108 protein-coding genes, 1 other RNA gene and 1 pseudogene (2 of these 110 running past the window's edge) are annotated in these 113,479 nt (G+C 74.5%); 57 read left to right on the top strand and 53 right to left on the bottom strand.

The annotated features are described in order from the left end of the window. The 4 genes in view from LPU61_RS14255 to LPU61_RS14240 are tightly spaced (at most 49 nt apart) and all read left to right on the top strand, a layout consistent with a single transcriptional unit that may run on beyond the window. On the top strand, positions 1-890 hold the 3' portion of the coding sequence (locus LPU61_RS14255) for a DUF1501 domain-containing protein (RefSeq protein WP_229405142.1). Its footprint begins 490 nt before the window's first position; only the last 890 of its 1,380 coding nucleotides appear in the window; its start codon lies off the left edge, out of view; the stop codon is at positions 888-890. Next, the gene (locus tag LPU61_RS14250) at positions 887-2,305 is read left to right on the top strand and encodes a ferric reductase-like transmembrane domain-containing protein (RefSeq protein ID WP_229405141.1); all 1,419 of its coding nucleotides are present in this window, start codon (positions 887-889) and stop codon (positions 2,303-2,305) included. Before LPU61_RS14255 ends, LPU61_RS14250 begins: the two co-directional genes overlap by 4 nt. Positions 2,306-2,329: 24 nt before the next feature. Next, on the top strand, positions 2,330-2,890 hold the full coding sequence (locus tag LPU61_RS14245; RefSeq protein WP_229405140.1) for an FMN-binding protein: 561 nt from the start codon (positions 2,330-2,332) through the stop codon (positions 2,888-2,890). 49 nt (positions 2,891-2,939) lie between these two features. Next, positions 2,940-3,680: an FAD:protein FMN transferase gene (locus tag LPU61_RS14240; protein WP_229405291.1), complete on the top strand. Its 741-nt coding sequence runs from the start codon at positions 2,940-2,942 to the stop codon at positions 3,678-3,680. Between the two features lie 340 nt (positions 3,681-4,020). Here the strand turns inward: LPU61_RS14240 and LPU61_RS14235 are convergent, their stop codons facing one another. Then, positions 4,021-4,692 carry a bifunctional DNA primase/polymerase gene (locus LPU61_RS14235; RefSeq protein WP_043967016.1) on the bottom strand — a complete coding sequence of 224 codons (672 nt, stop codon included), beginning with the start codon at positions 4,690-4,692 and terminating at the stop codon, positions 4,021-4,023. A gap of 251 nt (positions 4,693-4,943) precedes the next feature. Between LPU61_RS14235 and LPU61_RS14230 the strand changes: the two genes are divergently transcribed. From LPU61_RS14230 to mctP, 7 genes are all read left to right on the top strand, one after another. Then, positions 4,944-6,173: a helix-turn-helix domain-containing protein gene (locus tag LPU61_RS14230; protein ID WP_043967018.1), complete on the top strand. Its 1,230-nt coding sequence runs from the start codon at positions 4,944-4,946 to the stop codon at positions 6,171-6,173. Beyond that, complete coding sequence (locus LPU61_RS14225) at positions 6,170-6,772, top strand: flavoprotein (protein WP_229405139.1); 603 nt, start codon at positions 6,170-6,172, stop codon at positions 6,770-6,772. The genes LPU61_RS14230 and LPU61_RS14225 overlap by 4 nt, the downstream gene beginning before the upstream one ends. Before the next feature lie 108 nt (positions 6,773-6,880). After that, the gene (locus tag LPU61_RS14220; protein ID WP_043967020.1) at positions 6,881-7,846 is read left to right on the top strand and encodes a Nif3-like dinuclear metal center hexameric protein; all 966 of its coding nucleotides are present in this window, start codon (positions 6,881-6,883) and stop codon (positions 7,844-7,846) included. Continuing rightward, complete coding sequence (locus tag LPU61_RS14215) at positions 7,836-8,573, top strand: zinc ribbon domain-containing protein (RefSeq protein ID WP_091275401.1); 738 nt, start codon at positions 7,836-7,838, stop codon at positions 8,571-8,573. Before LPU61_RS14220 ends, LPU61_RS14215 begins: the two co-directional genes overlap by 11 nt. A gap of 5 nt (positions 8,574-8,578) precedes the next feature. Next, the gene (locus LPU61_RS14210; RefSeq protein ID WP_043967022.1) at positions 8,579-9,808 is read left to right on the top strand and encodes a bifunctional RNase H/acid phosphatase; all 1,230 of its coding nucleotides are present in this window, start codon (positions 8,579-8,581) and stop codon (positions 9,806-9,808) included. Between the two features lie 202 nt (positions 9,809-10,010). Then, a complete protein-coding gene (locus LPU61_RS14205) occupies positions 10,011-10,253 on the top strand; it encodes a DUF3311 domain-containing protein (protein ID WP_043967023.1) in 243 nt (80 codons plus the stop codon). Positions 10,254-10,311: 58 nt separating this feature from the next. Next, entirely contained in the window at positions 10,312-11,970 is a 1,659-nt protein-coding gene (mctP, locus tag LPU61_RS14200) for a monocarboxylate uptake permease MctP (protein ID WP_229405290.1), read from the top strand. Between the two features lie 124 nt (positions 11,971-12,094). Here mctP and LPU61_RS14195 read toward each other — a convergent pair whose 3' ends face one another. Further along, entirely contained in the window at positions 12,095-12,577 is a 483-nt protein-coding gene (locus tag LPU61_RS14195) for a MarR family winged helix-turn-helix transcriptional regulator (RefSeq protein WP_043967028.1), read from the bottom strand. 53 nt (positions 12,578-12,630) lie between these two features. Between LPU61_RS14195 and LPU61_RS14190 the strand changes: the two genes are divergently transcribed. Continuing rightward, positions 12,631-13,863, top strand: a complete 1,233-nt coding sequence (locus LPU61_RS14190) for an MFS transporter (protein WP_229405138.1) — start codon at positions 12,631-12,633, stop codon at positions 13,861-13,863. 23 nt (positions 13,864-13,886) lie between these two features. Here LPU61_RS14190 and LPU61_RS14185 read toward each other — a convergent pair whose 3' ends face one another. Then, a complete protein-coding gene (locus LPU61_RS14185) occupies positions 13,887-14,648 on the bottom strand; it encodes a sulfite exporter TauE/SafE family protein (protein ID WP_043967032.1) in 762 nt (253 codons plus the stop codon). A gap of 204 nt (positions 14,649-14,852) precedes the next feature. Here LPU61_RS14185 and rnpB point away from each other — a divergent pair. Beyond that, positions 14,853-15,269: RNase P RNA component class A (rnpB, locus tag LPU61_RS14180), an RNA gene on the top strand. A 384-nt stretch (positions 15,270-15,653) separates the two neighbouring features. On the opposite strand, the gene LPU61_RS14175 is transcribed toward rnpB, so the two are convergent. Together LPU61_RS14175 and LPU61_RS14170 are read right to left on the bottom strand one after the other, a co-directional pair. Beyond that, positions 15,654-16,127, bottom strand: coding sequence for a hypothetical protein (locus LPU61_RS14175; RefSeq protein ID WP_229405137.1), 474 nt, complete (start codon positions 16,125-16,127; stop codon positions 15,654-15,656). A gap of 238 nt (positions 16,128-16,365) precedes the next feature. After that, positions 16,366-16,638 (bottom strand): hypothetical protein, encoded by a 273-nt coding sequence (locus LPU61_RS14170; protein ID WP_229405136.1) that lies wholly within the window; start codon positions 16,636-16,638, stop codon positions 16,366-16,368. 150 nt (positions 16,639-16,788) lie between these two features. Here LPU61_RS14170 and LPU61_RS14165 point away from each other — a divergent pair, with 150 nt between their 5' ends. After that, on the top strand, positions 16,789-17,232 hold the full coding sequence (locus tag LPU61_RS14165) for a TetR/AcrR family transcriptional regulator C-terminal domain-containing protein (protein ID WP_229405135.1): 444 nt from the start codon (positions 16,789-16,791) through the stop codon (positions 17,230-17,232). 53 nt (positions 17,233-17,285) lie between these two features. On the opposite strand, the gene LPU61_RS14160 is transcribed toward LPU61_RS14165, so the two are convergent. Next, a complete protein-coding gene (locus LPU61_RS14160; protein ID WP_229405134.1) occupies positions 17,286-17,966 on the bottom strand; it encodes an HAD family hydrolase in 681 nt (226 codons plus the stop codon). Next, entirely contained in the window at positions 17,963-18,955 is a 993-nt protein-coding gene (locus tag LPU61_RS14155) for a DMT family transporter (protein ID WP_229405133.1), read from the bottom strand. The genes LPU61_RS14160 and LPU61_RS14155 overlap by 4 nt, the downstream gene beginning before the upstream one ends. Positions 18,956-19,079: 124 nt before the next feature. On the opposite strand from LPU61_RS14155, the gene LPU61_RS14150 reads away from it, so the two are divergent. From LPU61_RS14150 to LPU61_RS14135, 4 genes are all read left to right on the top strand, one after another. Continuing rightward, complete coding sequence (locus tag LPU61_RS14150) at positions 19,080-19,613, top strand: YlcI/YnfO family protein (RefSeq protein ID WP_229405132.1); 534 nt, start codon at positions 19,080-19,082, stop codon at positions 19,611-19,613. Between the two features lie 212 nt (positions 19,614-19,825). Beyond that, complete coding sequence (locus LPU61_RS14145) at positions 19,826-20,665, top strand: DUF4097 family beta strand repeat-containing protein (RefSeq protein WP_229405131.1); 840 nt, start codon at positions 19,826-19,828, stop codon at positions 20,663-20,665. A 28-nt stretch (positions 20,666-20,693) separates the two neighbouring features. After that, positions 20,694-21,653, top strand: a complete 960-nt coding sequence (locus tag LPU61_RS14140; RefSeq protein ID WP_043967051.1) for a daunorubicin resistance protein DrrA family ABC transporter ATP-binding protein — start codon at positions 20,694-20,696, stop codon at positions 21,651-21,653. Next, positions 21,650-22,489 (top strand): ABC transporter permease, encoded by an 840-nt coding sequence (locus tag LPU61_RS14135; RefSeq protein ID WP_229405130.1) that lies wholly within the window; start codon positions 21,650-21,652, stop codon positions 22,487-22,489. The genes LPU61_RS14140 and LPU61_RS14135 overlap by 4 nt, the downstream gene beginning before the upstream one ends. 18 nt (positions 22,490-22,507) lie before the next feature. On the opposite strand, the gene LPU61_RS14130 is transcribed toward LPU61_RS14135, so the two are convergent. The 7 genes from LPU61_RS14130 to LPU61_RS14100 form a co-directional block, all read right to left on the bottom strand. Beyond that, complete coding sequence (locus LPU61_RS14130; protein WP_043967055.1) at positions 22,508-22,882, bottom strand: DUF4259 domain-containing protein; 375 nt, start codon at positions 22,880-22,882, stop codon at positions 22,508-22,510. Between the two features lie 270 nt (positions 22,883-23,152). Next, positions 23,153-24,856 (bottom strand): SulP family inorganic anion transporter, encoded by a 1,704-nt coding sequence (locus LPU61_RS14125; protein ID WP_229405129.1) that lies wholly within the window; start codon positions 24,854-24,856, stop codon positions 23,153-23,155. Positions 24,857-25,095: 239 nt separating this feature from the next. Beyond that, positions 25,096-25,713 carry a hypothetical protein gene (locus LPU61_RS14120; protein ID WP_229405310.1) on the bottom strand — a complete coding sequence of 206 codons (618 nt, stop codon included), beginning with the start codon at positions 25,711-25,713 and terminating at the stop codon, positions 25,096-25,098. 193 nt (positions 25,714-25,906) lie between these two features. Next, positions 25,907-27,130, bottom strand: a complete 1,224-nt coding sequence (locus LPU61_RS14115; RefSeq protein ID WP_229405128.1) for a S8 family peptidase — start codon at positions 27,128-27,130, stop codon at positions 25,907-25,909. A 106-nt stretch (positions 27,131-27,236) separates the two neighbouring features. Beyond that, positions 27,237-28,013 (bottom strand): nucleotidyltransferase domain-containing protein, encoded by a 777-nt coding sequence (locus LPU61_RS14110; protein ID WP_229405127.1) that lies wholly within the window; start codon positions 28,011-28,013, stop codon positions 27,237-27,239. 26 nt (positions 28,014-28,039) lie between these two features. Beyond that, on the bottom strand, positions 28,040-28,528 hold the full coding sequence (locus LPU61_RS14105) for a roadblock/LC7 domain-containing protein (RefSeq protein WP_229405126.1): 489 nt from the start codon (positions 28,526-28,528) through the stop codon (positions 28,040-28,042). Continuing rightward, a complete protein-coding gene (locus tag LPU61_RS14100; protein WP_043967064.1) occupies positions 28,525-28,896 on the bottom strand; it encodes a hypothetical protein in 372 nt (123 codons plus the stop codon). Before LPU61_RS14100 ends, LPU61_RS14105 begins: the two co-directional genes overlap by 4 nt. 462 nt (positions 28,897-29,358) lie before the next feature. On the opposite strand from LPU61_RS14100, the gene LPU61_RS14095 reads away from it, so the two are divergent. The 4 genes from LPU61_RS14095 to npdG all read left to right on the top strand — a co-directional run bounded on the left by LPU61_RS14095 (position 29,359) and on the right by npdG (position 32,741). Further along, the gene (locus LPU61_RS14095; protein WP_043969275.1) at positions 29,359-29,562 is read left to right on the top strand and encodes a hypothetical protein; all 204 of its coding nucleotides are present in this window, start codon (positions 29,359-29,361) and stop codon (positions 29,560-29,562) included. An 82-nt stretch (positions 29,563-29,644) separates the two neighbouring features. Continuing rightward, positions 29,645-30,403, top strand: a complete 759-nt coding sequence (locus LPU61_RS14090) for a histone (RefSeq protein WP_229405125.1) — start codon at positions 29,645-29,647, stop codon at positions 30,401-30,403. Positions 30,404-30,534: 131 nt separating this feature from the next. Continuing rightward, entirely contained in the window at positions 30,535-31,953 is a 1,419-nt protein-coding gene (locus LPU61_RS14085; protein WP_043967069.1) for an RNB domain-containing ribonuclease, read from the top strand. A gap of 89 nt (positions 31,954-32,042) precedes the next feature. Then, entirely contained in the window at positions 32,043-32,741 is a 699-nt protein-coding gene (npdG, locus tag LPU61_RS14080; RefSeq protein ID WP_043967071.1) for an NADPH-dependent F420 reductase, read from the top strand. A gap of 208 nt (positions 32,742-32,949) precedes the next feature. Here npdG and LPU61_RS14075 read toward each other — a convergent pair whose 3' ends face one another. The 3 genes from LPU61_RS14075 to LPU61_RS14065 form a co-directional block, all read right to left on the bottom strand. Then, positions 32,950-33,570: a hypothetical protein gene (locus tag LPU61_RS14075; protein ID WP_144420369.1), complete on the bottom strand. Its 621-nt coding sequence runs from the start codon at positions 33,568-33,570 to the stop codon at positions 32,950-32,952. A 26-nt stretch (positions 33,571-33,596) separates the two neighbouring features. Further along, a complete protein-coding gene (gene panB / locus LPU61_RS14070; protein ID WP_229405124.1) occupies positions 33,597-34,442 on the bottom strand; it encodes a 3-methyl-2-oxobutanoate hydroxymethyltransferase in 846 nt (281 codons plus the stop codon). Between the two features lie 121 nt (positions 34,443-34,563). Continuing rightward, positions 34,564-36,354, bottom strand: coding sequence for an NAD+ synthase (locus tag LPU61_RS14065; RefSeq protein WP_229405123.1), 1,791 nt, complete (start codon positions 36,352-36,354; stop codon positions 34,564-34,566). A 224-nt stretch (positions 36,355-36,578) separates the two neighbouring features. Between LPU61_RS14065 and glnA (LPU61_RS14060) the strand changes: the two genes are divergently transcribed. The 4 genes from glnA (LPU61_RS14060) to LPU61_RS14045 all read left to right on the top strand — a co-directional run bounded on the left by glnA (LPU61_RS14060) (position 36,579) and on the right by LPU61_RS14045 (position 39,688). Continuing rightward, on the top strand, positions 36,579-37,928 hold the full coding sequence (gene glnA / locus LPU61_RS14060) for a type I glutamate--ammonia ligase (RefSeq protein WP_043967078.1): 1,350 nt from the start codon (positions 36,579-36,581) through the stop codon (positions 37,926-37,928). A 104-nt stretch (positions 37,929-38,032) separates the two neighbouring features. Continuing rightward, a complete protein-coding gene (locus tag LPU61_RS14055; protein ID WP_043967080.1) occupies positions 38,033-38,458 on the top strand; it encodes a DUF350 domain-containing protein in 426 nt (141 codons plus the stop codon). A 34-nt stretch (positions 38,459-38,492) separates the two neighbouring features. Further along, positions 38,493-39,185 carry a YafY family protein gene (locus LPU61_RS14050; RefSeq protein WP_043967082.1) on the top strand — a complete coding sequence of 231 codons (693 nt, stop codon included), beginning with the start codon at positions 38,493-38,495 and terminating at the stop codon, positions 39,183-39,185. 125 nt (positions 39,186-39,310) lie between these two features. After that, positions 39,311-39,688 (top strand): VOC family protein, encoded by a 378-nt coding sequence (locus LPU61_RS14045; protein WP_043967083.1) that lies wholly within the window; start codon positions 39,311-39,313, stop codon positions 39,686-39,688. A 158-nt stretch (positions 39,689-39,846) separates the two neighbouring features. Here LPU61_RS14045 and LPU61_RS14040 read toward each other — a convergent pair whose 3' ends face one another. Next, positions 39,847-40,338, bottom strand: a complete 492-nt coding sequence (locus LPU61_RS14040; RefSeq protein ID WP_229405122.1) for a hypothetical protein — start codon at positions 40,336-40,338, stop codon at positions 39,847-39,849. A 161-nt stretch (positions 40,339-40,499) separates the two neighbouring features. Between LPU61_RS14040 and LPU61_RS14035 the strand changes: the two genes are divergently transcribed. Beyond that, on the top strand, positions 40,500-41,411 hold the full coding sequence (locus LPU61_RS14035) for a virginiamycin B lyase (protein ID WP_229405121.1): 912 nt from the start codon (positions 40,500-40,502) through the stop codon (positions 41,409-41,411). On the opposite strand, the gene LPU61_RS14030 is transcribed toward LPU61_RS14035, so the two are convergent. Beyond that, complete coding sequence (locus LPU61_RS14030) at positions 41,408-42,358, bottom strand: LD-carboxypeptidase (protein WP_229405120.1); 951 nt, start codon at positions 42,356-42,358, stop codon at positions 41,408-41,410. The two genes, LPU61_RS14035 and LPU61_RS14030, sit on opposite strands and share 4 nt — an antisense overlap. Before the next feature lie 49 nt (positions 42,359-42,407). Here LPU61_RS14030 and LPU61_RS14025 point away from each other — a divergent pair, with 49 nt between their 5' ends. The 5 genes from LPU61_RS14025 (at position 42,408) to mptB (LPU61_RS14005) (ending at position 51,010) form a co-directional block, all read left to right on the top strand. Next, positions 42,408-43,250 (top strand): type 1 glutamine amidotransferase, encoded by an 843-nt coding sequence (locus LPU61_RS14025; RefSeq protein WP_229405119.1) that lies wholly within the window; start codon positions 42,408-42,410, stop codon positions 43,248-43,250. Between the two features lie 8 nt (positions 43,251-43,258). Next, complete coding sequence (locus LPU61_RS14020; RefSeq protein WP_229405118.1) at positions 43,259-46,324, top strand: bifunctional [glutamine synthetase] adenylyltransferase/[glutamine synthetase]-adenylyl-L-tyrosine phosphorylase; 3,066 nt, start codon at positions 43,259-43,261, stop codon at positions 46,322-46,324. Between the two features lie 67 nt (positions 46,325-46,391). After that, entirely contained in the window at positions 46,392-47,978 is a 1,587-nt protein-coding gene (locus LPU61_RS14015; protein WP_229405117.1) for a hypothetical protein, read from the top strand. Next, positions 47,972-49,411, top strand: coding sequence for a polyprenol phosphomannose-dependent alpha 1,6 mannosyltransferase MptB (gene mptB, locus LPU61_RS14010; protein WP_374199664.1), 1,440 nt, complete (start codon positions 47,972-47,974; stop codon positions 49,409-49,411). Before LPU61_RS14015 ends, mptB (LPU61_RS14010) begins: the two co-directional genes overlap by 7 nt. 9 nt (positions 49,412-49,420) lie before the next feature. Beyond that, positions 49,421-51,010, top strand: coding sequence for a polyprenol phosphomannose-dependent alpha 1,6 mannosyltransferase MptB (gene mptB / locus LPU61_RS14005; RefSeq protein ID WP_229405115.1), 1,590 nt, complete (start codon positions 49,421-49,423; stop codon positions 51,008-51,010). 347 nt (positions 51,011-51,357) lie between these two features. Here mptB (LPU61_RS14005) and glnA (LPU61_RS14000) read toward each other — a convergent pair whose 3' ends face one another. Next, on the bottom strand, positions 51,358-52,782 hold the full coding sequence (gene glnA, locus LPU61_RS14000) for a type I glutamate--ammonia ligase (protein WP_043967093.1): 1,425 nt from the start codon (positions 52,780-52,782) through the stop codon (positions 51,358-51,360). A gap of 258 nt (positions 52,783-53,040) precedes the next feature. Here glnA (LPU61_RS14000) and LPU61_RS13995 point away from each other — a divergent pair, with 258 nt between their 5' ends. Next, a complete protein-coding gene (locus LPU61_RS13995; RefSeq protein ID WP_043969279.1) occupies positions 53,041-53,433 on the top strand; it encodes an RDD family protein in 393 nt (130 codons plus the stop codon). A gap of 4 nt (positions 53,434-53,437) precedes the next feature. Here the strand turns inward: LPU61_RS13995 and LPU61_RS13990 are convergent, their stop codons facing one another. The 3 genes from LPU61_RS13990 to lipA all read right to left on the bottom strand — a co-directional run bounded on the left by LPU61_RS13990 (position 53,438) and on the right by lipA (position 56,834). Next, the gene (locus LPU61_RS13990; protein ID WP_043967094.1) at positions 53,438-54,127 is read right to left on the bottom strand and encodes a DUF4191 domain-containing protein; all 690 of its coding nucleotides are present in this window, start codon (positions 54,125-54,127) and stop codon (positions 53,438-53,440) included. A 51-nt stretch (positions 54,128-54,178) separates the two neighbouring features. Then, positions 54,179-55,669, bottom strand: coding sequence for an NAD(P)/FAD-dependent oxidoreductase (locus LPU61_RS13985; protein WP_043967096.1), 1,491 nt, complete (start codon positions 55,667-55,669; stop codon positions 54,179-54,181). A 97-nt stretch (positions 55,670-55,766) separates the two neighbouring features. Further along, on the bottom strand, positions 55,767-56,834 hold the full coding sequence (gene lipA, locus LPU61_RS13980) for a lipoyl synthase (protein WP_199486131.1): 1,068 nt from the start codon (positions 56,832-56,834) through the stop codon (positions 55,767-55,769). Positions 56,835-57,197: 363 nt separating this feature from the next. Here lipA and aspS point away from each other — a divergent pair, with 363 nt between their 5' ends. After that, entirely contained in the window at positions 57,198-58,484 is a 1,287-nt protein-coding gene (gene aspS, locus LPU61_RS13975; protein WP_229405114.1) for an aspartate--tRNA(Asn) ligase, read from the top strand. A gap of 348 nt (positions 58,485-58,832) precedes the next feature. Here the strand turns inward: aspS and LPU61_RS13970 are convergent, their stop codons facing one another. Genes LPU61_RS13970 through LPU61_RS13960 form a run of 3 tightly spaced genes read right to left on the bottom strand, consistent with a single transcriptional unit; the run spans position 58,833 to position 61,760 of the window. Next, positions 58,833-59,222, bottom strand: coding sequence for a VOC family protein (locus LPU61_RS13970; RefSeq protein ID WP_229405113.1), 390 nt, complete (start codon positions 59,220-59,222; stop codon positions 58,833-58,835). A gap of 46 nt (positions 59,223-59,268) precedes the next feature. Then, positions 59,269-59,910, bottom strand: coding sequence for a lipoyl(octanoyl) transferase LipB (gene lipB, locus LPU61_RS13965; protein WP_229405112.1), 642 nt, complete (start codon positions 59,908-59,910; stop codon positions 59,269-59,271). A gap of 29 nt (positions 59,911-59,939) precedes the next feature. After that, on the bottom strand, positions 59,940-61,760 hold the full coding sequence (locus LPU61_RS13960; protein ID WP_229405111.1) for a DUF2079 domain-containing protein: 1,821 nt from the start codon (positions 61,758-61,760) through the stop codon (positions 59,940-59,942). A 164-nt stretch (positions 61,761-61,924) separates the two neighbouring features. Between LPU61_RS13960 and LPU61_RS13955 the strand changes: the two genes are divergently transcribed. After that, positions 61,925-63,136, top strand: coding sequence for a PHB depolymerase family esterase (locus tag LPU61_RS13955; RefSeq protein WP_229405110.1), 1,212 nt, complete (start codon positions 61,925-61,927; stop codon positions 63,134-63,136). Here the strand turns inward: LPU61_RS13955 and LPU61_RS13950 are convergent, their stop codons facing one another. Continuing rightward, complete coding sequence (locus LPU61_RS13950; protein ID WP_043967108.1) at positions 63,137-64,036, bottom strand: TIGR01777 family oxidoreductase; 900 nt, start codon at positions 64,034-64,036, stop codon at positions 63,137-63,139. A 115-nt stretch (positions 64,037-64,151) separates the two neighbouring features. After that, positions 64,152-65,165 (bottom strand): aldo/keto reductase, encoded by a 1,014-nt coding sequence (locus LPU61_RS13945; protein WP_229405109.1) that lies wholly within the window; start codon positions 65,163-65,165, stop codon positions 64,152-64,154. Between the two features lie 53 nt (positions 65,166-65,218). Between LPU61_RS13945 and LPU61_RS13940 the strand changes: the two genes are divergently transcribed. Next, positions 65,219-65,578: a MerR family transcriptional regulator gene (locus LPU61_RS13940; RefSeq protein WP_043967112.1), complete on the top strand. Its 360-nt coding sequence runs from the start codon at positions 65,219-65,221 to the stop codon at positions 65,576-65,578. Positions 65,579-65,637: 59 nt separating this feature from the next. Then, positions 65,638-66,159, top strand: a complete 522-nt coding sequence (locus tag LPU61_RS13935; RefSeq protein ID WP_043967114.1) for a DinB family protein — start codon at positions 65,638-65,640, stop codon at positions 66,157-66,159. On the opposite strand, the pseudogene LPU61_RS13930 reads toward LPU61_RS13935, so the two are convergent. Together LPU61_RS13930 and LPU61_RS13925 are read right to left on the bottom strand one after the other, a co-directional pair. Further along, positions 66,092-66,274, bottom strand: a pseudogene (locus tag LPU61_RS13930) (hypothetical protein); the annotation flags it as partial. The gene LPU61_RS13935 and the pseudogene LPU61_RS13930 sit on opposite strands and share 68 nt — an antisense overlap. 385 nt (positions 66,275-66,659) lie before the next feature. After that, positions 66,660-66,977, bottom strand: a complete 318-nt coding sequence (locus tag LPU61_RS13925) for a hypothetical protein (RefSeq protein WP_229405108.1) — start codon at positions 66,975-66,977, stop codon at positions 66,660-66,662. 282 nt (positions 66,978-67,259) lie between these two features. Here LPU61_RS13925 and LPU61_RS13920 point away from each other — a divergent pair, with 282 nt between their 5' ends. The 3 genes from LPU61_RS13920 to LPU61_RS13910 all read left to right on the top strand — a co-directional run bounded on the left by LPU61_RS13920 (position 67,260) and on the right by LPU61_RS13910 (position 68,305). Beyond that, positions 67,260-67,487, top strand: coding sequence for a winged helix-turn-helix domain-containing protein (locus tag LPU61_RS13920; protein ID WP_043967116.1), 228 nt, complete (start codon positions 67,260-67,262; stop codon positions 67,485-67,487). Positions 67,488-67,661: 174 nt separating this feature from the next. Then, positions 67,662-68,132, top strand: a complete 471-nt coding sequence (locus LPU61_RS13915; protein ID WP_043967118.1) for a helix-turn-helix domain-containing protein — start codon at positions 67,662-67,664, stop codon at positions 68,130-68,132. 11 nt (positions 68,133-68,143) lie between these two features. Beyond that, a complete protein-coding gene (locus LPU61_RS13910) occupies positions 68,144-68,305 on the top strand; it encodes a hypothetical protein (RefSeq protein WP_229405107.1) in 162 nt (53 codons plus the stop codon). A 49-nt stretch (positions 68,306-68,354) separates the two neighbouring features. On the opposite strand, the gene LPU61_RS13905 is transcribed toward LPU61_RS13910, so the two are convergent. The 4 genes from LPU61_RS13905 to lpdA form a co-directional block, all read right to left on the bottom strand. After that, positions 68,355-69,272, bottom strand: coding sequence for an LLM class flavin-dependent oxidoreductase (locus LPU61_RS13905; RefSeq protein WP_229405106.1), 918 nt, complete (start codon positions 69,270-69,272; stop codon positions 68,355-68,357). Positions 69,273-69,417: 145 nt separating this feature from the next. After that, positions 69,418-70,743 (bottom strand): low temperature requirement protein A, encoded by a 1,326-nt coding sequence (locus tag LPU61_RS13900; protein WP_229405105.1) that lies wholly within the window; start codon positions 70,741-70,743, stop codon positions 69,418-69,420. A 138-nt stretch (positions 70,744-70,881) separates the two neighbouring features. Next, positions 70,882-72,720 carry a 2-oxoglutarate dehydrogenase, E2 component, dihydrolipoamide succinyltransferase gene (gene sucB, locus LPU61_RS13895; RefSeq protein ID WP_229405104.1) on the bottom strand — a complete coding sequence of 613 codons (1,839 nt, stop codon included), beginning with the start codon at positions 72,718-72,720 and terminating at the stop codon, positions 70,882-70,884. A 73-nt stretch (positions 72,721-72,793) separates the two neighbouring features. Next, on the bottom strand, positions 72,794-74,185 hold the full coding sequence (gene lpdA / locus LPU61_RS13890; protein ID WP_077938971.1) for a dihydrolipoyl dehydrogenase: 1,392 nt from the start codon (positions 74,183-74,185) through the stop codon (positions 72,794-72,796). A 177-nt stretch (positions 74,186-74,362) separates the two neighbouring features. On the opposite strand from lpdA, the gene LPU61_RS13885 reads away from it, so the two are divergent. After that, positions 74,363-74,692: a hypothetical protein gene (locus tag LPU61_RS13885; protein WP_043967126.1), complete on the top strand. Its 330-nt coding sequence runs from the start codon at positions 74,363-74,365 to the stop codon at positions 74,690-74,692. 73 nt (positions 74,693-74,765) lie between these two features. On the opposite strand, the gene LPU61_RS13880 is transcribed toward LPU61_RS13885, so the two are convergent. Further along, positions 74,766-76,337: a leucyl aminopeptidase gene (locus LPU61_RS13880; protein WP_043967128.1), complete on the bottom strand. Its 1,572-nt coding sequence runs from the start codon at positions 76,335-76,337 to the stop codon at positions 74,766-74,768. A 164-nt stretch (positions 76,338-76,501) separates the two neighbouring features. Here LPU61_RS13880 and gcvT point away from each other — a divergent pair, with 164 nt between their 5' ends. Then, on the top strand, positions 76,502-77,632 hold the full coding sequence (gene gcvT / locus LPU61_RS13875) for a glycine cleavage system aminomethyltransferase GcvT (RefSeq protein WP_229405103.1): 1,131 nt from the start codon (positions 76,502-76,504) through the stop codon (positions 77,630-77,632). A gap of 35 nt (positions 77,633-77,667) precedes the next feature. On the opposite strand, the gene LPU61_RS13870 is transcribed toward gcvT, so the two are convergent. The 3 genes from LPU61_RS13870 to LPU61_RS13860 all read right to left on the bottom strand — a co-directional run bounded on the left by LPU61_RS13870 (position 77,668) and on the right by LPU61_RS13860 (position 81,786). Further along, positions 77,668-78,954: a DUF2314 domain-containing protein gene (locus LPU61_RS13870; protein WP_229405102.1), complete on the bottom strand. Its 1,287-nt coding sequence runs from the start codon at positions 78,952-78,954 to the stop codon at positions 77,668-77,670. Positions 78,955-79,019: 65 nt separating this feature from the next. Further along, positions 79,020-79,811 (bottom strand): adenosylcobinamide-GDP ribazoletransferase, encoded by a 792-nt coding sequence (locus tag LPU61_RS13865; RefSeq protein WP_043967135.1) that lies wholly within the window; start codon positions 79,809-79,811, stop codon positions 79,020-79,022. After that, entirely contained in the window at positions 79,801-81,786 is a 1,986-nt protein-coding gene (locus LPU61_RS13860; RefSeq protein ID WP_229405101.1) for a bifunctional adenosylcobinamide kinase/adenosylcobinamide-phosphate guanylyltransferase, read from the bottom strand. The genes LPU61_RS13865 and LPU61_RS13860 overlap by 11 nt, the downstream gene beginning before the upstream one ends. Before the next feature lie 232 nt (positions 81,787-82,018). Here LPU61_RS13860 and LPU61_RS13855 point away from each other — a divergent pair, with 232 nt between their 5' ends. Together LPU61_RS13855 and LPU61_RS13850 are read left to right on the top strand one after the other, a co-directional pair. Then, complete coding sequence (locus LPU61_RS13855) at positions 82,019-82,219, top strand: hypothetical protein (RefSeq protein WP_043969283.1); 201 nt, start codon at positions 82,019-82,021, stop codon at positions 82,217-82,219. Next, positions 82,219-83,019 (top strand): site-2 protease family protein, encoded by an 801-nt coding sequence (locus tag LPU61_RS13850; protein ID WP_043967138.1) that lies wholly within the window; start codon positions 82,219-82,221, stop codon positions 83,017-83,019. The genes LPU61_RS13855 and LPU61_RS13850 overlap by 1 nt, the downstream gene beginning before the upstream one ends. Positions 83,020-83,109: 90 nt before the next feature. Here LPU61_RS13850 and LPU61_RS13845 read toward each other — a convergent pair whose 3' ends face one another. Then, positions 83,110-84,108 (bottom strand): aldo/keto reductase family protein, encoded by a 999-nt coding sequence (locus LPU61_RS13845; RefSeq protein ID WP_043967140.1) that lies wholly within the window; start codon positions 84,106-84,108, stop codon positions 83,110-83,112. A 61-nt stretch (positions 84,109-84,169) separates the two neighbouring features. Continuing rightward, positions 84,170-89,155 (bottom strand): WG repeat-containing protein, encoded by a 4,986-nt coding sequence (locus LPU61_RS13840; RefSeq protein ID WP_229405100.1) that lies wholly within the window; start codon positions 89,153-89,155, stop codon positions 84,170-84,172. 160 nt (positions 89,156-89,315) lie between these two features. Between LPU61_RS13840 and LPU61_RS13835 the strand changes: the two genes are divergently transcribed. From LPU61_RS13835 to LPU61_RS13825, 3 genes are read left to right on the top strand one after another with little or no spacing between them, the layout of a single operon-like run. Next, positions 89,316-90,167 (top strand): ABC-2 family transporter protein, encoded by an 852-nt coding sequence (locus tag LPU61_RS13835; RefSeq protein ID WP_043967142.1) that lies wholly within the window; start codon positions 89,316-89,318, stop codon positions 90,165-90,167. Beyond that, positions 90,160-90,966: an ABC transporter permease gene (locus LPU61_RS13830; protein WP_229405099.1), complete on the top strand. Its 807-nt coding sequence runs from the start codon at positions 90,160-90,162 to the stop codon at positions 90,964-90,966. The genes LPU61_RS13835 and LPU61_RS13830 overlap by 8 nt, the downstream gene beginning before the upstream one ends. Further along, positions 90,963-92,000 carry an ATP-binding cassette domain-containing protein gene (locus LPU61_RS13825; RefSeq protein ID WP_043967146.1) on the top strand — a complete coding sequence of 346 codons (1,038 nt, stop codon included), beginning with the start codon at positions 90,963-90,965 and terminating at the stop codon, positions 91,998-92,000. Before LPU61_RS13830 ends, LPU61_RS13825 begins: the two co-directional genes overlap by 4 nt. Here the strand turns inward: LPU61_RS13825 and LPU61_RS13820 are convergent. The 3 genes from LPU61_RS13820 to nadA form a co-directional block, all read right to left on the bottom strand. Further along, positions 91,978-92,574 carry a DUF3043 domain-containing protein gene (locus LPU61_RS13820; RefSeq protein ID WP_229405098.1) on the bottom strand — a complete coding sequence of 199 codons (597 nt, stop codon included), beginning with the start codon at positions 92,572-92,574 and terminating at the stop codon, positions 91,978-91,980. The genes LPU61_RS13825 and LPU61_RS13820 overlap by 23 nt on opposite strands. An 88-nt stretch (positions 92,575-92,662) precedes the next feature. Beyond that, the gene (murA, locus tag LPU61_RS13815) at positions 92,663-94,018 is read right to left on the bottom strand and encodes a UDP-N-acetylglucosamine 1-carboxyvinyltransferase (protein WP_074474807.1); all 1,356 of its coding nucleotides are present in this window, start codon (positions 94,016-94,018) and stop codon (positions 92,663-92,665) included. Between the two features lie 212 nt (positions 94,019-94,230). Continuing rightward, positions 94,231-95,430 (bottom strand): quinolinate synthase NadA, encoded by a 1,200-nt coding sequence (nadA, locus tag LPU61_RS13810; protein WP_229405097.1) that lies wholly within the window; start codon positions 95,428-95,430, stop codon positions 94,231-94,233. A gap of 72 nt (positions 95,431-95,502) precedes the next feature. Between nadA and LPU61_RS13805 the strand changes: the two genes are divergently transcribed. The 3 genes from LPU61_RS13805 (at position 95,503) to LPU61_RS13795 (ending at position 98,583) form a co-directional block, all read left to right on the top strand. Continuing rightward, positions 95,503-96,663, top strand: a complete 1,161-nt coding sequence (locus LPU61_RS13805) for a glycerate kinase (protein WP_199486132.1) — start codon at positions 95,503-95,505, stop codon at positions 96,661-96,663. Between the two features lie 193 nt (positions 96,664-96,856). Further along, positions 96,857-97,225 (top strand): iron-sulfur cluster insertion protein ErpA, encoded by a 369-nt coding sequence (gene erpA, locus LPU61_RS13800; protein WP_013735179.1) that lies wholly within the window; start codon positions 96,857-96,859, stop codon positions 97,223-97,225. A 380-nt stretch (positions 97,226-97,605) separates the two neighbouring features. Then, a complete protein-coding gene (locus LPU61_RS13795) occupies positions 97,606-98,583 on the top strand; it encodes a carbohydrate kinase family protein (protein ID WP_043967159.1) in 978 nt (325 codons plus the stop codon). Between the two features lie 283 nt (positions 98,584-98,866). On the opposite strand, the gene LPU61_RS13790 is transcribed toward LPU61_RS13795, so the two are convergent. Further along, entirely contained in the window at positions 98,867-99,136 is a 270-nt protein-coding gene (locus LPU61_RS13790) for a sulfurtransferase TusA family protein (protein ID WP_043967160.1), read from the bottom strand. Continuing rightward, complete coding sequence (locus LPU61_RS13785; protein WP_229405096.1) at positions 99,133-100,284, bottom strand: cysteine desulfurase family protein; 1,152 nt, start codon at positions 100,282-100,284, stop codon at positions 99,133-99,135. The genes LPU61_RS13790 and LPU61_RS13785 overlap by 4 nt, the downstream gene beginning before the upstream one ends. A 169-nt stretch (positions 100,285-100,453) precedes the next feature. Here LPU61_RS13785 and coxB point away from each other — a divergent pair, with 169 nt between their 5' ends. Beyond that, complete coding sequence (gene coxB, locus LPU61_RS13780) at positions 100,454-101,425, top strand: cytochrome c oxidase subunit II (protein ID WP_043967162.1); 972 nt, start codon at positions 100,454-100,456, stop codon at positions 101,423-101,425. 10 nt (positions 101,426-101,435) lie between these two features. After that, positions 101,436-101,864: a cytochrome c oxidase subunit 4 gene (locus LPU61_RS13775; RefSeq protein WP_043967163.1), complete on the top strand. Its 429-nt coding sequence runs from the start codon at positions 101,436-101,438 to the stop codon at positions 101,862-101,864. Between the two features lie 312 nt (positions 101,865-102,176). Here LPU61_RS13775 and LPU61_RS13770 read toward each other — a convergent pair whose 3' ends face one another. The 4 genes from LPU61_RS13770 to LPU61_RS13755 all read right to left on the bottom strand — a co-directional run bounded on the left by LPU61_RS13770 (position 102,177) and on the right by LPU61_RS13755 (position 105,406). Further along, positions 102,177-102,392 carry a hypothetical protein gene (locus LPU61_RS13770; RefSeq protein ID WP_043967164.1) on the bottom strand — a complete coding sequence of 72 codons (216 nt, stop codon included), beginning with the start codon at positions 102,390-102,392 and terminating at the stop codon, positions 102,177-102,179. A 389-nt stretch (positions 102,393-102,781) separates the two neighbouring features. Continuing rightward, entirely contained in the window at positions 102,782-103,828 is a 1,047-nt protein-coding gene (trpD, locus tag LPU61_RS13765; RefSeq protein ID WP_229405095.1) for an anthranilate phosphoribosyltransferase, read from the bottom strand. 108 nt (positions 103,829-103,936) lie between these two features. Then, positions 103,937-104,332: a hypothetical protein gene (locus tag LPU61_RS13760; RefSeq protein ID WP_043967169.1), complete on the bottom strand. Its 396-nt coding sequence runs from the start codon at positions 104,330-104,332 to the stop codon at positions 103,937-103,939. A gap of 105 nt (positions 104,333-104,437) precedes the next feature. Continuing rightward, on the bottom strand, positions 104,438-105,406 hold the full coding sequence (locus LPU61_RS13755; RefSeq protein ID WP_043967171.1) for a cytochrome c oxidase assembly protein: 969 nt from the start codon (positions 105,404-105,406) through the stop codon (positions 104,438-104,440). A 108-nt stretch (positions 105,407-105,514) separates the two neighbouring features. Between LPU61_RS13755 and LPU61_RS13750 the strand changes: the two genes are divergently transcribed. The 5 genes from LPU61_RS13750 (at position 105,515) to LPU61_RS13730 (ending at position 110,669) form a co-directional block, all read left to right on the top strand. After that, positions 105,515-106,114 carry a heme-copper oxidase subunit III gene (locus LPU61_RS13750; RefSeq protein ID WP_043967173.1) on the top strand — a complete coding sequence of 200 codons (600 nt, stop codon included), beginning with the start codon at positions 105,515-105,517 and terminating at the stop codon, positions 106,112-106,114. A 72-nt stretch (positions 106,115-106,186) separates the two neighbouring features. Then, complete coding sequence (locus LPU61_RS13745; protein WP_043967174.1) at positions 106,187-107,023, top strand: cytochrome c; 837 nt, start codon at positions 106,187-106,189, stop codon at positions 107,021-107,023. Positions 107,024-107,090: 67 nt separating this feature from the next. Next, entirely contained in the window at positions 107,091-108,179 is a 1,089-nt protein-coding gene (locus LPU61_RS13740; protein WP_043967176.1) for a ubiquinol-cytochrome c reductase iron-sulfur subunit, read from the top strand. Beyond that, positions 108,176-109,801, top strand: a complete 1,626-nt coding sequence (locus LPU61_RS13735; RefSeq protein ID WP_043967178.1) for a ubiquinol-cytochrome c reductase cytochrome b subunit — start codon at positions 108,176-108,178, stop codon at positions 109,799-109,801. Before LPU61_RS13740 ends, LPU61_RS13735 begins: the two co-directional genes overlap by 4 nt. Before the next feature lie 193 nt (positions 109,802-109,994). Beyond that, positions 109,995-110,669: a DUF4142 domain-containing protein gene (locus tag LPU61_RS13730; RefSeq protein ID WP_043967179.1), complete on the top strand. Its 675-nt coding sequence runs from the start codon at positions 109,995-109,997 to the stop codon at positions 110,667-110,669. A 159-nt stretch (positions 110,670-110,828) separates the two neighbouring features. Here LPU61_RS13730 and LPU61_RS13725 read toward each other — a convergent pair whose 3' ends face one another. From LPU61_RS13725 to LPU61_RS13710, 4 genes are all read right to left on the bottom strand, one after another. Then, positions 110,829-111,116 carry an Lrp/AsnC family transcriptional regulator gene (locus LPU61_RS13725; protein ID WP_229405094.1) on the bottom strand — a complete coding sequence of 96 codons (288 nt, stop codon included), beginning with the start codon at positions 111,114-111,116 and terminating at the stop codon, positions 110,829-110,831. A gap of 485 nt (positions 111,117-111,601) precedes the next feature. Next, a complete protein-coding gene (locus LPU61_RS13720) occupies positions 111,602-112,498 on the bottom strand; it encodes a sugar phosphate nucleotidyltransferase (protein WP_229405093.1) in 897 nt (298 codons plus the stop codon). Then, the gene (locus LPU61_RS13715; RefSeq protein ID WP_043967183.1) at positions 112,495-113,028 is read right to left on the bottom strand and encodes an NUDIX hydrolase; all 534 of its coding nucleotides are present in this window, start codon (positions 113,026-113,028) and stop codon (positions 112,495-112,497) included. Before LPU61_RS13715 ends, LPU61_RS13720 begins: the two co-directional genes overlap by 4 nt. Positions 113,029-113,081: 53 nt before the next feature. After that, positions 113,082-113,479, bottom strand: partial view of a bifunctional (p)ppGpp synthetase/guanosine-3',5'-bis(diphosphate) 3'-pyrophosphohydrolase gene (locus tag LPU61_RS13710; protein WP_043967185.1) — the end only. 1,390 nt of this gene lie beyond the right edge of the window; the window shows 398 of its 1,788 coding nt (coding positions 1,391-1,788); the start codon falls outside the window, past its right edge; the stop codon is at positions 113,082-113,084.

Below are 113,479 nucleotides of genomic sequence, written 5' to 3'. Positions count from 1 at the left end.
CGGCGGTCTCCGACGAGCGGCTGTCCCGCAGCCACTTCCAGGCCGCCGACGCCTGCAACCTCGGCGGGCTGCCCAGCGAGACGGGCGGCCGGGGCTGGCTGGACAGCCTCGTCGACAACCTCGGCAAGGGCACCGCGTTCCGCAGCGTCGGCATCGGCAGCACCCTGCCCCGGTCGCTGGTCGGCACCAACGGCGCGCTGGCCATCAACAGCGTCGGCTCGCTGCGGCTGGGCGGCGACGAGAAATACCGGGCGGCCACCGAGAAGGCGATCCGGGGCCTGTTCACCGGGATCAACCACCCCGTCCAGGAGGCGGTGCAGGACGGCCTCGGCGCGCTGGCCACCGCCCAGAAGCTCGCCGCGAAGCCGTACCAGCCGGCCGAGGGCGTGAAGTACGAGGGCGTCGGCTACGCGTTCCAGCAGCTCGCCCAGCTCATCAAGGGCGGAGCGAACGTCCGCGTCGCCACCGTCGGGATGGGCGGCTACGACACCCACGAGAACCAGGGCACCCGCCCCGGCGGGCAGCTGCACCGCCGCCTCGGCGAGCTGGCCGCCGCGCTGGCCGCGTTCTTCACCGACCTGGGCGACGCCGCCGCCGACGTCACCATCATGGTGTCCAGCGAGTTCGGCCGCCGGGTCGCCTCCAACGGCGGCGGCACCGACCACGGCCACGGCGGCGTGGTCACCGTCCTGTCCGGCCGCAAGCTCGCCGGCTCGCTGCTGGGCGCCTGGAACGGCCTGACCGACCTCGACTCCGGCGACGTGCCCGAGTACAACAACATGTTCGACGTGTACGGCTCCGTGGCGCAGGGCCGGTTCGGGCTCACCACCGCCGAGGTCGACAAGATCTTCCCCCGGCAGAAGTTCACCCCCATGAAGCTGTACGCGTGACCCACCCGCATACCCACACCGCCGGCCGCCGTACGGGCAACCCCGCCCCGCACGGCGGCCGGTCGGCTGCGCCCGTACCCCCGGCGGCGGTGCCCCGGCGCGGGCCCGGCGGCCGGCGGGCGCTGGTGGGCCTGTTCTGGGCGGGCCTGGTCGCCGCCGTGCTGCCGTGGTGGCTGGACACCCCCGCCGGTTCCCTGGACGGCCGCGCCGCCGCGCTGACCGCCGCCGGCCGCATCACCGGCCTCGTCGCCGGCTACCTGCTGCTGGTGCAGGTGCTGATGATGAGCCGCCTCGGCGCGTTCGAGCGGTCGGCCGGCGCGGAACGGGTCTCCCGCTGGCACCGGGACGTCGGCGCGACCCTGCTGGTCGCGGTGCTGGCCCACCTGTCGCTGATCGTGGTCGGCTACGCCGCCGAGGGCGGCCGGTCGGTGCTCGGTCAGGCCGGCGAGCTGCTGGCCGACTACGAGGACATGGTGGGCGCGTTCGCCGCGGCCGGCATCCTGGTGCTGCTCGGCCTCACCGGGGTCCGCGCGCTGCGCCGGGCGCTGCCCTACGAGCTGTGGTACCACCTGCACCTGGCCAGCTACCTCGCCGTCGCGCTCGGGTTCGGCCACCAGTTCAGCAACGGCGCGCAGCTCTTTCCCCCGGGGCCGGTGCGCACCGGCTGGATCGCCGCGTACGCGCTGGTGGTCGCCGCCCTGCTCTGGGGCCGGGTGGTCGCCCCGCTGCGGTTCAACCTGCGCCACCGGCTGCGGGTGGCCGACGTCGTGGCGGAGAGCCGCGACACCGTGTCGATCTACCTGACGGGCCGGCGGCTGCACCGGCTCGACCTGCTCGGCGGGCAGTTCCTGCGCTGGCGGTTCCTCGCGCCGGGCTGCTGGTGGCAGTCGCACCCGTTCTCCGTCTCCGCCGCCGCGAACGGCCGCTGGCTGCGGCTGACCGTCAAGGTGGTCGGCGGGCACACCGCCGACCTGCGCGAGGTCGAGCAGGGCACCCGGGTCTGGGCGCAGGGCCCGGCGGGCACGTTCACCGCCGCCCACCGCCGCCGGGAGCGGGCCCTGCTGATCGCCGGTGGCAGCGGCATCGCCCCGCTGCGGGCCATGCTGGAGGAGCTGCCGCCGGGCGCGGCGCTGATCTACCGGGCCCGCACCCCCGACGACGTGCTGCTGCACCGGGAGCTGGACTGGCTCGCCCAGGAACGCGGCACCGACGTCTGGTACGTCGTCGGCTCCCGCGACGACCCCGGCCCCCGGCAGGTGCTCAGCGCGCCGGGGCTGCGCAAGCTGGTGCCCGACGTGGCCCGCCGCGACGTCTACCTGTGCGGGCCGCCCGGCATGGTCGAGCAGTCGGTCCGCGCGCTGCGGGCGGCCGGCGTGCCCCGCCGCCAGATCCGCCTCGCCACCTTCGAGCTGTAGTCCTTCGCCGAGAGGTCCCTGCCCATGCGTCGCGCGCTCCTCGCGATCACCGGCCTCGCCGCCGGCACCACCGCCCTGGTGGTGCTCAAGGGCTCCCCGGGGGCCGGCCAGGCCGCCCACGAGCCGCCGGCCGCCGCCTCCCCGTCGGGCGGGGGCACCCCGTCGGCCGACCGCGCCACGCTCGGCGCGAAGCCCCGCGCCAGCGCCACCACCCCGGCCGCCACCCGCACCCCGACGGCCCGCGCCACCACGGCCCGGCCCACCTCGGCCCCGCGTGCCACCACGGCCGCGCCGCGCGCGACGACCCGCCGGGTCACCGGGCCGGTCGTCGAGAACGAGTACGGCAACGTGCAGGTGCAGATCGTCCTCTCGGGCACCCGGATCGTCGACGCCGTGGCCGTGGAGCTGCCGCAGGAGACGGCGCAGTCCGACCGGCGCAGCGACCAGGTCGACGGCCGCTACAGCGGCACCTCGGGGCAGGTCGTGCAGCGGCAGAGCGCCGAGCTGGACACCGTCTCCGGGGCGACCGCCACCAGCGAGTCCTACCGGCGGTCGCTCCAGGCCGCCATCGACCGGGCCCGCTGAGGTGGCGGCGGCACCGACCCGGCCGGGCCTGCGCCGGGTCGAGCAGATCATGGGTACGGCGATCAGCCTCGACCTCGCCGACGACCTGCCCGCCGGGCGGCTGCACGAGCTGGCCGAGGAGACGTTCGCCTGGCTGCGGGAAGTGGACGCCCGGTTCAGCACGTACCGGGCCGACAGCGAGGTGCGCCGCTTCGACCGGGGCGAGGTGCTGCTGTCGGAGGCGTCGCCGGACCTGCGGGCCGTGCTGGCCCGCTGCGCCGACCTGTGGGGCGACACCGACGGCTTCTTCGACGCGTACGCGACGGGGGCGCTGGACCCGTCCGGCTACGTGAAGGGCTGGGCGGCGCAGGTCGCCTCCGACCGGCTGCTCGTGGCCGGCGCGCCGAACCACTGCGTGAACGCGGGCGGGGACGTGCGGGTGCGGGGACTGTCGGCGGGCGGCCGGCCGTGGCGGATCGGCGTGCGGCACCCGTGGGACGAGACCTCGACGTGCCTGGTGCTCACCGGCACCGACCTGGCGATCGCCACCTCCGGGGTGTACGAGCGCGGCCACCACGTGCTCGACCCGCGCCGGGGTGCCCCGGCCACCGGGCTGCGCTCGGTTACCGTGGTCGGGGCGGACCTCGGCGTCGCCGACGCGTACGCCACGGCGGCGGTGGCCATGGGCGTGGCCGGCATCGGCTGGCTGGACCGCCTGGCGGGCCACGAGCACGCGATCGTCACCGACGACGCCCGCCTCCTGCACTCGACCCGGCTCCCAACCCACCCCACCCTCCCCACGGCCCCCTGACCGAGGCGGTGGTGTGGTGGGGGTCAGGCGGTGGGGCGGCGGGTGCCGGCCGGGTGGGAGCCCAGCGGGCGCGGGCGGCCGGGGCGCGAGCCCGGCGGACGGGTGGGCGGCCAGCGCCGGGGCCGGCGGTGGTGCGGCGGCGGCTCCGCCCCGTCGGGCCGGCGCGTCGCGTCATCCCTGGACATCAGACCCCCGATCGGGGCGCTGTCGCGCCCTCGTCCGGGTCAACGACGCCCGTGGCGGCCGGGACGCTGCCCGCCCGGCGTCCGCTCCCCGACAGTGGCCCTCGCCGGCCGCCTGCCGACGGGGCAGCTCACCGGCCGCCTGCCGACGGTGGCCCTCACCAGCCGCGCCGGGGCAGCGGCAGGTGACCGGGGAGCAGCTCGGCCGGGAGCGACACGCCGGTGGCCCGCAGGGCGTCGACCAGCACGTTCTGCATGAGGTAGGAGTCCGGAAGCTGCCAGCGCGCCTGCTCGGGGGCGACCGCCCAGCGGACCGGGCCCTCCGGCAGCCGGGTCGGCGGGGCGGCGATCCACGAGCCGGGGCCGTGCCGGACCACGTGGAAACAGTGCTCCAACTCGGGGCGGAGCGGGTCGCCCGGGCGGACCAGGAACATCCAGCGCCCGGTCGGGGTGACCACCACCGGCCCCCGGACCCCGGCGCCGGCCGGGTGCGTCCCGATGGAGTCGAGCACGTGCCGCCCGAGGTGGGCCGGCACCTCGAGGACGTCGAAGGCCCGCCCGGTGGGCAGCAGCACGCCGTGCGGGCGGCTGCGCCACCAGGTCGCGACCCGGGCCGGGTCGGCGGTGGCGGCCCGCTCCCACTCCTGGAGGGCGGGGTGGCAGCCGACGGTGGGGCAGCCGGCCCGGCCGCACACGAAGCGACTGCGGGCGAGGCAGGCGCCGGGCGTCACCTCCCAGCCGTGCGCGGCGTAGCGGACGGCGACCCTCCGCAGCCGGACCCGTTCCAGCGGCGACAGTTGTGCGACCCGTGGGCCGACGTTCCCCCACATCCGTTCGTACTCCCTCCGCCTGACGTCCCTAGGTGTCAGGTCACATGTTGAGCGCCGTCACTGCCGCAGGCCGCCGTCGTTGACCTGACGGAACGGTTGGTGCAACTTGCACGAAAGCTATGAGGGTCACCCGTACGGCCGACGTACAGGCTGTGCGACCAGCGAAAACCTGAGAACGAACGGACTGCCGCGCCACCCGCGCAGGCGGCCGCCGGTGGCCGGTCGGGCCCCGGCAGGGGAGGGATGGGGAGATGGACGAGTTACCCATTGGCCGGCGGGTGGCCTACTGGCGCGGGCGGCGCAAGCTGTCCCAACAGGTCTTCGCCGACCGGCTCGGCAAGTCCAAGAGCTGGGTGGACAAGGTCGAGCGCGGGGTGCGCCGGCTCGACAAGTTCTCCGTCCTCTATGAGATCGCCTACATCCTCGAAGTCGACGTGCAGCTGCTGCTGGGCAAGGACCCGGAACGCCGCGCCGACGCGCTCAACTGCATCGACCAGGTCGAGGTCCAGGAGATCCGGGCGGCCCTGGAGCGGTACGACTCGATGAGCGCCTACTTCGACGCGGCCCCGTTCCCGCCGCCCCTGATGGACATGCGCAAGGCGGTCAACCACGCCTGGCTCACCTACCAGTACGGCCGCTACGGGATGCTGACCCGGGCGCTGCCGAAGCTGCTGCGCGACGCCCAGGCCGCCGACGCCGGCCACGACGGCGACCACTCCCGGGAGGCGGCCCACCTGCTCGGCCAGGTCTACCAGATCGCCTCCTCGGTGCTGCGCAAGCTCGGCGAGTGCGACCTGGCCTGGCTGGCCGCCGACCGGTCGATGGCCGTCGCCCAGCGGGCCGACGACCCGTTGCTGGCCGGCATCGCCACCACCCGGGTGTGCAACGCGATGGTCGCGATGGGCCGGCCCCGCCCCGCGCTGGAGCTCAACCTCACCATCGCCAACCGGCTCGCCCCCGGCGGCGACAACGACAGCGACCCGGGGCGGCTCTCCGTCTACGGGCTGCTGCTGCTGCAGGGCGCGATGGCCGCCGCCCGGCTCGGCGACTCCGCGACCGTCGACGACCTGATCAACGGCGCCCACGAGGCGGCCCTGCAGCTCGGCAGCGACCAGAACCACTACTGGACGTCGTTCGGCCCGACCAACGTGGAGCTGCACCGGGCCGCCGCCGCCGTCGAGCTGGGCGACGGGGGGCGGGCGGTGGAGGTCCATCGCCAGCGCATCGCCGAGCCGATGTTCAACACCCTGCTGCCCGAGCGCCGCGCCCACCACCTGCTCGACCTGGCCCGGGGCTTCGCCCAGATCGGCGACGTGGCCAACGCCGGGGAGATGCTGCTGCGCGGCGACCGGCTCGCCCCCTCGGAGATCCGCTGCCGCCCCATCGCCCACGAGGTGATGTCGGACGTCCTGCGTCGCACAAGGGGTGCGCCGCCTTCGCTGATCGCGGAGTTGGCTGAGCACATGGGAGTGGGAGTATGAGCGCGGCGGGGGTCGGGATCACCGACCCGCACCGCAGCAGCGAGCGCCGCGAGGTGCTCTACGTCATCGCCTGCGGGTCGCCGCTGGCCAGCCACGTCGGCCGGCTCGTGGACCTGGCCCAGCAGGACGGCTGGGACGTGTGCGTGGTCACCACGCCGGACGGCGCGAAGTTCGTCGACCGGCCGGCGCTGGCCCGACAGACCGGTCATCCGGTCCGCAGCCGCTACAAGAACCCGGGCGACCCGGACGTGCTGCCCCCGGCCGACGCGATGGTCGTCTGCCCGGCGACGTCCAACACGGTCAACAAGTGGGCCGCCGGGATCACCGACACCCTCGCCCTCGGCCTGCTGGTCGAGGGGCAGGGCAAGGGGGTGCCGATCGTGGCGGTGCCGTTCACCAACGTCGCGATGGCCGGGCACCCGGCCTTCCGGGCCAGCCTGGCCCGACTGGGCGAGTGGGGGGTCGACGTGCTCTTCGGCGACCACGTCCTCCCGCTGCACCCGCCCGGCACCGGCGAGCACCACCTGCACACGTTCCCCTGGGCCGCCGTCCTGGCGGCCGTACGCGGCCTGCGCTGCCCGGTGAGCCCGGCAGCCTGAGCCCAGCCGGGAAGCAGGGGCCCCTTGTCAGCGGATTCCGTGAGCCGAGGGGCCCCTGTCCACCGCCGAGGCCGTGACGCGCGGCCGACGCCGGTAAGCTGGCCCGCCGTGAGCACAACCGCGACACCGCCGCAGCCGACGACCGTGGCCGACGTGGTGGCGGCGCTCGCGCGCCGCTACCCGACGACCTGGGCCGAGGACTGGGACCGGGTGGGGCTGGTGCTCGGCGAGCCCACCGCCCGGGTGCGGCGGGTGTCCTGCGTCGTCGACGTGGTCCCCGAGACGGTCGCCGAGGCCCTCGCCGCCGGTGCCGACATGATCGTCGCCCACCATCCGCTGCTGCTGCGCGGGGTCTCGTCCGTCGCCCCGACGACGTTCAAGGGGCGCATCGTCCACGACCTGATCAAGGCCGACGTGGCGCTGTACGTGGCACACACCAACGCCGACGTGGCCGACCCGGGCGTCTCCGACGCCCTCGCGGCCCGCTTCGGGCTGACCGGCCTGCGCCCGCTGCAGCCGCCGGCCCCCGGCTCCCCGGCCGCGGGCGCGGGGCGGGGCATCGGCCGCATCGGCGAGCTGCCCCGGCCCATGACCCTCGCCGAGCTGACCCGGCACGCCGCCGCCGTGCTGCCCGCCACCGCCTGGGGCGTTCGCGCCGCCGGCGATCCCGGGCGTATGGTTCGTACCCTCGCGGTCAGCGGCGGCTCGGGCGACGCGTTCCTCGGCGCGGCGACCGCGGCCGGCGTCGACGCCTACCTGACCTCCGACCTGCGCCACCACCCCGCCGGCGAGCACCTCGCCGCCGGCGGCCCCGCCCTGCTGGACGCCGCCCACTGGGCGACCGAGCGGCCCTGGCTCGACGACCTGGCCGCCGCCCTGCGGGCCGAGCTGGGCGTCGAGACCATCGTGTCCGACCTGGACACCGACCCGTGGACGGTGCACGCCGCCGCCCCCACGGCTGCCACCCCGGCAGCCACCCGCACCGTGCCCGGCGGCACCGCCCCGGGACCCGCCGCCGACCCCGCCGACCCCGCCCCCGCCGCGGACGACAAGGAGCCCCGACGTGAAGGCTGACCCGAAGGTCCAGCGCCGCCTGCTCGACCTCCAGGCGATCGACACCACCCTCGCCCAGCTCGCCCACCGCCGCCGCACCCTGCCCGAGCTGGCCGAGCTGGAGACCCTCGCCCGGGAGCTGTCCGCGCTGGAGGACGAGCGGGTCCGCGCCCAGGTCGCCGTCGACGACCTGGACCGCGACATCGCCCGCATCGAGAAGGACGTCGAGCAGGTCCGGGCCCGCAAGAGCAAGGACGAGGCGCGGCTGGCCGCCGGCAGCGGCCCGGCCCGGGAGCTGGAGGCGCTGCAGCACGAGCTGGTCTCGCTCAACCGCCGGCAGAGCGACCTGGAGGACGCCGAGCTGGAGCTGATGGAGCAGCGGGAGACCGCCCAGGGCGTACTCGACGGGATCGAGCGGCGGGCCGCCGACGCGCGCGAGCGGCGGGCGGCGGCCGAGCGGCGTCGCGACGACGCCCTCGCCGAGATCGCCAAGGAGGAGGAGTTCAAGCGGCAGTCCCGCCAGCCCCTCGCCGGTGACCTCCCGGCGGAGCTGGTCACCCTCTACGACAAGATCCGCGCCGACACCGGGCTCGGCGCGGCCCTGCTCACCGGCGGGCGCTGCGGCGGCTGCCGGCTGGAGCTCTACGGCGCGGACATGGCCCGCATCCGCAAGGCCGCGCCGGACGACGTGGTGCGCTGCGAGGAGTGTCGCCGCATCATGGTCCGCACCAACGAGTCGGGGCTGTAGCTCCGATGGCGGTGCGCGCGGTCGTCGTCGAGGCCGACGGCGGGTCCCGGGGCAACCCCGGCCCGGCCGGCTACGGCGCGGTGGTCCGGGACGCGGCCAGCGGCGAGGTGCTCGCCGAACGCTCCGAGGCCATCGGCACGGCCACCAACAACGTCGCCGAATACCGGGGGCTGATCGCCGGCCTGGAGGCCGCCGCCGAGCTGGGCGCGGCCGAGGTCGACGCCCGGATGGACTCCAAGCTGGTGGTCGAGCAGATGTGCGGCCGCTGGCAGATCAAGCACCCGGGGCTGCGCCCGCTCGCCGCGCAGGCCGCGGCGCTGGTCGGCCGGTTCGCGGCGGTGCGGTTCCAGTGGATCCCCCGGGAGCGCAACCGGCACGCCGACGCCCTGGCCAACGCCGCGATGGACGCGGCGGCCACCGGCGGGAAGGCCCGGAAGACCGACGCGGGCGGGGTGGCCCGGCCCGCCGCCGAGCCGCCCCGCGAGGTCGCCGCACCGGACTCGCCCGCCCGCGCCCTCGCCCGGGAGGCCGCCGCCCGCGCCGCCACCCGGCGGGCCGGCACCGACCCGGCGACCGCCCCCGCCTCCTGGGAGCCGCGCCCCAGCGACACCGCGACCCGGCTGATCCTGGTCCGCCACGGCGAGACCGAGTTCACCGAGCAGCGCCGTTACTCCGGCCGCGGCGACGTGCCGCTGTCCGCCCGGGGCCGGGCCCAGGTGCGGGCCACGGCCGCCCGGGTGGCCGCCCTCGCCCCGGCCGTCGCGGCCGTGGTCAGCTCGCCGTTGTCCCGGTGTACGGCTACCGCGCGGGCGATCGCCGGGGCGCTGCGCGGCACCGTGCCGTTACGCACCGACGACGACCTGATCGAGTGCGACTTCGGGGCGTGGGAGGGGCGCACCTTCGCCGAGGTGCGCGCCGGCTGGCAGGGCGAGCTGGACGCCTGGCTCGCCTCGACCCGGGTCGCCCCGCCCGACGGGGAGTCGTTCACCGAGGTCGCCGCCCGGGTGACCCGGGCCACGGACGCGCTGGTCGAGGCGTACCCCGGGGAGACCGTGGTGGTGGTCTCGCACGTCTCGCCGATCAAGCTGGTGCTGCGCGAGGCCCTCGCCGCCGACGACGCGTTCCTGCACCGGCTCTACCTCGATGCGGCCGGCATCTCGGTGCTGGACCGGTGGTCCGACGGCGGCGTCGCGGTGCGCTCGGTCAACGACACCGCCCACCTCGCCGCGCTCTGACCCACCGCGATCAGGCGGCCGTCCCGACGGGACGGCCGCCTGATCCGTCTGCCCGCGACCGGCGGGACATCGACGGGCATGCCGTTCGGCGCACCCGGCGGCCCGCTCGGCGCACCGCCCCGCGCCGGTTGAACGTGACGCCCGTCACCGGGTCGTAACGTCCGGCCGTCATGGGGAGACAAGACCACCGGAGGTGTGTCGTATGACCGCATCCGAACCGGAGGAACCCGGCTCGGCGTCGTCCAGGGCGAAGGACCGCAGCCCCTGGAACTGGTTGCTGTTCGTCCCGATCGCGGTGCCGCTGATCCCGGTGTTCTTCAACGCCGACTCGCCGCGCGTGTTCGGGTTCCCGCGCTTCTACTGGCTGCAACTGGCCTACATCCTGCTCGGCGTGGCCACCACCACGCTCGTCTACCAGCTGACCAAGAAGCGGGGTGACCGGTGAGCGCGAGGAGTGAGCCGGGCCTGCGAGCCCCGCAGTCGCGAACGAAGGAGGTCCGGTGATGTGGCGGGACCACCTGACCGAGATCGTCGTCTTCACGGTGCTGTTCCTGCTGGTCAGCGTCATGGGTTTCGTGGCGGCCCGGTGGCGGGCGCCGAGGGACATGGCCCACCTCGACGAGTGGGGGCTGGGCGGGCGCAGCTTCGGCGGCTGGATCACCTGGTTCCTCGTCGGCGGTGACCTCTACACGGCGTACACGTTCGTGGCGGTGCCGGCGCTGGTCTTCGGGGCGGGCGCGATGGGCTTCTTCGCGGTGCCGTACACGATCGTGATCTACCCGATGGTGTTCCTGGTGCTGTGCCGGCTCTGGTCGGTGTCGCACCGGCACGGCTTCGTCACCCCCGCCGACTTCGTCCGCAGCCGGTTCGACTCGCCGGTGCTGGCGCTGGTCGTCGCGATCACCGGCATCGTCGCCACCATGCCGTACATCGCGCTGCAGCTCGTCGGCATCGAGGCGGTGCTCAAGACCATGGGGGTGACCGGCGAGAGCGCCCTCGCGCGGCATCTGCCGATCATCATCGCGTTCGCGATCCTGGCCGCGTACACGTACCAGTCGGGGCTGCGCGCGCCCGCGCTGATCGCGTTCGTCAAGGACACGCTGATCTACGTGGTGATCCTGGTGGCGGTGCTCTGGCTGCCGCAGAAGCTGGGCGGGTGGGGCTCGATCTTCGACGCCGCCGAGGCGAAGTTCCAGGCCACGGCGCAGAACCCCAACGACGGGATCCTGCTCAACGCCAACAACCAGCTCCAGTACGTCACCCTGGCGTTCGGCTCGGCGCTGGCGCTGTTCCTCTACCCGCACAGCATCACCGGCGTGCTGGCCAGCCGGAACCGGGACGTGATCAAGCGGAACATGTCGGCGTTGCCCGCGTACAGCCTGGTCCTCGGGCTGATCGCGCTGCTCGGCTACATGGCCATCGCGGCCGGGGTGAAGCCGCTGCCCGGGGCGACGCCCGGCAGCGCGGACGCGAACACGGTCGTGCCGGTGCTGTTCGACCAGCAGTTCCCCGACTGGTTCGCCGGGGTCGCGTACGCGGCCATCGGCATCGGGGCGCTGGTGCCGGCGGCGATCATGTCGATCGCGGCGGCGAACCTGTTCACCCGCAACATCTACAAGGAGTACCTGAAGCGGGACGCCAGCCCGGCCCAGGAGGCGAACGTCTCGAAGATCACCTCGCTGGTGGTGAAGGTCGGCGCGGTGGCCTGCATCGTCTTCCTCGACCCGCAGTTCTCCATCGACCTGCAGCTCATCGGCGGCGTGATCATCCTCCAGACGCTGCCGGCGGTGGCGCTGGGCCTCTACACCCGCTGGTTCCACCGGGGCGCGCTGATCGCCGGCTGGGCGGCCGGCATGGGGCTGGGCATGTGGATGCTCTACCAGATCCCCAACCCGGCGACGAAGCGCGCCCACTTCGGCGGCTCGGCGTTCCCGCTGAGCGACTTCGGCTTCGACACGAAGAAGACGATCTACGTCGGGATCGTGGCGGTGCTGGTGAACCTGCTGGTCGCCGCCCTGGTGACCCTGGTCCTGCGGGCGGCGAAGGTGGACGCGGGCCGCGACGGCACCACGCCGGACGACTACTTCGCCGACGAGGGCGACCCGCGCGTCACCCCGGGCCCGGCCCGCGACGCCGACGCCGCCCCGGAACCGGTGGCGTAAGGAGGGGCCCCTGTTAACGCTTTCTGTTGTACAGGGGCCCCTCCTAACAAGGCCGCCGCCAGGCGCGCGCCCGCCGCAGTGGGGGAGCGGAGCGCGGGCGCTCGGCGGCGGCCCGGCGCGCCGGTCAGCGGCGGGTGCGGGTGCGGGTCTCCAGCGCCTCGTTGAGCCGGTGCAGCAGGTCGGCCAGGGTGTCGCGGTCGGCCGGGGCCCAGTCGGCGAGGATGTCGCCGTAGAGCCGGGTGCGGGCCGCCCGGACGGCGGCCATGCGCTGCAGCCCGGCCGGGGTGGGGGAGACGACGGTGCCCCGGCCGTCGCTCGGGTCGGGGGCGCGGGCGATCAGCCCGTCGCGCTGCATGGCGGAGACCTGCCGGGTGACGGTGGAGCCGTCCAGGTTGAGCCGGGCGGCGAGCGCCGAGACGTTCTGCGGGCCGGCGCTGTCGAGGTGCCGCAGGATCACGTACGCCGCGCGGTCCAGCACCCGGTGCTCGGCCGTGCCGGTGGCGCGCCGGGTCGCCTCGCCGAGTCGCATCAGCAGCGCTACCTCGGTCTCGATCCGCCCGAGTGTGACCTCTTCCGCAGTGCCTTCCGCAGTGCTGTCTTCGCTCATAGCTGTAGGATACAAGAAAATTAACTGTACGATACAGCTATCTGGGAGGCGGAGTGGACCGGCGCAACGAACCCCACCGCAGTGCCATCTACGCCACCACGCTGGTGGCCTTCCTCGCCATCGCCGGCATCGCCGTCGTCGACCCCATCCTGCCCGCCATCGGCGAGGCCATCGGCGTCACCGCCTGGCAGGTCGAGCTGCTGTTCACCGCGTACATCGCGGTCATGGCCCTGGGCATGATCCCCGCGACCCTGGCCAGCGGCCGGTTCGGCTTCAAGCCCGTGCTGATCACCGGCGTCTCCGTGGTCGGCCTGGCCGCCATCGGCGCCTCGTTCAGCAACGACATCGTGCAACTGTCGGTGCTGCGCGGCGTGTGGGGGCTGGGCAACGCCATGTTCTTCGCCACCGCCATGGTGGTGCTGGTCAACCTCGCCAACGACCGCGACTGGGTGGTCGGCCTCTTCGAGACCGCGCTCGGCCTCGGCTTCGCCGTCGGCCCGCTGCTCGGCGGCCTGCTCGGCGAGGTGAGCTGGCGACTGCCGTTCTTCGTCTGCGGGATCTTCATGGTCCTCGCGCTCGCCGTCGCGTCCCGCCGGCTCCGCGAGCCGGCAAACCCCCAACCTCGGGTACGCCTCGGCGCGATCTTCGCCACCTACCGCCGGCCCGCGTTCGTGGCCCTGTGCGCCGTCACCGCCGCCTACAACTTCGTCTTCTTCGTCGTGCTCGGCTACACGCCGCTCTTCCTCGGCCTCGACGTCATCCCGCTCGGCCTCGCGTTCACCGGCTGGGGCCTCGGCCTCGCCGCCGGCATCCTCGTGGTCGGCCACCGGCTCGCCCACCGCATCGGCGCGGTGCAGACCGTCGGCGTGGCCGTCGCCGGCCTGCTGGCCTGCATGGTCCTCTTCGCCACCTCGACCGGCACCGCCATGTCGCTGGTCGTGCTCGTCGTCGCCGGCCTGTTCATGGGCCTGGCCAACGCCAACCTCACCGACCTGGCCCTCGGCCTCGGCGCCGCCGACCGCCGGGTCGCCACCGGCGCGTTCAACCTGGTCCGCTGGGGCGCCGCCGCGCCCGCCCCGATCATCTCCGGCAAACTCGCCGAGCACGGGCCGGCCCTGCCCTTCTGGGTCGGCCTCGGCGTCCTCGCCGCCGGCGCGCTCGTCTACCTCGCCACCGCCCACCGGATGGCCGCCGGCCACGGCGAGCGGGTGCTCTGGGCCCGCTGGAACCGGGCCGCCGCGCGCAACGAGCACGCCCCGGAGGAACCGGTCGGCGAGGCGTACTGAGCCGGTTCGCGCGCGGTGCCGGCTCAGCGCACCGCGCGCCACAGCAGGTACAAACCGATGGCCGTGCCGAACGCCACGATCAGCGTCTTCAGCACCACCGGCGGCAGCCGGCGCACCAGCCGCGCGCCGACGTAGCCGCCGACCAGGGTCGCCGGGGCCACCACCGCGACGGCCGCCCAGTTCACCGGGCCGAAGAGCGCGAACACCACAAGCGTGGTCAGCCCCACCGTCGCCGAGAGCAGGTTCTTCACCGCCGACACCCGGGCCAGCGTCGCGTCCAGCACCAGCGCCAGACCGGCCACCAGCATCACCCCCAGGGCCGCGCCGAAATAGCCGCCGTACACCGCGCCGACCGCGACCATGGCCTGCACGGTGACGGTACGGCGGCGCGGCCCCAACTCGGCCGGATGCCCGACGAGGCGGCGCAGCGGATCCTGGAACGCGAGCACGGCGGTCGCCCCGAGCACCAGGAACGGCACCACCAGCTCGAACGCCCGCGCCGGGGTGCCCAGCAACAGCAGGCACCCGACGATCGTGCCCACCACCGTGGTCGGCAGCAGCGCCCACAGCGCCCGGCCGCGCGGCAGGTCCGTGCGGCTGCCCGCCACGCTCGCGACGTACCCGGGGAACACCGCCACGGAGTTGCTCACGTTCGCCGGCACCGGCGGCAGGCCCGCCGCGATCATGGCCGGGAAGGTGATCAGCGAGCCGCCGCCGGCCACCGCGTTGACCGTGCCCGCGGCGAGACCGGCGGTGACCAGCAGCGCGGCGTCGGAGAGTTCCACGTCGCCGAGGCTAGCCCGCCCGGCCGCCCCGCCCGCCGCCCGCCCTCTCGCCCGCCCGTCCTCTTGATCATCACCATGTCGGCGACATGGCGGTATCCCGACGCCCCGGACCCCGCCATGTCGCCGACATGGCGTCGGCGGCCCAGCCCGGAAGGCCGCGAAATGGGCGCGGGGGTGTGGTCGTTAGGATGGGGGAGCGACGGACGAGTCGACCGGGCGGTCGCGTCGGCGGGCCAGGTGCCCGTCGCCGAGGAACGTCCGGACTCCACAGGGCAGGGTGGTTGCTAACGGCAACCCGGGGCGACCCGCGGGACAGTGCCACAGAAAACAGACCGCCGGCCCCAACGGGGACGGTAAGGGTGAAACGGTGGGGTAAGAGCCCACCAGCATCCCGGGTGACCGGGATGGCTCGGTAAACCCCACCCGGAGCAAGGCCAAAATGGGCCGTCACCGCAAGATGACGACCTGCGCAGACGCCTGAGGGCTGCCCGCCCGATGTCTGCGGGTAGGCCGCTGGAGCCTGCCGGCGACGGCAGGCCTAGATGGATGGCCGCCGCTGGCGCGTGGCCCGCGAGGGGCATGCGCCGGGCACAGAATCCGGCGTACAGGTCGACTCGTCCGTCGCCCACCAGCTCAGAGCCGTGATCATGGCTCTGAGCTGGTTCTATGTTCGGGCGTCGATGGTCGTTCTTGGTCAACATTGGCCGGCGTTTGACGGCCCGGGACCGGCCCAGACGGCCCAGAGACGGCCCAGGATTCCTTGACTCCCGGCTCAGTTGGACCCCTCTGCGGTGGCCTGCTGAGGGCTCGGTGGCGGCCTGGTCCTCGTCGACGGCGGACGGCGTGCGGGATGCGGCCGGGTACGTCCTGGCGGCCGAGCTGCTGGCGTGCCCCGGATACCCGGTGGCAAGCCAGTCCCGGGGTTGGACTGGCGCGGCAGCCGGAAGCCCCGACCACGCGACCAGGCCGACCCGCCGGCTTCCGTACCGCCGTGCGGCGGCACAGTCAGCGCAGATAGGCCCGTTCATCGATGCTCTGGTGTGGTTCGGTCAGGAAGACGTCGACGGGCACGGGGCCATGGGCGATGTTCAGCGTGTCGAGGCGGTAGAGCCAATCTCCGGTGCAGTGGTGGGTGAAGCGGTAGTTGATCTGCCAGCGCAGCCATTGGCCTCGGGGGAGGCGTACGGCTGGCGGACGGCGGTGTCGGCGGGGCATGCCCCAAGCCGTCGGGATCAGCTCGACGCGGACCTGATCCTCGGTGTGGCGGAGTTGGACGCCGTCGCAGGAAGGTGTGCCGTGGTGCAGGGAGATGGCTGGTTGGAAGCCGTCGTGCTCGTGCATCGTGATTTCGTGGGTGAGGGGCGCATGGTGCTGCGGCAGCGTGAACGCCGTAGGCAGGGCGTTGCGGCGGGCGGCGTGGTGGCCTCCGCGTGACTGCTTGGTCCAGGAGACGCGGACCCACTGGGCGACGATGTCCACTCGGTGGATAGTTCAGGCTTCCTGGTCACCTGGCAATCCGATACCGAGCATCCTGGGGCGGTGTCCCGGCGGCTGTCGGCGGCTCACCGCCCCGGTGCCGTAGGCGTCCGGGGCGGCTTGCCGCCGGCCGGGCTTGCCGCCCCGCACCGCGCGGAGCGCGGTGCCTTGATCCGAAACAGAGTAAATCGGCAGTGGTGTCTCATGCCTCCTGCTGAGACGCACGTACTGGGACTACATTTCAACGTCCTACCGTGAACGTTGAATGATCGTCGCAGCAGGATTCCACCCAATCAATGAAATCGGTCCATCGTGATTCCCATAGGTTGACCAACTCAAGAATCTCGTCATGGGTGTAGTTGCGACCAACCTCGTCGGGGGTTAGGCGCCCGTGTGCTATTCCATTACGTAAATCAACGATGGTGTCGAGTTGCAGCAACACCTCCTTTAAAATAGGCCCGGGATCGCCCAGGTCGAATAACTCACAGAAGAGCCTGACTTGCGAGGCCTTCATGAAGCTTCCATCATTAGGGAAAAGGCCTGTATTGATGTCTGCGGCCCGGCTCTCGGTAAGAGCTTGCACAACCTTCGGGCCGTGTCGTCTCCAGAGCCTGTCCTTGCTTGATCCCGCTAGGACCTGGCCGTCGACGGGGTCTTCGGCGACGTGCCGATCCCCGAGGTGACCGACGACTGGCGACAGGACGCCCGCGTCCTCGTCCGTGCCTGGCGCGCCGCGATGCTGCGCCATCCCTGGGCGCCGGGGCTGATCGGGCGGCCGATGCTCGGACCCAACGTCCTGGCCCGCACCGAGTTCCTCCAGGCGGCGCTGGTGCGCGGCGGCTGCGGCGGGCTCCGGCTCGCGGTGGCCACGCGGATGCTGGCCAACTACGTCATCGGGGCGTCGCTCACGGAGGCCACCTGGCGGCAGCACGCGGACCCCGGGGCGCGGGCCGCCGCCCGCGAGCACGTCGCCGCGAGTGCCGACACCTATCCGACCCTCCACGCCTCCGGCCATCTGGACGACAGCCGGTGGGACGACGACCTGCTGTTCGAGGAGGGCCTCGACGGCGTTCTCCGGGCGGCGGCACGGGCGGGAGCGTCGGGCTGACCGGGGCTCGGCGGCGGCACGGGCGGGGGCCGCTGGGCTGACCGGCCGCGCAGTCAGTCGACGCCGAAGGCGGCCACCAGCTCGGCCATGCTGTCGATGGTGGCGTCCGCCGCGGCGAGCCGGGCGCGCTTGCCGGGCTTGTTGGCGTACCCGATGGCGGCGACCCCGGCGGCGTGGGCGGCCTCGACGTCCGTGGCCGAGTCGCCGACCAGGACGCAGTCCGCCGGCTCGGCGTCCAACTCCCGCAGGGCCGCGAGCACCGGGTACGGGTCCGGCTTCATCCGCTCTGGCGCGCCCTCGGGGCGGCCGACGACCGGGTGCACGTACGAAGTGAGTCCATGGGCGCTCAGGTAGGCGCGGACGCACGCGGCGGAGTTGTTCGACACCACGGCGACCCGGCGGCCGGTGTGGTGTGCGGCGACGATGACCTGCCGGCCGTACGGGGTCGGCGCGGCGGTGCGGGCCGCGGTGACCTCCGCGCGGGTCAGCGCCTCGTCGACGAGGCGGATGACGGCGGGGCGACCGAGCGTGGCGGCGAAGCGCAGCACGGCGAGCGGGTCGGGCTCGTGCCGGATCCCGGCCGGCAGGGGCACGCCCCGGCCGACGAGCAGCCGGCGCAGCTCGTGGGCGACGGCCGAGGCGGGGTGTCGGGCGAAGACGCCGCACACGGGCCCGTCGAAGTCGAGCAGGACCACGCGGGCGCGGCCGACGAGGGGAGCGAGAACGGCGGTCACGGCCCGGCGGCCCCGTCGGGCTGCGGCGGGCCGGGCCTTGCCGCTGCGGGGGCGGTTCGGTCCTGGCCCGCAGGTTGGAGGGCGACGACCGCCGCCAGGATCAGGGCGCCGCCGAGCAGCGCGGGTGCGGTGAGCCGCTCGCCCAGGAGCAGGGCCGCCAGGAGGGCGGCGGACAGCGGCTCGACGAGGGTCGCCACCGTGGCGGCCGACCCGGACGTCGTCCGCAGCCCGGCGTAGAGCAGGCCGTACGCCAGGGCCATCGTCGCGACCCCGAGGTATGCCAGCAGGGCGAGCGAGGCGGGGTCTGCCGTGAGTACCGGCTCGCCCGCGGCGAGGGCGATCCCGAGCCAGGGGAGCAGCGCCAGCGTCCCGGCGGCGGTGGCGCACGTGGTCAGTGCCACGGAGTCGACCCGCTGGGCCAGGGTGTGCCCGAGCAGCGTCGTCGCCGCGTACGTGGCCCCGGACGCGACGGCGAGGACGATCCCGAGCCCCGGCCGGCCGCCGGGGGCGGGTGAGCCGTGTCCGGCGGTCGCGCTGATCAGCACCAGCCCGGTGAGCGCCGCCGCCAGCACGGCCACCTCGCGCAGCGACGGGCGTGACCGGGCGGCGGCGTGCTCCCAGGCGGCGGTCAGGACCGGTGCCAGCCCGAGCGAGACGACGGTCGAGACGCTCACGCCGACCAGCAGGACGGAGCCGAAGTACAGGGCCTGGTAGAGGGCGGTGCCGACGCCGACCACGACGGCCAGCACCGGGTGGGTGCGTATCGTCGCGAGCACGACGCCCGACCGGCGGGTCACCACGGCGAAGCCGACCAGGGCGACGGCGGCCAGCGCCATCCGCCACGCGCTGACCGTCATCGCGCCGAGGCCGTCGCGGCTGTGCAGCACGGTAACCACGAGCCCGCCGGTGCCCCACAGGACGCCGGCCGCGCAGACCTGGAGCAGCCCGATGCGGGTACGTCGGTGCGTGGCCCCCGCTGTCGTCGTCACGGCACCAACCTATGCGGCGCGGGAAGCTCGTTCGATCCGATTATGCCGCCGTGGTGCCATCCCTGGTGGCGCTGCTGTGCCAACTTGGCTTGTTCATGTGCCATCCATGTGCCATAGTGGTGCCATGGACCTGACCTCCTACGTGAGCAACCTCGGACGCGAGTTCGCCACCCTCGCCGAGGCCGGCGGCGACGAGTCGCGGTTGCTGGTCGAGCGCCTGACCGGGCCGCTGGAATCGGCGATCCGGATGACCCTGCTGGAGGCGCTGTCGGCCGCCGCCGACGAGATCACCCGGGACCTGGCCCCGGGGTCGGTGGAGCTGCGCCTGCGCGGGCGCGACCCCGACTTCGTCGTCACCCCGCCGCCCGCCGAGCCGCTCCAGCCCGCCACGGCAGGCGTCGCGGCGACGGGCGGCGGCACACCGGACGCCGTCCCGCCGATCGCCGACGACGGCCCCGCCGCGCGGATCAACGTACGCCTGCCCGAGCAGCTCAAGGCCGCGATCGAGGAGGCGGCGGCGCGGGAGGGCCGCTCGGTCAACGCCTGGCTGGTCCGCGCCGCCGCCGCCGCCCTGCAACGACCCGACCACGACCAGCGCCCCGAGCCCCGCGACAGCGGCAGGCGCGCCCGGCAGAGCTTCACCGGCTGGGTGCGCTGACCGCACCCGCCCCACGCCGCCCCGGGCGGCACCGCTCCACGCCAGCCCGGGCGGCACCCGCCCCACGCCGCCCCGGGTAGCAGCACGCCACGCCGTACGGGCGGCAGCACCTCAGGCCGGGCCGCACCGCGCAGCACGCCGGGCCGCACCGCCCCGGCCTCACGTCCCCGACCTGCGGGGGCGACCCACCCACCCACGATGCGGAGACAACCATGCCTACTTTCGAGACCCCCGAACCGATCTCCGTTACGCTGGAAATCGGCGTGGCCCACGTGCGGGTCGCCGCGAGCGACCGGACCGACACCGTCGTCGAGGTCCGGCCCAGCGACGAGACCGACGAGTCCGACGTGCAGGCCGCCGCGCAGGTCCGGGTCGACTACGCCAACGGCGCGCTCCAGGTCACCGGCCCGAAGCGCACCTTCGACTTCTCCAAGAAGAGCAGGTCGGTGGAGGTCGCCATCGAACTGCCCAGCGGTTCCCCGCTCTCCGCCCACCTGGTGATGGGCGACGTCCGCTGCACCGGCCGGCTCGGCGAGTGCCGGATCAGGACCACCGGCGACGTCCGGATCGAACGGACCGGCCCGCTGCGCCTGCACACGGGGGTCGGTCACGTCACCGTCGACGCCGTCGCGGGCGACGCCGAGGTCTCCACCGGCTCCGGCAAGGTCGAACTCGGCGAGGTCGAGGGTGCCGCGTCGGTCAAGAACTCCAACGGCGACACCAGCATCGACGCGGTCACCGGCGACGGGCGGGTGCGCGCGGCCAACGGCGACATCCACGTCGAGCGGGCCGGTGCCGGCATCGACGCGAAGACGTCCAACGGCAGCATCCGGCTCGGCGAGGTGGTCCGCGGCGCGATCGTGCTCGGCACCGCCGCCGGGAACCTGGACGTCGGCATCGCCGAGGGCACCGCCGCCTGGCTGGAGGTCAACACCGGGTACGGGCACGTGCGCAACCTGCTGGAGAACACCGGCCGGCCCGGCGGGACCGAACAGACCGTCGAGGTCCGCGCCGCCACCTCCTACGGCGACATCACCATCCACCGCTCCTGACCCCCTTCGGCCCGAGGAGAGAACAAGCATGTCCAGTACGCGAACCCGGCCCGCGATCGCCGCGACCGGCCTGCGGAAGTCGTTCGGCGACCAGGTCGTACTCGATGGTGTCGACCTGTCCGTGCCGGCCGGCACGGTGTTCGCGCTGCTCGGCGCGAACGGCGCCGGGAAGACCACCACCGTCCGGATCCTGTCCACCCTGCTCGCCGCCGACGCCGGTGACGTCCGGGTCGCCGGGCACGACCTGGCCCGCGAACCGGACGCGGTGCGCGCCGCGATCGGGGTCACCGGCCAGTTCTCCGCCGTGGACAACCTGCTCACCGGCGAGGAGAACCTGCTGCTGATGGCGGACCTGCACCACCTGCCCCGGGCCGAGGGCCGGCGGCTCGCCGCCCGACTGCTCGAACAGTTCGACCTGACCGACGCGGCGCGCAAGCCGGCGTCGACGTACTCCGGGGGCATGCGGCGGCGGCTCGACCTGGCGATGACCCTGGTCGGCGACCCGCGAGTGATCTTCCTCGACGAGCCGACGACCGGGCTGGACCCGCGCAGCCGCCGCAACATGTGGCAGCTCGTCCGGGACCTGGTGGCCGGCGGCGTCACGATCTTCCTGACCACCCAGTACCTGGAGGAGGCCGACGAGCTGGCCGACCGGATCGCGGTCCTCGACCGGGGCCGGGTGATCGCCGAGGGCACGGCGGAGGAACTCAAGCGCCGCATCCCCGGCGGGCACGTCCGCCTGCGGTTCGCCGACGAGCAGGGCCTCGACGCGGCCCGGCGCGTGCTCGGCCAGGTTTCGCGCGACGGCGACGCCCTCGCCCTGCGGGTGCCCAGCGACGGCAGCCTGCGCTCGCTCAGGGCCCTGCTCGGCCGGCTCGACGACCAGGCCGTCCAGGTCGACGAGTTGTCCGTGCACACCCCCGACCTCGACGACGTCTTCCTCGCCCTCACCGGCGGCCCCACCGACGAGAAGGTGACCATCCGATGAGCACCCCCGCCCTCACCGGCCCCGCCCCTGCGGCCCTGCGCCTCCACCCGCTGCGTGACTCGGCGACGATGCTGCGCCGCAGCCTCCGGCGCATGCTGCGGTACCCGTCGATGACCGTGACGCTCGTCGCGATGCCCGTCGTCTTCCTGCTGCTGTTCGTCTACGTGTTCGGCGGCACGCTGGGCGCCGGGCTCGGCGGGGCGGTGCCCGGCGGCGCGGCCGGCGGGCGGGCCGCGTACGCCAACTACGTGGCCCCCGCGATCATCCTGATGACCGTGACGGCGGCGGTCCAGGGGACGGCGATCACCATCGCCATGGACCTGACCGAGGGGATCATCGCCCGGTTCCGCACGATGCACATCGCCCGCGTCTCGGTGCTGACCGGACACGTCCTGGGCAGCATGATCCAGGCGATGCTCAGCGTGGTGGTGGTGACCGCAGTGGCCGTGCTGGTCGGCTTCCGGCCCGCCGCCGGACCGGGCGGGTGGCTGGCCGCGGCCGGCTTCCTGGCGGCGGTGACCTTCGCGCTCGTCTGGCTGGCCGTCGCGCTCGGCCAGGTGAGCGGGAGCGTCGAGACCGCCAGCAACCTGCCCATGCCGCTCGTCCTGCTGCCCTTCCTCGGCAGCGGGTTCGTCCCCACCGACTCGATGCCGGCCGGGCTGCGCTGGTTCGCCGAGTACCAGCCGTTCACGCCGATCATCGAGACCCTGCGCGGCCTGCTGATGGACGAGCCGGTCGGCAACGACGCGTGGCTCGCGCTCGCCTGGTGCGCGGCCATCGCGCTGGGCGGCTACCTCTGGTCGAGGCGGCTGTTCGACCGGGAGCCCGCGCGCTGACGGTGGGCCGGCTCCGGCTCATGCCCCGCCCGCCGAAGCCAGCTCGGCGAGCTGGTCGAAGGTGCGGACGAGCACCTCGCGCCGCTGCGCCCGGTAGGCGGGGCTGGGCTCCAGGCCGTCGATCGTCTCGTCCCAGACGGCCAGGTACCGGCTCTTCCAGCCGGCGATGGTCTCCGGGTCGGGCAGCGTGACCCCGACGTGGCGCTGGCTGCCGATGAGGTGCAGCAGCTCCAGATTGCAGGGGACGACGACGCCCCAGTATTCGTCCGGCTCCAACCTGACCGGGTCGCCGGACATCGCCTCCGCGATCTCGTCGACCAGCCGCCCGGTCACCGTCGACAGGTGATCGGCGGCGGTGTCGTCGTCGAAGTTGCCACTGCCCCAGGTCCCCATGGTTTCGTCTGCCCTTTCGCGATCGTCGCTCGGTCGACGCCCGAGTCAACCAGACACCACCGACGATCCGCCGCCAGCCGCCAGCCGCCAGCCGCCAGCCGCCGGGTCCGCCGTCGCCATGTCGCCGACACGGCGGACCCACCCGGACCCACCCGGACCCCACCCCACCCCACCCCGGGCCGGGCGGACCCGGCCGGGCGGACCCGGCGAGCCCGGCCCGGCGGGCCCAGGACCGGGCGAGCCCGGCTCGGCGGGCCGGGCCGGCCGGGGTCAGTCCGTCGCGTCGACCGTGGTGGGGCGGTCGTCCTCCGCCGGGCGCGGCGCGACGACGTGCACCGACACCCCCGCGTTGCGGTTGTGCGTCTCGATCCAGGTGTCCAGCGCGGTGCGGCACGCGTGGTCGACGTGCCGCAGCCCGCGCAGGTCCAGCCGGACGGTCCGGTCGGCCGGCAGTTCGTTGAGCGTGGTGAGGATGGTGGGCAGCCGGAGGAAGGTGGCGTTCCCGGTGATCGCGACCTCGACCGGCCCCGGGCCGGCGTCGCCCACAGCGGCCTCACGCGCGGAAGCCTCACGCGCGGACGCACCGCCCACCGAGACAGCCCACGCAGAGACGTCACCCGCAGAGACGTCACCCGCTGAGACGTCCCGCGCTGGGACGTCGTCCACCGAGACGTCCCGCGCTGAGACGTTGCCCGTGGAGACGTCCCGCGCCGAGACAGCGTCCAGGGCGGCGTCGCGCACGGTGACCCGGACGTGCGAGGTCTCCCACGCGGTCTTCACCACGGCCAGGCCGAGGCCGACGAGCACGCCGGTGAACATGTCGGTGGTGAGGATGGCCAGGGCCGTCACCGCCAGCACCGCCGCCTCGCCCCGGTGTTCCCGCCACAGCTGCGGCAGCGCGCGCAGCGGCAGCAGCTTGACGCCGGCGTGGACGAGCACGGCGGCGAGCGCGGGCAGCGGCATCAGCCCGATCAGGCCGGGCGCGGCGGCGGCGAACAGCAGCAGCCACAGCCCGTGCAGCACCCGGGAGGACTTCGTCCGTGCGCCGGCCCGCACGTTGGCGGAGCTGCGGACGATGACGGCGGTCATCGGCAGGGCGCCGAGCAGGCCGCAGATCGTGTTCCCGGTGCCCTGCGCCACGAGTTCCCGGTCGAAGTCGGTGCGAGGGCCCTGGTGCAGCCGGTCGACGGCCGCCGCGCTGAACAGGCTCTCCGCTGACGCGACCAGGGTGAACGTGGCGATGGTGGCCAGCACCCCGACGTCCGCGAGGGTGCCCCAGTGCCCGAGCGACGGCTGCATCGCCGCGAGCAGCCCCTCGACCTCGATGGTGTCGACGGGCAGCCCGAGCGCGGCGGTCACCCCGGCCGCCGCCACGACGGCGACGAGCGCGCCGGGGACCGTCCGCAGCCGACCGGGCAGCCTGTCCCAGCCCACCATCACGGCGATGGTGGCCACGCCCACGGCGAGCGAGACCCGCGCCGGTGTGGACGTGGCGACCTCGCCGACCAGCCCCGGCAGGCCGGTGAACTTGCCCGGCCCGGTGTGCGGCGCGGCGACGCCGGCCAGGACGTACAGCTGCCCGGCGATGAGCAGCAGGCCGATGCCGGCGAGCATGCCCTGCACCACCGACACGGTGATGGCGCGGAACCAGCGGCCGAGCCGCAGCAGCCCCAGCCCGATCTGGAGCAGCCCGGCGACCAGGACGATCGTGCCGAGGCCGGCGAGGCCGTAGCGGTCCACGGCCTCGGCGACCAGCACGGTCAGGCCGGCGGCGGGGCCGCTGACCTGCATGCTGCTGCCGGGCATGAACCCCACGACGAGGCCACCGACGATGCCGGTGACCAGGCCGAGTTCGGCCGGCACGCCGGAGGCGACGGCGATGCCCACGCAGAGCGGGAGGGCGACGAGGAAGACGACGACGGAGGCGGACAGGTCGGCGCGCAGCGTGCGCCAGGGCAGGGCGGGAGGCGACATCGTTCACATCCGGGGAAGGCGGGGCGAGCGGGCAACGGGTCGGCCACCGACGCCGGCCGCCGGCTGGTCGCACCGCCGGCCGGGCCGGGGGTACGGGTGTCGGCGGCGCGACGGCCGGTGGGTGACGCGTGGTGGTCAGGCGTACGCGGAGGTGCCCGACGGGCCGGGGGACGTCCTCGCCGTCCGCCGGCCGTGCGCCGCCCGCGACGGCGGGCGGGCCGGGTGCCGGCTGGCGGCGCTCAGCAGCGCAGGACGCTCAGCCGGATCGGGTCGGGTCCGGCGTCGGCGGTGGCGGGGCGCCCGTCGGCGGTGCTGCCCCGGCGGACGGCGGCGTCGGGCAGGGCCGACCCGGCCTGCGGCCCGGGGTCGCGGCGGTCGGTGCCCTGGTTGCCCCGCCCGGAGCGGCTGACCGATCCGCACGCCTTCCCGTCGAAGCGGGGCACGACGGTGGGGTCCGGCGGCTGGCCGGTGTGCGCGGCGAGCGTGGTCACGAGGCGGTACGCCTCCAGGGCGACCTGCCCGGCCCGCCCGGTGCGCGGCGGCCCGCCGGCCCGGGAGGTTGCCCCGGACCGGGCATCGGCGCGGGCCCGGGGGCCCAGGTCGGCGGGCGGCGCGACGGTGGCCGGGGCGGCGACTGCGGTCGGGGCGCTGGCGTGCGGCGCGACGGCGGCCGGGGCGGCGACGGCGGCCGGGGCGCTGGCGTGCGGTGCGGTGTCGGCCTGCGGTGCGGTGTCGGCCTGGGGCGCGACGGCGACGGCGACGGCGTCGAGCGGGGAGCGGCAGGCGAGGCCGAGGTGCAGCAGGAGCGCGCCGGCGAGCAGCGGGGCCAGGAGAACGGCGACGGGTCTGCGCTGCACCGCTCACCCCCAGGCCGGTACGCGTGCACGCACACCGCGTGCCACCACACCGTAGAACTCCCGACCCGCGGTGCCGGTTACGCCCGTTTTAACGGATTGATGCGCGCTGTGGGGGCCTGTCGTGATCCGCGCCCGGACGCGGTGCGGCCCCGGAGCGATCGAGCGCTCCGGGGCCGCACCTGGGGGTGGGTGATCAGCTGGTGGGGGAGACGTACAGCAGGCGGTTCGGGGAACCGGTGCCGGGGCTGGTGACCACACCGGCGGTGGCCGTGCTGGTCAGGTACGAGGCGACCTGGGCCGGGGTCCAGGTCGGGTTGTTGGACAGGACGCGGGCGGCGGCGCCGGCCACGTGCGGCGAGGCCATCGAGGTGCCGCTGATGGTGTTGGTCGCCGTGTTGCTGTTGTACCAGGCGGACAGCACGTCCACGCCCGGGGCGAAGATGTCCAGGCAGGTGCCGTAGTTGGAGAAGCTGGCGCGCGCGTCGTTGCTCTGCGTCGCCCCGACGGTGATCGCCGTGGGCACGGCGGCCGGCGAGGAGGTGCAGGCGTTGGCGTTGGAGTTGCCGGCGGCCACCGCGTAGGTGACCCCGTCGGCGATGGAGTTCGCCACGGCCGTGTCCAGCGACGAGTTCGCGCCGCCGCCGAGGCTCATGTTCGCCACCGCCGGCTGGCCGGCCTGGTGGTTGGAGGTCACCCAGTTGACGCCGCCGATGACGCCGGCGTTGGTGCCCCGGCCCCGGCAGTTGAGCACCCGCACGGCGACGAGCTTGACGTCCTTGGCCACGCCGTACGTGGTGCCGCCGACGGTGCCGGAGACGTGCGTGCCGTGACCGTTGCAGTCGGCGGCCGGCAGCGCGTTGTCGACCGCGTCGTACCCGTCGACGGCCTGGCCGCCGAAGTCGTTGTGGTTGATGTTGATGCCGGTGTCGATGATGTACGCCGTGACGCCGGTGCCGGCGCTCGTGTAGTTGTACGAGCTGCTCAGCGGCAGGGCGGCCTGGTCGGTGCGGTCCAGCCCCCACGGCGGGTTCGCCTGGGTGGTCTGGAGGCTGACCTCGTGGTTCTGCTCGACCCAGGCGACGGACGGGTGCGCCGCGAGGCGCTTCGCGGCGGCCTCGGACAGCCGCACCTCGAAGCCGTTGAGCGCCGCGCCGTACACCTGGGCGACGCTGCCGCCGAACCGCTTGGCCAGGCTGCCGGCGGAGCTGGCGACGGCGGCGGCCCGGGTGCCGGCCTTCCCGCCCACGGCGCTGTCCTTCAGGACCACGATGTAGCTGGAGGGAACGGCGGTGGCGCCACCGGCGTGGCGGATCTCGCCGGTCGCGGGCGCTGCGGACACCGGGCTGCCGATCATGGTGGCGGCCAGCGCCGACGCGGTCAGCACGCCGAGGGTGGCGGCCTTGCGGGGGAGCGTCATCTATCGGTCTCCTCTGTCGTCGACCGCGCCCAAGCTGCGGGTACGCGGTCTGAGATCGTGATGACAGGCTATCGATAGATCCACAGTGAGCTATATATCGAATGGGTCATAGCATCGCGCGTATCTCGTCGCGTACGCCCCGCTGGAACGCGCGGGCCGCCACGCCGCCCGGTGGCGGGCCGCCGCCCCGGGCCGCGATCGCGCGCTCGATCAGGCCGGCCGCCGGGTGCCCCCGCCCGACCAGCCGCCGCCCCGCCGCCACCTTCGGCAGCCAGTCGCCGTCGCGGCAGCGCACCAGCGCGCGGCACGCGCCGAGCACCGCGTCCTCGGCGCCGGCGGCCGGCTCGTCGCCGGGCGGGGTCGGCAGCGCCAACCACCAGGTCAGCGCGTCCACCAGCAGCCGGCGCAGGTCGGTCGGCGTCAGGTCGGCGAACGCCTCCCCGGCCGGCGGCCCGAGCAGGGCCGACCCGCCGGCGTGCAGGATGCTGCGGTCCAGCCCGTACCAGAACCGGCCGTCGGCGGCCGGCCGCTCGTCGCCGGACCAGGTCACCCGGGGCGGCATCCGGGCGCCCGTGTTCAGCTCCACCTCGAAGCCCGGCTCCGGGGTGCCCGACCGGGCCACGTCCCGGCGGTAGACGACCAGCTCCAGCCCGCGCGCCGGGCAGGGCAGCGCCTCGTGCCGCAGCCGGGCGACCAGCTCCCGCTTGCGTCCGGCGGGCAGGGCCTTCGCGCACAGCAACGCCACGTCCACGTCGCTGCGCCCCGGCTGGTACGCGCCGAGCGCCACCGACCCGGCCGCGTACGCGCCGACGAGGTCCTCGCCGAGCACCTCGCCGGCCGCAGTGACCAGCTCCGTCAGGTAGCGCTCCACCTCCGTGTCCACCGTCGCATTGTGGCGGTCCGGCTCGCTCAGGGGCGGTCCCGCTCCAGCAGGGCGGCGAGCCGCTCGGCCGTCGACGGCGCGTGCAGGTGCAACCGGGCCACGTTGATGCTGTCCTGACCCACCACGGCGAGCAGTGCCTGCGGACTGACGGCGTAGACGCTCAGGTAGCCGCGGTCGTTGCGGACGGTGGACTGCTGGAACTCGCCCTGGCCCAGCCGCAGCCCCACCTGCCGGCCCAGGCCGTACGTGGTCGCGGCGAGCGCGGCCAGGTCGTTCGGGTCGACGTCGGTCTGCATGTTGTGGGTGATGAGCAGGCCGTCCACGCCGCCGAGGACGCAGCCGTGCACGCCGGGGATCTGCAACCGCAGGTCGGCCAGCTCCTGCCCGATCGCCGCGTACGGCAGCGCGGGGTTGCCCGCCAGCGACGGCGGGAACGACCGGGGCGCCGGCAGGTCCCCCGGCTGCCGTGCGGTGCGCCGGGGCAGGACGGTTCCGGTGCTGTCGACCACGCTCACAGCTCCAGGCTCTCCTCGATGACGCGCAGCTGGTGGCGGGCCATCGCCAGGTTGGCCCGGCTCTTGCTCACCATCAGGTACAGGAACAGGCCCTTGCCCGTCCGGCTGGTGACCGGCCGGATCAGGTGGTACTGCGAGCCGAGGGTGATGAGGATGTCCTCGATCTCGTCGTTCAGGTTCAGCATCTCGATGGTGCGCAGCTTGGCGCGGACCACGTCCGTGTTGCCGGCGGCGGCGACCGTCAGGTCGATCTCCCCGGTGCCGCCGGCCACGCCGAGCGTCATGCCGCTGTTGTAGTCGACCAGTGCGGCGCCGATCGCGCCATCGATGTTCATCGCGCTCTTGAGCGCGACGTCAAGGTTCGCCACGGTGTTGTCCCCCAGGTCGGGCGCGCGGGCGTCGCCTGTGCGTTGCCGAGGGTCACCTGTCGGTGACAGGGGCGCCGCGCCGCGCAGAAGGTTTCGCAGAGGCTCGCACACGGCGCGGCGGGGCGCACCCGCAAGCAGGCGTATCGACCTGAGCGGAGGGCCGTGCCGGCTCGCCGGTCCCGTAAGTGGGACCCGGTGACGGATGGCCCGTTCTCGTCCAGGCTGATATGAAGCCCCCCAGGGTGGGTGGTAGGGGACGGGACCGCTCTTACCGACCGCCGCGCGGTCTCCGCCGACACCGCGCCGGCCGCCCCGGCGGGGCACCGCGACGGCGCGGACTCCCGGTCGGCGGGTTCCGCCATTCCGGCCCGGCGGCCGGTCAGCGCGTCTACTGTGGAAGACGTCGGCGACTATTTGCCTGAACCGGTGGCGGCCGGGCGGTGCGCGGTGCACAGTGATCCCATGAGCGACAGCGGAAGTGGTGGGCACTACTACTGGTGCACGCGACACCACCGGGTCGAGACCGAGGCCGACGTCTGCGCGGCGCGGCACGTGCTCGGGCCGTACGCCTCGGCGGCCGACGCGGAGAACGCCCTGCAACAGGTGCAGGAGCGCAACGACGCGTGGGACGCCGAGGACGCCCGTTGGGCCGGGGAGGACAGATAAACGGCGCGGGACGGCCCGCGTCGAGGAACTCCGTGCCCCGAGAGGAGGCACGCGAGAGCATGTCCCCAAGGAGGGAACCACGATGGCCGAAGCACAAAAGGCCACCACCCGCCCGGCCGCCCAACGTACGACCGCGAAGAAGACCGCCGCGGCCGGACGGGCCACGGGCACGACCCGGGCCGCCACCACGGCGACCCGGCGGTCGACCGTGACCAAGGCGTCCCCGAACGCCTCCGGCGCCGGGGCCGGCCGGGTGCCGGCGAAGAAGGCGGTCGCGAAGAAGGCCGCCGCGACGAAGGTGGCGACCAGCAGGACCCCGGTCGGCAGCAGGACCGCGGCGAAGAAGGCGCCCGCGACGCGGGCGTCGGCGAAGAAGGCCCCGGCCGCCAAGACCACGACCGCCAGGAAGACCACCGCCGCGAAGACCACCGCCGCGAAGACCACCGCCACCAAGACCGCGAGGAGCGCCACCGGCGCGGCGGCGACCAAGCGGACGACGGCGGCGACCAAGAAGGCGTCCCCGGCGGCGAAGCGGACGACCACGACGGCGGCGAAGCGCACGACGGCGGCGGCGAAGCGCGCCGGCGCGACGGCGGCGAAGCGCACGACGGCGGCGGCGGCGAAGAAGGCGCCCACGGCGGCGAAGCGCACGGCCGCAGCCGCGAAGAAGGCCCCGGCGGCGAAGAAGACCACGGCCCGGAAGACCACGGTCGCGAAGAAGGCCCCGGCCGCTAAGAAGACCACGGCCCGGAAGACCACGTCGTCCCGGTCCACCGCCACCCGCACGGCCACCGCCAAGAAGGCTCCGGCGAGGAAGTCGACGTCCTCCCGTAACCCCTGATCCCGCCCACCCCGCCCTGTCGACCAGGAGGTTCGCGCCGAAGGCCCGCCGGCCGGCGACGTGAACCTCTTGGCCGACCCCGCGGTGCGGGGCGCCGCGGTGCGGTGGGTGGGGGGTGTCAGGATGGGGCCGTGGTGATCCGACGCGTCCTCGCGCCCCGCATCGACTTCGGTGCGCTGCGCCGCGAGCTGGAACTGCCCGAGCGGTTCCCGCCCGCGGCGCAGCGCGAGGCCGAGGAGGCCGCCGCCGCGCCGCCCCGGCCCGACGTCGACCGCACCGACGTCCCGTTCGTCACCGTCGACCCGGCCACCTCACGGGACCTCGACCAGGCGATGCACCTCGCCCGCCGCTCCAGTGGCGGCTTCCGGGTCCGGTACGCCATCGCCGACGTCGCCGCCCACGTGCGCCCCGGCGGCGCGCTGGAGGAGGAGACCTGGCGGCGCGGGCAGACCGTCTACCTGCCCGACGGCAACGTCCCCCTGCACCCGGAGACGCTCAGCGAGGGCGCGGCCAGCCTGCTGCCCGACCAGGACCGGGCGGCCGTGGTGTGGACGATCGACCTCGACGCCGACGGCGAAACGGTCGCCGTCGTGCTGGAACGCGCCCTGGTGCGCAGCCGCGCCAAGCTGGACTACGTCGGCGTCCAGGCCGCCGCCGACGCCGGTCGGCTGCCCGAGCCGATCGCCCTGCTCCCCGAGCTCGGCGCGCTGCTCACCGCACGCGGCCTGCGCCGGGGCGCGGTCAACCTGCCGCTGCCCGAGCAGGACGTCGAACCGGACGGCGACGGCTGGCGGCTGGTGCTGCGCGGCCCCGTCCCGATGGAGGAGCACAACGCACAGATCTCCCTGCTCACCGGGATGGCCGCCGCCGACATCATGCTCGCCGGCGGGATCGGCCTGCTGCGGACGATGCCGCCGCCGAGGCCGGAGGCGGTGGCCCGGCTGCGCACCGCCGCCGCCCCGCTGGGCGTGCACTGGCCCGACGGCGTCGGCGTCGGTGAGGTGCTGGCCGGGCTGGACGCCTCCGAGCCCCGGGCCGCCGCGTTCGTCGACCAGGCGGCCGAGCTGATGCGCGGTGCCGCGTACACGGCGTTCGACGGCGCGCGGCCCGAGCAGCCGGCACACGGCGGGGTCGCCGCCGCGTACGCCCATGTCACGGCCCCGCTGCGCCGGCTGGCCGACCGGTACGCCACCGAGGTCTGCCTGGCCCTGCACGCGGACCGGCCGGTGCCCGACTGGGCCCGCGCGGCGCTGCCCAGGCTGCCGCAGGTGATGGCCGCGACCGACCGGACGGCCGGCGCGGCCACCCGGGGCGCCGTCGAGCTGGCCGAGGCGGTGTTGCTGGCGCACCGGGTCGGCGAGACCTTCGACGCGGCGGCGCTGGAGGTGGACGAGCCGAGGCCGGGCCGGCAGCCCGGCGGCACGGTGGCGCTGGACGCCCCGCCGGTGCGGGCCCGCTGCACGGGGGCGCTGCCGCTGGGCGAGCGGGTCCGGGTCCGGCTGGTCACCGCCGACCCGGCCACCCGGAAGGTCCTGTTCGCGCTGACCTGACGGCCGCCCTGCGGGCCCGCGCCGCACGGCCGCAGCCCGCGCCGCGCCCGGCGCTGCTGCCGGACCGGCTGGTTTGCGAGGATGGGCCCATGGCATACGACGCGAGCACGCTGCCCGACGTGTCCGGGCTGACCGTCGGCATCATCGGCGGCACCGGCGACCAGGGCCGGGGCCTGGCCTACCGCTTCGCCCGCGCCGGGCAGTCCGTGCTGATCGGCTCCCGGTCGGCCGAGCGCGCCGCCGAGGCCGCCGCCGAGATCGCCGCCCTGCGGGGCGTGCCGGCCGACGCCGAGGTGGCGGGCGCGGACAACGAGGAGGTCGCCCGGCGCAGCGACGTGGTCGTGATCGCGGTGCCGTGGGACGGGCACGCGGCGACCGTCGCCGCCCTGGCCGGGCCGCTCGCCGGCAAGATCGTCGTCGACTGCGTCAACCCGCTCGGCTTCGACCGGCAGGGCCCGTACGCGCTGACCGTCGCCGAGGGCAGCGCCGTCCAGCAGGCCGCCGCCCTGCTGCCCGACTCGCGGGTCTGCGCGGCGTTCAACCACGTCAGCGCCCCGCTGCTGGCCGACCCGGAGGTGGACCGGATCGACCTCGACGTGCTGATCTGCACCGAGGACCGCGAGCTGGTGGACGTCGTCGGCGCGCTCGCCGCCCGGATCCCCGGCATGCGGGGCATCTACGCCGGCCGGCTGCGCAACGCCCACCAGATCGAGGCGTTCACGGCCAACCTGATCGCCATCAACAAGCGTTACAAGGCCCACGCCGGCCTCCGCGTCACCGACCTCTGAGGGACGCCGGCCCGCCCCGGCCCGGCGCGGCTCCGGCCGGTCGCTGCGGGTCGGGCCGCGCGATGTCGGCGACATGGCGGTATCCCAACCGCCCGGATACCGCCATGTCGCCGACGTGGAGTCGATCACCACCTGTGGGACGGGCTGCCGCGTCGAGGCGGCACTGCGGCGGTAGACGGCCGCCGGCACACCCAGTTCGGCGCTCGGGTCAGAGGTTCGGGTCGACGCCGACCTTCTTGCAGGCGGCGTTGGCCTTCGCGCCGGCCTTCTCCAGGGCGGCGCTGTCCTCGGCCGCGGCCTCGACGTCCGCGGCGTTCGCGATCCTGCGGGCCTCCGCGCCGACCGCGGCCAGCGCGATGGCGACCTCGCTGCCGGAGCCGCCCGTCGCGGGCGCGACCTCCGACATCTCGGTGAACGCCTTCTTCATCGCCGCCGCCGGGTCCCCGCCGTCCACGACGGCCTTCATCAGCGCCTTCTTCGAGTCGTCCGCGATCTTCTTCGCGGTTTCGCAGAGCTTCTTGTCGGCGGCCGGGTCGGCGGAGGCGGGGGTGGCGGCCGTCGGGGCGGGGGCGGTGGTCGGGGCGGCAGCAGTGGTAGCAGTGGCGGCGGCCGAGGTGGGCGCGGCTGTCGGGGCCGGCTCCTCCCCGCCGCACGCCGCGAGCGCCAGCACGGAGACGCAGGTCAGGACAACGGTTGAGATGCGAACATGATCCACGAGCGGGTACCTTAGCCGCTGCGTCCGCTGGCCGGACGCCCGCGTCACCACCCGCCGGCTGTCGCCGCCGTCGGCGCGGGCCGCCGGGCGCTGCCGGTGGACGACGCGGGGCACGCCGCCCACCGCAGCCCCCGGACGTGTCAGAAGGTGTGCTCGGCGGCCGGGAACTCGCCGCCCCGGACCTCGTCGGCGAACCGTCGGGTCGCCTCGGTCAACGCCCCGGCCAGGTCGGCGTAGCGCTTCACGAACCGGGGGGCCCTCCCGGTGCGCAGGCCGGCCATGTCCTGCCAGACCAGCACCTGCGCGTCGGTGTCCGGCCCGGCGCCGATGCCGACCGTCGGGATCGCCAGCTCCCCGGTGATGCGCTTGGCCACCTCGCCCGGCACCATCTCCAGCACCACCGCGAACGCGCCCGCCTCGGCCACGGCGAGGGCGTCGGCGAACACCTCGTCGGCCGTGTCGCCGCGCCCCTGCACCCGGTACCCGCCGAGGGTGTGCTCGCTCTGCGGGGTGAAGCCGACGTGCGCCATCACCGGGATGCCGGCCCCGACGATCGCGGCGACCTGGTCGGCGCAGCGCCGGCCGCCCTCCAGCTTCACCGCGTGGCAGCCGCCCTCCTTCATGAACCGCACGGCGGTGCGCAGCGCCTGCGTCGGCCCCTCCTCGTACGAGCCGAACGGCAGGTCGCCGACGACCAGCGCCTGCTTCGTCGCCCGCACCACCGCCCGCACCAGCGGCAGCAGCTCATCGGTGGTCACCGGCAGCGTCGTCTCGTAGCCGAAGACGTTGTTCGCCGCCGAGTCGCCGACCAGCAGCGCCGGGATCCCGGCGGCGTCGAAGATCGACGCCGTGTACTGGTCGTACGAGGTGAGCATCGACCACTTCTCGCCGCGCTCCTTGGCGGCGAGCAGGTCGCGGGTACGCACCCGCCGGGTGGCCGGGCCGCCGTAGAGGGCGGTCACCTCGGTCGGGGTGGACTCCACCATGACTGTCTCCTTCCTCGAGGCCGCGTGCGCGGTCCCCGGGTCCGTCGCAAGCGTCGCACCGCGCGACGGTCGACGGCAGGAGGCAGTGGAGGATTTCACTCCCCGGTGGGCCCGGCCGGGCTCAGCCGTCCTCGCGCCAGCGGTTGGTGATCGGCAGCCGCCGGTCCCGCCCGAACGCCTTCATCGAGATCTTCGTGCCGGGGGCCGACTGCCGCCGCTTGTATTCCGCGGTGTCCACCATCCGCAGCACCCGGTCGACGACCGCCGGGTCGTGCCCCGACTCGACGAGCCCCGTGCGGCCCAGGTCGCCGTCGACGTACCCGATCAGGATCGGGTCGAGCACGTCGTAGTCCGGCAGCGTGTCGCTGTCGAGCTGGCCGGGGCTCAGCTCGGCGCTCGGCGGCTTGCCGATCGAGTTCTCCGGGATCGGCGGGGTCTCGCCCCGGCGGGCGGCGTCGGCGTTGCGCCACTTCGCCAGCCGCCAGATCAGCGTCTTCCACACGTCCTTCACCGGGTTGAAGCCGCCGACCGAGTCGCCGTAGAGAGTGGAGTAGCCCACCGCCAGCTCGCTCTTGTTGCCGGTGGTGAGGACCAGGTGGCCCTCCTGGTTCGACAGCGCCATCAGGATCACCCCGCGCACCCGGGCCTGGAGGTTCTCCACCGTCACCCCGGACAGCGACATGTTCGCCAGGAACGTGTCCACCATCGGCTGGATCGGCTCGACCCGGTAGTCCAGGCCGGTGCGCTTGGCCAGGTCCTCCGCGTCGGCCCGGGAGTGCTCCGACGAGTGCCGGCTGGGCAGCGAGACGCCGACCACGCGGTCCGGGCCGAGCGCGTCGACCGCGAGGGCCGCCACGACCGCCGAGTCGATGCCGCCGGAGAGCCCCAGCACCACCGACGGGAACCGGTTCTTGTCGACGTAGTCGCGCAGGCCCAGCACCAGCGCCTGCCACACCTCCGCCTCGTCGGCGACCGGCTCGATGATCCCGCCCACCGCCGCCGCGCCGCCGGGTGCCGGCGGGACGTCGCCGACCGTGGCCCGCACGATCCGCATGCCCGCGGCCAGCTCGCCGCCGGCCGGCGCCGCCCCGCCGGCCATGGCCGCGTCGCCGCCGTGTCCCTCGGCCGCCGGCAGCTCGACGTCGTGCACGAGCAGGTGCTCGACGAACTGGGGGGCGCGGGCCAGCAGCGTCCCGTCCGCGCCGACGATCAGCGAGTCGCCCTCGAAGACCAGCTCGTCCTGGCCGCCGACCATGTTGACGTACGCCACGGCGGCACCGGCCTCGGCGGCCCGGCGGCGCACCAGCGGCAGCCGGATGTCGTCCTTGTTCAGCTCGTACGGCGAGCCGTTGATCGTGACGACCAGGCCGACGCCGGCCTGCCGGGCCGCCGCGAACGGGCCCCCGGCCTGCCACATGTCCTCGCAGATGGTCAGGGCGACGTCCACCCCGCCGACGCGGACCACCGTCAGCGCGTCGCCCGGGACGAAGTAGCGGTCCTCGTCGAACACCCCGTAGTTGGGCAGGTGGTGCTTGAAGTAGGTGGCCACCACCTCGCCGCCGTGCAGCACCGCCGCGGCGTTGCGGGCCCCCCGGCCCGGCTCGGCGTCGGAGCTGACCTGCGGCGGGCCGTCGGCGTCGAGGTACCCGACCACCACCGGCACCCCGCCCAGGCCGTCGGCGGCCAGGTCGGCGGCGAGGCGGCGCAGCGCGGCCTGCGACGCGGCGACGAAGGACCGGCGGAACACCAGGTCCTCGACCGGGTACCCGGTGAGCACCATCTCCGGGAACAGGACGAGCTGGGCGCCGGCGTCGGCGGCGGTGCGGGTCCACCGGCGGACCAGGCCGGCGTTGCCGGCGAGGTCGCCGACGCTCGGGTTGACCTGGGACAGGGCGAGACGCAGGGTGGGCATGTCCACATCTTGCCCCAGCCGGCCGGCGCCGACACGGCGGCGGCGCGGAGACGGCGGCCACTCGTGCGGCGACGCCCGGCAGCCCGGCGGGGGTCCGTCCGCCAGGGGGCGGGACACGACAGGACGCGGTCCGGGCCGGTCGCGTAACGTCTGCGTAAAGGAGCCGGTGGAGACTGGGCGGCCAGGCCCCACCGGTGGTGGAGACAGTGGCACGAGGGGTGGAAGTGGACCGTCAGCAGGAGTTCGTCCTCCGTACGCTGGAAGAGCGGGACATCCGGTTCGTCCGGCTGTGGTTCACCGACGTGCTGGGCACGCTCAAGAGCGTGTCGGTGGCCCCCGCCGAGCTGGAGGCCGCGTTCGAGGAGGGCATCGGGTTCGACGGCTCGGCGATCGAGGGCTTCGCCCGGGTCTTCGAGTCCGACATGGTGGCCATGCCCGACCCGACCACGTTCCAGGTGTTCCCCTTCGAGGGCGGGGTCAGCGGCGAGAGCGCCCGGATGTTCTGCGACATCCTGCTGCCCGACGGCGGCCCGTCCTGGGCCGACCCCCGGCACGTGCTGCGCCGGATGCTGTCCAAGGCCGCCGAGAAGGGCTTCACCTTCTACACCCACCCCGAGATCGAGTTCTTCCTGCTGGAGAACGGCCCGCAGGACGGCTCGGTGCCGACCCCCGTCGACACGGGCGGCTACTTCGAGCACACCACCCACGCCGTGGCGCGGGACTTCCGCCGCCAGGCCGTGCTGGCCCTGGAGCGCATCGGCATCTCGGTGGAGTTCAGCCACCACGAGGTCGCCCCCGGCCAGCAGGAGATCGACCTGCGGTACGCGGACGCGCTGACCACCGCCGACAACATCATGACCTTCCGGCACGTGGTCAAGGAGGTCGCGCTCTCCACCGGCGTGCAGGCCAGCTTCATGCCGAAGCCGTTCACCGACCAGCCGGGCAGCGGCATGCACACCCACCTGTCGCTGTTCGAGGGCGAGCGCAACGCGTTCCACGACGGCGGCGACCCGATGAAGCTGTCGAAGGTGGCGAAGTCGTTCATCGCCGGGCTGCTCACCCACGCCCGGGAATACACGGCGGTCACCAACCAGTGGGTCAACTCCTACAAGCGGCTGTTCCCGCAGGCGCTGCCCGACCGGATCACCGAGAGCCCCGCGTACGTCTGCTGGGGTCACCTCAACCGGTCGGCGCTGGTCCGCGTCCCGGCCTACGGCAAGCCGAACTCGGCCCGGGTGGAGGTCCGCTCGCTGGACTCGGCGACGAACCCCTACCTGGCGTTCGCGGTGCTGCTCGGCGCCGGCCTCAAGGGCATCGAGGAGGGCTACGAGCTGCCCCCGGGCGCCGAGGACGACGTCTGGTCGCTGAGCAGCGCCGAGCGCAAGGCGATGGGCTACGAGGCGCTGCCGGAGAACCTGGCCGAGGCGATCGACGTGATGGCCGGCTCGGAGCTGGTCGCGGAGGTGCTCGGCGAGCACGTCTTCGACTTCTTCCTGCGCAACAAGCGGGCCGAGTGGGAGCAGTACCGCCGCGAGGTCACCCCCTACGAGCGGCAGCGCTACCTGTCGCTCTAGACGCCGCAGGCCGGCGCGGTCTGTCGGGGACTTGCGGCGGGCCGCTATCGTCTCGATCACCGCGCCGGCACCCCCGCCGGGCGGCAGGTGGTGGGAGGCAGTCGGTGCTGGAGGACCTGCTCAGCGGAGCATGGCAGAGCGTCGTGTTCGGGGTCGTCGGGGTGGGGCTGATGGCGGCCGGCTTCGGCCTGGTCGACCTGCTCACCCCCGGGAGGCTGCGCGAGCTGATCTGGGTGCGGCGCAACGCCAACGCCGGGTTGCTGCTCGCGGCCAACCAGCTCGGCATCGCCGGCATCGTGTTCACCGCGATCCTGACCAGCTACAGCGACTTCGCGAAGGGCCTGGCGTCCACGGTCGTCTTCGGGCTGATCGGCCTGCTGATCATGGCGCTGGCGTTCTTCGTGCTCGACCTGCTGACCCCCGGCCGGCTGGGCGAGATCATCTGCTCCGACGAGCCGCACCCGGCGGCCCGGGTCAGCGCCGCCACCCACTTCGGGGCCGCGCTGATCGTCTGCGCCTGCATCGCCTGAGCGGCCTGTCACACCCGGCGGCTAGCTTCGCGGGGTGAACCGCACCGACCGCCTCTACGCCCTGGTGGAGGAGCTGCGGGCGGTGTCGCCCCGGCCGCGCAGCGCCCGCTGGCTCGCCGGCCGCTTCGAGGTCAGCTCCCGAACCATCGAGCGTGACATCGCCGCGTTGCAGCAGGCCGGGGTGCCGATCTGGGCCGAGCCGGGCCGCACCGGCGGCTACGTGGTCGACCGCGCGCACACCCTGCCGCCGGTGAACCTCACCGCCGTCGAGGCGGTGGCGATGGCCGTCGCGCTGCACCGCCTCGACGGCGGCCCGTTCGCCGAGGCGGGCGCGACGGCCCTGCGCAAGCTGCTCGCCGTCATGCCGCCGGCCGACGCCGCCGAGGCCCGCCGGCTCGCCGGGCGGGTGCACCTGGTCGGGGGCGGGCCGGCCGCGCCCGTCCCGGCCGCCGTCGCCGGGGCGGTCACCGCCGCCCGGGTCCTGCGCATCGGGTACGCCGACCGGGCCGGCGTCGCCACCGAGCGCACCGTGGAGCCGGTGGGCTTCCTCGGCAACCCCTGGCACTGGTATCTGCTGGCCTGGTGCCGGCTGCGCGACGGCCCGCGCGCGTTCCGCCTCGACCGGATCGCCTCGGTGACCGTGCTGGCCGAGCCGGTGACCCGGGAGTTGCGCCCCGACGCGCTGGACATCCCGCGCCAGGTCGTCCGTCAGCTCACCCTCGCCTGAACCGCGCCGCGCGCCCTCGCCCGATCCGCGTCGGAAACACCGACAGGACGCTGTCGCGGCGCGGGGCGAGGCTGGTCCCCGACGACGCCGGTCGACCGGCCGGCGCGACGAACGGGAGGCAGTCCATGACCACGACCAACGCGATCACCTGGTTCGAGATCGGCACCGACCGGCCGGACGAGGCCGAGCGCTTCTACGGCGAACTGTTCGGCTGGGAGTTCGCCGAGCAGGGCGCGCCGGGCCGGTCGTACCGGGTGACCGGCGGCGGGGCGGGCGGCGAGGGGATCGGCGGGGCGATCCGCGCCTCCGACGGCAGCACGCCGAACTACGCGATCTTCTACGCGCAGGTGGCGGACGTGGCCGACGCCGTCCGGCGGGCGGAGACGGCCGGCGGCCGGGTGCTGGTGCCCACGTTCACCGCGCCGAGCGGGCTCACCTTCGCCCACCTGCTCGACCCGTCGGGGAACCACTTCGGGGTCTTCACGCCGCCCCCGGGGCGGTGAACGCCGCCCTGTGCGGGCGGTGAACGCCGCCTTGCGCGGGCGGTGAACGCCGCCTTGCGCGGGCGGTGAACGCCGCGCGCCATGACGCCGACATGGCGGGGTCGGAGTGCTCCTAACCCCGCCATGTCGGCGACCTGGTGTTGCTCAGGCGCGCGGCGTCACTCGCCGGCCGGGCCGCCGTGGCCCCGGCCCCAGCCGCCGGGGAAGCCGCCCCCGCCGGGGAAGACGCCGGCCTCGACGGCCTTGGTGATGGCGTCGGCCTGCTCCTGGGTGAGCTTGCCGTCCTTGACGGCCTGGGCCAGCCGCTCCTTCAGCGCGGCCTGCCGCTCGGCGGCGTCGGGCCGCTCGCCGCGCTCGCCGACCTTGCCCCGCTCCGGCCGGTCGGCCTTGTGCTGCTCCCGGACCTTCTCCAGGGCGGCGGTGACCTTGTCGGTGGAGACGCCCAGCTCCTTGGCGAGCGCCTCGGCGAACTCCGACTGCCGCTCGGCCCGCTTCTCCTGCCGATCGGTGTGCTCGCTGCTGCTGGCGCTCGGCGACGGGGTGGCCCCCTCCTCGGCGAACGCGATGGTCGGCGCCGCGATCCCCACGCCGAGCACGCCGGCCGCCGCGAGGCCCGCCAGCACGTGCTTCTTCGACATCTTGCGGGACATCCTGTGTCCTCCAGACTCGTTGCTCGGATGCGATGACGTCACCGACAGTGACGGGTCTAGCTGGGCCGGAGCCGTGGCGACCCTGTCAGCGAGCTGAAAATCGGGCATTTAGGGGCGGACAAATCGGTTGCCGGGGGACACCGGGCACGGCAGGGTGGCCCGTGACCCCACAGAGAGGCGGGACGCCCGTGCCGCAGCCCACCATCCGCGAGACCGCCCTGCCCGACCCGGACTGCGGGCCGTACGGGATCGCCGCCGGGCCCGACGGCGCGCTCTGGGCGACGCTGGTCCGCTCCGGCGGGATCGCCCGGGTGAGCGCCGACGGCGCGGTGCGGGTCCACCCCGGCGACCCGGCGAGCCGGCCCCTGGTCGTCACCGCCGGCCCCGACGGCGCGCTCTGGTTCACCCGCTCCGGCGACGACCGGCTCGGCCGGATCACCACCGCCGGGGCGGCGACCTCCGTCGCGCTGCCGGCCGGCACCGGCCCCGGCGGCATCGCCGCCGGCCCCGACGGAGCCCTCTGGTACGCGGGGATGAGCAACGACACCGTCGGCCGGGTCGACGTCGACGGCGCCCACACGGCGTACCCGCTGCCGGTCGCCGGCGGGTTCCCGTCGATGATCACGGCGGGGCCCGACGAGGCCCTCTGGTTCACCCTCAACCAGGCCAACGCCGTCGGCCGGATCGCCTGCGACGGCGAGGCGGCCCTGCACCCGCTGCCCACCGCCGCCGCCGGCCCGGTCGGCATCACCCTCGGCGTCGACGGGGCGCTGTGGTTCGTCGAGATCGCCGCCGGTCAGCTCGGCCGGATCACCACCGACGGGCGGATCGAGGAGTTCCCGCTGCCCGACCGCGCCGCCCGCCCGCACGCGATCGTGGCCGACCCGGCCGGCGGCTGCTGGTTCACCGAGTGGGCGGCCAACCGCATCGGCCACGTCACGGCCGCCGGGCGCATCGACGCGTACGACCTGCCCACCCCCGGCTCGGAGTCGCACGGCCTGGCGGTCCTGCCCGACGGCACGGTCCACGCCGCCCTGGAGTCGGGCGCGATCGCCCACCTCACCCCGGCCTAGCGGACGGCGGGGGCGGCGGTCAGGGTGCCGGCGGTGGCGTCGAGGATGGCCTCCGTGCCGACGGGGACGGTGAGCTGGCCGTGGCCGTGGCCGATCGGCAGGCCGCCGAGGACCGGCACACCGAGGTCGCCGAGGCGGTCGGTCAGCACGTCGACGACCGTGGTGTCCCAGCCGTCCGCGCAGTCGGTGAACTGGCCTACGGCCACCCCGGCCAGGCCGTCCAGCGCCCCGGCCCGGCGCAGCTGGGTGAGCATCCGGTCGACCTTGTACGGGGGCTCCTGCACGTCCTCGACCAGCAGGACCGCCCCCGTCAGGTCCGGCATGTCGGCGGTGCCGAGGGTGGCGGCGAGCAGGCACAGGTTGCCGCCGAGCAGCGTGCCCGTGGCGCGACCGGGCACCCGTACCCCGAAGGTCTCCTCGCCGGGGACGGCGGCGACGGTGACCGGCGCGGTGGTCATCAACGCAGCGTGCAGCGACTCGGCGGAGCGCAGCGGGGTGCGCTCGTCCCGCCAGGCCGCCCCGGGGCCGTGCACGCCGGCCAGCCGCGCGCCCCGCCACAGGGCGAGCTGCAACGCGGTGATGTCGGAGAAGCCCGCCACCACCTTCGGGTCCCGGCGCACCGCCGCCATGTCGAGGGCGTCCACGACGCGCTGCGCGCCGTAGCCGCCCCGGGTGCAGATCACCCCGCGCACCTGCGGGTCGGCGAACGCGGCGTTAAGGTCGCTGGCGCGCAGCTCGTCCGCGCCGGCCAGGTAGCCCCGCCGGGCGTACGCGTGCGGGGCCGGCACCGGCCGCAGCCCCCAGCCGGTGAGCAGCTCCACGCCCCGGGCCACCCGCTCGGGCCGGGTCGGCCCGGACGGCGACACCAGCAGCACCGTGTCGCCGGGGCGCAGGGCCGGTGGACGCAGCACGGCGGCCGGGCGCGGCACGGCGTCGTCGGCGGTCACAGCCGCAGAGCCTAGCCGCCGGTCGGCTCCCCGCAGCGGGCACTCCTTCATGGGACCGGACGCGTCCGGCGCGCGGGCCGAGGCGTTCCGGGCGGCGGTCGACGCACCCGATAGCCTCGACGGCGTGGGAACCGCGCTGGTGATCGAGAACGACCCGACCGACGACCCCCGCCGCCTGGGGGAGTGGCTGGTGGAGGGGGGCCTGGAGCTGCGGGTGCTGCGCCCGCACGCCGGCGACGACCTCCCCGACGACCTCGACGGGTACGTCGCGCTGGTGGTGCTCGGCGGCGACCAGCACGCCTACCCGGGCCCCGACGGCACCCCCGGCGCCCCCTGGTTCGGCAAGCTGGAGGGGCTGCTGCGCAAGGCCGTCCGGCACCGGGTGCCGACCCTCGGCGTGTGCCTCGGCGCGCAGCTGCTCGCCACCGCCCACGCCGGCCTGGTCGAGCGCAGCCCGTCCGGGCCCGAGGTCGGCCCGGCCGTCGTCGGCCGGCGGGACGCCGCCGAGACCGACCCGCTGTTCCGGTACGTGCCGCTGATCCCCGACGTGCTCCAGTGGCACACCGACGAGATCACGGAGCTGCCGCACGGGGCGACGCTGCTGGCCGCGTCCACCCGCTACCCGCACCAGGCGTTCCGGCTCGGCGACCGGGCCTGGGGCCTGCAGTTCCACATCGAGTGCGACACCGCGATGATCGCCGACTGGGCGGCCGACTCCGCCCTGCTCGACGAGCTGGGCTACGACCCCGAGCTGGTCGTCGCCGCCTGCGACCGGGTGATGGCCGACGTCGAGGAGGTGTGGCAGCCGTTCGCGATCCGGTTCGCCGCCCTCGCCCTTGGCGAGCTGGGCGACGACAGCGTCCGGCGTCCCCTGCCGCTGCTCGGGCACTGAGGGCGACGATGAGCAGACCCGCCCGGGGCCGGCTGGCCCGCTACGGCTTCGGCACCGACGACAGCTCCCGCGCCGCCGACCTGCTCGGCCCGGCCGGGCTCGACCTGTGGCACCCCCAGGAGCAGGAGCCGATCGACGACCGGGCCGCCGAGCTGCTGGCCGCGCTGTCCCGGGCCGCCGACCCGGACCTGGCCCTGCGCCAGCTGCACCGCCTCGTCGAGGCCGAGCGCCGCACCACCGGGGGCACCGCCACACCCGCCACCAACGGCAGCGGGGAGGGCGGTCACGGCGACCGGGCCGCCGGCTCGGCCGTGCTGGACGCCCTGCACGCCGACCCGGGGCTGCGCCGACGGCTCGTCGCCGTGCTCGGCGCGTCCTCGGCCCTCGGCGACCACCTGGTGGCCAACCCCCACCAGTGGCCGGTGCTCGCCACCGACCCCGACGGGCTCGCCCCCGCCGCCGAGGGCCGGCTCGACCTGGCCGCCGCCGCCCGCCTCACCCCGTCCACCCAGCCGGTGGCGGTGCTGCGGCAGGCATACCGGCTGGCCCTGCTGCGCATCGCGGCGGCCGACCTGACCGGCGGCCGGGCCCTGGAGCAGACCATGGCCGCGCTGTCCGCGCTGGCCGACGCCACCCTCGCGGCGGCGTACGACATCGCGGTGGGCGAGCTGCCCGAGGGCACCGCCGTGCCGCGCCTCGCCGTGGTCGCGATGGGCAAGTGCGGCGGCGGCGAGCTCAACTACGTCTCCGACGTCGACGTGATCTTCGTCTGCGCCGACGACGACGAGCTGCCGGCGGCCACCACGATCGCCACCCGGCTGATCCACGTCTGCGGGCTGGTCGCCTGGCCCGTCGACGCGGCGCTGCGCCCCGAGGGCAGCCGGGGCCCCCTGGTGCGCACCCTCGCCAGCCACCTGGCCTACTACCGGCGCTGGGCGCGCACCTGGGAGTTCCAGGCGCTGCTCAAGGCCCGCCCGGCGGCCGGTGACCTGGCGCTGTGCCAGGAGTGGATCGACCAGCTCGCCCCGCTGGTGTGGACCGCCGCCGAGCGACCCGAGGCCGTCGACGACGTCCGGTCCATGCGCCGGAAGATCATCGACAACATCCCGCCGAAGGAGCTGGAGCGCGAGATCAAACGCGGCCCCGGCGGGCTGCGCGACATCGAGTTCGCCGTCCAGCTCCTGCAACTGGTGCACGGCCGCGGCGACGAGACGCTGCGCGTACCCGGGACGATCCCCGCCCTGCGCGCCCTCGTCGCCGGCGGCTACGTGGGCCGGGCCGACGGGGAGGCGCTGCTGCGCGGCTACCGCTTCCTGCGCGGCGTCGAGCACCGGCTCCAGCTCCAGGGCCTGCGCCGCACCCACACCGTGCCGACCGAACCGGCCGCGCTGCGCTGGCTCGCCGCCGCCCTCGGCTACGCGGCCACCCCGGGCCGCAGCGCCGTCGAGGAGTTCCGCGCCGAGTGGGTCACCCACGCCACCGAGGTACGCCGGCTGCACGCCAAGCTGCTCTACCGGCCCCTGCTGGAGTCGGTGGCCCGGGTCCCCGCCGACGGGCTGCGGCTCACCCCCGAGGCGGCCCGACACCGGCTGGAGATCCTCGGCTTCGCCGACCCGGCCGGGGCGCTGCGCCACCTCCAGGCCCTCACCGGCGGGGTGAGCCGCACCGCCGCCATCCAGCGCACCCTGCTGCCGGTGCTGCTCAGCGAGTTCGCCGACGCGCCCGAACCGGACCGGGGGCTGCTCAACTACCGGCAGGTCTCCGACTCCCTCGGCAGCACCCCCTGGTACCTGCGGCTGCTGCGCGACTCCGGCCCGGTGGCCCGCCGGCTGGCCCGCGTCCTCTCCTCCTCCCGGTACGCGGCCGACCTGCTGGCCCGCGAGCCGGAGGCGCTGCGGCTGCTGGCCGAGGAGAACGAGCTGACCCCCCGCCCGCGCGCCGTCCTCTGCGAGGGCTTCGCCGCCGCGGCGGCCCGGCACGCCGACGACCCCGTCGAGGCGACCCGGGCGGTACGCGCGCTGCGCCGCCGGGAACTGGTCCGCATCGCCTGCGCCGACATGCTGAGCCGCGCCGGGTCGCTGGCCCCCACCCCCACCTCCGCCCGGGACGCGCTGGGCCTCGCCGACGTCACCGCCGTCGGCACCGCCCTGTCCGACGTCACCGACGCCACCCTCGCCGCCGCGCTGCGCGCCGCCCGGGCCGCCCAGCCGGCCCTGCCCGGCCTGCGGTTCGCGGTGATCGGCATGGGCCGGCTCGGCGGGTACGAGTCCAACTACCTCTCCGACGCCGACGTGCTCTTCGTCTACGACCCGCCCGCCGGGGCCGACGAGGGCGCGGCCAGCGCCGCCGCCCACGCCGTCGCCGAGGAGCTGCGCCGGCTGCTGTCAGCCCCCGCCCCCGACCCGGCGCTCGGCATCGACGCCGACCTGCGCCCCGAGGGCCGGCAGGGCCCCCTCGTGCGCAGCCTCGCCGCCTACGCCCAGTACTACGCCCGCTGGTCGAAGGTGTGGGAGGCGCAGGCGCTGCTGCGCGCCCGGTTCGTCTGCGGCGACGCCGACCTGGGGGCCGAGTTCGAGGCGATGGTCGACCCCGTCCGCTACCCCGCCGACGGACTCACCCGGGAGCAGATCGTCGAGATCCGCCGGATCAAGGCGCGGGTGGAGACCGAGCGGCTGCCCCGGGGCGCCGACCCGGCCACCCACACCAAGCTGGGCCGGGGCGGGCTCGCCGACGTCGAGTGGGCGGTGCAGCTGGTCCAGCTCCGGCACGCCGGACGGCTGCCGGCGCTGCGCGGCACGCGTACCCTCGACGCGCTCGCGGCGGCGGCCGGCGCGGACCTGGTCGACCCGGCGGACGCCACCGCGATGGCCGCCGGCTGGACGCTCGCCGCGCAGGTCCGCAACGCGCTGATGCTGGTGCGGGGCCGCTCCGGCGACCAGCTGCCCCGGCACGGCGTGGAACTGGCCGGGGTGGTGCGGCTGCTCGGCCGCGACGACCCGGGCGAGTTCCTCGACGAGTACCTGCGCACGGGCCGCCGCTCCCGCGCGGCGATGGAACGCGTCCTCGATGCCTGAGGCGCAAGGAAGGGCCCCTTCTTATCACTTTCTGCATAGCAGGAGACCCCTGTTAACACCTGCCGTGGTGGCGGCCGGCGCGGCGGTGCTGCTCGCGGCGGCGTACCTGATCGCCCCGCCGATGGGCACCGACCTCGCCGCGCAGGTCGCCCGCGCCGGGTTCGCCGACCGGCACGGCTTCACCCCGGTCGACCTCGGCTGGTACGGCGGGGTCGACCAGTTCGGCTACAGCCTGTTCACCGCCCGGCTGGCCGCTTGGGTGGGCCCCCGCCTGCTCGGGGCCGCCGCCGCGGTGCTCGCCGCCGCCGCGCTGGGCCACCTCTTCGCCCGGCACCGGGCCCGCCGGCCGCTGCTCGCCGGGCTCCTCGGCGCGGTCGTGCTGGTCGGCAACCTGGCCAGCGGCCGGGTCACCTTCGCCGTCGGCCTGGCGCTGGGGCTGCTCGCGCTCTGCGCGGTCGGTGCCGACCCGGTGGGTCCACGCGGTTGGGCCCGCCCGGCGCGGCTGGCCCTGGCTGGGCTGCTCGCCGCGCTGGCCACCTGGGCCAGCCCCGTCGCCGGCCTGTTCACCGGCCTGGCCGGCGCGGCGCTGCTGCTGGCGAGCCTGCGCCGGGGCCCCGGGCCGGGGCGGGCGCTGCCCGCCGGGTGGCGGGCTGACCGGCCGCTCGCCGAGAGCCTGATGCTGTGCCTCGCCCCGGCGGTCGCGCTCGCCCCGATGGCGCTGCTGTTCGGCAACGGCGGCACGCAGCCGTTCACCGCCGAGTCGATGCGGATCAACGTGGCCCTCGCCGTGGTGGTGTTCTTCGCGGTGCCGCGCCGCCGTCGCACGCTGCGCGTCGGGGCCGCGCTGACCGTGCTGCTGCTGGTCGTCGCGCAGCTCGTGCCCAGCCCGATCGGCTCCAACGCGCTGCGGCTGCCGCTGCTGTTCGCGCTGCCCCTGCTCGCCGGGTACGCGCCGCTGCCCGGCCCGTGGCTGGCCGGGCTGCTCGCCGCCTGCGTCTGGTGGCAGAACCCGGTGATGACCGCCGATCTGGCCCGCGCCGGCTCGCCCGAGAGTGCGGCGGCGTACTACCGGCCGCTGGTCGACGAGCTGGCCCGCCGGCAGCCGGTGGGCCGGGTCGAGGTGGTGCCGCTGCGCGACCACTGGGAGTCGGCGTACCTGCCGGACACCGTGCCGCTGGCCCGGGGCTGGGAGCGACAGGTCGACACCGCCCGCAACCCGCTGTTCTACGGCGACGACCTCACCGCCGACGCGTACGCCGCCTGGCTGCGCCGCGAGGCCGTCGCATACGTCGCGCTCGCCCTCGACAGCGTGCCCGACCGGTACGCCCGCCAGGAGGCCGCCCTCGTCGCCGCCGGTCAGCCGTACCTGCGGGAGGTGTGGCGGGACGCCACCTGGCGGCTGTACGCCGTGACCGACCCCGTGCCCCTGGTCGGGGCGCCGGGACGGCTGGACGAATCGGGCCGGGCCGCCGTCCGGTTCACCGCCGACGCGCCCGGCGATGTGCCGGTCCGGATCCGCTGGTCGCGCTGGCTGACCCTGACCGGGCCGGGCGGTTGCCTCGCGCCCGCCCCGGACGGCTTCCTCACGGTGCGCGGGGCCACGCCCGGGTCGTACCGGGTCACCAGTTCCCTGCGGTCGTCCGGACAATGCTGACCGTGGACCGTCACCGTCTGATCCGTTACGCGGGGCTCGCCGGCTCCGTCCTGCTGTCGCTGTCGGGGTTCCTCGGTGGAGCGTTCCCCGGCGGCGACCTGCGCCCCACCCCGGTCAGCATCTGGCAGGGCCCGCACGGGCCGCTGATCATCGTGGCCTGGCTGGTCGGGACCACGCTGATGGCGTGGGCCTGGTGGTCACTGCGCGACGGCCCGCCGTCCGCGCGCTGGGCCCTCGTCACCGCCGGGCTCTGGCTGCTGCCGCTGCTGGTCGCGCCGCCCATGGCCAGCCGCGACGTGTACGCGTACGCGTGCCAGGGGGCCAGCTTCGCCAACGGCATCAGCCCGTACGAGCAAGGCGTGTCGGCGCTGCCCTGCCCGTGGCTGGACACCATCTCGTACATCTGGCGGGACACCCCGGCCCCGTACGGCCCCCTGTTCGTGGTGCTCGCCGGCGCGGTGGTGAAGGCGACCGGGTCGCTGACCGCGAGCATCGTGCTGTTCCGGTTGTTCGCCGTTGCCGGGGTGGCGCTGACCGCCGCCTGCCTGCCGGTGCTGGCCCGCCGCTGCGGGGTTCCCGTCGGGCGGGCGCTGTGGCTGGCGCTGGCCAGCCCGCTCATCGGCGTGCACCTGGTGGCCGGAGCGCACAACGACGCGATCATGGTCGGCCTGCTGGTCGCCGGCCTGGCCGTGGTGGCCGCCCGGCCGGGCCGCCCCGGGCCGATGCTGGCCGGGGGGGTGCTGCTCGGGCTGGCCGTGTCCATCAAGATCACCGGCGTGGTGGTGATCCCGTTCGCCGCGCTGGCCGCCATGTCCGGGCCGTACCGGATCCGCACGCTGGTGCGCGATGGCGGGTGGGTCGTCGCCGGTGCGGTCGCCACCGTGGTCGGGGTGACCTTCGCCGGCGGGCTGGACTTCGGCTGGGTCGGCGGGCTGTCCAAGGGCGGCGACGCGATCGCCTGGACCTCGCCGCCCACCGCCGTGGGGCAGACCGCCGGGTACGTCGCGTTGCTCTTCGGCGCGCACGTCGATGCGCTGCCCGTGGCTCGGGCGCTCGGCGTGGTGGTGCTCGCCGGGCTGCTGCTCTGGCTCTGGTTGCGGGCCCGCACGCGGGAGCCGCTGTGGCACGCCGGCCTCGCGCTGGCCGCCATGGTGGCGATGTCCCCGGTCGTGCACCCCTGGTACTGGATCTGGCCGCTGACCGTGCTCGCCGCGACGACCGTCCGCCCCGCCCGCTGGTACATCGTCGTGGCGCTCGTCTCGGCGTTCCTGATCCTGCCGGACGGCACCGGGCTGGCCCGGTACACGAAGCTGCCCGGTGCCCCGCTGATGACGCTTCTGCTGATCTGGGCAGCCGTGCGGTTGGTACGGTCGGCCAGGGCGGATCGCGCGGCGGACCGCGCGCCGGACCCCGCCATCCGGGGAGCCGACTGAGCGAAGGGTGTGCCGGTGGCCGTCGTCGCCCGCTGGGCGGGACTGCTCGGTGCCGCTCTGCTCGCCGTCGCCGGCTGGCTGGGCGGGGCGCTGCCCGACCTGACCGGCGGCACGCCCGCCCAGGTGTGGCGGGGTCCGCACGGTCCGGCGGTGCTGGGCTGCTGGCTGGCCGGCACCGCGCTCATGGTCGGGGCGTGGTGGGCGCTGCGCGACGGCGCCCCGTCGGGCCGGTGGGCGTACACGACCGCCGGGCTCTGGCTGCTGCCGCTGCTGGCGACGCCGCCGCTGGGCAGCCGCGACGTCTACTCGTACGCCTGCCAGGGCTGGTCGTACGCGCACGGCCGCGACCCGTACCGGTTGGGGGTGGCGGCGGCCGGCTGCCCGTGGCTGGACTCGGTCGCCCCGATCTGGCGGGACACCCCCGCGCCGTACGGGCCGCTGTTCGTGCTGCTCGCGGCGCTCGCGGTGACCGTCGGCGGCGGGCTCGCCGCTGCCATCGCGTTCCTGCGGCTGTACGCCGTCGCGGGCGTGCTGCTGGCCGCGTACTGCCTGCCGGGGCTGGCCCGCGCGGCGGGTGTGCCGGTCCGGCGGGCCGCCTGGCTGGCGCTGGCCACGCCCCTGGTCGGGGTGCACCTGGTGGCCGGCGCGCACAACGACGCGGTGGCCCTCGGCCTGCTGCTGGCCGGCCTGCGGGTGCTGGTCCGCCGGCCGGGGAAGCCGCCCGCGCCGCCGGGGCCGCTGCTGCTGGCCGGGGTGCTGCTCGGGTTGGCGGTGGCCGTGAAGGCGACCGCCGTGGTGGTGCTGCCGTTCGCGGCGCTGGCCGCCGTGCGGGGCCGGTGCACCTGGCGGGCGCTGCTGCGCGCCGGGGCCCTGCTGGCCGGCGGTGTCCTCGCCGCGCTACTGGCGACCTCCGTGGCGTCCGGGCTGGGCCTGGGCTGGGTCGAGGGGCTGGCCCGCAGCGGCGACTCCGCGCAGTGGACGTCACCGCCGACGGCAGTCGGCTTCGTCGTCGACTACGCGGGGGAGTGGGCCGGGCGGCGGCCCGACGCCGTGCCGGTGACCCGGGCCGCCGGCCTGCTGCTGCTCGCGGCGGCACTGGTGGCCCTGTGGTGCTGGGCGTGGTGGTCGCTGCGCCGGCTCGACGCCGTACCCCACGGGGCGGGTGCCCCGGCGGCGGCCCGGCCCCGGGTGGCGCTGCTCGGCGCGGGGCTGGCGCTGGCCGCCACCGTCGCCCTCTCGCCGGTCTTCCACCCCTGGTACGCCATCTGGCCGCTGACGCTGCTCGCCGTCTCGGTGATCCGACCGGCCCGGACCACGTGGTTCGTGCTGCCCAGCGCGGTGGCCGCCGTCCTCGTCCTGCCCGACGGCACCAACCTGGCCCGCTCCACGAAGGCCCCGGGCGCGATCGCGATGACGGCGCTGCTGGTGGCGCTGGCGACGGTGGCGACGCTGGCGGCGGTACGCGTCACCGGCGGTCGGCGCGGTGGAGGTCGGCGCGGCGGAGGTCGGCGCGGCGGAGGTGGCGGCGGAGACAGCGGCGCGGGCCACGATGGCGAAGCTGGCGGGGACGGGGATGGCAAGGCTCCGTGCGGCCCCTAGGGAGCTGAGTCATCGGCGACATCACGGTGTCGGGTGGGCTCGGACATCACGGTGTCGGGTGGGCCCGGAAGCCGGGTGATGTCGTAAACGACTCAGCTCCCTAGGCGGTCTCAGCCCCTGTGCCACCGGGAGCTTCCCCTGCGACCGGTTGCCGTGCCCCGCCGCGCCCGGCCCTGCCCGCCCCCGCCCTGCCCGCCCCGCCTGCCCACCCGTCCACCTCTGCCCGTCCTGCGGGCAGATGCGAAGCGGCCGGGCCGGCTCCGCGTGCGGCGGAACCGGCCCGGCCGGTGCTGAAGGAGGTGCCGGCCCGAGGGCTCAGCAGTCCGCAGTGCTCAGCAGTCGAAGGCTCAGCAGTCGAAGTACATGGCGAACTCGTGCGGGGTCGGGCGCAGGCGCACCGGGTCGACCTCGTTGGCCCGCTTCCACTCCACCCAGGTGGAGATCAGGTCCGGCGTGAAGACGCCGCCGTCGAGCAGGTAGTCGTGGTCGGCCTCGAGGGCGTCGAGCACCTCGGGCAGCGAGCCCGGAACCTGCTTGACCGAGCCCCACTCCTCCGGCGGCAGGTCGTACAGGTCCTTGTCGATCGGCGCCGGCGGCTCGATCTTGCTCTTGATGCCGTCGAGGCCGGCCATCATCATCGCCGAGAAGGCGAGGTACGGGTTGCTCGACGGGTCCGGCACGCGGAACTCGACGCGCTTGGCCTTCGCGTTGCTGCCGGTCACCGGGATACGGGTGCAGGCGGAGCGGTTGCGCTGCGAGTAGACCAGGTTCACCGGGGCCTCGTAGCCGGGCACCAGGCGACGGTACGAGTTGACCGTCGGGTTGGTGAACGCCAGCAGCGACGGCGCGTGGTGCAGCAGGCCACCGATGTACCAGCGGGCGGTGTCCGACAGGCCGGCGTAGCCGGTCTCGTCGTAGAACAGCGGCTCGCCGTTGAGCCACAGGCTCTGGTGGGTGTGCATACCCGAGCCGTTGTCGCCGAAGAGCGGCTTCGGCATGAACGTCGCGGTCTTGCCGTTGACCCAGGCCTCGTTCTTGATCAGGTACTTGAAGAGCTGGAGCTGGTCGGCCGAGTGCAGCAGGGTGGAGAACTTGTAGTTGATCTCCGACTGGCCGGCGGTGCCGACCTCGTGGTGCGAGCGCTCCACGGTGAAGCCGGCGTCGACCAGGCGGCGGACCATGCCGTCACGCAGGTCGGCGTAGTGGTCGACCGGCGGCACCGGGAAGTACCCGCCCTTGTACGCGGTCTTGTAGCCGCGGTTGCCGCCCGGCTCCTCGCGGCCCGTGTTCCAGGCGCCCTCGATCGAGTCGATGTAGTAGAACGACTGGTGGGCCGAGGTCTCGTGGCGGATCGAGTCGAAGATGTAGAACTCCGCCTCGGCGCCGAAGTACGCGGTGTCGGCGATGCCGCTCGCGGCGAGGTACGCCTCGGCCTTCTTCGCCACGTTCCGCGGGTCCCGGGAGTAGGCCTCACGGGTGAACGGGTCGTGGATGAAGAAGTTGAGCGCGAGGGTCTTCTGCGCGCGGAAGGGGTCGATGAAGGCGCTCGCGACGTCCGGGAGCAGGAGCATGTCCGACTCGTGGATCGCCTGGAAGCCGCGGATCGACGATCCGTCGAAGGCGAGACCGTCGTTGAAGACGCTGTCGTCGAAGGACTCCACCGGCAGGTTGAAGTGCTGCATCACGCCGGGCAGGTCACAGAAACGTACGTCGACGAACTTCACGTCCTCGTTCTTGAGGTATCGCAGCAGTTCCTCGGGATTGGCGAACACACGTCCTCCTGGCACGTCCACGGGTGGCTGGCTGTTGGCGACGCTATGGCCGTGCGGTTGCCCGGTCGTATCTGCTGTGTTTCTGTCGTGTTACGTCGCTCGCGCTGCGTCATAAGCGCCGGTCAGTCGCCGTCGGATGTCCGTTCGGACGATACCCGGCGCGGCGATGTGCCGCAGATCAACACCTTTTGTCCGGTTCGGCGGCGGGTGTGCTTCCGGCCACGTCCGGGCCCCTGACTACCCTTGGCGGTCGTGACCATGCCGCAGCCCCCCGCGCCGCCCGCCGCCGACCCCGCGTTCGCGCCGCCCACCCTGGGCCGCCGGTTCGGCGCCCTGGTGATCGACTGGGTGCTCTGCCTGCTGGTGTCCAACTTCTTCGCCGACCCGGTCCGCGACGGCTGGGCCCCCGTCGCGGTGCTGATCGTCGAGTACGGCTTCTTCCTGGGCCTGTTCGCGCAGACCCCCGGCATGTACGTCACCCGGATCCGCTGCCTGTCCTGGGCCGACGGCGGCCGGATCGGCCTGGCCCGGGCGCTGCTGCGCGGCCTCCTGCTCGCCCTGGTCGTCCCGGCCCTGATCATGGACGAGCACCGTCGCGGCCTGCACGACCGCCTCACCGGCTCGGTGATCGCCGCCGCGCCGCGCGGGTAGGGCGTCAGCGGCCCCGGGTCTGCCGGAACGCGCCACGCGGCGGGCGCATGTTCTTCGGGATCGCGCCCTTGGGCATCTGCGGGCGGGCGGTGAGCGCCTTGAGCCGCTTGTCGAGGGCGTTGACGTCCTTGCCGCTGAGGGCGCGCGGCAGCCGCATCAGCGTCATCCGCAGCTTGCGGATCGGCAGCTCACCCTCGCCCTGGCCGATCACGTAGTCGTGCAGCGGAGCGGAGCCGATCACCTTGGCCAGCCGCCGCTTCTCCTGCCCCAGCAGGCCGCGGACCCGCTGCGGGTGCCCCTCGGCCAGCAGGATCACGCCGGCACGGCCGATCACGAGGTGCACCATGTCCATCTGCGTGGTCGCGCTGACCGCCGGGGACACCCGCCAGTCACCGCGCATGCTCTCCATGATCTGCGCCGCCGCGCCGGGCTGCCCCTCGGCGGCGTTCATCATCGCCGCGTTGGACCGCAGGTTGAGCACGATCAACAGGGCGAGCAGGGCGAGCAGGATGCCCAGCGGCAGCCAGAGCCAACCCCAGAGGAGCACCGCGACCACGGTCAGCGCGAGCGGGATCAGCACCGCGCCGGCGGCAAGCGGAGCGAACCACCTGTCCTGCTTGGCGGTGAACTTGAACACCATCCCGATCTGCTTCAGCCGCTGGCCGAACGAGACCTTCTCCTGGGGCTTCGCCATGCCGCAGAGTCTAGGTGGTCGCCGCCGGCCCCGTTGATCCGCGGCCGGCAGTCACGGGCGGCGGGGCAGCACCGGGGCGGCCCGGCCCGTGCCGTGCCGCCCGTCGGCCGAGGCGGAGGACGACGATGCGTCCGCCTGCTCGTGGTATTCCTCCTCCACGTTCACCTCCCACACGTCGTGGTCGGCGTCGTCGAGGATGTTCTCCACGGTCAGCATCGCCGTGAGCATCGAGTGGTCCTGGTTGTTGTAGCGGTGCATGCCGTTGCGGCCCACCGGGTGCACGTTCGGCAGCGCCTCGGCGAGCCAGTGGCGCATGGTCTCCACGGCCTGCTCGTAGCCGGAGTCGTAGACCGGGTACGCCTTCGGCATCCGCACCACGTACCCGGCCGAGACCGCCCCGGGGCGCACCAGCCCGAGCGCCTCCAGCTCGGCCGTGCCCAGGGTCACCAGGTCGTCGTCGGCCGACTCCCACAGGTCGTCACCCTCGTCGACGAAGTACTCCAGCCCGAGGCAGGTGAACCCGTCCCGCACCAGGAACGGCGACCAGGAGCCGAAGTTCTGGATCCGGCCCACCCGTACCCCCGGGGTGTGCACGTAGATCCAGTTGTCCGGGAAGCCGGCGTCGGCCGGCACGACCAGCGCCACGGTGAGGAAGTCGCGGTGCCGCAGCGCGTCGGCGGCGGCCAGCACCGGCGGCGGCGCGGGCGGGTCCACGGCCCGCACCAGCTCCGGCAGCGGCATGCTGGAGATCACGTGGTCGGCCTCGATGCGGCGCTCGCCGTCCGGGCCCGCCACGGTCACCGCGACCGCCCGGCCGTCGGCCCGGTGCACCCGCGTCACCGACGTGCCCATCGTCACCGTGCCGCCGGCCTTCGCGACCAGCTCGGCGCACCGTTCCCACATCATCCCCGGGCCGAGCTTCGGGTACTGGAACTCCTCGATCAGGCTGGTGATGTCGGCGCGGGCCCGGCGGGGCAGCAACGCGTTGCGCACCGCGCCGGCCAGAGACAGGTTGCGGATGCGCTGGGCCGCCCAGTCGGCCTGCAGCTCGGTGGCCGGAAAACCCCAGACCTTCTCGGTGTACGTCTTGAAGAACATCCGGTACAGGCGGGTGCCGAAGCGGGCCGACACCCAGCCCTCGAAGTGGCTCTGGTCCGCCGGTGGCCGCAGCCGCGCCCACACGTACGACCCGACGCAGCGCACCGCCTCGACGATGCCCAGGTTGCCCAGCGCGTTGCCGGCCCGCAGCGGGTAGTCGAACAGCTTGCCCCGGTAGTGGATCCGGCTCATCCGGGGACGCAGCAGGAAGTCGCCGTCGGGCAGCACCTCGTGCCAGAACTCCTCGACCCGGCCGACCTTGGTGAAGAACCGGTGCCCGCCGATGTCGAACCGCCACCCGTCCCGTTCGACGGTGCGGCTGATCCCGCCCACGACGTCGTCGGCCTCCAGCACCTCCACGGGGGCGTTGCGTCGAGTCAGCTCGTACGCGGCGGTGAGGCCGGCGGGACCGGCGCCGATGATGACGGTGTGCGGCAGGGGCATGACTAAATTCACCACCATCGACGTATCGATGGCAATAGCCGCCCCGTTTGTTGGGACATCATCCGAACAGGTGGATCTAGCCCCCGGGGGGCGTGGCTCAGGCGCGCACGGCCTCGCGCGCGTCGAGGGCCTGCCGGTAGAGCCGGCCCGCCCGGTACGACGAGCGCACCAGCGGCCCGCTCATCACCCCGGCGAAGCCGATCTCCTCGGCCTCCTCACGCAGCTCCACGAACTCCTCCGGCTTCACCCACCGGGTCACCGGGTGGTGCCGGGGCGACGGGCGCAGGTACTGCGTGATGGTGATCAGCTCACAGCCGGCGTCGTGCAGGTCCCGCAGCGCCTGGGACACCTCGGCCCGCTCCTCGCCCATGCCGAGGATCAGGTTGCTCTTGGTGACCAGGCCGTCGGCGCGGGCCTGCCGGATCACGTCCAGCGAGCGCTCGTAGCGGAACGCCGGCCGGATCCGCTTGAAGATCCTCGGCACCGTCTCGACGTTGTGCGCCAGCACCTCCGGGCGCGCGCCGAACACCTCGGCGAGCTGCTCGGGGACGGCGTTGAAGTCGGGGATCAGCAGCTCGACCCCGCAGCCCGGCTGGAGGGCGTGGATCTGGCGGACCGTCTCCGCGTACAGCCAGGCCCCGCCGTCGGGCAGGTCGTCGCGGGCGACGCCGGTGATCGTGGCGTACCGCAGGCCCATCGACACCACCGACTCGGCGACCCGGCGCGGCTCGTCGGCGTCGAACTCGGCCGGCTTGCCCGTGTCGATCTGGCAGAAGTCACAGCGCCGGGTGCACTGGTCGCCGCCGATGAGGAACGTGGCCTCCCGGTCCTCCCAGCACTCGTAGATGTTGGGGCAGCCGGCCTCCTGGCAGACGGTGTGCAGCCCCTCGCGCGAGACGAGCCCGCGCAGCTGGGTGTACTCCGGCCCCATCTTGGCCTTCACCTTGATCCACGGCGGTTTGCGCTCGATCGGCGTCTCGGCGTTGCGCGCCTCGATGCGCAGCAGGCGCCGCCCCTCGGGGGCGACCGTCGCGGTACGCGAGGCGGGGCTGGTCGTCGGCTGCTCGGTCGTCGTCGGCGTCGTCGACGCGGCGTGCTCGATCGTCACAAAACCGAGCCTACGCCCGACGGCAGCCGTCGATGAACGGGACGCGACGCCCGTCACCTCCCGTTTCCTGTGACGCCGCCCACCGCGACCGCCGAAAACCCCGTTACACCGCCGCGTCCGGCTGCTAGCGTGCCCGCAAAGCTGCGACGGAGCCGAGTAGCGCGCCGCCCCGCCAGTCCAGAGAGCCGCCGAACGCTGCGAGGCGGTCTGGCGACGGCGCGCGAAGACCCTCCCGAGCTGCGGGAAGAACGGCGCTGTCCTCCGCGACGCGCGCCCAGTAAAACCCGCCCGGCTGGCCCCGGTCACCAGGCGACGAACGAGGCCCCCGCGCGCGGGGGCGAAGGTGTGGTGGCACCGCGAGGACCCGCTCGCCCACACCTCCCGGGGATCGCGTTGCGATCGATCGAGGAGGTAACCGCCTTGCAACGCATCCTGTCCACCCAGCTCCCCGCCCACGTCGGCGCGACCGTCCGGGTCGCCGGCTGGGTCCACCGCCGCCGGCTGCTCAAGTCGGTGGCGTTCCTGATCATCCGGGACGCCGCCGGCCTGGCCCAGGTCGTGGCCGCCGACCCGGCCGCCCGCGCTGCCGTCGAGCAGCTCACCGAGGAGACCGTCGTCGAGGTCACCGCGACGGTGGTCGCGACCCCGGCGGCTCCCGCCGGGGTCGAGCTGACCCATCCGACGGTACGACCGCTCGGCCCGCCCGCCGCCGCGCCCCCGTTCGACCTGTACCGGCCGGGGCTGGCGGCGACCCTGCCCACCCAGCTCGACCATGCACCCGTCGCCCTACGCCATCCGCGCAGGTCGGCGGCGCTGCGCGTTGCGGCGGCGGCGGTGGCCGGGTTCCGGGCGGCCCTCGACGCCCGCGACTTCGTGGAGATCCACACGCCGAAGGTGGTCGCCTCGTCCACCGAGAGCGGGGCGAACGTCTTCGCGCTGGACTGGTTCGGCCGGCCCGCGTACCTCGCCCAGTCGCCGCAGTTCTACAAGCAGCTCATGGTCGGCGTCTTCGAGCGCGTGTACGAGGTCGGGCCGGTGTTCCGGGCCGAGCCGCACGACACCGCCCGGCACCTGGCCCAGTACACCTCCCTCGACGCGGAGCTGGGCTTCGTCGGCGACCACACCGACGTGATGGCCGTGCTGCGGGACACCCTCGCCGGGATGCTGGCGACGGTGGCGGACCGGGCCGGCACCGCGCTGGGCACGCTGGGCGTGACGGTGCCGCAGGTGCCGGGGAGTATCCCCGCCGTCCACTTCACCGAGGCCCTGGCGATCGCCGGCGCGCCGGCCGACGAGCCGGACCTGGCCCCCGCCCACGAGCGGGCGCTGGGGGAGTGGGCCCGCCGCGAACACGGCAGCGAGTTCGTCTTCGTCACCGGGTACCCGATGGCGAAGCGGCCCTTCTACACCCATCCCGACCCGGCGCGTCCGGCGTACTCGAACGGGTTCGACCTGCTGTTCCGCGGCCTTGAGCTGGTCACGGGCGGGCAGCGCCTGCACCGGCACGACGACTACCTGGCGGCGCTCGCAGCGCGCGGCGAGCTGGTCGAGCCGTACGCCGGGTACGTGGACGCGTTCCGGCACGGCATGCCGCCGCACGGCGGCTTCGCGATCGGCCTGGAACGCTTCGTCGCCCGCCTGGTCGGCGCGGCCAACGTCCGCGAGGTCACGGCCTTCCCCCGCGACCTGCACCGCCTCACCCCCTGACGCGCCCCGCCCCGCCTGGCGGCTACCCAGTGTGACGACTCGCGGACCTCGCGGTCAATGTGACCCTGGGTGATGGAATTTTGCTCCTGGGGCGCGGTCATCCCGGTCGCGCCCCAGGTGGAGGTCGCCGACCTGGCCTACCTTGCCGACCCCACACGACCCGTTCCCGGCCCTTTGCTCTGCACCCGCATACGCAACAGCCACCCTCCGTTACCGCTGCGTGGGTGGGTGCAGAGCAAAGGGGAAGGAACGGGGCGTGGGTGGGAGGACGTCGGTCACGTTGAGTGCATAGCGTTGCGCCCCGGCGCCCGCCGCGCGAGTGCCCCGATGCGCGCGGCGCCGGCCGCATCAGGGGCCGAGCAGGTCCCAGGGGTTGCCGGCGATGTCGCGGAAGACGGCCACCCGGCCGTACGGCTCGGCGCGCGGCGGCCGGAGGAACTCCACGCCCGCGTCGACGAGACGGCGATAGGCGGCGTCGAAGTCGTCGACCCGCAGGAAGAAGCCGACCCGCCCGGCCGTCTGGGCGCCGACCGCCGCCTCCTGCCGTTCGCCGTCGGCGCGGGCCAGCAGCAGGCCGGTCTGCGCGCCGGGCGGGCGGACCACCACCCACCGCTTCGGGCGGCCGTCGGTGGTCTGCGCCGGGGAGTCCTCGACCAGCTCGAAGCCGAGGACCTCGGTGAAGAAGGCGATGGCCGGGTCGTACTCGGCGACGACGAGGGTGACGAGGTCGATCTGCACCCGCCGAGCCTAGAGCGTGACCAGGGCCCAGAGCGTGACCAGGGGCCTAGAGCGTGACCAGCGTGGGCAGGCGGCGCTCCACCACCGGCAGCACGTCGGCCACGGTGATCGGGCGGCCCAGCTCCGCGGTGAGCGAGGTGACCCCGGCGTCGCGGATGCCGCAGGGCACGATCCGGTCGAAGTACGCCAGGTCGCAGTCGCAGTTGATCGAGAAGCCGTGCTGGGTGACCCCACGGGCGACCCGGATGCCGATGGCGGCGACCTTGCGGGCCGGGCCCCGGTCGTCCTCGGGCACCCAGACACCGCTGCGCCCCTGGACGCGGTCGGCGGCGAGGCCGAACTCGGCGCAGACGTCGATCAGCAGCTGCTCGGTGCGGCGCACGTACGCGACGACGTCCACCGGGTCGGGCAGCTTCACGATCGGGTAGCCGACCAGCTGCCCCGGGCCGTGCCAGGTGATCTTGCCGCCGCGGTCCACGTCGACGACGGGGGTGCCGTCCAGCGGCCGGTCCCACGGCTCGGTGCGCTTGCCGGCCGTGTAGACGCTCGGGTGCTCCAGCAGCAGCACCGTGTCGCCGCGCTCGCCGGCCACCACCGCCTCGTGCAGCCGCCGCTGCTCGTCCCACGCGGCCTGGTAGTCGAGCACCCCTGCACGGACGGCGGTCAGCCCCGGAATCGTCGCGGTCACGCCCACCAGCCTAGTCCCGTACCCGCCGGTCAGGCCGGTGGCACCCGCCACAGCCACACGTCGTCGACCCGCTGCGGCGGGCCGAGCAGGGCGGTGGCGGTGCGGCGCAGCGCGTCCTCGTCGAGGTCGTACTTCGCGCCCTCCACCCGGTCGGCGAGGACCACCACCTCGACCCCCCAGTACCGCAGGTCGGCCAGGGACAACCGGATGCTGCCCTCGGTGATGATCGGGACGAGCCCCGTGCGGCCCGCCTGGTCCATCAGCGTGTCGAAGGTGCGCGGCGGCGGCCCGATCCGGCCCCGGCCGTCCGGGCCGCCGGGGCCGAGGAAGAACCCCGCCGGGAGGCGGAACTCACCCTGCCGGTGGGCGAGCGCGTACGCCTGCCAGCGCTGCCCGTCCGGGGTCACGTCGAGGGTCAGCGGCAGCGGGGTGAGGGTCCCGCCCGGGGAGACGTACTCCTTCCAGGTGCCGGCGGTGATGAACACCGGCACCGGCTCGCGGACCCGGGTCAGCAGCGGCGTGGGCAGCAGCGGCAGCAGCGCCGCCGCGAGGCCGAGCACCCAGGCGGCCCGCGCGGCCCGGCGGCGTGGCGGGTCGGCCCGCAGCCGGTCGACGGTGTACGCCAGCAGCACCCCGAACACCGGGGCCACGATCAGGGCCAGCCGGGCCGGCAGGGCGGCGTTGACCACCGGCAGGTCGTCCAGCAGCAGGAACGGCAGCGGGGTGTCGGTGTGCCGGCCGGCCCACTTGGCCCGGGGCCCCCAGGACAGCACGGTGAACACGACGGCGGTGCCGCCGAGGGCGGCGAGGGTGGCCCGCAGGGCCCGGTCCCGCCGCCACAGCCAGCCGAGGCAGACGACGGCCAGCAGCAGCAGCGGCACCCCGAAGAACGAGTTCTCCTCGGTCGGGTTGGGCGCGAGCGAGGTGCCCAGCCCCGCCTCGCCGGCGAGGGACCGGCGCGGGTACGCCGCGTACGCGGCGATGTCCTCGGCGTGGATGACCGGGTCGAAGCCGGTGCCGTGGAAGCGCTGCGGGCCGGCGAAGTGCAGCCACAGCGGGTACGCCAGCAGCACCCCGGCGGTCAGCGCGGTCACGCCCAGCCCGCGCGCGAAGGCGGGCAGCGCCGCGCGGGCCCGCGCCCGCCGCTCGGGGTGCAGCGCCCAGATCGGCAGGAACACGCCGAGCGCGAGGGCGGTGAAGAACAACCCCTCGGCGGCGATGGAGAAGGCGACCGCCACGGCGACGCCGAGCACGACCCCGTTGCGCAGCCAGCGCCCCGGCTCGCGCAGGGCGAACACCCGCCACAGCAGCAGCGGCACCAGCCACCCGGCGGTCCAGTTCAGGTGGGCGTTGGCGTGCGACACCATGCCGGGGGAGTACGCCACGAACAGCGCGCCGACGCCCGCCGCGAGCCGGCTGCGCACGAGCTGCCGGGACAGCAGCAGGTACCAGGCCAGCGCGGTGGCGGCGAGGTTGAGGGTCAGGATCACCAGGAACGTCGCGGGCGGCCCGATCAGGTACGTCAGCGGCGCGAACACCGCCGCGTACACGGTGATCGAGGTGTTGACCGCGAGGTTCACCCCGTCGGGGACGTTGAGCAGGGTGGTGAAGAGCGGGTTCTCGCCGTGGGTCAGCGCGTGCCCGCCGAAGGCGAGCAGCCACTCGAACAGCGCCTGGTCGCTGGAGTTGACGGTGATCACCCGCTGGTCGGGGCCCAGCCACAGCCCGCTGGTGACCCAGCCGGCGAGGGCCAGCGCGAGCAGCGCGAAGAGCGCGTCGGCGCGCCGGTTGCGGGAGCCGGCGGCGGTGCCGGTCGCCGGTCCGGCGGCGGGGGGCGGGGAGGGCGGCACGCAGCGGACGTTACCAACCGGACCTGGGCACGCCGGGGCGACACGGGCACACGTCGACGGCCGCGAATGTGTGACCGGCGACCATGTCGGCGGGAGGAAACACCGACGTAACGTCGCGGCAACTCGGAAGTGACTCAGTTCACAATCCGCGACAGGAGGTCGTCGTGCGCCGCTCCACCACCTCGCTCACCCGGCTCGCCGGGGCGGTCGCCGGGGCCGCGCTCGCCGCGGCGGCCCTGGTCGCCGTCGTCGCCGCGCCCGCCCGGGCCGCCACCCTCACCCAGGTCACCGGCTTCGGCGCCAACCCCGGAAACCTCACCATGTACGCCTACCGGCCCGACGGCCTCCCGGCGAACGCGCCCGCCGTCGTCCTGCTGCACGGCTGCACCCAGAACGCCGCCGGCTACGTCGCCAACTCCGGCTGGCAGAAGTACGCCGACCAGTGGAAGTTCGCCCTGATCGTGCCCCAGCAGTCCAGCGCCAACCAGGCGCTGACCTGCTTCAACTGGTTCACCGAGGGCGACATCGCCCGGGGCCAGGGCGAGGCGGCGTCGATCGCGCAGATGGTCGGGTACGCGAAGACCACGTACGGCCTCGACGGCAGCCGCATCGCCATCAGCGGGCTGTCGGCGGGCGGGGCGATGGTCTCGGTCATGCTCGCCGCGTACCCCGAGCTGTTCGCCGCCGGCTCGGTCATCGCCGGCGTGCCCTACCGCTGCTCCCCGCCCGCGTCCACCAGCGTCTGCCAGTACAGCGGGGTCGACAAGACCCCCACCGCGTGGGGCGACCTCGTCCGGGCCGCGTACCCCGGGTACGCCGGCCGCCGGCCCCGGGTGGCCATCTGGCACGGCACCGCCGACAGCACCGTCGTGCCGGCCAACGCCGTCGAGTCGCGCGACCAGTGGACCAACGTGCTCGGCGTCGCGCAGACCCCCACCGGCACGGCGTCGCTGCCCGCCGGCACCGCCCTGGAGGTGTACGGCGACGACGCCGTCCGCCTCTACCGGGTCGCCGGGATGGGCCACGGCACCCCCGTCGACCCCGGCTCCGGCGCCGACCAGTGCGGCACCGCGGCGGCGTACTTCCTCGACACGATCTGCTCGACGTACCGCGACGCGGTCTTCTTCGGCCTCGACGGCGGCGGCGCGTCGCCCACCCCCACCCCGACGGCCTCGCCGACCGCCTCGCCCACCCCGACCGCGTCGCCCACGTGCGTCACCGCCAGCAACTACGCCCACGTCGCCGCCGGGCGCGCCTACCAGTCCGGCGGCTACGCGTACGCGCTCGGCAGCAACCAACGGATGGGCCTCTACAACGTCTTCTACACGTCCACGCTGAAGCAGACCGCCCCCGGCTACTGGGTGCTCGGCTGCTGATCAGTCGTTGAGGGCGGCGTGCAGGGCGCTCGGCAGGTCCGGGTGGTGGTACGCGAAGCCGGCCCGGGTCAGCACGGCGGGCAGCACCCGGGCGCTGGTGAGCGCCTCCTGGGCGAAGCCGCCCAGGGCCACCTTCAGGGCCAGCGCCGGGATCGGCACGACCGCCGGGCGGTGCAACTGGCGGGCCAGCTCCCGGGTGAACTCGGCGTTCGTGACCGGGGCGGGACCGACGACGTTGACCGCCCCGGCCACGTCGTCGCGGTCCAGCAGGAACCGCGCCGCGCGCAGCCAGTCGGCCATCGAGATCCACGGCAGCCACTGCCGTCCGCTGCCCAGCCTTCCGGCGATGCCCAGCCTGAACGGCAGCAGCTGCGGCTTGAGCAGCCCGCCGTCGCGGTGCAGCGGCAGCCCGGTGCGCAGCCGGACGACCCGCACCCCGGCGTCCTCGGCGGGACGGGTGGCCGCCTCCCAGACCCGGCACACGTCGGCGAGGAAGCCCTCGCCCGCCGGGGCGTCCTCCTCGACCACCCGGTCGCCCGTGTTGCCGTACCAGCCGACGGCCGAGGAGTTCAGCAGCACCGTCGGCCGGTCGGCGGCCGGCAGGCCCGCGATCGTGATGGCCAGCGTGGTGGTCGAGTCGACCCGGCTGGACCTGATCAGCCCCTTGTACGCGTCGTTCCACCGCTTGTCGCCGACGCCCGCGCCGGCCAGGTTGACCACGGCGTCGGCGTCGGCGACCACCGCCGGGTCGAGCTGCGCGGCGGTCGGGTTCCACTGCCGCTCGTCGCCGGTGCGCGCCGGCCGCCGGACCAGGCGGGTCACCCGGTGGCCGTCCGCGGTGAGGTGGTCGGCCAGCCGGGTGCCCAGGAAGCCGGACGCGCCGGCCAGGAGGATCCGCATGCCCCCATCTTCGGTCACGGGAGGGCGGTTGGATGCGGTGAGCGGGATGAAGGAGCCCGCTCACCGCACGGGGTCACCCGGCCGGTCAGCCCCCGACGCCGACGCCGTCTGCCGGTCAGCCCCCGACGCCGGCCGGGCGCAGGTCGGCCAGGAGGCGCTCCACCTCCGCGAACGCGTCCGCCGGCAGCGGGCCGAGGGCGAGCGTGGCGAAGTTCTCCTCCGCCTGGGCCACCGTGCGGCAGCCGGGGATCGGCAGCGTCCGGTCGCTGCGGGCCAGCAGCCACCCCAGCGCACCCTGTGCGAGGGTACGGCCGTCGGCCGTCAGCGCCTGGCGCACCTCGGCGACCCGGGCCGCCCACTGCGGCGTCGGCCGGCCGTCGGTGAACCACGCCAGCCACTCCGGGGCCTTCCCGCGCACGTCGTCGCCGCCCAGCGCCGCTGGACTGCCCTGGTAGCGGCCGGTGAGCAGGCCCATCGCGAGCGGCCCCCGGTTGAGGCTGGCCTGGTCCAGCTCGGCGCAGACGGTGAGCATCGCCGCGTTGTCCTTCAGCACCGACTGGTCGTGCTGGATCGCCGAGCAGTGCGCGCCCGCCTCGGCGAACGCCCGCGCCGAGGCCGGGTTGTCGGTGCTCCACCCGTACGCCCGGATCTTGCCCTGGGCGACGAGGCCCTCCAGGGTGTCGACGAGGTCGAGCGCGGCGGGCACCGGCAGGTCGTTGAGGTGCAGCTGGTAGAGGTCGACGTGGTCGGTGCCGAGCCGGCGCAGCGACCCCTCCAGGCTCTCCACGGCGTAGGCGGGGGAGGCGTCCGTGCCGGTGGCCAGCCGGGTCGCCTCGTCGGAACGGTTGCCGAACTTGGTGGCGATCACCACCTGGTCCCGGCGGCCCGCGAGGGCCCGGCCGAGGACCCGCTCGCTGTGCCCGGCGCCGTAGTTGCTGGCCGTGTCGAACAGCGTCACCCCCAGGTCGAGGGCCCGGTGCACGGTGCGGATCGACTCGTCGTCGTCGACCTCGCCCCACCCGTACGGCTGCCCGTCGTCGCCCCAGAGCGGCCCGCCGATCGCCCAGCACCCCATGCCGATGGCGCTGACCTCGATCCCGCTGCGACCCAGTGTCCGTGTCGTCGTCATGCGCCCAGTTTTCTACCTGGAGCGCGCTCCAGGTCAAGCGCTACTGTGCGTCGGTGACCGGATACGCCCCCTCGGAAGCCGCCCGCCGCAGCGGGTTCAGCCTCGACACCCTGCGCTACTACGAGAAGATCGGCCTGCTCAGCGGCGTCGGCCGCACGTCGGCCGGGCGTCGGGTGTTCACCGACGAGGACCTGGGCTGGCTGACGCTGTTCCGCTGCCTGCGCGACACGGGCATGCCGATCGCCGAGATGTGCCGGTACGCCGAGCTGGCCCGCGCCGGCGACCACACGACCGGGGAGCGTCGGGCGCTGCTGGTGCGGCACGCGGAACGGGTGGAGGACCAGATGCGCCTGCTCCAGCGCCAGTACGACCACCTCCGCGAGAAGATCCGCTTCTACGACACCCTGGGCTGAGCGCGGAGCCGCGCCGTTATCCGGTCGACCGCACCGAGGCCCGGTGGCAGGATGCCCGGGTGTCGACGTCCCGTGGTGACCTGGTCCGGTGGCAGTTCGACCTGACCTGGGCCCTGTTCGAATACCACCTCGAACGGCTGGAGCCGGACGACTTCCTGTGGGAGCCGGCCGCGCACTGCTGGACTGTCCGGCCCGGCCCGGCCGGCACGTGGGTCCCGGACTGGGCGCAGACGGAGCCCGAACCGGTGCCGGTGCCCACGATCGCGTGGTTGACCTGGCACATCGGGTGGTGGTGGTCGTCGGCGGGGGAGCACCTCCAGGGGCGGCCCGTGCCCCAGCACACCGAGGTCGCCTGGCCGGGTGCCGGCGCGGTGACGATCGAGTGGCTGCGCGACCTGCGGCGGCGGTGGCTCGGGCACCTTGGCGGGCTAGGTGACGCCGACCTCGACCGGGTCGTCGCGTATCCGTGGCCGGCCGACGCCGGGCATACCGTCGCCCACCTGCTGGGTTGGGTCAACGCCGAGCTGATGAAGAACGTCGCCGAGATCGGCCAGCTCCGGCTGCTGCGCGCCGCGCGGTGACACAGCGGCACCAGAACTGGCGGGGCACGAACCCGTCGCGGCGCAGCCAGTGCTCGGTGTAGACGATCCGCTCCGCCTCGACGACCACGAGGGTGTCGTCGGGTGGCTCGGACAGCGGTTCGGGTAATAGCGCACTGGGGTCGCGGGCGGCCCGTCCGGCCCGGCACGCACAGCCAGCCATGATCGTCTGCTGATTCTGGAGACGGGCTACGGCGTGTCGTCTCCAGAAACGACAGACGATCATGGCCGAGCCGGCCGTGGCCCCGCGACTCGTCCAGCGCGGGCGTGATGGCGCAGGTCGTCGTGCGCTACGAAGGGCTACGAGACCGGGCCCAGCCGAGGAAGCGCGCGAAGAGCTGCGCCGGCTCCGGAGCGTCGTGCGGGTTGAGCGTGTAGAGCTGGGTCGTCGCCTCGTGCAGCAGCCCTGCCAGGTGGATCAGCAGCGCGACCCGGTCGTCGGCGTACTCCCGCAGCAGCGCAAGCCGGGCCGGCGCGCACGGTCAGGGTGCGGCGCAGGCCCGGCACAGCCAGAGCGGGCGCAGCGGCAGGTGCTGGGCGGTCGTCGCATGAGCGCCGTCGTTGCGCCGGGCCCGTGCGGTCGCGCCGGCCACCCGGCCCGGCCAGCGGCTGTTGCGCGCCGGACCGGGAGCCCTGACGGGCGGGGCGGGCGGCTCGGTGGGCGGTGGGGCGTGCCGGTCCGGGCACACCGCCCAGCGCAGGCCGCACGAGCACCAGCGCCGCCAGCCCCGCCAGGTCCGCCGGTGGCGCGGGCCGAGGGGGATGGGCGCCGCGTCGCGCCGCCGGCCCGACCACCTCACCACAATCCTTCGGGTACGCGGAACGTCTCCTTCGCGGTCGTCACGTGCACGCTCGCCGGCCCTTCGTGTCGAGGTTCTGTGGGGGTGGTGGCACCCGGTCGGCCGGGGGAATGGCCGACCGGGTGCGTCCTGCGCAGGACAACCGGCTCCGGGTTGCAGACCAGGGAGCCAGCCGAGGAGAACTTTGTCAGACAAGACTAGTAAAGTCAACGGTGGTCTAGACCTTGCTTGTCATGTATTGCCTGGTCGTGATCGAATGGCGGTGCAGACCAGGGAGTCAACATGCCCGCCAAAGCAAAGTGGGCGCACATCGCGGACCAGCTCCGTGATCAGATCGCGTCCGGACAACTCGCACCCGGTGACAAGCTGCCATCTACGGCTCAGCTCAGGGAGGAACACGGCGTTTCCGCCGGCGTCGTTCGCCATGCGATCCTCGTCCTGCAGATGCAGGGCTGGGTGGAAGGCGTGCATGGCGTCGGCGTGTTCGTCGCCGAGCGGCCCGGGGCCTGACGCGCGTCCCGCCGTGGGCGCGCGTGCTCCAGCCTCAGACCTTGGACAGTTGCTGTTCGCCGAACGCGTCAACTGTCCAAGATCTCGGCGTGCCTGCCGTGCCGTCCACCGGGATGATCTCGTCAGATTCCCTGATGTCTTTGCGGATTTTTCGATTAGCGATACGCTCGGACCATGAGCAGCGCACTCCGCGAACGCACGGTCCTACCCCCCGAAGACCCGGCCAACCTGGCTCGATTCGTGCAGGAGCTGCGGAGCGCAGGCAATCGCGCACGGGCCCGGCTGGTGGGCCCCGACGGCTCCGAAATCGAGATTCCGGACGAGTTGTACGGCGTGCTCCGTGACGTCGTGACAGCCCTGTCCGAAGGGCTGGCCATCTCCATCGCGCCGCACAACACCATGCTGACGACGCAGGAGGCGGCGGATCTGCTCAACATCTCCCGGCCGACCCTGGTCCGGTTGCTCTCCGACGGCGAGATCCCCCACACGATGCGAGGACGCCACCGTCGAGTCATGTTGCGGGACATCCTCGACTATCAGGAGCGCACCCGTCAGGAACGGCGGCAGACGCTCGACCGGATGACGGTTGAAGCCGAGGAAGACGGGTTGTACGACCTCACGTCCACTCCGCGAGCCACGAGATGAGGGTGGCCTGAGTGGCGTTCTCGGCATTCCTCGACACCTGTGTGCTCTACCCGGCACATCTGTGTGACACCCGCGCATACCGGAGAGAGCCGACCACCGTGCCGGGCTTGCTCGTGCTGCTCGGCCGCACGGGCGTGCCGCAGTTCGCGGCCGAGGTCCGCAGGCACCTCTGATATCGACCGGCATGCGTGATCACTGCCCCGCCGTGCATCTGCCGCCTCGTCAGGTGGCGAGGCGGTGCAGGACCGGGGTGAGCGGGTCGAGGGCGTCGGCGCGTACCACGAAGCGGGTGACGCCCCAGCGGCGCTCGTGCTCGGCGACCGCCGCGACGATCTCGTCCTCGGTGCCGATCAGCACGAACGGGGTGGCCAGCAGCTCCGGGCCGGTCAGGCCGGCGGCGACCGCGCGCTGCGCCGCGACGGCCTCCGCGTCGTCGGTCACCGTCACCGTCTGCACCAGCGCCTCCAGCGCGGGCGGTCGCGCCCGGCTTGCCGCGCCCTCGGCGACGCGGGCGAGCTGCGCCTCGATCTGGTCGGCCCGCCACCGGGCCTCGTGTCGGTGGCCGTCGTCGAGGGTACGGCCGAAGCCGGCCAGCCCCACGACGTCGGCGTGCGCGCCGGCCCAGCGCAGCAGCGTCGAGTTGGAGGTGCCGACGGTCAGCGGCACGCGTTCCTGGACCGGCCGGGGCGACTCCAGCCGGGCGGCGCGCACGGTCAGCTCGGGGGAGTCCACGGTCACCTCCTCCCCGTCGAGCAGGGCCCGCACCGCCTCGGCGGCGGCGACGCAGCGGCGGACCCGGCCGGCGACGTCGGGGCGTTCCCGGCCGACCGCGCGCCACTCGGCGGGGGTGTGACCGGCCCCGACGCCGAGGCGGGCCCGCCCGCCGGAGACGACGTCGAGGGTCGCCACGGCGGTGGCCAGCAGCATCGGCTCGCGGACGCCGAGGTTCGACACGTACGAGCCGAGGCCGATCGTCGTGGTGACCGACGCGGCGGCGGCCAGCGCGACGAACGGGTCGCCGCAGGAGCCGGGGTGGTCGGCGGCGAGCATCGCGTCGAAGCCGGCGGCCTCGGCCCGGCGGGCCAGGTCGAGCCAGCCCGCCGCGTCGGTCGGGGTGGACTGGAGCGAGAAGATGGCCATCGCCCCAGCGTCCGGCACCGGCGACCGGCGGGCAACGCGCCGGAGGCCGATTCTGCCGACCGGCGAATCCGCCGACCGCTGAACCCGGACCGGCCGGCCCGCAGCCCTCGGCCCGCCCGCAGCGCCCGTCACTCCGCAGCCCCCGTCACTCCTCGTCCGGGTCGCCGTCGTGCCAGCGTCGCCGCCACTGCGCCTCCCGCGCCTCGTGGGCGGTCCGTTCGGCGAAGACCGCCTCGCGCAGCGCGTGCCGGGAGTCGGCCATCGTCACCACCTCCACGGCCACCAGGCCGACGCAGACGCCGGTGAGCAGGACCAGCGCGGCCAGCGCCGGCATCCGGCCGGCGACCGGGATCAGCGCCACGAGCAGCAGCACCGTGCCGGCGCGGGCCCAGGTGAAGGTGTGCAGCGTACGCAGTTGGAAGAGCATGTCGCCGGCCAGATAGCAGGCCACCCCGCCGAAGAGCAGCGGGATCCCGGGGCCGTGCAGTGACTCCTCCAGCGGCAGGTGCGGCTGGCCGAGCAGGTTCAGCATCTCCTCCGCCCCGAGGGAGAACAGGATCAGCCCGGTGATCATCGGCAGGAAGAGGTAGGCGTAGGCGTCGCGGGCCAGCCCCACCCGGGTCCGGCCCCGGGCGGCGTGCAGGGCGATGCGGGCCGCCGGGCCGACCACGTCGAAGTGCAGCCACCACAGCGTCGCGGCCAGGACGATGGCGATGCCGGCGGCGGTGATCGCCTGCCAGCCCACGGACCGGCTGGCCAGGTTGGTGCCGATGCCGACGGAGATCACCGACTCGCCGAGCGCGATCATGAGGATCAGGTCGTACCGTTCGGTCCAGTGCTCGGCGGAGATCACCCCGCCGCCCCCGGTGCCGGCCAGCAGCCCGGTGGCGTACTGGGAGACGACCACGACGGCCCAGAGCCCGTCGCGGACCAGCGCGCCGGCGTCGGGGTCGGCGAACTGGGCGGGGACCAGGGCGGCGGCGAGCAGCAGCACGGTGCTGAGCACCAGCTCCGGCGCGAGCTTCATCAGGTGCCGGCTCTCCACCGGCTCGTCCCGCATCACGTGCCAGTAGATCCACAGGTGGACGACCCGGATGACCAGGTAGCTCACCGCGACGGTGAGCGGGCCGGCCAGCCCCTGCCCGCGGGCGGCGATCGTCTGCGGCACGGTCAGGGCGAAGGCGAACAGGGCGGCCATCCCGACGACCATGACCACCGGCACGAAGCCCTCGCCGAGGCGGACCCGGGTGGCGACCACGCTGTGGATGACCCAGACCCACCAGAGCACCGCCAGCACGAGGAAACTGCGCAGCAGGGTGTGGCCGGTGATGTCGGTGGCGGTGGCCCGCACGATGACGAAGAACGAGAAGACGAAGACCAGGTCGAAGAAGACCTCGAACCGGTCCACCCGGGCGCCGGGCGCGATCGCCACGGCGGGCCCGAGGCTTCCCCGCCGCCGCTCACCGCGCACCCGTCCACTCTCGCAGCGTCCGCCGGGCGGCCGGGCGGATTCGGCGCAGGCGCTCCCGGGCCGGCGGGATCCCACCCGGTACGCCGACGGGCGCCCCGGTCGAGGTGACCGGAGCGCCCGTCGGAAGGGGCAGCGGTGTTACAGGCCCAGCTCGGCCTCGAAGTTGCCGCCCTCCAGCCGCTCCTTGACCGCGACCAGGAAGCGGGCCGCGTCGGCGCCGTCGATGAGCCGGTGGTCGTACGACATGGCCAGGTAGACCATCGAGCGGACCGCGACGACCTCGCCCAGCTCCGGGTCGTTGACCACGACGGGGCGCTTCACCACGGCGCCCGTGCCGAGCATCGCCGACTGCGGCGACGGCACGATCGGGGTGTCGAACAGCGCGCCCCGGCTGCCCGTGTTGGTCAGCGTGAACGTCGCCCCGGCGATCTCGTCCGGGCTGATCTTGTTGGTGCGGGTGCGCTCGGCCAGGTCGGCGATCCGCTTGGCCAGGCCGCCCAGGTTGAGGTCGCCCGCCCCGTGGATCACCGGCACCATCAGGCCGCGCTCGGTGTCCACCGCGATGCCGAGGTGCTCGGCGTCCGGGTAGGTGATCGTCCCGGCGTCGAGGTCCATGCTGGCGTTGACGATCGGGTAGGTCTGGAGCGCCTCGACCGCCGCGAGGGCGAAGAACGGCAGGAACGACAGCTTCACGCCGTGCCGCGCAAGGAACGAGTCCTTGGCGCGGGCCCGCAGCTTGGCGACCTTGGTGACGTCGACCTCGACGACCGTGGTGAGCTGCGCCATCTCGTGCAGCGACTGCTGCATCCGCTTGGCGATCGTGGCCCGGATCCGGGGCAGCTTCTCGGTGGTGCCGCGCTTCGCGCTCGGCTGCGGCTTCGCGGCCGGCTTCGCCGGGGCCGCCGCCGCGGCGGGCTGCGCCGCCGGAGCCGGGGCCGCCTTCGCCGCCTTGGCCTTCTCGGCGGCCTCCAGCACGTCCTGCTTGCGGATGCGGCCACCTACGCCGGTGCCCTTGACCGAGGCGAGGTCGACGCCGTGCTCGCCGGCGAGCTTGCGGACCAGCGGCGTCACGTACCCGGCCGCCTCCTCGCCGCCCTGGGCGGGCGCGGTCGGGCGGGCCGGGGTGGCGGTCGGGGCCGACGGCTGCGCCTGCTGCTCGGCCTGGGCCGGCTTGGCGGCGGTCTCGGCCTCCGCCGCCGGCTCGTTGTACGACGCGCCCGGGGTCGGCTCCTCGGCCTTGGCGGCCGGGGCGGCCTCGGCCTTCGGCTCCGGCTTCGGCTCGGGCTTGGCCTCGGCCTTCGGCTCCGGCTCGGCCTTCGGCTGGGCCGGGGCGGCGCCGGCCGTACCGACGACCGCCAGGTCGGCCCCGACGGCGGCGGTCTCGTCCTCGGCGACCTTGATCTCCAGCAGCGTGCCGGCGACCGGGGACGGGATCTCCGTGTCGACCTTGTCGGTGGAGACCTCCAGCAGGGGCTCGTCGACCTCGACGGTGTCGCCGACCTGCTTGAGCCAGCGGGTGACGGTGCCCTCGGTGACGCTCTCGCCCAGGGCCGGCATCTTCACCGGGGTGCCCTCGCCCGCCGGGGCCGGGGCGGCCTGTGCGGCCGGCGGCTCCTCGACGGCCGGCTGCTCCGCCTCTGCCTGCGGCGCGGCGGCGGCCTCGGCGGCCTCCTCGGCCGGCTCCTCCTGCGGCGCGGCGGCCTCGCCGCCGCCGGTAGCCCCGCCGCCCGCGGACTCGCCCTCGCCGGCGATGACGGCCAGCTCGCTGCCCACCTCGGCGGTCTCGTCCTCGCCCACCACGATCCGGCTCAGCACGCCCGCCGCCGGGGACGGGATCTCGGTGTCGACCTTGTCCGTCGAGACCTCGAGCAGCGGCTCGTCGACCTCGACGGTGTCACCCTCCTGCTTGAGCCAGCGGGTGACGGTGCCCTCGGTGACGCTCTCGCCGAGCCGAGGCATGGTGACCGATACCGGCATCTTCTAAGACTCCTTCGTTCCCCTGGTGCGATCTCGCCCGTCTGCCGCCGGACGCCGCGGAATCAGTTCTCGATCAGGCGTGCGCGTGCAGCGGCTTGCCGGCGAGGGCGAGGTGCGCCTCGCCCAGGGCCTCGTTCTGGGTCGGGTGGGCGTGCACGAGCTGCGCCACCTCGGCCGGGTACGCCTCCCAGTTGTAGATGAGCTGCGCCTCGCCGACCAGCTCGCCGACCCGCGCGCCGACCATGTGCACGCCGACGACGGGGCCGTCCTCGACCCGGACCAGCTTGATGAAGCCGGCGGTCTTGAGGATCTGGCTCTTGCCGTTGCCGCCCAGGTTGTAGTTGTACGTCTTGATCTTGTCGGCGCCGTACTGCTCCTTGGCCTTCGCCTCGGTGAGGCCGACCGACGCCAGCTCGGGGTCGCAGTAGGTGACCCGGGGGATGCCGGCCTCGTCGATCACGGCCGGGTTCTGGCCGGCGATCTCCTCGGCCACGAAGATGCCCTGCTGGAAGCCCCGGTGGGCGAGCTGGAGGCCGGGCACGATGTCGCCGACCGCGTAGACGTTCGGCACGCCGGTGCGCAGCCGCTCGTCGGTCAGCACGTACCCGCGGTCCATCCGCACGCCCTGCTCCTCGTACCCGAGGTCGGCGGTGCGCGGGCCGCGGCCCACGGCGACCAGCAGCAGCTCGGCCTCGACGGTCTCGCCGCCGGCGATGGTGACCTTGACGCCGTTCTCGGTCTTCTCGACCTTCTCGAACGGCTTGCCCACCTTGAAGTTGATCTTCCGCTTGCGGAACGCCCGCTCCAGCGCCTTCGACGACTCCTCGTCCTCGGCGGCGACCAGCCGGGGCAGCGCCTCGATGATCGTCACGTCCACGCCGAAGGACTTCCACACGCTGGCGAACTCGACGCCGATCACGCCGCCGCCCAGCACGATCGCCGAGGACGGGACCCGGTCCAGGGTCAGCGCGTGGTCGCTGGTGATGATCCGCTCGCCGTCGACCTCCAGGCCGGGCAGGCTCTTCGCGTACGAGCCGGAGGCCAGCACGACGTTGCGGCCGGTGTAGCGCTTCCCGTCGACCTCGACGGCGTTCGGGGCGACCAGCCGGCCGTGGCCCTCGACGATGGTGATCGCCTTGTTGCCCTTGAGCATCCCCTGGAGGCCCTTGTAGAGGCGGGAGATCACGCCGTCCTTGTACGCGTTCACGCCGGCCATGTCGATGCCGACCAGCTCGGCCTTCACGCCGAACTGCTCCGACTCGCGGGTGGAGTCGGCGATCTCGGCGGCGTGCAGCAGGGCCTTCGTCGGGATGCACCCGTTGTGCAGGCAGGTCCCGCCGAGCTTGCCCTTCTCGACCAGCGCCACGGTCAGGCCCAGCTGGACGGCGCGCAGGGCGGTCGCGTAGCCGCCGCTGCCACCTCCGAGGATGACGATGTCGAAGGTCGCTTCGTTCGGCTCGCTCACGTCCAACTCCCAGTTCGCGTCACTGCATCGGGGGTCACGGCGGGGCGGCACGGACAGACCCCACCTCGGTCATCTTGTCACCACCGCGTACCGGGCGCGTAGTGAGGTGCCCAACGACACGTCCCGGACACGTACGCTTGGCACCGGTTTCGATCACGGATATGGGGGAGACGGTCGGTGGCGCTGTTCCGACGACGCAAGAAGGCGCGCCCGGCGGGGGCGGACCGCGCGCCCGACCGCGCCGATCTCGACCACCTGGAGAACTTCGTCCGCACCCGGCGGGGGGTCGAGGCGTTCATCGAGCCCCGCACCACCGTCACCGAGACCACCGTGATCCTCATCGCCGACGACGGGGAGTGGACCCGCCGGCGCATCGACGGCCCCGAGGGCGCCCGCCGGTTCGCCCACAAGCTGGCCATCCCCGTCTACGACGTGCGCCTCATGGGCTACCCGCAGCGGATGCGCGACTACAACGAGCGCCGCAAGCGCCGCCCCGAGCTGTACTGAGCCGCGCGGCCCGCGCCGGGCCGCCCGGCGAAGGGCCCCCCGACGGGTGGGGGGACCCTTCCGCGCGACCGCGTCAGCCGTTGGCGGCGACGTCCTCCACCAGGTGCACGAGGGTACGCACCGGCACCCCCGTGCCGCCCTTGGTCCAGTAGCCGGTCGCCTCACCCGAGTGGTAGCTGGGGCCGGCGATGTCGATGTGCGCCCAGGCCACGTCGTCGGCGACGAACTCCCGCAGGAACACCCCGCCCTGCAGCATGTGCCCCGCCCGGTCCATCCCGGCGTTGACCTGGGAGATGTCGGCGACGTCGGAGTCCATGCCCTTGCGCACCTCGTCGGGCAGCGGCATCGGCCAGGCCGGCTCACCCACCGCGTCGCCGGCCGCCCGGACCCGCTCGCACAGCTCCGGCGTGCCCATCACGCCGGAGATCCGCTTGCCCAGCGAGATCACCTGACCGCCGGTGAGGGTCGAGGTCTCGAAGAGGTAGTCGGCGCCGTCCTCGCAGGCCCGCGCGATCGCGTCGCCCAGGATCATCCGGCCCTCGGCGTCGGTGTTGAGCACCTCCACCTTCTTGCCGTTGTACATGGTGATCACGTCGCCCGGCCGGTAGCTGGTGCCCGACGGCATGTTCTCGGCCATCGGCAGGTAGCCCGTCACCGTTACCGACGGCTTCAGCGCGGCGATCGCCAGCATGGTCGCGCCGACCGCCGCCGCGCCGCCCATGTCGGACTTCATCTCCCACATGCCCTGCGCCGGCTTGATCGAGATGCCGCCGGTGTCGAAGGTGATGCCCTTGCCGACCAGCGCCACCCGCTTGCCGCTGCCCCCGCCCTCGGGCGTGTAGGTGATCTTGACCAGGCGCGGCGGGGCCTCCGAGCCCTGCCCGACGGCCAGGATGCCGCCGTAGCCGCCCGCCGCCAGGGCCGCCTCGTCGAGCACCTCGACGGCGAGCCCGGCCGCGCGGGCCGCCTCGGCCACCGCGTCGGCGAACGCCGGCGGGCGCTGCAGGTTCGGGGCGGTGTTCACCCAGTCGCGGGTCAGCCGGACCGCGCCGGCCACCGCGTGCGCCCGCTCGATCTCGGCACGGGCGGTCGCGTCGCCGGCCTCCGGCACCGCGATCAGCACCTCGGCGACCGGATCCCGCCGGGCCGGCTGCGGGCGGGTCTTGTACCCGGCGAACCGGTAGCCGCCGAGCAGCGCGCCCTCGGCCACCGCGCGCAGCGCGTCGGCGGCGTCGGCGTCGTCGGGCAGCGGCAGGCTCAGCGCCACCCGGCGCGCCCCCGCCAGGGCCCGGACCGCCGAGCCGGCGGCCCGGCGCAGCGTCTCCGGCGCGGGGGCGGCCCCCGTCGGCTCGGGGCCGAGGCCGACCGCCGCGACCACCGGGGCGGTGACGGTGCCCAGCGTGGCCAGCTTGATCACCTCGCCCGGTGCCCCGGTCGCGCCGAGCAGCGCCAGCGTCTCGGTGAGCTTGCCGTCGAAGGCGGCGGCGATGCTCTCGGCGCCGCTGGCGAGCAGCAGCGCCCCGGCGGGGCCGCCGGCGGCGTCCTGCTCCCCGGTCTGGCTGTGCAGGCCGATCACGATCGCGTCGACGGCGAGCTCGGCGGGGTCTGTGTCGACCAGGCTGAGGGTGGTGCTGGGCGATGTCACTGAAGCTACTCCGGGCGGGCCGGGCCGGTCGCGTCGTCGCGTACCGGCGGTGAAGGTCTCCGGCGGCAACCTACCCGCCGGACGGTGGGCTGTCCCGCCGAACTCCGCCGACGGGGGTCCCGCCGATGCTAACCAGACGTTCAGCCACCGGTAAGTTGCCACCCATGACCGACGCGACCTCCGACGCCGCCGCGACCCGGCTGCGCCGTTCCCCGCTGCACGAGCGGCACACCGCCCTCGGCGCCAAGTTCGCCCCGTTCGGTGGCTGGGAGATGCCCCTGGAATACTCCGGCGGCGGGGTGCTCCGGGAGCACACGGCGGTCCGCACCGGGGTCGGCGTGTTCGACGTGTCGCACCTGGGCAAGGCGCGGGTCACCGGCCCCGGCGCGGCCGACTTCGTCAACGCCTGCCTCAGCAACGACCTGGGCCGGATCGGCCCCGGCCAGGCGCAATACACCCTGTGCTGCGACGACGCCACCGGCGGCGTGGTGGACGACATCATCGCCTACCTGCACGCCGACGACCACGTCTTCCTCGTCCCGAACGCCGCGAACACCGCCGAGGTGGTGCGCCGGCTGCGCGCCGCCGCGCCCGAGCACGTGACCGTCGTCGACGAGCACGCCGGACACGCCGTCCTGGCGGTGCAGGGCCCGCGCTCGGCCGAGCTGCTCGCCGCGCTGGGCCTGCCCACCGACCACGACTACATGAGCTTCCGCACCGCCACCCTCGCCGACGCCGAGCTGACCGTCTGCCGCACCGGCTACACCGGCGAGCTGGGCTACGAGCTGGTGGTGCCGGCCGGGCACGCCGTCGCCGTCTGGGACGCGCTGACCGCCGCCGGCGCGGCGTACGAGCTGCGGGCCTGCGGGCTGGCCGCGCGGGACACCCTGCGCACCGAGATGGGCTACCCGCTGCACGGGCAGGACCTGTCGCCGGAGATCACCCCCGTGCAGGCCCGCTCCGGCTGGGCCGTCGGCTGGGACAAGCCGGCGTTCTGGGGCCGCGACGCGCTGCGCGCCGAGAAGGCCGCCGGCCCCGCGCGTACGCTGCGCGGCCTGGTCGCCGTCGACCGGGCGATCCCGCGCCCCGGCATGAAGCTCTACGTCGGCGACACCTGCGTCGGCACGGTCACCAGCGGCACCTTCAGCCCGACGCGCAAGCAGGGCATCGCCCTGGCGCTGCTCGACACGTCCGTCGGCCTCGCCGACGGCGACCGGGTGGACGTCGACATCCGGGGCCGCCGCGCCGCCCTGACCGTCACCCGCCCCCCGTTCGTGACCCCCTCGGTGCGCTGAGCGTCAGGCGAGGGCCGGCCGGCGTCGGGTGACCGTCAGGCCGGGCGTTCCCCGGCATCGAGGACGGCCTGGGTCCAGCCGCCCTCGATGACGCCCGTCGCGCCGAGGACGGCCCAGTCGACGACGTCCGCCGCCTCGACCACCACCGGCGCGCCGATGCGCACCGTCGGGTCGGTGCTGGCGTCGCTGGCGCTCGCGCCGACGATCCGTTCCGGGGCGTCCCACGACGTCACGCCCGCCCACACGTACTCGGGACCCTCGTCGCCCGGCAGGCCGTACTTGACCACGAGCTGCGAGTCCGCCGGCAGCCGACCGGCCAGGAACCGGGCCCGCACGTCGTCCAGGCCGGCCCGGGCGGTGGCGATCGCCCGGCTCATGGCGTCGCCCGGGCGGGCGTAGCGCACGTCCGGCGCGATGCCGTCGAACAGCGTGGCGCAGGCGGCCGCGTAGTACCGCCCGTCCGGGCCCGGGTGCCCCGGCGGCGGGCGCAGGCTCAGGAACGAGTCGGCCTCCGGGTCGGTGGCCGGGTCCAGCTCCAGCCGCAGCAGCACCGGCGCGGTCGCCCCGTGCTGCTCCGGGTTGCCGTACGCGACCGCGATGTCGTGCCCGGTGACCGTGGCCAGCACCGGGAGCTGCACGAACGCCGGCACCTCGTCGCCGGCCAGCCCGTCGGTCCAGGCCCGCAGCAGGCGGCGGGCGGCCCCGGTGAGCACCGCGCCCCAGGCCCGGGTGAGGTGGTCGGGCACCCCCTGGGTCTGCAACTCCAGCAGCCCGAAGCGGCGCAGCCCCTTCGTGGTGAACCACAGCCCCTCCGCGTCGGAGGAGTAGGGCACCAGCACCCAGTCGACCAGCCGGATCCGCCCCTGGTCGTCCGGCAGCGACCGCAGCGCCGTGGCCGGGTCGAGGAACTGTAGGCCGAAGACGTCCACCACGTCCCCGCCCGCGCTCTCGGCGACGGCGGCGGCGACCGCCCGCGCCGCCCACTCGTGCGCGGGCGGCCAGCCCGGCCGGTACTCCGCCTGCACCACCACCAGGTGGGTGGCCGCGGCCAGCCGGTCGAGCTGCTCCTGGCTCGCCCCGAACGCGGTCAGCAGGTCCGGCGGCAGCGCCGGGAACTCGGCGACCGGCCGGGTGTCCACGCTCATCAGCGGGCTGTCCAGCATCTGCGTGGCCAGCCCGTACACCGGCTCGGCGAGCCGACCGGCCAGCGCCCGCACGGCCGTCTTCGTGCCGACCTTCGGCAGGCCCACCATCGGCACCAGGTAGGTGGCGGTGAGCGACTCGGGGACCGGGACGGGCAGGAAGTCGTCGGTGATGAGCATGTGGTCCCCTGTCTGCCCCGTGCCGGCCTGTCGCCCGAAACGCTACCCGCCCCGGCGCGTCCGGATCAGCGGGTCGCCGCCAGCCCCAGGTAGACCAGCGTGGTCACCACCTCGACCGTCGCGCCGAGCACGTCGCCGGTGATGCCGCCGAGGCGGCGTACCAGGTGGCGCAGCAGCAGCACCGCGACGGCGAGCGCGGCGAGCACGGCGACCGGCCCCTGCCACGGGCGGCCCGGCACGGCGGCGACCGCGACGAGCGCGACGGCGGCCGTGCCGACCCCCGCCGCGACCGGGCCGACGGTGCCCGCGACCAGCGCGCCCAGCCCGTCCGGCCGGGCCGCCGGCACGCCGCGCCGGCAGGCCAGCGTGACCCCGAGCCGCCCGGCCGCCGTCGCCGCCACCACGCCCGCGAGCGCCGCCGGCCACGACCGGGCCGCCAGCTCCGCGAGGGCCGCGGCCTGCACCAGGAGTACGACCACCAGCGCGGCCACCCCGAACGGCCCCACGTCCGGCTTCTTCATGATCTCCAGCGCGGCGGCGCCCCGCCGGTACGACCCCAGCGCGTCGACGGTGTCGGCGAGCCCGTCGAGGTGCAGGCCCCGGGTGAGCAGCGCGCCCGCCCCGAGGGTCACCGCCGCGGCGACCAGCGGCGCGGCGACGGCCCCGACGAGCAGCAGCACCCCGGCCAGCGCCGCCCCGAGCAGGGCGCCGACCGCCGGGGCGAGCGCCATCGCGGTGCCCGCCGTGGCACGGTCGACCCGGCCGGCGCGCACCGGCCAGACGGTGAACGTGGTCAGCGCCAGCCGCAGACCGTCGCCGGCCCGCCGTCCGCCGCCCGGGTGGGCGTCAGTCGGCACGCCGCCCGGCCGGATCCGGCTCCGACCCGGTCGGCTCGGCGGCCCCGGCCGGCGGGGTGGGCTCGGCCGGCGGGGCGTGCTCGGTGGGCGCGGCCGGCTCGGTGGGCGCGGTGGTGGCCGGGCCCGGGCCGGTCGGCTCCGGCTCGACGAACGCCGCCGCGTCCGGGTCCCCGGCGGTGTCGTCCGCGCTTGTCGCGTCGTCCGTGCCGGCGGCGGCGTCCGCGCCGGCCGCGTGCTGCTGGTCGGGACGGGCGGGCAGCGCGGCGGCCAGCGACAGCACCGAGCGCAGCAGCGGCAGCGCGGTCAGCGCGTTCGCCCCCTCGCCGAGGTCGAGCCGCAGGTCCAGCAGGGGATCGAGGCCCAGCACGTCGGCGGCGAGCCGGACCGCCGGGTGACCGCCGTGGTCGGCCAGCAGGCACCAGTGCCGGGCCTGCCCGGCCAGGTCCCGGCTGACCATGCCGGCGGCCAGGCCGACCGGGCCGTCTAGCAGCACCGGCAACCGGCGGGCGGTCGCGCCGAGCAGCACGCCGGTGGCCACCGCGATGTCCCCGCCGCCCAGCTCGGCCAGCACGTCCTTGGCGTCGCGGGGCGAGCGCCGGGTGCGGTGCAGCGCGTCCCGGACCGCCGCGCAGCGCCGCATCCACGCCGCGTCGTCGATCTCGCCGCCCGCCGTCACCACCCGGCCGAGCACCGCGGGCGGCTCCGCCCCGGCCGTCGCCGCGAGCACCGCCGCCGCGGCGGCGTCCGTGCCGGCTCCGCACGCCGCCAGCACCAGCAGCCGTACGCCCGCCTCGGCGGCCTCCTCGGCCAGCCGCCAGCCGTACCGCAGGGCCTGCTCCACCTGCTCGTGGTCCAGGGCCGGCAGGTCCTCGATGGCCTCGGAGGCCGGCGTCTCGACGACCTGGAGGCTCGCGCCGCTCTCGGCGGCCAGCCGGGCCAGCACGCCCTGCCCGGCGCGGGCCTGTGCCGCCCGCCGGGCCGACTCCCCGGGCGGGGAACCGGCGGCGGCCCCGCCGGCGTGGTCGCCGTGCAGCAGCAGCACCCGCACGCTGTCCCAGGACGCCGGCGTCGGGGTGCCCTGGGTGGCCGCGGCGAAGCCGACCACCCGCTCCAGCACGCCCAGCCCGGCCCCGGGCACGTCCAGGGTGGCGAGCCGCTCCAGGGCCTGCGGCCCGGCGTACTCGTCGGGCATCGGCAGTTCCATGCCGGGCTGGATGACCAGGCCCGTGGCGACCACCGGCAGCGCCATCGTCGGCGCGGCCCACGGCACGCCGGCCGGCTCCGGTGCCGTGGTCGGGGTCAACACCTCCGGCAGCGCCGCCGCACGGTCGTCGCGTGCACCGCCGGGCGTCGCCGTGGCCGGGACCGCCGCCTGCGCCGCCAACGGCGCAAGGGTGACCGCCCCGGCCCCCGTGCCCGAGGAGGCGGCGGGGGTCTTGAGCCAGCACGCCTGGCCGGCGACCACCAGGACCACCGCGTCGCACGAGTCGGCGACCGCCCGGTTGGCCGCGCCGAGGGCGTCGGTGAACGCCCGACCCAGCGGGGTCGTCGGCACCAGCGACAGCCCCACCTCGGGACTCACCACCACCAGCCGCGCCGGGCAGGCCCGCACCGCGTCGGCCAGCTCGGCGACGGTCGCCGTGTCGTCCGCCGGCTGGTGGGCCGGGTCGAGCAGCACGGTCACCCAGCCGCCGAGGTCGTCGACGAGCAGCGTCTCGTTCGGCCGCGCCGACGCGACGACGTCGGCCAGCCGGCGCGGATCGTCGGCGGTCTCCTCGGTGGTCCAACCGCCCGGCCGCCGGTCGCGATGGGCCTTCAGGCGGGCCGCCCACTCGGCGTCGGTCGGGTCGCCGGCAGCCGACGTCGCCACGTAGCGGACCGTGGGCGCGTCGGCGACCAGGGACTCCGCGAACTCGGACTTGCCGGAGCGGATCCCGCCGAGCACCAGGACCGTGTTCCACCCGTCAACGGACATGCCCCGTACCTTAAGGCCGCCGTGGCCCGCGCCGCCGGTCGGCCCGCGCCGGTGACCACGGTTCGGGCGGACGGGGCCGGGGCGGTCCCGGGTGGGCCCGCCGCCGCGCGACCCGGCCGACCGCAGCGGCCGGCGGCGGTGCCCGGTGGAGCGGCGGGCCGTCCGGCACGGGGCCGACTACGCTTGCGGGGGTTCGTCCCAGGAGGACTTCAGCGGCGAGGGGAGACGCGGCATGGCGTGGAGCTGGCGGTACGAGGGCGCGGACGGCGCGGCGGCCGAGGGGCCGACGGAGACGTTCGGGAGCCAGGCGGACGCCGAGTCCTGGATCGGCCAGACCTGGCGGGAGCTCGCGGCATCCGGCGTCACGACGGTCACGCTCGTCGAGGACGACCGGGTGGAATACCGGATGAGCCTCCAGCCCCCGGCCGAGTGATGACGGCGGGCCGCCCGGGCGGCGGCGAGCCGCTGGTGCTCGGGGTGCCCCGGGCGGCCTTCCGGCCCAGCCCGGTGTTCCTGGCGCTGGTCGCGCTCTTCGCGGCCAGCGGCGTCATGGCCTGGAACCGGTTCGGCAACGTCCGGGTCGACGTGTTCCTCTTCGTCGTCTCGGGCTGGCTCGTCTCGCTCTGCCTGCACGAGTACGCCCACGCGGTGGTCGCCTACCGGGCCGGGGACCGCGACATCGCCCACCGGGGCTACCTGACGCTCAACCCGTTCAAGTACACCCACCCGCTGCTGTCGATCGTGCTGCCCGTGGTGGTGGTGCTGCTCGGCGGCATCGGCCTGCCCGGCGGCGCGGTGTGGGTGGACCGGCACGCCATCCCGGGGCGGCTGCGACACACCCTGGTCAGCCTCGCCGGCCCGGCCACCAACGTGCTGTTCACCCTCGTGCTGGTGGCGGTGCTGCGGGTCGGCTTCGGCGGCGGCGGGTCGGTGGAGTTCTGGGCGGGCCTGGCGCTGCTGGCGTTCCTCCAGCTCACCGCCAGCGTGCTCAACCTGCTGCCGGTGCCCGGCCTCGACGGCGGCAACATGATCCAGCCGTGGCTGAACCCGCAGTGGCGGCGGATGTACGACCTGTTCGCCCCGTTCGGGTTCATCCTGCTGTTCGCGCTGCTGTGGAACCCGCGCCTCGGCGGCTGGTTCTTCGACGGCGTCTTCGCCGTGGCGGACCTGCTCGGCCTGCCCCCGTGGCTCTACGCCGTCGGCCTCGACCTGATCCGCTTCTGGCAGGGCTGACCCGCCCGCTCACGAAGGCGGCGGGCCCGGTCCCACCTTCCCGGCGGGCCCGGTCCGGCCGGCGCGCCGCGCCGACCGGACCGGGACGCCTCACGGCCGCTGGGCGGGGGACTGCGTCTTGCCCGGGTCCCGCTCGACGATCGGGTCGACGATGGCGTCGATCGCCTTGAGCAGGTCGGCGTCGAGCTTCACCCCGGCCGCCTTGACGTTGTCGTGCACCTGCTCGGGGCGGGACGCGCCGACGATCGCCGAGGAGACGTTCGGGTTCTGCAGCACCCAGGCGATGGCGAGCTGCGGCATGCTCAGCCCGGCCTGCTCGGCCAGCGGCTTGAGCTCCTGCACCCGGGTCAGCACCTCGTCGGTGAGGAACCGGGCGATGAAGTTCGCCCCCGACTTCTCGTCGGTGGCCCGGGAACCGGCCGGCGGCGGCTGCCCCGGAAGGTACTTGCCCGACAGCACGCCCTGCGCGATCGGCGACCAGACGATCTGCCCGAGGCCCAGCTCCTCGCTGGTCGGCACCACCTCGGCCTCGATGACCCGCCACAGCATCGAATACTGCGGCTGGTTGGACACCAGCGGGATGCGCAGCTCCCGGGCGAGCCGGTGACCCGCCCGGATCTCGTCCGCCGTCCACTCCGAGACGCCGATGTAGTGGGCCTTGCCGGAGTGCACGACGTCGGCGAACGCCTCCATCGTCTCCTCCAGCGGCGTGCTGTGGTCGTACCGGTGGGCCTGGTAGAGGTCCACGTAGTCGGTCTGCAGCCGGCGCAGCGAGCCGTTGATCGACTCCATGATGTGCTTGCGGGACAGGCCCCGGTCGTTGCGGCCCGGACCGGTCGGCCAGAAGACCTTCGTGAAGATCTCCAGCCCCTCGCGGCGCTCGCCCTTCAGCGCCCGGCCGAGCACCTCCTCGGCCTTCGTGCCGGCGTACACGTCGGCGGTGTCGAACGTGGTGATGCCCGTCTCCAGCGCGGCCCGGACGCAGGCGGTCGCCGCGTCCTCCTCGACCTGCGAACCGTGGGTGATCCAGTTGCCGTACGAGATCTCGCTGACCAGCAGGCCCGAGTGGCCCAGGTGTCGGAATTCCATGGTCCGACCCTAGCCCGCCCCCGTCATGGTCACCCGTCGGCGGGTTGCGCGGCGGCCCGGGTCAGACCAGCGGGCTGGCGTCGGCGAGCAGGTGGTCGATCTGCTCGACCACCCGGTCCCGGCTCGGGTGCACCGGGTCGATCAGCGGCTCGCCGCGCCGGTCCAGCGCACCCCAGCGGCCGAGGCCGTCGCCGACCAGGTACGCCACCGGGTGCACCACCAGCGCCGGGTGCGCAGGGGCCACCAGCACCCGGCCCGTGCGGTCCACCACCCCGCGCCGGCCGTTCAGCTCCACCACGGCCAGCCCCTCCTCGGTGAAGCCGTCGACGTAGCGGCCGTCGGCCAGGGCCGTGGTGAAGCCGTGGTAACGGGTGGGCACCACCACCGTGCCGGTGCGGTCCACCGCCCCCCAGCCGCCGCCCGCGCGGACCGTCGCCACCCCGCCCCGGAACGGCCGGACGTCGTCGAAGCCGGGCGGGATCACCACCATGTTGGACGGGTCGACGGCCATCCAGTTGCCGGTGCCGTCCATCGACACCCAGGCGAGGCCGTCGGAGAACGAACCGACCGACCGGTAGCCGTTGTTGGCCTGGATCAGGGTGCGGCCCGAGTCGTCGATCAGCGCCCACCGGGTGCCCTCCGGCCGGCGCACCCAGGCCACGCCCTCGCGGAACGGCTGCACCTCGGCGTAGTCGGTGCCGATCACCAGGTTGCCGTCGGCGTCGGCGTAGCCCCACCGGTCCAGGTCCTCGTCGTACGTCGGCACCGGCGGCCGGGGCGTGCGCAGGATCTCCGACCGCCCGCGCGGGTAGGGGCCGAAGCCGTCCCGCCCGGCCCGCTCGGCTACCGCGTCGAGTGCGATCCGGGTGCGGGCGAGCAGCTCCGGGTCGGCGGACCGGCGCAGGTCGAGCGCCCGCTCGAAGTGCTGGCACGCCTCGATCAGCCGGCCCTGGTCGTAGCAGCAGCGGCCGGCGTGCTCGTGCAGGGCCGCGCGCAGCCGGTCGGGCAGCTCCGTCGAGTTGGCCTCCGCGAAGAGCCGGTCGGCCTCGGCGAACTCGCCCCGCCAGCGCAGCACGTGGGCCAGCCGCGCCCGCGCCAGCGCGGTCCGCCGCAACTCGCCGGTGGCCTCGGCGTACGTCAGCGCGAGCCGGGCGTCGTCGACCGCGTCCCCCAGGTCGCCGAGCAGGCGCGACGCCACCGCCCGCAGGCTCAGCAGCCGGGCCCGGGACCGGTTGTCCAGGGCGACGTCGAGCTTGGCGGTCAGCCCCTCCCGCACGCTGCGCAGCAGCTCCGGGTCGTCGGTCTCCTCGCGCAGGGTCTCCGGGTGCAGGCGCCACCGCAGGGCCGCGAGCGTCTGCTCCGGGTCGGCCGGAGCGGCCCGCCGCTCCTGGCCGGCCCGTGGCTCCGCCCCGGCGGCGGGCCCGGCCGGCGACACGGGCCGTGCGGGCATGCCGGACACGGGATAGGCGGGCATGCCGGAGACCGGCCGCGCGGGTGGGCCGGACACCGGTGGGGCGGGCACGCCGGACACGGGGCGGGCGGGCGGTGCCGAGACGGGACGCGGCTGCTCCGGTGCGGGGTGGGCGGCGAGCGGCGCGGCCCCGGCCGGAGGTGCGGACACCGGCGACGCGGGCGCGGCGCTCACCGGGCGTGGGTCGGCGGCCCGGCCGGCCGGGCCACCGGTGGGCTGCGGGGCGGGCGGCGTCGCCGCGCCCGCATCGGCCGGAGCCGGAACCTGGACCGGAGCCGGAGCCGGAGCCGGTACCGGGGCCGGAGCTGGAGCCGGAACCTGGACCGGTGCCGACGCCGGTGTCGGTGCCGAAGCCGGCGTCGGATCCTGGGCCGGCGTCGGATCCTGGGCCTGGGTCGGGGTCGGATCCTGGGTCGGCGTGGTGGGCGAGACCTGGGCTGGGGCGGGGGCCGGGCCCGCAGCGGCGGCGGGCGTGGCCGGCTCGGGGGCCGGTGCCGCCGGTCTGTTCGGCCGGAACCACGCGTCGGAATGCTCCGGCGGGGGCGTCGCCGCGCGTGCCGGCTCAGGGGACGGTCGCTCGTCCGCTGCCCGGGGCCGGTCGGATCCACCGGGGGTGCCGTCGTCCGCCGCCCCGGCGTCCCGCGCCTCCCCGGCCCGCACGTCGACGGCCGAGGCGACCACGGTCCCGGCCGGGTCGACGGCGTCACCCCGGTCGACGTTCTCCTCCCGACCGGCGGGTTCCTCCTCCGGCGTGCTTTCCTCCGGCGCGGTGGCCTCGGTCGCGTCGGCGGGCACGGTGGGTGGGCGGGGGACATCCGGTCCTGCGGCGACAGCCGGGTCGCCGGGCACCTCCGGACCGGTCACGACGCTCGACCCGGCGGGCCCGGTGACGACTTCGGGCTCGGCCGCGCCTTCGGGTTTGGCCGTGGCTACAGGCTCGGCGGCGGCCCGGGGCTCGGGGGTGATCTCGGGCTCGGCGGCGAACTCGGCCTCGGTGCCGGCCTCGGGCCCGGTGGTGACCTCGGCCCCGATGGCGGCGGTCTCGGGTCCCGTGGCGGCCTCGGCCTTGGCTTCGGCGGTGGCGGTCGGGTCGACCGGCTCGGCATCCGGCGACTCGACCGGTGCCCGGGCGGCCGGCGGCCGGGGTGCGGCGGCGGTAGACGGCGGCTCTGGCGTCGGGTTCGCCGACTCCGGGGCGGTGGACGGCACCGGCAGCACGGGCTGCTCCGGTCGCGGCCGGCTCGGCCGCTCGTCCAGCGGTGAAGAAGCGGCGACCGGAGCGGCCTCGGCCGACACGTCCGGGCGGGCCAGGTCGTCCCTGACTGCCGTGGGCTCGCCGGGCACGGGCCGGGGCTCGGCCGGCCCGGGGGCGGGCAGGAACTCCAGCCGCAGCCGGGCGGCGGGCGGCGCGGATACGGGCTCGGCGGGCGGCGGGGGGACGGGCTCGGCGGGCGGCATGGAGACGGGTGGTGGCGCGGCGACGGGCTCGGCGGGCGGCGCGGAGACCGGCGCCGACGGCGCGGGGGACGTGGGCGCGGTGCGCGGCGGCACGGGTGGCGCGGAGACCGGTGCCGCCGACGCGGCCGGCGTGAGCTCGGTCGGCGGCGCGGAGACCGGCCTGGTCGTCGGCGGTGTGGAGACCGGCCGGGCCGGCGGCCCGCTGACGGGCACGCCGCTGACGGGTGCGCCGCTCGCCGGTACGCCGGTGGAGGGCGATCCGCCGACGGGCGCGGCGGGGGTGGTGGGCCGCGCGAACCGTGGGGCGTCGGCGGCCGGCTCGACCGGGCGGCGCGGCTCGCTCGGCGGGCGGGTCGGCTCGACCGGTGCGTGGTGCGGGTGCGGCTGGGCCGGGAAACGCGCCGGCCCGGCCGCCGGACGCGGGGGCTCCACCGGCGGGCGCAGCGGTTCGGCCGGCGGGCGCAGCGACTCCGCCGGGGGCCGCAGCGGTTCGGCCGGCGGGCGCAGCGACTCCGCCGGGGGCCGCAGCGGCTCCACCGGTGGGCGGCGCGGTTCGCTCGGCGGGCGGGTCGGCTCGACGGGCCGGTGCGACGGGGGGACGAACCGGGGGCCGGGAGCGGTGCTGTCCTGCCGGGGTGGCGACCCGGCCCGATCGACCGGCGGGCGGGGTCCGTACCGATCGGTGACCGGCCGTTCGTCGCCGCGGCCCTCGGTCGGCCGCTCGGCACGGTGCGGGTCGGCGGGGGTCGGGTTCCGGCCCAGGTCCGGACGGAGCGGACCGGGCGGCGGCCAGGGCAGGCCGCCGTCGCGCGGCGGTGCCGGCCGGACGCCGGGCTCGCGGTACTCCTCCGCGCGCGCGGCGGCCACGTCCCGCCCGTCCCGGTACGGTCGGCCGTCCCGGTACGGTGCCGGTCCGCCCCGGTCGGCGGGGTGACGCGGCTCGTCGGCGGCGGGGCGTCCGGGAGCGTCGGCGGGCCGGCCGTGCTGACGGTCCAGCCGGTCCGCGCCCTGACCGGTGCCGGTCGCCGGCGACGCCTGCCACCCGTCCGGGCCAGGGCCGGGACGGCCGTCGCGGTCCAGCGTGGGCCGGCGGCGTTCCGGCCAGCCGGGGCCGGCCGGCCCCGGCCGGTCGCCGTAGGGCCGGTTCGGGTGTTCGTCCGGCTCGGGCACCCACCCTGCCTCGCGGCGGGGCGCCGGAGAGACCGGGCTCGCCTCGGCGGGCCCCGGCCGGCGGCCGTGGTCGGTCGGGCGAGGCTGGTCGTACCGGCCGACGGCCGCATCGCGGTCCGGCGTCCAGCCGGCGGCACGCCGGTCGTGCCGGCCGGGCTGGTCGTGGGCGGGGTGCCGGGGCGGGTACGCCTCGTCCGGTCCGCGCTCGTCCCAGCCGCGCCGGGCCGGTCCCCACTCCTCCGGTGCGGGCCGGCGGTACGGGGCGTGCTCGTCGGCGGCGTGCCGCCGGTGCGGGGTGGCCTCGCCGGGGGCGGGGCCGGCGGCGGGTCGACGGTGCGGTGCGTGTTCGTCGGGCGCGGCTCGCCGGTGCGGGGCGGCCTCGCCGGGAGCCGGACGCCGGTACAGGGCGTGGTCGTCGGCGGCGGGGCGCGGGCGGTAGGGGTCGTGCTCGTCGGGGGCGGGTCGGCGGTAGCGGTCGCGCTCGTCCGGGGCGGCACGGCGCCCGTCGCCGACCGGCCGGTGGAAGCCGTCCTGCTCGGCGGGCCGACGGTACGGGTCGTGCTCGGTGACCGGCGGGCGGTGGCCGTCCTGCCCCGTGACCGGCCGACGGTACGGGTCGTGGTCGGCGACGGGCCGGCGGTGGCCGTCCTGCCCCGTGACCGGCCGGCGGTACGGGTCCTGGTCGGCGGGCGGCCGGCGGTACCGGTCGTGGTCGTCCGACCCGGGGCGGCGGTACGGGTCGTGGTCGTCGGGGGCGGGGCTGACCGGCTGCACCTCGGCCCGGCCGACGACGGCGGCGCGACCCCGGGGCGGGGGAGGCTGGTGCCGCAGGCCGATGTCGCCCGGGTAACGCTGCCCCGGGAACTGCGGCTGCCACTCGGTGGTCGGTTCGAACACCCAGGACGGTTCGGCCGGATCGCGCCAGCGGTCGATGAAGTCGCCGCTCATCCGCAGGTCCCGTCGCCGCCCGCGTGGCGAGCCCCGGTGCCCGGCTCGCGTCGCTCGCTCACGGCGATGTCACCTCGTTGGAAATTGTCGCGCTGGGCACCCCACCTGCCGGTAAAGTCGCCCGGTCCGGCGCGGGTGGCTGCGGAAGGAGGGTAACGGCGTGGGCTCTGTCACCGCCACTGTGGCACCGCCCACCGAGTCAAACGTTATCCTATGGTTTCGGACATTCGGTGCGATAGCGCGATCCGGATTCCGACGGTACGCCACATACCGCCAGGCCGCGCTGGCCGGTGCCGTCACCAACATCGTCTTCGGTTTCCTGCGCTGCTACATCCTGTTCGGTGCGGCGGGCGCGGCGGGCACCGCGGCCGGCTACGACCGGGCGCAGTTCGCCACCTTCGTCTGGGCGGGGCAGGGCATGCTCGCGGTGATCCTGCTGTGGGGCCGGCCCGAGCTCGCCGAGCGGATCCGCACCGGCGACGTGGCCAGCGACCTGCTGCGCCCGGTCCATCCGGTGACCAGCTACCTTGCCACCGACCTGGGCCGGGCGGGGTGGGCGTGCGTGTCGCGGCTGCTGCCGCCGGTCCTGGTCGGCCCGCTCTTCTTCGACGTGTACCTGCCGGCCCGCTGGTCGACCGTGCCGCTGTTCGTGGTCTCCGCGACGGTCGCGGTGGTGCTCTGCTTCGGCTGCCGGTTCCTGGTCAACGCCACCGCGTACTGGCTCCAGGACGTCCGGGGCCCGCAGATCCTGTGGACCCTCGGCTCGGGGGTGCTCGCCGGGCTCTACTTCCCGCTGCCGTTCCTGCCCGACGCGCTGTTCCTGGCGTTGCAGCTGGCCACCCCGTTCCCGAGTCTCCTGCAGACCCCGCTCGACGTGCTGGTCGAGCGGGACCCGACGGGCGTGCAGGCCGGGCTGGTCGGGCTGCAGGTCGGCTGGGCGGTGGCGATCCTCGCCCTGTGCCGGCTGGTGCAGCGCCGCGCCGAGCGCCGCCTGGTGGTGCAGGGTGGCTGAACACCGGCTGCGGGCGTACGGGGCGCTGCTCGGCGCGCAGGCCCGGTCGCAGGCGGCGTACCGGGCGTCGTTCGCGGTGGACCTGGTCGGCAACGTCGGTGCCACCGTCTTCGACGTGGTGACCGTGCTGGTGATCTTCGGGGTGACCCGGGAGCTGGGCGGGTTCACGCTGCGCGAGACGCTGGTCATGGTGGGCCTGTCGGCCTGCGCGTTCGCCACCGCCGACCTGCTCGTCGGCAACGTCGAGCGGCTGCCCGCGTACGTGCGCACCGGCCTGTTCGACGCGGTGCTGCTGCGCCCGCTGGGCGCGCTGCCCCAGCTGCTGCTGATGGACCTGCCGCTGCGCAAGGCGTCCCGGGCGGTGTTCGGCCTGGCCGTGCTGCTGGTGGCCCTCGCCCGCGCCGGCATCGAGTGGACCCCGGGCCGGGTGGCGCTGGCGGTGGCCGCCCCGCTGGCCGGGGTCGTCTTCTTCGGGTCGGTCTTCGTGGCCACCGCCACGGTGTCGTTCTACTGGACCGAGTCGGGGGAACTGGCCAACTCGGTCACCTACGGCGGGCGCGACTTCACCTCGTACCCCGTCACGATCTTCGACGGCTGGTTCCGCGCGGCCTTCGCGTACGGGATGGGGTTCGCCTTCGTGAGCTACCAGCCGGCGCTGGCGCTGCTCGGCCGGGCCGACCCGCTCGGCCTGCCGGCCTGGGTGGGCTGGGCCTCGCCGACGGTCGCGCTGGTCGCCGCCGCCCTCGCCGCCACCGCCTGGCGCGTCGGGGTCCGCCACTACCGGAGTACGGGGTCATGAGCGTCATCGACGTGCGCGAGCTGCGCAAGGAGTTCACGGTCCGGGTCAAGGCCGGCCGGCTGCGCCGCGAGAAGCGCACCGTCGCGGCGGTGGCCGGCGTCGACCTGCGCGTCGAGCGCGGCGAGATGCTCGGCTACATCGGCCCGAACGGCGCGGGCAAGTCCACCACCCTGAAGATGCTCACCGGCGTGCTCACCCCCACCTCCGGCCAGGTACGCGTCTGTGGGCTGCGCCCGGTGCCCGAGCGCACCCGGCTGGCGCTGCGCGTCGGGGTGGTGTTCGGCCAGCGGTCCCAGCTCTGGTGGGACCTGCCGCTGCGGGAGTCGTTCGACCTGCTGCGGCACGTCTACCGGGTGCCGGCCGCCGCGCACGCCGCCCGGCTGCGCCGCTGCCGCGACCTGCTCGACCTGGACGCCTTCGCCGACACCCCGGTGCGGCAGCTCTCCCTCGGCCAGCGGATGCGCGGGGAGCTGACCGCCGCCCTGCTGCACGGCCCGGAGGTGCTCTTCCTCGACGAGCCGACGATCGGGCTGGACGTGGTGAGCCGGCAGGCCGTGCGGGGCTTCCTGGCCGAGCTGGGCCGCTCCGGCGACACCACCCTCGTGCTCACCACCCACGACCTGGCCGACATCGAGCGGCTGTGCCCGCGCCTCGTGGTGATCGACCACGGCCGGGTGGTGCACGACGGCCCGATCGCCGCGCTGCACGACCGGTACGGCTCCCGCCGCCTCGTCGTCGCCGACCTGGACACCGCGCTGCCGCAGCCGCCGGAGCTGCCCGGCGCACCGCTGCTGCGGGTGGAGGCCGACGGGCACCGGCTGGTCTTCGCGCTGGAGTCGGCGGGCGTCGCCGACGTGGTGGCCGCCCTGGCCGGGCGGGCCGCCCTGCGGGACGTCTCGATCGTCGAGCCGGACATCGAGGACGTCGTCGCCCGCCTGTACGCGGGTAAGGAGGGGCCCCTTGTTGACGCTTCCGGTAGAGCAGGGGCCCCTTCTCAACGAGGGGGACGCGTCAGACCGGGTCGCCGATGTTGACGCGGGGCTCCGGGGCGCGCATCCGGCGGAAGGTGATCGACCGCATGATCGCGTACAGGTAGAGGGAGCCGAGGCGCTGGTCGGACTTCGGGAAGCGTTCCCGCACCAGCTTCTTGATCTTCCGGCTGATCAGGATCGAGTCGATCACCACACCGAGGGCGAGCGCGCCCCACAGGACGTTGGAGAGCAGCCGGACGATCGGCGGCATCGCCTGGTTGGAGCCGAGCAGCACGATCAGCGCCCCGCCGAAGAACCAGGTGCCCACCGTGCGCCGGGAGTCGACCACGTTGCGGGCCAGCAGCCGCTCCGGGCCCCGGTCGCGCGGGCCGCCCTCGCGGCGGAACTCGGCCGCGGACTCGGCGCGCAACTGCCGCCGCCGCTCCCGGGCCTCCTCCTTGCTCAGCGGCTTGGTCGGGCCGGCGGGCCGACGCCCGGCCACGGGCCGCTTCGGCGTCTCGCGGCCCTTGGCCGGGGTGTAGCCCCGGCGGGCGCGCGCGGACTCCTCGTCGGTCGTCACCGTGGTGACGGACTCCTCGACGAGGTCGGTGGACTTGCGGCGAAACAGCGACGGCACGCGGAAAGGGTAGCCAAACGCCCGCGCCCGGTGCACATCGCGGTGCACCGGGCGCGGGCGGACGTGAGCAGGATTACTGCGTGTCGCGTTACGGACGCTCGGTGTGGGCGCCCAGGTCGGCCAGCTTCGCCTCGAAGTCCTCGTAGCCGCGGTTGATCAGGTCGACGCCGTACACCCGGGAGGTGCCCTCGGCGGCGAGCGCGGCGATCAGGTGGCTGAACCCGGCGCGCAGGTCCGGGATGACCAGGTCGGCGGCGTGCAGCTTGCTCGGGCCGGCGATCACGGCCGAGTGCTTGAAGTTGCGCCGGCCGAAGCGGCACGGGGTGCCGCCGAGGCAGTCGCGGTAGACCTGGATGTTCGCGCCCATCGTGTTGAGCGCCTCGGTGTAGCCGAGCCGCTGCTCGTAGACCGTCTCGTGGACGATCGACAGGCCCCGGGCCTGGGTCAGCGCCACGACGAGGGGCTGCTGCCAGTCGGTCATGAAGCCCGGGTGTACGTCGGTCTCCAGCGCCACGGCGTTCAGCTCGCCGCCCGGGTGCCAGAACCGGATGCCGCCCTCCTGGCCCGGGTCGCCCAGCTTCGGCGGACGGGCGTCGGTCACCTCGTACTCGCCGCCGACGGAGCGGAAGATGTTGAGGAACGTCATCATGTCGGCCTGCTGCGCGCCGAGCACCTCGACGTGGCCGCGGGTGGCCAGCGCCGCCGCCGCCCAGCTCGCCGCCTCGATCCGGTCCGGGATCGGCCGGTGGGTGTAGCCGTGCAGCTTCGGCACGCCCTGGATCTCGATCACCCGGTCGGTGTGCACCTTGATGATCGCGCCCATCTTCTGCAGGATGCAGATCAGGTCGATGATCTCCGGCTCGACGGCGGCGTTGCGCAGCTCGGTGACGCCCTCGGCCATCACGGCGGTGAGCAGCACCTGCTCGGTCGCGCCGACGCTCGGGTACGGCAGCGCGAACTTGGTGCCGTGCAGCCCGTTGGGGGCCGACAGGTGCAGGCCCTCCGGGGTCTTGTCGACCGTGGCGCCGAACTCGCGCAGCGCCTGGAGGTGGAAGTCGATCGGGCGCGGCCCGATGTGGCAGCCACCCAGGTCGGGGATGAACGCGTGGCCGAGCCGGTGCAGCAGCGGCCCGCAGAACAGGATCGGGATGCGGCTGGAGCCGGCGTGCACGTTGATCTGGTCGGTGCTGGCGCTCTCGACGTTGGCCGGGTCGAAGACCAGCTCACCGTCCTCGGCGCCGTCGGTGACCTTGACCCCGTGCAGGCCGAGCAGCCCCCGGACCACCTCGACGTCGCGGATCCGCGGCACGTCGAACAGCCGGCTGGGGCTGTCGCCCAGCAGGGCGGCGACCATCGCCTTGGAAACCAGGTTCTTCGCGCCGCGCACGCGGATCCGCCCTTCCAGCGGAGTACCTCCGTGTACGACCAGGACGTCGTCGGTCAACGCAACCTCCAGCGCGTCGGTGCTGCCGTAGTTGATGGTGATGCGGGCGATATGGGGGTTACCCGTGATGCGGCCGGATGAAAACGGGCGCGTGTGTCGTCGCCCCGGCAGCATAGCCCTCGGTGACGAAAATGGAGACGGTCACCTCGGACCGGAGGGCACGAATCGGCGCTTCCGGTGCCATAAGGTGCCCATCCGGTCACGCAGGGTGGTCAGGCGCTCGCCGGGGGCGGGGTGTCCGCGCCGGGGAGGGCGAGCATCCGGTCCAACGCCACCCGGGCGTGGTGCGCGGTGTCGGCGTCCACGGTGATCTGGTTGACCACCCGGCCGGCCACCAGCTCCTCCAGCGCCCACACCAGGTGCGGCAGGTCGATCCGGTTCATCGTGGAGCAGTAGCAGACCGCCTTGTCCAGGAACATGATCTGCTTGTCCGGGTGGGCCAGCGCCAGCCGGCGCACCAGGTTCAGCTCGGTGCCGACCGCCCACGCCGAGCCGGCCGGGGCCGCCTCGATGGCCCGGATGATGTATTCCGTCGAGCCCACGTAGTCGGCGGCGGTGACCACCTCGTGCCGGCACTCGGGGTGCACCAGCACGTTGACCCCCGGCACCCGCGCCCGCACGTCCTCGACGCTGTCGAGGGTGAACCGGCCGTGCACCGAGCAGTGCCCGCGCCACAGGATCGTCTTCGCGTCGCGCAGCTGCTCCGGGGTCAGCCCGCCGTTCGGCTTGTGCGGGTCGTACAGGACGCAGTCGTCCAGCGACAGCCCCAGCTCCAGCACGGCGGTGTTGCGGCCCAGGTGCTGGTCGGGCAGGAACAGCACCTTCGACCCCTGCTCGAACGCCCAGTCCAGCGCCCGCTTCGCGTTCGACGAGGTGCACACCACGCCGCCGTTGCGGCCGACGAAGCCCTTGATGTCCGCCGACGAGTTCATGTACGTCACCGGGACCGTCTGCGCCGCGACGCCCAGCTCGGTCAGCGCGTCCCAGGCGGACTCGACCTGCGTCAGCACCGCCATGTCCGCCATCGAGCAGCCGGCGGCCAGGTCGGGCAGGACCACCCGCTGCCGCTCGGAGGTGAGGATGTCGGCGCTCTCGGCCATGAAGTGCACGCCGCAGAAGACGATGTATTCCGCGTCCGGCCGGGCCGCCGCCTCGCGGGCCAGCTTGAACGAGTCACCGGTCACGTCGGCGAACTGGATCACCTCGTCGCGCTGGTAGTGGTGCCCCAGCACGAAGACCTTGTCACCCAGCTTCGCCTTGGCCGCCGCGGCCCGCGCCACCAGGTCGGGGTCGCTGGGCGCCGGCAGGTCGCCCGGACACTCCACGCCACGCTCGGTGGCGGGGTCGCTGCCACGGCCGAGCAGCAGCAGGGCCGTCGCGGTGTTGGAGGGTTCCACCCAGGTCGAAGTCACGCCACTCATGGTTCCACAGCCGGGCGACAAGGCAGCCCGCGCCGGTGTGTGCTGCCACACTGCCCCGCGCCGATGTGGCCTGCCACACTGCTCGGCATGCGCGTGCTGCTCTGCCCCGACAAGTTCGCCGGAACGCTGCCCGCCCAGGAGGTCGCCGCCGCCGTGGCCGAGGGCTGGCGGGAGGTGGCCGACGGCGACGACCTGCTCATCCGCCCCCTCGCCGACGGCGGGCCCGGTTTCGTGGCCGTGCTCGCGGAGGCCCTCGGCGGGCGTCGGGTGCCGGTGCCGACCGTCGACCCGCTCGGTCGCCCCACCGACGGTGAGATCCTGGTCACCGACGACGGCACGGCGTACCTGGAGAGCGCCCAGGCGTGCGGCCTGCACCTGCTCGCCGCCGCCGAGCGTGACCCGAAGGCCACCACCTCGTACGGGCTGGGGGCGCTGGTCACCGCCGCCGTGGAGCACGGGGCCCGCACGGTGGTGATCGGGCTGGGCGGCTCCGGCACCAACGACGGCGGGGCCGGGCTGCTCACCGCGCTGGGCGTCACGCCGCTCGACGAGGCCGGCCGGGCCCTGCCGTACGGCGGGGCGGCGCTGGCCGCGGTCGCCGGGCTCGACGGCGCGCCCCGGCTGCGCGGCGTCACCCTCGTCGCCGCCACCGACGTCGACAACCCCCTGCTCGGGCTGCATGGGGCGAGCAACGTCTACGGCCCGCAGAAGGGCGCGACCCGCGAAGACGTGCTGCTGCTCGACGCCGCGCTGGAGCGCTTCGCCGGCGTACTCGAAAAGGACCTGCCGGGGTGCCCGCCCGGCCTCGGCGCCCTGCCCGGCGGGGGAGCGGCCGGCGGCCTCGGCGCGGCGATCCTCGCCCTCGGCGGCCGGTGCGCCTCCGGCATCGGCCTGGTCACCGAAGCCATCGGCCTGCCGGCCGCGCTCGACGCCGCCGACCTGGTGATCACCGGGGAGGGCTCCTTCGACCACCAGTCGCTGCGCGGCAAGGTCGTGGCCGGGGTGGCCGGGGCCGCCCGGGACCGGGGCGTGCCCTGCGTGGTGCTGGCGGGGCAGGTGAGCACCGGGCGACGCGAGGCCGCCTCGGCGGGCGTCACCGACGCGTACAGCCTGGTGGAGCACTTCGGCGGCGAGGAGCGCGGCGGGCTCGACGCGGCGCTGAGCCGCCCGGCGGAGGGGCTGCGCCAGCTCGGCGCCCGGCTGGCCCGCCAGTGGAGCCGCTGAGCGTCCGCAGCCTGGCCGCCGCGCGGGCCCGGCCCGCCGTGACCCGGGCCCGGCCTGGGGCCCCGGTCACGTCGACCGGGTGGTCCCGGCCGGGGCGGCGTACCATCGGATCTGCGAACACATCGGGAATCACTGGGCGACGGACGACGTTGGCCAGTGCGTCCAGACCCAGACCGCGCAGGGAGATTTCCACGTGACCACGCCAGCGCAGACCGAGTCGACCGAGGCCAAGGCCCCTACTTCCGTCGTCCTCACCGACGTCGCGGCGCAGAAGGTCAAGGCCCTGATCGAGCAGGAGGGCCGCGACGACCTGCGGCTCCGGGTGGCGGTGCAGCCGGGCGGCTGCTCCGGCCTGCGGTACCAGCTCTTCTTCGACGAGCGTTCGCTCGACGGTGACGTCGTCACCGACTACGACGGGGTCGAGGTCGTCGTCGACCGGATGAGCGCCCCCTACCTGGCCGGCGCCACGATCGACTTCGCCGACCGGATCGACGCCCAGGGCTTCACGATCGACAACCCGAACGCGGGCAACTCCTGCGCCTGCGGCGACTCGTTCAGCTGAGTCCCGACGTCGGCTGAGTTCGTCCGACCTCGAGTCCGTCCGACCTCGAGTCCGTCCGACCTCAGCCGGTTCCCGGCCCGGCCACTCCGGCTGGGTCGCGCTCCGGCCGACACGGCGGGGCCACCCCCGATCCGAGGGTGGCCCCGCCGTCCGTCTTCCGGTTCGGCGTCCCTTCCTCCGCCCGGTTGGCGTCCCTTTTTCCGGCCGGCCCTACCGTCCGTGACTTCCCCGGCGGGCGTGACCGGTGCCTACCTGCGCCGCCTCGTGCGGGGTGACGGTGAGGTGAGCGGGACATGACCGCTTGCCGTCCGACCCGCGACCACGGCACCGGCCGGACCGGTAGGCTGACCCGCGCCGTGCTCCCGACCACGAGGGTTGACATGAAGATCGCCGTGACCGGCTCGATCGCGACCGACCACCTGATGAGCTTCCCCGGCCGGTTCGCCGACCAGCTCATCGCCGACCAGCTCGACAAGGTCTCGCTGTCCTTCCTGGTGGACGACCTGGTGCTGCGCCGCGGCGGGGTGGCCGCCAACATCGCCTTCGGCATGGGCCAGCTGGGCCTGCGGCCGATCCTGCTCGGCGCGGTCGGCGCGGACTTCGCCGACTACCGTTCCTGGCTGGAGCGCCACGGCGTCGACTGCGAGTCGGTGCACGTCAGCGAGGTGGCGCACACGGCCCGCTTCGTCTGCACCACCGACACCGACATGTGCCAGATCGCCTCCTTCTACGCCGGGGCGATGAGCGAGGCGCGCAACATCGAGCTGGCCCCCGTCGCGCAGCGGCTCGGCGGGCTCGACCTCGTCCTGGTCGGCGCCAACGACCCCGACGCGATGCTGCGACACTCCGCCGAGTGCCGCGAGCGGGGGTACGCCTTCGTCGCCGACCCGTCGCAGCAGCTCGCCCGCATGGACGGCGCGGACGTGGTGGGGCTCATCGACGGCGCCGACTACCTCATGACCAACGAGTACGAGAAGTCGCTGCTGCAGAGCAAGGCCGGCCTGAGCGACGCGCAGCTGCTGGACCGGGTGAAGATCCGGGTGACCACGCTGGGCAGCAACGGGGTGGAGATCGCGGGCCGGGACTTCGACACCATCCACGTGCCGATCGCGCGCGAGGCCCAGGCCGTCGACCCGACGGGTGTCGGCGACGGCTTCCGGGCCGGCTTCTTCGCCGCCCTCTCCTGGGGGCTGGGCCTGGAGCGCGCCGCCCAGGTCGGCTCCCTGCTGGCCACGCTGGTGCTGGAGACGGTCGGCACCCAGGAGTACGAGGTGCGCCCCGACGTCTTCGTCAAGCGCCTGGCGGAGTCCTACGGCGACCAGGCAGCCGACGACATCCGTCCCCACCTCCTCCCGTAATCCTCATCCCACCCCGCCTCGACGCGGTGATCAAGAGATTTGCGTCAAAGTTGATCTCTGCTTTGACGCAAATCTCTTGATCACGGGAACGTCGGGCGGTGCGGTGCGGTGCGGGGCGGTGCGGGGCGGCGGGGCTGGCGCGGGGCGGGTGATGATCGTCTGCGGTTTGGTGAGACGACACGCCGGTGCGATTGTCCGAAAGCAGCAGACGATCAAGAAGCCGTCAGCTGGCCAGCCGGCCTGCCGAGCACCGCGAGGCCCTGAGCTGCGAGCAGCGGCCGGGTCAACCGACGCGGCGTACGTCGTAGCCCGGCCCCTCCTCGTGGGCGGCGACGAACTCCTGGCCGCGCATCCGGCACCACGCCGGGATGTCCACGGCCGCCGCCGGGTCGTCGGCGAGCACCCGCAGCACCGCACCGACCGGCAGCTCCGGCAGCCGCCGGGCCAGCTTGATCACCGGCAGGGGGCAGCGCTGCCCCCGGCAGTCCAGCACCTCGACCGGAGCGGCAGCGGCCCCCTCCGGCGGAGCAGTTCCCCCGACCGGCCCGCTCACAGCCCCACCACCCCCGCCTCGGCGCGCAGCGCCGCGACGATCCCGGGCAGCTCGGCGAGGAACCGCTCCACGTCGGCGACCGTCGTCTCCCGGTGCAGCGAGACCCGCACGTTGCCGTGCGACAGCACCCCCATCGCCTCCAGCACGTGCGACGGGCGCAGCGTCGATGACGTGCACGACGAGCCGGAGGAGACCGCGAAGCCGCGCCGGTCCAGCGCGTGCAGCAGCGCCTCCCCGTCGACGTACAGGCAGGAGAACGTGACCAGGTGCGGCAGCCGGTCCACCGGGTCGCCGACCACCTCGACGTCGGGCACCTCCGCCGCCACCCGCGCCCGGATCCGGTCCACCAGCGGCGCCAGCCGGGCCGCCTCGGCCGCCGCGTCGGCCGCCGCCGCGCGCAGGCTCGCCGCCGCCGCCACGACCGCCGGCAGGTTCACCACCCCGGGGGTACGCCCCGACTCCCGCTCGTCCGCCGGCCACGGCGACTCCCAGCGGGTGCCCTTGCGCACCACCAGCAGCCCGACGCCGGGCGGCCCGCCCCACTTGTGCGCGCTGGCGGTCAGCACCGACCAGCCCGCCGGCACCGGCACCCGGCCCACGAGCTGCGCCGCGTCGACGTACAGCGGCACCCCGGCGGCGGCGCACGCGGCGGCGGCCGGAGCGACCGGCTGCACCGTGCCCACCTCGTGGCTGGCCCCGATCAGCGCCGCGAGGGCCACCCCCGGCGCGCGGACCGCGTCGGCGAAGGCGTCGAGGTCGAGCCGGCCGAGCCGGTCCACCGGCACCGACACGGCGCTCCCGCCGCCGGCCACGTGCCGCTGCGCGGCGTGCAGCACCGCCGAGTGCTCGATCGCGGAGTGCACCAGCGTCGCGCCCACCCGCCGCCGCCCGGCCAGGCCACCGAGCACCGCCGAGTGCGCCGCCGCCGTACCGCTGGGGGTGAAGGACAGCTCGTCGGCGCGGACGCCGAGCGTCGCCGCGGCCGCCTCCCGGGCGGCGTCGAGAAGCTGGCGGGCCCGGCGGGCCTGGCCGTAGAGCCGGGCCGGGTCGGCCCAGCCGTCGTCGAGGGCGGCCAGCAGCGCCTGCCGGGCGACCGGGTGCGGCGGGGCGGCGGTGGCCGCGTCCAGGTAGACCGGGGATGCGCTCACGGCCCGACGCTATCGCGCCGGCACGCCGACGATCCCCCCGAAGGGGGCGTACGGCCACCCCAACACGGCTCTGCCCGTCATGGTCGAGTAATCTGCGACCGTCGGTGACGCCTTTGCCGCTGGTACGGGGACAACCAACCGCCACGGCGCGCTAGGGAGGCAGGACCAGGTGGTCGCAAGGAGTTCGGAGGTACGGCCCCCGGCCGTACGGCACAGCGCTTCTCCGGGAGCCGGTGGACGCCGGCGGCGTGGTGCTGGTCGGCTCGCCGGGCTCGGCCTCGGCGGCGCGGCGCTGCTGGTCTCGCTCACGGGCTGCGACGTCGGCAAGACGTTCGGCGGCTTCGGCTGGCCGCAGGGCGGGATCACGCCCGAGTCGCACCGCATGTACGACCTGTGGATCGCGTCCTGCATCGCGGCGCTCGCGGTCGGCGTGTTCGTCTGGGGCCTGATCTTCTGGTGCGTCGTGCGCTACCGCAAGCGCGGCAACGAGCTGCCGGTGCAGACCCGCTACAACCTGCCGATGGAGTTCCTCTACACGATCGCCCCGATCCTGATCGTGTCGGTGCTCTTCTACTACACGGCGGTCGTGCAGACCGACGTGGTGCGCACGACGAAGAACCCGGACGTCACGGTCGAGGTCGTCGCCTTCAAGTGGAACTGGCAGTTCAACTACCGCGACGGTCAGGGCAAGGACGCCAACACGGTGGCGTCGACGCTCGGCACCAGCGAGGTCATCCCGATCCTGGTCCTGCCGACCGGCCGGTCCATCCGGTTCGAGGAGACCAGCAAGGACGTCGTGCACTCCTTCTGGGTGCCGGAGATGCTGTTCAAGCGGGACGTCATGCCCGGCAACATCCGCAACGTCTTCGAGGTCTCCAGCCTCGACGCCGAGGGCGCCTACGTGGGCCGCTGCGCCGAGCTGTGCGGCAGCTACCACGCCTTCATGAACTTCGAGCTGCGCGTGGTCTCCCCGCAGCAGTACGACCAGTTCCTGGCCGCCAAGCGCGACGGCAAGTCGACGCAGGAGGCGCTCACCGCCATCGGCGAGGACCCGTACGCCACCACGACCAAGCCGTTCGACACGCGGCGCAACACGGCCAACTTCAACCCCGACGACGTCGCGGCCGGCGCGGGAAGCTGAGGGAGCGGGCATGAAGACCGAGTGGCGTATCTTCCTGATCATCGCCGGGTTCCTCTTCGGCGCGACGATCCTCTACGGCGCCTGGACGTACGGCGACTCCGGCGGCCAGGTCGAGTGGGTCGGCACTGTGGCGCTGCTGCTGTCGTTCCTGCTCTGCTCGATGTGCGGTGGCTTCTTCTGGTTCGTCTCCCGCCGGATCGACCTGCGGCCGGAGGACCGGCCGGACGGCGAGATCGCCGACGGCGCGGGCGAGATCGGCTTCTTCAGCCCGGGCAGCTACTGGCCGTTCGGGCTGGCGCTGGCCGCCGCGATCGCCGGGCTGGGCCTGGTCTTCTGGCAGTTCTGGCTGCTGGGCCTGGGCCTGGTGACGGTCGTCTTCGCCGCCTGCGGCCTGCTCTTCGAGTACTACAGCGGCACCCGGCGCACCGCCGAGCACTGAGCCACCCGCCGGCTTACGGAAGAAGCCCGCGCCCCCGGTGAGGGGACGCGGGCTTCTCCGCGTCGGGGACCGACGGGGGCGAGAGACCACCGCGCCGGCGTGGCCGCGCTGGGCTTGGCTGGGCGTGGGAGCGGCCTTGCATGGCCGGCCCTGGCCGGCCCCTGAGCTGGCCTGCGCTGGGCTGGGCCGATGATCGACTTCATGTCGGCGACATGGCGGTATCAGTGGGGCCCGGTTACCGCAATGTCGCCGACATGCAGGCGGGCCGTTCCTCGGCCGGCCCGGCCAGCCGGGCATGTCGGCCAGACCGGCTCAGGCCGCGCGGCGGCGGGAGGCGCGGCGGGAGGCGTGGGCGGCGCCGGTGGCGAGCCGGGTCGCCGGGAACGTGAACGTGGCGATCAGCAGCGCCGCGCCGCAGCCGGTGCAGGCCAGCTCGGGGCAGTCGGGGCCGTGGCCGTCGGCGCACGGCGGGGCCTCGAACAGCCGCACGCCCTCGCAGGTGTCGCAGTAGAGCTCGCGGTCCGACACGGGCGTCTCCTCTCCTGGCCGGGGCATGAGAATCACTCGGCTGTAGTTTCCCACGGGAGTCCGACAATTCCCGCCAGGGGCGGACCGGACGGCGTTCGCGCCGGCGAGCGTCGAGTTCGCACTGGCGAGCGGGTTCGCGCCAGCGGGCGGCAGGTTCGCGTCGGCGGGCGGCGAGTCCGCGTCGGCGGGCGGCAGGTTCGCGCCGGCGGGCGGCGGGTTCGCATTGGCGAGCGGGTTCGCGTCGGCGGACGCGCCGACCGCTGCCGGCTCACCCTCGGGTCCTGGCGAGTCCGCGTCAGCGGTGCACCTTGTCGATCAGCCCGCGCTCGGCGGCGAGTCCGCGCCGACGGATCGGGCGAAGCGTCGGTGGAGCGGGCGGAGGCGTCCGCTCAGGCGGAGCGGGCCACCTCGACCCAGCGGTCGAGCACGGCCGCGGCGGCACCGGAGTCGATCGCCTCGGCGGCGCGGGCCATCCCGGCGCGCAGCGCCTCGGTCAGGTCGCCGCCCAGCGGCCCCTGGGTGGCCAGCGCGGCGGCGGCGTTGACCAGCACCGCGTCGCGGACCGGGCCCGCCTCGCCGGCCAGCAGCCGACGGGCCACCCCGGCGTTGTACGCCGCGTCACCGCCCCGCAGGTCGGCGAGGGTCACCCGGGGCACCCCGAGGTCCGTCGCGTCGAGCAGCGCCTCCCTGACGGTGCCGCCCTGGGCCGCCCAGACCCGGGTGGGCGCGGCGGTGGTGAACTCGTCGAGGCCGTCCTCGCCGCGCAGCACCAGCACCGAGTCGCCCCGGGCGGCGAAGACGGCGGCCATCACCGGGGCCATCCGCGGGTCGAAGCAGCCGACCGCGCCGGCCCGGGGCCGGGCCGGATTGGTCAGCGGGCCGAGGAAGTTGAAGAACGTCGGGACGCCCAGCTCGCGCCGGACGGGGCCGGCGTGCCGCATGCCCGGGTGGAACCGGCCGGCGAAGCAGAAGCCGATGCCGGCCTCGGTCACGCAGCGGGCCACGCCCTCCGGGGTCAGGTCCAGCGGTACGCCCAGGAACTCCAGCAGGTCGGCGGTGCCGCAGGACGACGACGCGGCGCGGTTGCCGTGCTTGACCACGCGCACGCCCGCGCCGGCCACCACGAGGGCGGCCATGGTGGAGATGTTCACGGTGTGGGCGAGGTCACCGCCGGTGCCGACCACGTCGAGCGCGGACGACCGCAGCTCCTCCGGCAGCTCGACCGGAACCGCCTCGCCGAGCATCGCCTCGACCAGCCCGGCGACCTCGGCCGGGGTCTCGCCCTTGGCCCGCAACGCGACGGCGAAGCCGGCGATCTGGGCCGGTGCCGCCGAGCCGGACATGATCTCGCCCATCGCCCACGCGGTGTCGGCGGTGGAGAGCTCCTCCCCGCGCAGCAGCGCGCCGAGCAGGTGCGGCCAGTTCCGTTCGCCCATGGCGGGCCTCCCGAGCGGGCGTGGGGGTGCGGAGGGACGGGTGCCGCCCGGTGTGCGGGCCGGCACGACCGGGCCGGGCGACGCCGGTGGCGCGCGGGCCGGGGTGACTCAGGCGGGGGCGTGGCTGCGCAGCAGCTCGGCCACGGTGGCGCCGGTGGTCACCGGGTCGAGCGGGTGCACGAGGGTGGCGTCGACCTCGGCGTACGCGGCCAGCCAGCGGTCGGCGGCGCGGGCGATCACCAGGCAGGTCGGGGGAGCGTCGTCCCGGTCGTCCTTGATCTGCCGGGCGATGCCGAGGCCGCCGCCGGGGCTCGCCTCGCCGTCGAGCAGCATCAGGTCGATCTCGTACTCGTCGACCAGCCGCACGCACCCGGCGTAGTCGGACGCGTCGACGAACTCGACGCGCAGCCCGGGGGCCGGGCGGGTGCCGACGGCCAGCCGCATCCGGTCGCGGACCTGCGGGTCGTCGCTGTAGAGCAGGACGGTGCAAAGACGATCGCTCATCGCTGGCTGACTCCCCACCTCGTAGCTGCCGAGCATCGTACCCGCCGCCGCCGGCCGGTCGATGTCCCGCCCGGGCGGGCCGGTGGTCGTACCGGAATCCGCTGGTCAGGCCGGGGACTGCGCGGCCTGGTCGGCGCGCTCGCGGGCCTCCTGGCGGTCCAGCTCGCGGTCGAGCCGGCGGGCCTCCCGCTCCGACTGGCGCACCCACTGCACCACCAGGACCGCGAGCATCGTCACGCTGACGAACTCGCCGCCGGCCCACAGGATGCCCCCGGCGACCACCTGGTCGGCGGCGGGGTCGGACCAGGTGAGGCCGAGCGACGGGTACCAGTCGCCGCCGAACAGCGTGGTGCTCTGCATGATCGTGAGCCCGAGCACGGTGTGGAACGGCACCGACAGCACCATCAGCAGCGCCCGGGCCGGGTACGGCCAGCGCCCCGGCAGCGGGTCGAGCCCGAGCAACGGCCAGAAGAACACGCAGCCAGTCATGATGAAGTGCGCGTGCACCAGTTCGTGCGCCCAGGCGTGTTCGAGGGTGTAGCGGTAGAGGTCGCTGAAGTAGAGCGCGAACGGGTTCACCACGAAGATGGCGAACGCCACCAGCGGGAAGGTGTAGACCCGGGCGACGCGGCTGTGCACGATCGCCAGCAGCCGCTTGCGCGGCCGGACCGGCAGGGTGCGCAGCGCGAGGGTGACCGGCGCGCCGAGGGCCAGGAAGATGGGGGAGACCATCGACAGCACCATGTGCTGCACCATGTGCACCGACAGCAGCGCGGTGTCGTACGCGTGCAGGCCGCTGACGGTGACCGCCGCGATGCCGCCGAGGCCGGGGCCGAGGAAGAAGACGGTACGCGCGACCGGCCAGCGGTCCCCGCGCAGCCGCAGCCGGTACACCCCGTAGAGGTAGAGGCCGGCGGCGAGCACCAGCCCGAGGGCCAGCCAGCTGTCCAGCCGGGTCTCGGTGAACACGCGGGCCACGGTGAACGGCGGCGGCAGCGGGTCCCCGCCGGCCGCGAGCGCTCCGGGCGCGGCGACCGCCGAGGTGGCGGCGAAGATCGGATCGACGTGCTGCACGCGTTTCAGGCTAGGCCAGGCGAACCGGACCGCCACGATCGGGCCACCGACGCCACCGGTTTGGCCCCCCGCTGATCGCCGGCCGTGGTCAGGGGCAATAATGACCGCGTGACTGCGGCCCCAGCCATTGACAAGAGCCGGATCCACTCCCTGACGCGGCCCAACATGGTCAGCGTCGGGACGATCGTGTGGCTCTCCAGCGAACTCATGTTCTTCGCGGCGCTGTTCGCGATGTACTTCTCCATCCGCGCGGCGGCGCCGGAGCAGTGGGCGAAGCACACCGAGCACCTCAACATCCCGTACGCGACCACCTTCACGGTGATCCTGGTGTTGTCCTCGGTGACCTGCCAGCTCGGGGTGTTCGCCGCCGAGAAGGGTGACGTCCACGCCCTGCGGCGCTGGTTCACGATCACCTTCGTGATGGGTCTGATCTTCGTGCTCGGTCAGCTGAACGAGTACGTGACCCTGGTCCACGAGGGCGTGAAGATCAACGCGGACGGGTACGGGTCGATGTTCTACCTGACCACCGGCTTCCACGGCCTGCACGTGACCGGCGGTCTGGTCGCCTTCATCATCTTCATGGTCCGCACGACCATGGGCCGGTTCACCCCGGCGCAGGCCACGTCGGCGATCGTCGTGTCGTACTACTGGCACTTCGTCGACGTCGTGTGGATCGGCCTCTACGCCATGATCTACTGGCTTCAGTGATCTTGGCGCGTCACGAACCGCGCCGCTGCCCCGTCCTCTGAGACAAGGTCCCACCGGTTAAGGACACAGGTCATGACTTCTGACAACGACCGCCGACGCGGTCTGCTCGCGCGGTTGCGCGGCGAGCGGTCCGCAGCGCGCAGCAGGGGCCGCCGCCGGCTGGGTGCCGCGGTCCGCCTGATCGCCGCGCTCACGCTGGCCGGCGGCGCCTACACCGTCTTCGCCCCCGGAGTGCAGGCGCAGGAAAACCCGCCGCTCACCGGCGCCGCCGCCGAGGGCAAGGCGCTGTTCGACGTGAGCTGCGTGACCTGCCACGGCCGTAACGCGCAGGGTGTCGATGGTCGTGGCCCGAGCCTGATCGGGGTCGGCTCGGCCTCCGTCGAGTTCCAGGTGAGCTCCGGTCGGATGCCGATGGCCCGGCAGGAGGCGCAGGCCATGCGCAAGCCGCCGGTCTTCACCGACGAGCAGGTCCGCCAGCTCGGCCAGTACGTCCAGGAGCTCGGCGGGGGTCCGCAGGTCCCCGAGGGCGACCTGCGCGAGGGCGCCAACCTGGCCACCGGCGGCGAGCTGTTCCGGATCAACTGCTCCCAGTGCCACGCCTTCGGCGGTGGCGGTGGCGCGCTGTCCTCCGGCAAGTACGCGCCGAGCCTGCGTCCGGCCAGCGACCGGCAGATCTACGCCGCGATGCTCAGCGGCCCGCAGAACATGCCGGTGTTCGGGGACAACCAGATCACCCCGGAGCAGAAGGCGGACATCATCGCCTACATCCAGGACACCCTGAAGCACGACCAGGACCAGGGTGGCTTCAACCTCGGCCGGTACGGGCCGTCCACCGAGGGACTGGCGATCTTCCTGATCGGCATCGTCGCGCTCGTCTTCGCCAGCCTGTGGATCGCGGGCAAGTCGTGACCGAGCGGATCATTCGATTCAGCGCTGCGGTGCCGCGGTCCGGCACCGCCCGTAGCGAGGTGACGGCATGAGCACCAAGACCGAGCACCAGGCCCACCAGGGCCCGGAGCCGCTCGACGTCCACGACCCGCGGCTGAGCCGGTTCGACATCGTCCGGGAAGGCGCGCGCCGGGACGACATCGAGATCGTCCACTACGAGGAGCAGGTCGTCCCGGGCAGCAAGGCCGAGCGCCGGCTGACCCGCACGGTCGCCTCGATGTTCCTGCTGACCGGCCTGGCCGCCACCGCCTTCCTGGTCGTCTACATCTGGTGGCCGTGGGAGTACGAGCCGGGCACCGGCGGGGACAAGTACTACACCCCGCTGCTCGGCCTCACCCTCGGCGTCGCCCTGCTGGGCATCGGCTTCGGCATCCTGACCTGGGGCAAGAAGCTGCTGCCCAAGGAGGTCTCGATCCAGGACCGCCACGAGAACGACCCGAACGTGGCGGAGAGCCGCAAGATCACCGGTGAGACGATGCTCTACCTCGCCGACGAGATGGGCGTGAAGCGTCGCCCGCTGCTGGGCATCTCGCTGCTGGCCGGCCTCGCGCCCGTTGGCGCGGTCGCGGCGGCCCCGCTGGTCGGCGGCCTGATCTCCAACCCGCACAAGAACAACCAGATGTTCACCACGGGCTTCGCGCCGGCCGACGGCCGCAAGATCCGGCTGGTCCGCGAGGACGGCCGGCCGATCCGTCCGGCCGACATCAGCGCCGGCGGCCAGCTCACCGTCTTCCCCGGCATCGAGCACGGGGTGAGCAACAAGCACGCCGACTCCCCGACGCTGCTGATCCACCTGCGGGAGTCCGACGCCCAGGTGTCCCGCGAGGCCAACCAGCGGGTCGGCCACGGGAACTACATGTGGGGCAACTACGCGGCGTTCTCCAAGATCTGCACGCACGCGGGCTGCCCGGCGAGCCTGTACGAGCAGCAGACCAACCGGCTGCTCTGCCCGTGCCACCAGTCGCAGTTCCTGATCACCGACAACGCCCGGCCGGTCTTCGGCCCCGCGAGCCGGCGGCTGCCGCAGCTGCCGATCGAGGTGGACGACGAGGGCTTCTTCGTGGCGCGGTCGGACTACACCGAGACCGTCGGGCCTGACTTCTGGGAGCGGCCGTGAAGCGTCGTAAGTTGGACATGGCGTCCGTTCCGGGCAAGGCCGCGGTGGGGGTGGACGATCGCTTCGGGGTCTCCACGCCGCTGCGCAAGCTGCTGAACAAGGTCTTCCCCGACCACTGGTCGTTCCTGCTCGGCGAGATCGCGCTGTTCTCGTTCGTCGTGCTGCTGCTGACCGGCGTCTTCCTGACGTTCTTCTACGAGCCGGCGATGACCGAGGTGGTCTACAACGGCAGCTACGCCCCGCTGCGGGGCACGCCGATGTCGGCCGCGTACGCCTCCAGCCTGGACATCTCGTTCGACGTCCGCGGCGGCCTGATCATGCGGCAGATGCACCACTGGTCGGCGCTGCTGTTCATGGCCGCGATCGTCGTGCACATGCTGCGGGTCTTCTTCACCGGCGCGTTCCGCAAGCCGCGCGAGACCAACTGGATCATCGGCTCGCTGCTGTTCTGGGTGGGCTTCCTCGCCGGCTTCACCGGCTACTCGCTGCCGGACGACGGCCTCTCCGGCACCGGCCTGCGGATCGCCTCCGGCATCATGCTGTCGATCCCGGTGATCGGCTCCTGGGTCACCTCGTCGATCTTCGGCGGGGAGTTCCCGGGCGAGATCATCATCAGCCGGTTCTTCATCGCCCACGTGCTGCTCATCCCGGGCCTGCTGGTGGCGCTGATCAGCGCCCACCTCGGCCTGGTCTTCAAGCAGAAGCACACCCAGTGGCCCGGCCCCGGCCGGACCAACGACAACGTGGTCGGCGAGCGGATGTTCCCGCGCTACGCGCTCAAGCAGGGCGGCTTCTTCATGGTCGTCTTCGGCGTGATCGCGCTGATGGGCGGCCTGTTCCAGATCAACCCGATCTGGTATTTCGGCCCGTACGAGGCGTGGGTGGTCTCGGCCGCCAGCCAGCCCGACTGGTACGTCATGTTCCTCGACGGCTCGACCCGCCTCATGCCCGCGTGGGAGATCAACATCCCGATCGGCGACGGGTACGTCATCCCGCCGCTGTTCTGGCCCACCGTCGTGCTGCCGGGCGTCCTGGTCGGCCTCTCCACGCTCTACCCGTTCGTGGAGGCCCGCCGGCTCAAGGACTACCGCAGCCACAACCTGCTCCAGCGCCCCCGCGACGTCCCCGAGCGGACCGCGATCGGCGCGATGGCGGTGGCGTTCTACATCGTGCTGACCCTCTCCGGCGGCAACGACGTGATCGCGGACAAGTTCCACATCAGCCTCAACGCGATGACCTGGGCGGGCCGGATCGGCCTGCTGGTGATCCCGCCGCTGGCGTACTACGTGACCTACCGGATCTGCCTCGGCCTCCAGCAGCACGACCGGGAGGTGCTGGCCCACGGCGTGGAGACCGGCATCATCCGCCGGCTGCCGGACGGCCGGTTCGAGGAGGTCCACCAGCCGCTGGCCGCCGGTGGCCACGACGGCCACGCGGAGCTGGAGTACGCCGGCTGGGTGGTGCCCAAGAAGATGAACCGGCTCGGTGCCCTCGGGCCCGCCATCCGGGGCTTCTTCTACCCCATCGAGAAGCCGGCCGAGGCGCCGGTCTCGCCGGGGCACCCGCCGGTCGAGCCCCTGCCGGAGCGCAAGGAGATCAGCAGCGGGGAGCCCCGCCGCTGAGCCGCTGACCGCCCGCAAGCCGCACGTGGCGCCCGCCGAACCCTCGGCGGGCGCCACGTCCCGTTTCCGCCCCCGGGCGACCGCCGAGCGTCGCCGGCACCCCGGCGCCTCCCGCGAGGCGGCTGCGGATTCGCAGGGTTAATCCGGGTCAGCCGGGTATCCGTGCGGTCCAACGGAAAACGGGGAGGGAAACATGTTGGGTCTCAAGCGCCTCGGACTGCTCGCTGCCCTGGTGGTGGCGGGGCTGGCGCCCGCGGCGGCGGCGCAGGCCGCACAGCCGTCGACGCAGGACAGCCAGTATCTGCAGGCGCTGCACCAGGTGAACCTCGCGGAGATCGAGTCCGGGAACCTGGCGCAGCAGAAGGGCCAGAACCAGCAGGTCAAGGACCTGGGTGCCCAGTTCGTGACGGATCACACCCAGCTCGACCAGACGGTGCAGGACACCGCGCAGCAGCTCAACGTGAAGCTGCCGGGCGCCCCGACCGCCGACCAGCAGAAGGTCATCAACAAGCTGAAGAAGCTCAGCGGCGCCGAGTTCGACAAGGCGTGGGTGACCGCCGAGCTGGCGGGTCACGTCCAGGCCATCCAGGCCACCCAGACGGAGATCTCGCAGGGCACCGAGCAGTCGGTGGTCCAGCTGGCCCAGAACGCCCTGCCGGTGCTCCAGGCGCACTATGACGCGCTGGTGGCCCTGGCCCAGACCCTGGGCGTCCCGGTCCCGCAGACCAGCGCCAGCGGCACGCCCAGCCCGGGCGCGACCACCACGACGCCGGCTCCGGGCGGCAGCAGCGAGGCCCCGGCCCCGGGCGGCACCTTCGAGTCGCCGACCCCGGAGAACACCGAGACGCCGGCCCCGAGCGTGAGCTGACGTCGCGACACCCCAGGTGGTGGCCAGCCCTCCGGACCGGTGGGCTGGCCACCCCGTCGTGTCGCGTCGTGGGGTGGGTGGCGTGGCGGCGGCCGTGCCGTCGTCGGCGGGCTGTGCGAGACTCCGGCGACCCGCGACCGGTCGCAGCCGGCGGCGGGGTCAGTCCGTGCCGGCCAGCCCGATCGCGAACGCCTCCTCCAGGTCGTGCTGCGAGTAGGCCCGGAAGGCGATGTGCGACTCGGTGTTGATCACCCCGGGCACCTTGGAGATGCTGCCGGCGATGACCTTGGCGATCTGGTCGAACTCCCGCACCCGCACGATGGCGATCAGGTCGACGTGCCCGGCCACCGAGTAGACCTCGCTGACCCCGGGCAGGGCGGCCAGGTTCTCGGCCACCTCGGGGATCGAGTCGGTGGCACAGTCGATCAGGACGATCGCGGTGATCACTGGTCTGCCCTTCGTCGCGCGTGCACGCCACGCCGGTGGTGGCGTCGACGACCATCGTAGGCCCGCCCGACGGGTCCCGGGCAGCGGTGGGGTGTGACCCGGCGGAAGCACCCGTGACGGCCACGCTCCGCGATCGCCGTGGAAGCACTCGTGGGTGCGGCCTCGTTCTCACTCTGCGTCACCGCCTTCGGGCCCGACCGACGTCCCCCGCCCCCCTTTGCTCTGCACCCACGGACGCAACGCTGCGTGGAGCTGCGCGAATGCGTCATCACGAGGTGGGCGGGGGCGGCGACCCGATCGCTTTGGGTGACCGCTGCGTGGATGGGTGCAGAGCAAAGGGGGCGGAACGGCGGGTGGGGTCGGCGGGGCCGTCGATCGCGATCCGTCACGTACCGGGGTGGGCCGGGGCCGGGCCCGCCGCTCCCGCCACGAGGGGCTGGGGCGGGCTGCGGCGAGACTGCGGCAGGCTGCGATGGCCCCAGCGCTCAGCGGGGCTCCGCCGCGACGGTCAGGCCCCCGGCGACACGGACCACCCCGGTCAGGTGCTCCCCGGCGGCCACCTCCGCGCCCGGCCAGAGCACCGAGCGGGTCACCTCGCCCCGCACGGTCGCCCCCGCGCCCACCACGGCCTCCCGGCAGCGGCCGGTGACCGTCGCGGTCGGGTCGACCAGGTTGCCGCCGCCCGCCGCGTGCAGGTTGGCCGCCAGGTAGTCGGCGGGTGTGCCGGTGTCGTAGAAGGTGCCGGCGTACGGCACGACGGTCAGCGCTCCGGCCGCCTCGGCCGGCCGCCACACCGCCCGGACCAGGTCGCCCGGCTCCTCCGCGAGGCCCCGCACCAGCCGCCACGGCAGCAGCGAGAAGCCGGTGAAGCGGTGGCCCGAGAAGGTGCCGGGGGCGGCCGGGTCGGCGGCGGGCTGGCCGAGCAGGCGTACGGTCTTGCCGTCCCAGCCGGCGAGCAGCGCGGCGATGTCCGGCCCCGGATCGGCGGCCGGGTCGGCGAGGTACGCGTCGGCGTTGCCGACCAGCACGCCCCGGCCGGCGATCCAGTCCCGCAGGTTGGCCACCCCACCGGCGGTGCCGAGCGGGGCGCCCGGCTCGACCGAGAGGTGGGCCCGGTCGCCGACGTGCGCGACGACCTGCTCGCCGAGGTAACAGGCGTTCACCGCCACCCGGGCCGGGCCGGCGAGCCCGAGCCCGGCGAGCCGGGCCAGCGCCCGGTCGAGCAGCGGCACGTTGCCCACCGGGCAGAGCGCCTTCGGCAGCCGTTCGGTGAGCGGGCGCAGCCGGGTCCCCTCGCCGGCGGCCAGCACCACCGCGCAGACCTCCGGCGCGTCGGCCGGGCCCACCGAGCGCCCCGGCCCGCCGCCGGCCGAGGCGGTCACGCCGACGGTCCGGGCGGCGCCTCACCGGCGCGCGGCCCGATGCCGTAGCGGCCCAGCAGGTTCGCCGTGGCGCGGCTCAGCCTCGGCAGGTCGTCCAGTGGATGCCAGGCGGCCTCGAAGACCTCGGCGCCGTCGACCGTCAGCTTCGTCGTCGACGCCGGGACCTCCGCCTCGAAGACGACGTCCACCCAACCCTTGGCGTGCACCACGGCGTTCGGCACCGCCGGGCGCAGCCGGTCGGGGGAGAGGCGCACCCCGGACTCCTCGAACAGCTCGCGGGCCGCGCCGACGACCGGATCCTCGCCGCGCTGCAGCAGCCCCGCCGGGAGCGTCCAACTGTGCCCCGGGGGCTGGCGCAGCAGCAGCAGACGACCGGCGCCGTCGGCCTCGGCGTCGCGCACCAGGGTGACCGCCCCCACGATGTACTTCGGTGTGGCGAGCCGGACCAGTCGGCGGCGCATCGACACGGGTAGCCGGTAGAACACCTGGTAGGCGAAGGCCCGTCCGGTGGCTCGGGAGCGGGGGATCATCGCCTTAGGCTAGTGGCCGACGCGGGGTGGGCCGGGCACCGGGGGCGGAAACGTCACTGGCGGTGGTCGACCAGGTCGATGAGCTGCAGGACCACCGCGTCCGGTTCGAGGGCCCGGTCGAAGACCGCCACCAGCAGGGTCTCCAGGTCGGGGTAGCCCAGCTCCTCCGACAGCCGCAGCAGCGGCAGGTCGTTGGCCAGCCCCCGGTCGTGCTTGCGCAGCGCCAGCCCGATCGTGGCCCGGCCGAGCCGGACCTTGTCGGCGATGGAGATGCCCGGCTCGGTGTGCTCGGCGAACCAGCGGTTGATCTGCATCTGGGCGTGCGGGGACTTGACGAAGCCGAGCCACTCCCGGCGGGGGCCGCGCGGGGCGACGTCCGCCTCGAAGCCGGACTCCGCGTCGGACTCGGTGAAGATCTCCACCACGTCGCCCTCCTCCAGCTCGGAGGAGA

Source organism: Micromonospora sp. NBRC 110038 (assembly GCF_020884815.1).
Classification (GTDB): Bacteria; Actinomycetota; Actinomycetes; order Mycobacteriales; family Micromonosporaceae; genus Micromonospora; species Micromonospora haikouensis.
Note: the sequence above shows the minus strand (reverse complement) of the source record. Positions and strands in the feature narration are given on the sequence as shown.

Excerpts from the sequence above, each read along its gene's own strand:
- LPU61_RS14245 (WP_229405140.1), top strand. The coding sequence starts at position 2,330 with ATGCGTCGCGCGCTCCTCGCGATCACCGGCCTCGCCGCCGGCACCACC.
- LPU61_RS14240 (WP_229405291.1), top strand. The coding sequence starts at position 2,940 with ATGGGTACGGCGATCAGCCTCGACCTCGCCGACGACCTGCCCGCCGGG.
- LPU61_RS14235 (WP_043967016.1), bottom strand. The coding sequence starts at position 4,692 with ATGTGGGGGAACGTCGGCCCACGGGTCGCACAACTGTCGCCGCTGGAA.
- LPU61_RS14230 (WP_043967018.1), top strand. The coding sequence starts at position 4,944 with ATGGACGAGTTACCCATTGGCCGGCGGGTGGCCTACTGGCGCGGGCGG.
- LPU61_RS14225 (WP_229405139.1), top strand. The coding sequence starts at position 6,170 with ATGAGCGCGGCGGGGGTCGGGATCACCGACCCGCACCGCAGCAGCGAG.
- LPU61_RS14210 (WP_043967022.1), top strand. The coding sequence starts at position 8,579 with ATGGCGGTGCGCGCGGTCGTCGTCGAGGCCGACGGCGGGTCCCGGGGC.
- LPU61_RS14205 (WP_043967023.1), top strand. The coding sequence starts at position 10,011 with ATGACCGCATCCGAACCGGAGGAACCCGGCTCGGCGTCGTCCAGGGCG.
- mctP (WP_229405290.1), top strand. The coding sequence starts at position 10,312 with ATGTGGCGGGACCACCTGACCGAGATCGTCGTCTTCACGGTGCTGTTC.
- LPU61_RS14195 (WP_043967028.1), bottom strand. The coding sequence starts at position 12,577 with ATGAGCGAAGACAGCACTGCGGAAGGCACTGCGGAAGAGGTCACACTC.
- LPU61_RS14170 (WP_229405136.1), bottom strand. The coding sequence starts at position 16,638 with ATGAAGGCCTCGCAAGTCAGGCTCTTCTGTGAGTTATTCGACCTGGGC.
- LPU61_RS14150 (WP_229405132.1), top strand. The coding sequence starts at position 19,080 with ATGGACCTGACCTCCTACGTGAGCAACCTCGGACGCGAGTTCGCCACC.
- LPU61_RS14145 (WP_229405131.1), top strand. The coding sequence starts at position 19,826 with ATGCCTACTTTCGAGACCCCCGAACCGATCTCCGTTACGCTGGAAATC.
- LPU61_RS14140 (WP_043967051.1), top strand. The coding sequence starts at position 20,694 with ATGTCCAGTACGCGAACCCGGCCCGCGATCGCCGCGACCGGCCTGCGG.
- LPU61_RS14135 (WP_229405130.1), top strand. The coding sequence starts at position 21,650 with ATGAGCACCCCCGCCCTCACCGGCCCCGCCCCTGCGGCCCTGCGCCTC.
- LPU61_RS14130 (WP_043967055.1), bottom strand. The coding sequence starts at position 22,882 with ATGGGGACCTGGGGCAGTGGCAACTTCGACGACGACACCGCCGCCGAT.
- LPU61_RS14125 (WP_229405129.1), bottom strand. The coding sequence starts at position 24,856 with ATGTCGCCTCCCGCCCTGCCCTGGCGCACGCTGCGCGCCGACCTGTCC.
- LPU61_RS14115 (WP_229405128.1), bottom strand. The coding sequence starts at position 27,130 with ATGACGCTCCCCCGCAAGGCCGCCACCCTCGGCGTGCTGACCGCGTCG.
- LPU61_RS14095 (WP_043969275.1), top strand. The coding sequence starts at position 29,359 with ATGAGCGACAGCGGAAGTGGTGGGCACTACTACTGGTGCACGCGACAC.
- LPU61_RS14090 (WP_229405125.1), top strand. The coding sequence starts at position 29,645 with ATGGCCGAAGCACAAAAGGCCACCACCCGCCCGGCCGCCCAACGTACG.
- npdG (WP_043967071.1), top strand. The coding sequence starts at position 32,043 with ATGGCATACGACGCGAGCACGCTGCCCGACGTGTCCGGGCTGACCGTC.
- panB (WP_229405124.1), bottom strand. The coding sequence starts at position 34,442 with ATGGTGGAGTCCACCCCGACCGAGGTGACCGCCCTCTACGGCGGCCCG.
- LPU61_RS14065 (WP_229405123.1), bottom strand. The coding sequence starts at position 36,354 with ATGCCCACCCTGCGTCTCGCCCTGTCCCAGGTCAACCCGAGCGTCGGC.
- LPU61_RS14045 (WP_043967083.1), top strand. The coding sequence starts at position 39,311 with ATGACCACGACCAACGCGATCACCTGGTTCGAGATCGGCACCGACCGG.
- LPU61_RS14040 (WP_229405122.1), bottom strand. The coding sequence starts at position 40,338 with ATGTCCCGCAAGATGTCGAAGAAGCACGTGCTGGCGGGCCTCGCGGCG.
- LPU61_RS14025 (WP_229405119.1), top strand. The coding sequence starts at position 42,408 with ATGGGACCGGACGCGTCCGGCGCGCGGGCCGAGGCGTTCCGGGCGGCG.
- LPU61_RS14020 (WP_229405118.1), top strand. The coding sequence starts at position 43,259 with ATGAGCAGACCCGCCCGGGGCCGGCTGGCCCGCTACGGCTTCGGCACC.
- mptB (WP_374199664.1), top strand. The coding sequence starts at position 47,972 with ATGCTGACCGTGGACCGTCACCGTCTGATCCGTTACGCGGGGCTCGCC.
- LPU61_RS13995 (WP_043969279.1), top strand. The coding sequence starts at position 53,041 with ATGCCGCAGCCCCCCGCGCCGCCCGCCGCCGACCCCGCGTTCGCGCCG.
- LPU61_RS13990 (WP_043967094.1), bottom strand. The coding sequence starts at position 54,127 with ATGGCGAAGCCCCAGGAGAAGGTCTCGTTCGGCCAGCGGCTGAAGCAG.
- LPU61_RS13985 (WP_043967096.1), bottom strand. The coding sequence starts at position 55,669 with ATGCCCCTGCCGCACACCGTCATCATCGGCGCCGGTCCCGCCGGCCTC.
- LPU61_RS13950 (WP_043967108.1), bottom strand. The coding sequence starts at position 64,036 with ATGCGGATCCTCCTGGCCGGCGCGTCCGGCTTCCTGGGCACCCGGCTG.
- LPU61_RS13945 (WP_229405109.1), bottom strand. The coding sequence starts at position 65,165 with ATGACGACGACACGGACACTGGGTCGCAGCGGGATCGAGGTCAGCGCC.
- LPU61_RS13920 (WP_043967116.1), top strand. The coding sequence starts at position 67,260 with ATGCCCGCCAAAGCAAAGTGGGCGCACATCGCGGACCAGCTCCGTGAT.
- LPU61_RS13915 (WP_043967118.1), top strand. The coding sequence starts at position 67,662 with ATGAGCAGCGCACTCCGCGAACGCACGGTCCTACCCCCCGAAGACCCG.
- LPU61_RS13905 (WP_229405106.1), bottom strand. The coding sequence starts at position 69,272 with ATGGCCATCTTCTCGCTCCAGTCCACCCCGACCGACGCGGCGGGCTGG.
- sucB (WP_229405104.1), bottom strand. The coding sequence starts at position 72,720 with ATGCCGGTATCGGTCACCATGCCTCGGCTCGGCGAGAGCGTCACCGAG.
- gcvT (WP_229405103.1), top strand. The coding sequence starts at position 76,502 with ATGACCGACGCGACCTCCGACGCCGCCGCGACCCGGCTGCGCCGTTCC.
- LPU61_RS13870 (WP_229405102.1), bottom strand. The coding sequence starts at position 78,954 with ATGCTCATCACCGACGACTTCCTGCCCGTCCCGGTCCCCGAGTCGCTC.
- LPU61_RS13860 (WP_229405101.1), bottom strand. The coding sequence starts at position 81,786 with ATGTCCGTTGACGGGTGGAACACGGTCCTGGTGCTCGGCGGGATCCGC.
- LPU61_RS13855 (WP_043969283.1), top strand. The coding sequence starts at position 82,019 with ATGGCGTGGAGCTGGCGGTACGAGGGCGCGGACGGCGCGGCGGCCGAG.
- LPU61_RS13850 (WP_043967138.1), top strand. The coding sequence starts at position 82,219 with ATGACGGCGGGCCGCCCGGGCGGCGGCGAGCCGCTGGTGCTCGGGGTG.
- LPU61_RS13845 (WP_043967140.1), bottom strand. The coding sequence starts at position 84,108 with ATGGAATTCCGACACCTGGGCCACTCGGGCCTGCTGGTCAGCGAGATC.
- LPU61_RS13840 (WP_229405100.1), bottom strand. The coding sequence starts at position 89,155 with ATGAGCGGCGACTTCATCGACCGCTGGCGCGATCCGGCCGAACCGTCC.
- LPU61_RS13825 (WP_043967146.1), top strand. The coding sequence starts at position 90,963 with ATGAGCGTCATCGACGTGCGCGAGCTGCGCAAGGAGTTCACGGTCCGG.
- LPU61_RS13805 (WP_199486132.1), top strand. The coding sequence starts at position 95,503 with ATGTGGCCTGCCACACTGCTCGGCATGCGCGTGCTGCTCTGCCCCGAC.
- LPU61_RS13795 (WP_043967159.1), top strand. The coding sequence starts at position 97,606 with ATGAAGATCGCCGTGACCGGCTCGATCGCGACCGACCACCTGATGAGC.
- LPU61_RS13775 (WP_043967163.1), top strand. The coding sequence starts at position 101,436 with ATGAAGACCGAGTGGCGTATCTTCCTGATCATCGCCGGGTTCCTCTTC.
- trpD (WP_229405095.1), bottom strand. The coding sequence starts at position 103,828 with ATGGGCGAACGGAACTGGCCGCACCTGCTCGGCGCGCTGCTGCGCGGG.
- LPU61_RS13760 (WP_043967169.1), bottom strand. The coding sequence starts at position 104,332 with ATGAGCGATCGTCTTTGCACCGTCCTGCTCTACAGCGACGACCCGCAG.
- LPU61_RS13745 (WP_043967174.1), top strand. The coding sequence starts at position 106,187 with ATGACTTCTGACAACGACCGCCGACGCGGTCTGCTCGCGCGGTTGCGC.
- LPU61_RS13740 (WP_043967176.1), top strand. The coding sequence starts at position 107,091 with ATGAGCACCAAGACCGAGCACCAGGCCCACCAGGGCCCGGAGCCGCTC.
- LPU61_RS13730 (WP_043967179.1), top strand. The coding sequence starts at position 109,995 with ATGTTGGGTCTCAAGCGCCTCGGACTGCTCGCTGCCCTGGTGGTGGCG.
- LPU61_RS13715 (WP_043967183.1), bottom strand. The coding sequence starts at position 113,028 with ATGATCCCCCGCTCCCGAGCCACCGGACGGGCCTTCGCCTACCAGGTG.